The sequence below is a fragment of the Streptomyces sp. RK62 genome (genome assembly GCF_018070255.1).
Lineage (GTDB): Bacteria > Actinomycetota > Actinomycetes > Streptomycetales > Streptomycetaceae > Streptomyces > Streptomyces nigra.
In genome coordinates, this window is record NZ_JAGPYD010000009.1 from 1 (window position 1) to 112,977 (window position 112,977).

The 112,977-nt window shown below is 73.3% G+C and carries 105 protein-coding genes and 1 pseudogene (1 of these 106 only partly in view); 50 read left to right on the forward strand and 56 right to left on the reverse strand.

All coding sequences use genetic code 11. The features are described 5' to 3' along the window. Positions 1–143: 143 nt before the first annotated feature. Together KBY32_RS18175 and KBY32_RS18180 are read right to left on the reverse strand one after the other, a co-directional pair. Positions 144–806 carry a response regulator transcription factor gene (locus tag KBY32_RS18175; protein ID WP_055621971.1) on the reverse strand — a complete coding sequence of 221 codons (663 nt, stop codon included), beginning with the start codon at positions 804–806 and terminating at the stop codon, positions 144–146. Between the two features lie 228 nt (positions 807–1,034). Beyond that, entirely contained in the window at positions 1,035–1,712 is a 678-nt protein-coding gene (locus KBY32_RS18180; RefSeq protein WP_108709169.1) for a DUF3000 domain-containing protein, read from the reverse strand. Positions 1,713–1,816: 104 nt separating this feature from the next. Here KBY32_RS18180 and hemE point away from each other — a divergent pair, with 104 nt between their 5' ends. Next, positions 1,817–2,872: a uroporphyrinogen decarboxylase gene (gene hemE, locus KBY32_RS18185; RefSeq protein WP_210980786.1), complete on the forward strand. Its 1,056-nt coding sequence runs from the start codon at positions 1,817–1,819 to the stop codon at positions 2,870–2,872. Positions 2,873–2,878: 6 nt separating this feature from the next. Here the strand turns inward: hemE and KBY32_RS18190 are convergent, their stop codons facing one another. After that, positions 2,879–3,697, reverse strand: coding sequence for a rhomboid family intramembrane serine protease (locus tag KBY32_RS18190; RefSeq protein ID WP_055621969.1), 819 nt, complete (start codon positions 3,695–3,697; stop codon positions 2,879–2,881). Positions 3,698–3,822: 125 nt separating this feature from the next. Here KBY32_RS18190 and KBY32_RS18195 point away from each other — a divergent pair, with 125 nt between their 5' ends. Then, positions 3,823–4,146 (forward strand): hypothetical protein, encoded by a 324-nt coding sequence (locus KBY32_RS18195; protein WP_181890206.1) that lies wholly within the window; start codon positions 3,823–3,825, stop codon positions 4,144–4,146. 23 nt (positions 4,147–4,169) lie between these two features. Here KBY32_RS18195 and KBY32_RS18200 read toward each other — a convergent pair whose 3' ends face one another. Both KBY32_RS18200 and KBY32_RS18205 read right to left on the reverse strand, forming a co-directional pair. Further along, positions 4,170–5,567, reverse strand: coding sequence for an FAD-dependent oxidoreductase (locus KBY32_RS18200; protein ID WP_210980787.1), 1,398 nt, complete (start codon positions 5,565–5,567; stop codon positions 4,170–4,172). A 27-nt stretch (positions 5,568–5,594) separates the two neighbouring features. After that, positions 5,595–6,602, reverse strand: coding sequence for a DUF4349 domain-containing protein (locus tag KBY32_RS18205; RefSeq protein WP_210980788.1), 1,008 nt, complete (start codon positions 6,600–6,602; stop codon positions 5,595–5,597). Positions 6,603–6,789: 187 nt separating this feature from the next. On the opposite strand from KBY32_RS18205, the gene hemG reads away from it, so the two are divergent. Together hemG and hemQ are read left to right on the forward strand one after the other, a co-directional pair. Further along, positions 6,790–8,271, forward strand: a complete 1,482-nt coding sequence (gene hemG, locus KBY32_RS18210; protein WP_210980789.1) for a protoporphyrinogen oxidase — start codon at positions 6,790–6,792, stop codon at positions 8,269–8,271. A gap of 5 nt (positions 8,272–8,276) precedes the next feature. Next, positions 8,277–9,008, forward strand: coding sequence for a hydrogen peroxide-dependent heme synthase (gene hemQ / locus KBY32_RS18215; RefSeq protein WP_210980790.1), 732 nt, complete (start codon positions 8,277–8,279; stop codon positions 9,006–9,008). Between the two features lie 76 nt (positions 9,009–9,084). Here the strand turns inward: hemQ and KBY32_RS18220 are convergent, their stop codons facing one another. The 12 genes from KBY32_RS18220 to zapE form a co-directional block, all read right to left on the reverse strand. Next, positions 9,085–10,728 carry an alpha/beta hydrolase gene (locus tag KBY32_RS18220; RefSeq protein ID WP_210980791.1) on the reverse strand — a complete coding sequence of 548 codons (1,644 nt, stop codon included), beginning with the start codon at positions 10,726–10,728 and terminating at the stop codon, positions 9,085–9,087. Between the two features lie 104 nt (positions 10,729–10,832). Further along, positions 10,833–11,648, reverse strand: a complete 816-nt coding sequence (locus KBY32_RS18225) for a TIGR04222 domain-containing membrane protein (protein ID WP_210980792.1) — start codon at positions 11,646–11,648, stop codon at positions 10,833–10,835. A gap of 101 nt (positions 11,649–11,749) precedes the next feature. Continuing rightward, entirely contained in the window at positions 11,750–12,538 is a 789-nt protein-coding gene (locus KBY32_RS18230) for a DUF4142 domain-containing protein (protein ID WP_055621962.1), read from the reverse strand. Positions 12,539–12,673: 135 nt separating this feature from the next. Next, positions 12,674–13,981: a DUF692 domain-containing protein gene (locus KBY32_RS18235; protein ID WP_210980793.1), complete on the reverse strand. Its 1,308-nt coding sequence runs from the start codon at positions 13,979–13,981 to the stop codon at positions 12,674–12,676. Positions 13,982–14,152: 171 nt separating this feature from the next. After that, a complete protein-coding gene (locus KBY32_RS18240; RefSeq protein WP_210980794.1) occupies positions 14,153–14,878 on the reverse strand; it encodes a peptidyl-tRNA hydrolase in 726 nt (241 codons plus the stop codon). A 43-nt stretch (positions 14,879–14,921) separates the two neighbouring features. Then, entirely contained in the window at positions 14,922–15,101 is a 180-nt protein-coding gene (locus KBY32_RS18245; RefSeq protein WP_055621959.1) for a hypothetical protein, read from the reverse strand. 18 nt (positions 15,102–15,119) lie between these two features. Then, positions 15,120–15,986: a polysaccharide deacetylase family protein gene (locus KBY32_RS18250; protein WP_210980795.1), complete on the reverse strand. Its 867-nt coding sequence runs from the start codon at positions 15,984–15,986 to the stop codon at positions 15,120–15,122. A 118-nt stretch (positions 15,987–16,104) separates the two neighbouring features. Beyond that, positions 16,105–17,502: a PhoX family protein gene (locus KBY32_RS18255; protein WP_210980796.1), complete on the reverse strand. Its 1,398-nt coding sequence runs from the start codon at positions 17,500–17,502 to the stop codon at positions 16,105–16,107. A 93-nt stretch (positions 17,503–17,595) separates the two neighbouring features. Beyond that, a complete protein-coding gene (locus KBY32_RS18260) occupies positions 17,596–18,519 on the reverse strand; it encodes a slipin family protein (protein WP_210981008.1) in 924 nt (307 codons plus the stop codon). A 72-nt stretch (positions 18,520–18,591) separates the two neighbouring features. Then, positions 18,592–20,058, reverse strand: coding sequence for a SulP family inorganic anion transporter (locus tag KBY32_RS18265; protein ID WP_210980797.1), 1,467 nt, complete (start codon positions 20,056–20,058; stop codon positions 18,592–18,594). After that, positions 20,055–20,633 (reverse strand): carbonic anhydrase, encoded by a 579-nt coding sequence (locus KBY32_RS18270; RefSeq protein WP_210980798.1) that lies wholly within the window; start codon positions 20,631–20,633, stop codon positions 20,055–20,057. Before KBY32_RS18270 ends, KBY32_RS18265 begins: the two co-directional genes overlap by 4 nt. Positions 20,634–21,097: 464 nt before the next feature. Continuing rightward, positions 21,098–22,207 (reverse strand): cell division protein ZapE, encoded by a 1,110-nt coding sequence (gene zapE, locus KBY32_RS18275; protein WP_210980799.1) that lies wholly within the window; start codon positions 22,205–22,207, stop codon positions 21,098–21,100. Between the two features lie 161 nt (positions 22,208–22,368). On the opposite strand from zapE, the gene KBY32_RS18280 reads away from it, so the two are divergent. From KBY32_RS18280 to KBY32_RS18305, 6 genes are all read left to right on the forward strand, one after another. Continuing rightward, entirely contained in the window at positions 22,369–23,166 is a 798-nt protein-coding gene (locus KBY32_RS18280; protein WP_210980800.1) for a pyrimidine reductase family protein, read from the forward strand. Positions 23,167–23,325: 159 nt separating this feature from the next. Beyond that, positions 23,326–23,781, forward strand: coding sequence for a hypothetical protein (locus KBY32_RS18285; protein ID WP_055621951.1), 456 nt, complete (start codon positions 23,326–23,328; stop codon positions 23,779–23,781). A gap of 102 nt (positions 23,782–23,883) precedes the next feature. Then, complete coding sequence (gene murC, locus KBY32_RS18290; protein WP_210980801.1) at positions 23,884–25,275, forward strand: UDP-N-acetylmuramate--L-alanine ligase; 1,392 nt, start codon at positions 23,884–23,886, stop codon at positions 25,273–25,275. Positions 25,276–25,288: 13 nt separating this feature from the next. Beyond that, positions 25,289–25,696 (forward strand): peptide-methionine (R)-S-oxide reductase MsrB, encoded by a 408-nt coding sequence (gene msrB, locus KBY32_RS18295; RefSeq protein ID WP_055621949.1) that lies wholly within the window; start codon positions 25,289–25,291, stop codon positions 25,694–25,696. A gap of 122 nt (positions 25,697–25,818) precedes the next feature. Continuing rightward, positions 25,819–26,565 carry a PP2C family serine/threonine-protein phosphatase gene (locus KBY32_RS18300; RefSeq protein WP_210980802.1) on the forward strand — a complete coding sequence of 249 codons (747 nt, stop codon included), beginning with the start codon at positions 25,819–25,821 and terminating at the stop codon, positions 26,563–26,565. Positions 26,566–26,617: 52 nt separating this feature from the next. Next, a complete protein-coding gene (locus KBY32_RS18305; protein ID WP_247689667.1) occupies positions 26,618–27,622 on the forward strand; it encodes an N-acetylglucosamine kinase in 1,005 nt (334 codons plus the stop codon). Positions 27,623–27,652: 30 nt separating this feature from the next. On the opposite strand, the gene KBY32_RS18310 is transcribed toward KBY32_RS18305, so the two are convergent. Then, the gene (locus tag KBY32_RS18310) at positions 27,653–28,540 is read right to left on the reverse strand and encodes a MurR/RpiR family transcriptional regulator (protein WP_210980803.1); all 888 of its coding nucleotides are present in this window, start codon (positions 28,538–28,540) and stop codon (positions 27,653–27,655) included. 90 nt (positions 28,541–28,630) lie between these two features. Between KBY32_RS18310 and KBY32_RS18315 the strand changes: the two genes are divergently transcribed. Both KBY32_RS18315 and KBY32_RS18320 read left to right on the forward strand, forming a co-directional pair. Next, entirely contained in the window at positions 28,631–29,401 is a 771-nt protein-coding gene (locus tag KBY32_RS18315) for a sugar isomerase domain-containing protein (protein WP_210980804.1), read from the forward strand. A 113-nt stretch (positions 29,402–29,514) separates the two neighbouring features. Further along, positions 29,515–30,096 carry a hypothetical protein gene (locus tag KBY32_RS18320; RefSeq protein WP_115504745.1) on the forward strand — a complete coding sequence of 194 codons (582 nt, stop codon included), beginning with the start codon at positions 29,515–29,517 and terminating at the stop codon, positions 30,094–30,096. Positions 30,097–30,135: 39 nt separating this feature from the next. On the opposite strand, the gene KBY32_RS18325 is transcribed toward KBY32_RS18320, so the two are convergent. Further along, complete coding sequence (locus KBY32_RS18325; protein WP_115504744.1) at positions 30,136–30,885, reverse strand: DUF4142 domain-containing protein; 750 nt, start codon at positions 30,883–30,885, stop codon at positions 30,136–30,138. A gap of 149 nt (positions 30,886–31,034) precedes the next feature. Beyond that, positions 31,035–32,399, reverse strand: a complete 1,365-nt coding sequence (locus tag KBY32_RS18330; protein WP_374224957.1) for a hypothetical protein — start codon at positions 32,397–32,399, stop codon at positions 31,035–31,037. A gap of 113 nt (positions 32,400–32,512) precedes the next feature. On the opposite strand from KBY32_RS18330, the gene KBY32_RS18335 reads away from it, so the two are divergent. From KBY32_RS18335 to KBY32_RS18355, 5 genes are all read left to right on the forward strand, one after another. Continuing rightward, positions 32,513–33,739 carry a molybdopterin-dependent oxidoreductase gene (locus KBY32_RS18335; protein ID WP_210980805.1) on the forward strand — a complete coding sequence of 409 codons (1,227 nt, stop codon included), beginning with the start codon at positions 32,513–32,515 and terminating at the stop codon, positions 33,737–33,739. Beyond that, positions 33,739–34,176 carry a hypothetical protein gene (locus KBY32_RS18340; protein ID WP_210980806.1) on the forward strand — a complete coding sequence of 146 codons (438 nt, stop codon included), beginning with the start codon at positions 33,739–33,741 and terminating at the stop codon, positions 34,174–34,176. The genes KBY32_RS18335 and KBY32_RS18340 overlap by 1 nt, the downstream gene beginning before the upstream one ends. Before the next feature lie 80 nt (positions 34,177–34,256). After that, positions 34,257–34,946 (forward strand): response regulator transcription factor, encoded by a 690-nt coding sequence (locus KBY32_RS18345; RefSeq protein ID WP_210980807.1) that lies wholly within the window; start codon positions 34,257–34,259, stop codon positions 34,944–34,946. Continuing rightward, on the forward strand, positions 34,943–36,397 hold the full coding sequence (locus KBY32_RS18350) for a cell wall metabolism sensor histidine kinase WalK (protein ID WP_210980808.1): 1,455 nt from the start codon (positions 34,943–34,945) through the stop codon (positions 36,395–36,397). Before KBY32_RS18345 ends, KBY32_RS18350 begins: the two co-directional genes overlap by 4 nt. Positions 36,398–36,450: 53 nt before the next feature. Then, on the forward strand, positions 36,451–37,446 hold the full coding sequence (locus tag KBY32_RS18355) for an NAD(P)-dependent oxidoreductase (protein ID WP_210980809.1): 996 nt from the start codon (positions 36,451–36,453) through the stop codon (positions 37,444–37,446). Between the two features lie 33 nt (positions 37,447–37,479). On the opposite strand, the gene KBY32_RS18360 is transcribed toward KBY32_RS18355, so the two are convergent. Continuing rightward, positions 37,480–38,592 (reverse strand): sensor histidine kinase KdpD, encoded by a 1,113-nt coding sequence (locus tag KBY32_RS18360; RefSeq protein WP_055621939.1) that lies wholly within the window; start codon positions 38,590–38,592, stop codon positions 37,480–37,482. A gap of 2 nt (positions 38,593–38,594) precedes the next feature. Beyond that, the gene (locus KBY32_RS18365; RefSeq protein WP_210980810.1) at positions 38,595–39,323 is read right to left on the reverse strand and encodes a response regulator; all 729 of its coding nucleotides are present in this window, start codon (positions 39,321–39,323) and stop codon (positions 38,595–38,597) included. Positions 39,324–39,427: 104 nt separating this feature from the next. Between KBY32_RS18365 and KBY32_RS18370 the strand changes: the two genes are divergently transcribed. The 6 genes from KBY32_RS18370 (at position 39,428) to KBY32_RS18395 (ending at position 44,460) form a co-directional block, all read left to right on the forward strand. Further along, positions 39,428–40,165: a glycosyltransferase family 2 protein gene (locus KBY32_RS18370; protein WP_374224958.1), complete on the forward strand. Its 738-nt coding sequence runs from the start codon at positions 39,428–39,430 to the stop codon at positions 40,163–40,165. Continuing rightward, complete coding sequence (locus KBY32_RS18375) at positions 40,162–40,773, forward strand: DUF2064 domain-containing protein (protein WP_210980811.1); 612 nt, start codon at positions 40,162–40,164, stop codon at positions 40,771–40,773. Before KBY32_RS18370 ends, KBY32_RS18375 begins: the two co-directional genes overlap by 4 nt. Before the next feature lie 233 nt (positions 40,774–41,006). Continuing rightward, positions 41,007–41,900 (forward strand): class I SAM-dependent methyltransferase, encoded by an 894-nt coding sequence (locus tag KBY32_RS35445; protein ID WP_374224968.1) that lies wholly within the window; start codon positions 41,007–41,009, stop codon positions 41,898–41,900. Between the two features lie 72 nt (positions 41,901–41,972). Further along, positions 41,973–43,112 (forward strand): ABC transporter ATP-binding protein, encoded by a 1,140-nt coding sequence (locus KBY32_RS18385; protein WP_079033804.1) that lies wholly within the window; start codon positions 41,973–41,975, stop codon positions 43,110–43,112. Then, on the forward strand, positions 43,109–43,795 hold the full coding sequence (locus KBY32_RS18390; protein ID WP_055624055.1) for an ABC transporter permease: 687 nt from the start codon (positions 43,109–43,111) through the stop codon (positions 43,793–43,795). The genes KBY32_RS18385 and KBY32_RS18390 overlap by 4 nt, the downstream gene beginning before the upstream one ends. Continuing rightward, positions 43,792–44,460 carry an ABC transporter permease gene (locus KBY32_RS18395; protein ID WP_210980813.1) on the forward strand — a complete coding sequence of 223 codons (669 nt, stop codon included), beginning with the start codon at positions 43,792–43,794 and terminating at the stop codon, positions 44,458–44,460. Before KBY32_RS18390 ends, KBY32_RS18395 begins: the two co-directional genes overlap by 4 nt. Positions 44,461–44,495: 35 nt before the next feature. On the opposite strand, the gene KBY32_RS18400 is transcribed toward KBY32_RS18395, so the two are convergent. From KBY32_RS18400 to KBY32_RS18415, 4 genes are read right to left on the reverse strand one after another with little or no spacing between them, the layout of a single operon-like run. Further along, the gene (locus tag KBY32_RS18400; protein ID WP_055624053.1) at positions 44,496–45,095 is read right to left on the reverse strand and encodes an ATP/GTP-binding protein; all 600 of its coding nucleotides are present in this window, start codon (positions 45,093–45,095) and stop codon (positions 44,496–44,498) included. Continuing rightward, complete coding sequence (locus KBY32_RS18405) at positions 45,082–45,507, reverse strand: DUF742 domain-containing protein (RefSeq protein ID WP_055624052.1); 426 nt, start codon at positions 45,505–45,507, stop codon at positions 45,082–45,084. Before KBY32_RS18405 ends, KBY32_RS18400 begins: the two co-directional genes overlap by 14 nt. Positions 45,508–45,532: 25 nt before the next feature. Continuing rightward, positions 45,533–46,015 (reverse strand): roadblock/LC7 domain-containing protein, encoded by a 483-nt coding sequence (locus tag KBY32_RS18410; RefSeq protein WP_055624051.1) that lies wholly within the window; start codon positions 46,013–46,015, stop codon positions 45,533–45,535. Then, positions 46,012–48,465 (reverse strand): ATP-binding protein, encoded by a 2,454-nt coding sequence (locus KBY32_RS18415; protein WP_374224959.1) that lies wholly within the window; start codon positions 48,463–48,465, stop codon positions 46,012–46,014. The genes KBY32_RS18410 and KBY32_RS18415 overlap by 4 nt, the downstream gene beginning before the upstream one ends. Positions 48,466–48,770: 305 nt before the next feature. On the opposite strand from KBY32_RS18415, the gene KBY32_RS18420 reads away from it, so the two are divergent. Then, complete coding sequence (locus tag KBY32_RS18420; RefSeq protein WP_055624049.1) at positions 48,771–49,724, forward strand: ABC transporter substrate-binding protein; 954 nt, start codon at positions 48,771–48,773, stop codon at positions 49,722–49,724. A 92-nt stretch (positions 49,725–49,816) separates the two neighbouring features. On the opposite strand, the gene KBY32_RS18425 is transcribed toward KBY32_RS18420, so the two are convergent. The 6 genes from KBY32_RS18425 to KBY32_RS18450 all read right to left on the reverse strand — a co-directional run bounded on the left by KBY32_RS18425 (position 49,817) and on the right by KBY32_RS18450 (position 55,418). Further along, positions 49,817–50,176 carry a DUF742 domain-containing protein gene (locus tag KBY32_RS18425; protein WP_108709209.1) on the reverse strand — a complete coding sequence of 120 codons (360 nt, stop codon included), beginning with the start codon at positions 50,174–50,176 and terminating at the stop codon, positions 49,817–49,819. Position 50,177: 1 nt separating this feature from the next. Then, complete coding sequence (locus KBY32_RS18430; protein WP_055624047.1) at positions 50,178–50,597, reverse strand: roadblock/LC7 domain-containing protein; 420 nt, start codon at positions 50,595–50,597, stop codon at positions 50,178–50,180. Between the two features lie 11 nt (positions 50,598–50,608). Beyond that, a complete protein-coding gene (locus KBY32_RS18435) occupies positions 50,609–52,933 on the reverse strand; it encodes a nitrate- and nitrite sensing domain-containing protein (protein WP_210980814.1) in 2,325 nt (774 codons plus the stop codon). 183 nt (positions 52,934–53,116) lie between these two features. Continuing rightward, positions 53,117–54,112 (reverse strand): substrate-binding domain-containing protein, encoded by a 996-nt coding sequence (locus tag KBY32_RS18440; protein WP_210980815.1) that lies wholly within the window; start codon positions 54,110–54,112, stop codon positions 53,117–53,119. A 236-nt stretch (positions 54,113–54,348) separates the two neighbouring features. Next, on the reverse strand, positions 54,349–54,759 hold the full coding sequence (locus tag KBY32_RS18445; RefSeq protein ID WP_055624069.1) for a DUF6114 domain-containing protein: 411 nt from the start codon (positions 54,757–54,759) through the stop codon (positions 54,349–54,351). Next, on the reverse strand, positions 54,759–55,418 hold the full coding sequence (locus KBY32_RS18450; RefSeq protein ID WP_210980816.1) for a DUF6230 family protein: 660 nt from the start codon (positions 55,416–55,418) through the stop codon (positions 54,759–54,761). Before KBY32_RS18450 ends, KBY32_RS18445 begins: the two co-directional genes overlap by 1 nt. A gap of 601 nt (positions 55,419–56,019) precedes the next feature. Here KBY32_RS18450 and KBY32_RS18455 point away from each other — a divergent pair. Then, entirely contained in the window at positions 56,020–56,673 is a 654-nt protein-coding gene (locus KBY32_RS18455; protein ID WP_210980817.1) for a Tat pathway signal sequence domain protein, read from the forward strand. Between the two features lie 18 nt (positions 56,674–56,691). Here the strand turns inward: KBY32_RS18455 and KBY32_RS18460 are convergent, their stop codons facing one another. Continuing rightward, positions 56,692–57,636 (reverse strand): lytic polysaccharide monooxygenase, encoded by a 945-nt coding sequence (locus tag KBY32_RS18460; RefSeq protein WP_210980818.1) that lies wholly within the window; start codon positions 57,634–57,636, stop codon positions 56,692–56,694. Positions 57,637–58,076: 440 nt separating this feature from the next. Here KBY32_RS18460 and KBY32_RS18465 point away from each other — a divergent pair, with 440 nt between their 5' ends. After that, on the forward strand, positions 58,077–59,876 hold the full coding sequence (locus tag KBY32_RS18465) for a S8 family serine peptidase (protein ID WP_210980819.1): 1,800 nt from the start codon (positions 58,077–58,079) through the stop codon (positions 59,874–59,876). A 139-nt stretch (positions 59,877–60,015) separates the two neighbouring features. On the opposite strand, the gene KBY32_RS18470 is transcribed toward KBY32_RS18465, so the two are convergent. Then, positions 60,016–60,696, reverse strand: coding sequence for a ScbR family autoregulator-binding transcription factor (locus KBY32_RS18470; RefSeq protein WP_210980820.1), 681 nt, complete (start codon positions 60,694–60,696; stop codon positions 60,016–60,018). 191 nt (positions 60,697–60,887) lie between these two features. On the opposite strand from KBY32_RS18470, the gene KBY32_RS18475 reads away from it, so the two are divergent. From KBY32_RS18475 to cyc2, 4 genes are all read left to right on the forward strand, one after another. After that, positions 60,888–61,829, forward strand: coding sequence for a ScbA/BarX family gamma-butyrolactone biosynthesis protein (locus KBY32_RS18475; RefSeq protein WP_210980821.1), 942 nt, complete (start codon positions 60,888–60,890; stop codon positions 61,827–61,829). A gap of 74 nt (positions 61,830–61,903) precedes the next feature. Beyond that, entirely contained in the window at positions 61,904–62,551 is a 648-nt protein-coding gene (locus tag KBY32_RS18480; protein WP_210980822.1) for a ScbR family autoregulator-binding transcription factor, read from the forward strand. A gap of 22 nt (positions 62,552–62,573) precedes the next feature. Beyond that, the gene (locus KBY32_RS18485; RefSeq protein WP_210980823.1) at positions 62,574–63,761 is read left to right on the forward strand and encodes a damage-control phosphatase ARMT1 family protein; all 1,188 of its coding nucleotides are present in this window, start codon (positions 62,574–62,576) and stop codon (positions 63,759–63,761) included. Positions 63,762–63,877: 116 nt separating this feature from the next. After that, positions 63,878–66,040 (forward strand): germacradienol/geosmin synthase Cyc2, encoded by a 2,163-nt coding sequence (gene cyc2 / locus KBY32_RS18490; RefSeq protein WP_210980824.1) that lies wholly within the window; start codon positions 63,878–63,880, stop codon positions 66,038–66,040. 47 nt (positions 66,041–66,087) lie between these two features. On the opposite strand, the gene KBY32_RS18495 is transcribed toward cyc2, so the two are convergent. Further along, positions 66,088–66,540, reverse strand: coding sequence for a nucleoside deaminase (locus KBY32_RS18495; protein ID WP_210981013.1), 453 nt, complete (start codon positions 66,538–66,540; stop codon positions 66,088–66,090). Positions 66,541–66,662: 122 nt separating this feature from the next. Here KBY32_RS18495 and KBY32_RS18500 point away from each other — a divergent pair, with 122 nt between their 5' ends. The 3 genes from KBY32_RS18500 to KBY32_RS18510 all read left to right on the forward strand — a co-directional run bounded on the left by KBY32_RS18500 (position 66,663) and on the right by KBY32_RS18510 (position 69,460). Continuing rightward, on the forward strand, positions 66,663–67,238 hold the full coding sequence (locus KBY32_RS18500; protein ID WP_210980825.1) for a PDZ domain-containing protein: 576 nt from the start codon (positions 66,663–66,665) through the stop codon (positions 67,236–67,238). Positions 67,239–67,342: 104 nt separating this feature from the next. After that, entirely contained in the window at positions 67,343–68,470 is a 1,128-nt protein-coding gene (locus KBY32_RS18505) for an aminopeptidase P family protein (protein ID WP_210980826.1), read from the forward strand. A 60-nt stretch (positions 68,471–68,530) separates the two neighbouring features. Next, on the forward strand, positions 68,531–69,460 hold the full coding sequence (locus KBY32_RS18510; RefSeq protein ID WP_210980827.1) for a phosphotransferase family protein: 930 nt from the start codon (positions 68,531–68,533) through the stop codon (positions 69,458–69,460). An 11-nt stretch (positions 69,461–69,471) separates the two neighbouring features. Here KBY32_RS18510 and treZ read toward each other — a convergent pair whose 3' ends face one another. Continuing rightward, a complete protein-coding gene (gene treZ, locus KBY32_RS18515) occupies positions 69,472–71,217 on the reverse strand; it encodes a malto-oligosyltrehalose trehalohydrolase (RefSeq protein ID WP_210980828.1) in 1,746 nt (581 codons plus the stop codon). A 151-nt stretch (positions 71,218–71,368) separates the two neighbouring features. On the opposite strand from treZ, the gene KBY32_RS18520 reads away from it, so the two are divergent. From KBY32_RS18520 to KBY32_RS18530, 3 genes are all read left to right on the forward strand, one after another. After that, entirely contained in the window at positions 71,369–71,920 is a 552-nt protein-coding gene (locus tag KBY32_RS18520) for a DUF1707 and FHA domain-containing protein (RefSeq protein ID WP_055624031.1), read from the forward strand. 153 nt (positions 71,921–72,073) lie between these two features. Further along, complete coding sequence (locus tag KBY32_RS18525) at positions 72,074–73,429, forward strand: M14 family zinc carboxypeptidase (protein ID WP_210981014.1); 1,356 nt, start codon at positions 72,074–72,076, stop codon at positions 73,427–73,429. Next, positions 73,426–73,839 (forward strand): SSI family serine proteinase inhibitor, encoded by a 414-nt coding sequence (locus KBY32_RS18530; RefSeq protein ID WP_210980829.1) that lies wholly within the window; start codon positions 73,426–73,428, stop codon positions 73,837–73,839. The genes KBY32_RS18525 and KBY32_RS18530 overlap by 4 nt, the downstream gene beginning before the upstream one ends. 72 nt (positions 73,840–73,911) lie before the next feature. Here KBY32_RS18530 and KBY32_RS18535 read toward each other — a convergent pair whose 3' ends face one another. The 3 genes from KBY32_RS18535 to glgX form a co-directional block, all read right to left on the reverse strand. Beyond that, the gene (locus KBY32_RS18535; RefSeq protein WP_210980830.1) at positions 73,912–75,174 is read right to left on the reverse strand and encodes a M14 family zinc carboxypeptidase; all 1,263 of its coding nucleotides are present in this window, start codon (positions 75,172–75,174) and stop codon (positions 73,912–73,914) included. A 109-nt stretch (positions 75,175–75,283) separates the two neighbouring features. Continuing rightward, on the reverse strand, positions 75,284–77,635 hold the full coding sequence (gene treY, locus KBY32_RS18540; protein ID WP_210980831.1) for a malto-oligosyltrehalose synthase: 2,352 nt from the start codon (positions 77,633–77,635) through the stop codon (positions 75,284–75,286). A 105-nt stretch (positions 77,636–77,740) separates the two neighbouring features. Continuing rightward, positions 77,741–79,885 carry a glycogen debranching protein GlgX gene (gene glgX, locus KBY32_RS18545; RefSeq protein ID WP_055624066.1) on the reverse strand — a complete coding sequence of 715 codons (2,145 nt, stop codon included), beginning with the start codon at positions 79,883–79,885 and terminating at the stop codon, positions 77,741–77,743. Positions 79,886–80,065: 180 nt separating this feature from the next. Here glgX and KBY32_RS18550 point away from each other — a divergent pair, with 180 nt between their 5' ends. The 4 genes from KBY32_RS18550 to KBY32_RS18565 all read left to right on the forward strand — a co-directional run bounded on the left by KBY32_RS18550 (position 80,066) and on the right by KBY32_RS18565 (position 84,553). Continuing rightward, positions 80,066–80,887 (forward strand): Tat pathway signal sequence domain protein, encoded by an 822-nt coding sequence (locus KBY32_RS18550; RefSeq protein WP_210980832.1) that lies wholly within the window; start codon positions 80,066–80,068, stop codon positions 80,885–80,887. An 80-nt stretch (positions 80,888–80,967) separates the two neighbouring features. Continuing rightward, entirely contained in the window at positions 80,968–82,311 is a 1,344-nt protein-coding gene (locus KBY32_RS18555; protein WP_210980833.1) for a copper amine oxidase, read from the forward strand. 102 nt (positions 82,312–82,413) lie between these two features. After that, positions 82,414–83,652, forward strand: a complete 1,239-nt coding sequence (locus tag KBY32_RS18560) for an SAV2148 family HEPN domain-containing protein (RefSeq protein WP_055624025.1) — start codon at positions 82,414–82,416, stop codon at positions 83,650–83,652. A gap of 118 nt (positions 83,653–83,770) precedes the next feature. Then, positions 83,771–84,553, forward strand: coding sequence for a 3'-5' exonuclease (locus KBY32_RS18565; protein ID WP_210980834.1), 783 nt, complete (start codon positions 83,771–83,773; stop codon positions 84,551–84,553). Positions 84,554–84,589: 36 nt separating this feature from the next. On the opposite strand, the gene KBY32_RS18570 is transcribed toward KBY32_RS18565, so the two are convergent. After that, positions 84,590–85,453 (reverse strand): phosphotransferase enzyme family protein, encoded by an 864-nt coding sequence (locus tag KBY32_RS18570; RefSeq protein WP_055624024.1) that lies wholly within the window; start codon positions 85,451–85,453, stop codon positions 84,590–84,592. Positions 85,454–85,621: 168 nt separating this feature from the next. Here KBY32_RS18570 and KBY32_RS18575 point away from each other — a divergent pair, with 168 nt between their 5' ends. The 6 genes and pseudogenes from KBY32_RS18575 to KBY32_RS18600 all read left to right on the forward strand — a co-directional run bounded on the left by KBY32_RS18575 (position 85,622) and on the right by KBY32_RS18600 (position 92,570). After that, positions 85,622–86,557: a carbohydrate ABC transporter permease gene (locus KBY32_RS18575; RefSeq protein ID WP_115504711.1), complete on the forward strand. Its 936-nt coding sequence runs from the start codon at positions 85,622–85,624 to the stop codon at positions 86,555–86,557. Next, on the forward strand, positions 86,554–87,387 hold the full coding sequence (locus KBY32_RS18580) for a carbohydrate ABC transporter permease (protein WP_055624022.1): 834 nt from the start codon (positions 86,554–86,556) through the stop codon (positions 87,385–87,387). Before KBY32_RS18575 ends, KBY32_RS18580 begins: the two co-directional genes overlap by 4 nt. Next, positions 87,387–88,661: an ABC transporter substrate-binding protein gene (locus tag KBY32_RS18585; protein ID WP_210980835.1), complete on the forward strand. Its 1,275-nt coding sequence runs from the start codon at positions 87,387–87,389 to the stop codon at positions 88,659–88,661. Before KBY32_RS18580 ends, KBY32_RS18585 begins: the two co-directional genes overlap by 1 nt. A 268-nt stretch (positions 88,662–88,929) precedes the next feature. Then, positions 88,930–89,709: a 23S rRNA (adenine(2058)-N(6))-methyltransferase Erm(V) gene (erm(V), locus tag KBY32_RS18590; protein ID WP_210980836.1), complete on the forward strand. Its 780-nt coding sequence runs from the start codon at positions 88,930–88,932 to the stop codon at positions 89,707–89,709. A gap of 37 nt (positions 89,710–89,746) precedes the next feature. Beyond that, positions 89,747–91,001, forward strand: a pseudogene (mgt, locus tag KBY32_RS18595) (macrolide-inactivating glycosyltransferase). Positions 91,002–91,052: 51 nt separating this feature from the next. After that, a complete protein-coding gene (locus KBY32_RS18600) occupies positions 91,053–92,570 on the forward strand; it encodes a hypothetical protein (RefSeq protein WP_308293751.1) in 1,518 nt (505 codons plus the stop codon). A gap of 52 nt (positions 92,571–92,622) precedes the next feature. Here KBY32_RS18600 and KBY32_RS18605 read toward each other — a convergent pair whose 3' ends face one another. Beyond that, positions 92,623–94,890: an MMPL family transporter gene (locus KBY32_RS18605; protein WP_210980838.1), complete on the reverse strand. Its 2,268-nt coding sequence runs from the start codon at positions 94,888–94,890 to the stop codon at positions 92,623–92,625. Positions 94,891–95,237: 347 nt separating this feature from the next. Here KBY32_RS18605 and KBY32_RS18610 point away from each other — a divergent pair, with 347 nt between their 5' ends. Genes KBY32_RS18610 through KBY32_RS18620 form a run of 3 tightly spaced genes read left to right on the forward strand, consistent with a single transcriptional unit; the run spans position 95,238 to position 97,169 of the window. Next, positions 95,238–95,786 carry a DUF1697 domain-containing protein gene (locus tag KBY32_RS18610; RefSeq protein WP_055624018.1) on the forward strand — a complete coding sequence of 183 codons (549 nt, stop codon included), beginning with the start codon at positions 95,238–95,240 and terminating at the stop codon, positions 95,784–95,786. Further along, the gene (locus tag KBY32_RS18615) at positions 95,779–96,150 is read left to right on the forward strand and encodes a DUF4440 domain-containing protein (RefSeq protein WP_210980839.1); all 372 of its coding nucleotides are present in this window, start codon (positions 95,779–95,781) and stop codon (positions 96,148–96,150) included. The genes KBY32_RS18610 and KBY32_RS18615 overlap by 8 nt, the downstream gene beginning before the upstream one ends. 2 nt (positions 96,151–96,152) lie before the next feature. After that, entirely contained in the window at positions 96,153–97,169 is a 1,017-nt protein-coding gene (locus KBY32_RS18620; protein WP_210981016.1) for a ketopantoate reductase family protein, read from the forward strand. A gap of 6 nt (positions 97,170–97,175) precedes the next feature. Here the strand turns inward: KBY32_RS18620 and KBY32_RS18625 are convergent, their stop codons facing one another. From KBY32_RS18625 to KBY32_RS18690, 15 genes are all read right to left on the reverse strand, one after another. Then, positions 97,176–97,916, reverse strand: coding sequence for a sirohydrochlorin chelatase (locus KBY32_RS18625; protein ID WP_210980840.1), 741 nt, complete (start codon positions 97,914–97,916; stop codon positions 97,176–97,178). Between the two features lie 6 nt (positions 97,917–97,922). Next, a complete protein-coding gene (locus tag KBY32_RS18630) occupies positions 97,923–98,816 on the reverse strand; it encodes an ABC transporter permease (protein ID WP_210980841.1) in 894 nt (297 codons plus the stop codon). Then, complete coding sequence (locus tag KBY32_RS18635) at positions 98,803–99,591, reverse strand: ABC transporter ATP-binding protein (RefSeq protein WP_210980842.1); 789 nt, start codon at positions 99,589–99,591, stop codon at positions 98,803–98,805. Before KBY32_RS18635 ends, KBY32_RS18630 begins: the two co-directional genes overlap by 14 nt. Before the next feature lie 84 nt (positions 99,592–99,675). Further along, positions 99,676–100,788 (reverse strand): aliphatic sulfonate ABC transporter substrate-binding protein, encoded by a 1,113-nt coding sequence (locus tag KBY32_RS18640; RefSeq protein ID WP_374224960.1) that lies wholly within the window; start codon positions 100,786–100,788, stop codon positions 99,676–99,678. A gap of 1 nt (position 100,789) precedes the next feature. Next, on the reverse strand, positions 100,790–102,124 hold the full coding sequence (locus KBY32_RS18645) for a sulfate adenylyltransferase subunit 1 (RefSeq protein ID WP_055624013.1): 1,335 nt from the start codon (positions 102,122–102,124) through the stop codon (positions 100,790–100,792). Positions 102,125–102,126: 2 nt separating this feature from the next. Continuing rightward, complete coding sequence (cysD, locus tag KBY32_RS18650; RefSeq protein WP_055624012.1) at positions 102,127–103,065, reverse strand: sulfate adenylyltransferase subunit CysD; 939 nt, start codon at positions 103,063–103,065, stop codon at positions 102,127–102,129. Then, positions 103,062–103,598: an adenylyl-sulfate kinase gene (gene cysC / locus KBY32_RS18655; protein ID WP_308293752.1), complete on the reverse strand. Its 537-nt coding sequence runs from the start codon at positions 103,596–103,598 to the stop codon at positions 103,062–103,064. The genes cysD and cysC overlap by 4 nt, the downstream gene beginning before the upstream one ends. A gap of 26 nt (positions 103,599–103,624) precedes the next feature. Further along, complete coding sequence (locus KBY32_RS18660) at positions 103,625–104,332, reverse strand: phosphoadenylyl-sulfate reductase (RefSeq protein ID WP_055624010.1); 708 nt, start codon at positions 104,330–104,332, stop codon at positions 103,625–103,627. Continuing rightward, the gene (locus KBY32_RS18665; protein WP_055624009.1) at positions 104,329–104,508 is read right to left on the reverse strand and encodes a hypothetical protein; all 180 of its coding nucleotides are present in this window, start codon (positions 104,506–104,508) and stop codon (positions 104,329–104,331) included. Before KBY32_RS18665 ends, KBY32_RS18660 begins: the two co-directional genes overlap by 4 nt. After that, complete coding sequence (locus KBY32_RS18670) at positions 104,505–106,205, reverse strand: nitrite/sulfite reductase (RefSeq protein WP_055624008.1); 1,701 nt, start codon at positions 106,203–106,205, stop codon at positions 104,505–104,507. Before KBY32_RS18670 ends, KBY32_RS18665 begins: the two co-directional genes overlap by 4 nt. 130 nt (positions 106,206–106,335) lie before the next feature. Beyond that, positions 106,336–106,419, reverse strand: a complete 84-nt coding sequence (locus KBY32_RS35970) for a putative leader peptide (protein ID WP_351391960.1) — start codon at positions 106,417–106,419, stop codon at positions 106,336–106,338. Positions 106,420–106,545: 126 nt separating this feature from the next. Then, complete coding sequence (locus KBY32_RS18675; protein WP_210980844.1) at positions 106,546–107,118, reverse strand: GNAT family N-acetyltransferase; 573 nt, start codon at positions 107,116–107,118, stop codon at positions 106,546–106,548. A gap of 109 nt (positions 107,119–107,227) precedes the next feature. After that, entirely contained in the window at positions 107,228–108,508 is a 1,281-nt protein-coding gene (locus tag KBY32_RS18680; protein ID WP_210980845.1) for a hypothetical protein, read from the reverse strand. Between the two features lie 149 nt (positions 108,509–108,657). Further along, positions 108,658–109,950: a GAF domain-containing protein gene (locus tag KBY32_RS18685; RefSeq protein ID WP_210980846.1), complete on the reverse strand. Its 1,293-nt coding sequence runs from the start codon at positions 109,948–109,950 to the stop codon at positions 108,658–108,660. Positions 109,951–110,212: 262 nt separating this feature from the next. Next, entirely contained in the window at positions 110,213–111,847 is a 1,635-nt protein-coding gene (locus KBY32_RS18690) for an acyl-CoA dehydrogenase family protein (RefSeq protein WP_210980847.1), read from the reverse strand. 113 nt (positions 111,848–111,960) lie between these two features. On the opposite strand from KBY32_RS18690, the gene KBY32_RS18695 reads away from it, so the two are divergent. Beyond that, on the forward strand, positions 111,961–112,977 hold the 5' portion of the coding sequence (locus KBY32_RS18695; protein WP_210980848.1) for a YihY/virulence factor BrkB family protein. It continues 129 nt past the right edge of the window; the window shows 1,017 of its 1,146 coding nt (coding positions 1–1,017); its start codon is at positions 111,961–111,963; its stop codon lies beyond the right edge, outside the window.

Sequence of the window (112,977 nt, forward strand, 5' to 3'; positions counted from 1 at the left end):
GGGGCCCGGCGCCGGGGGGTCGTAAACCAGTCAGTGCGGTGACGGAGCGGGTTACGACGAAGGTGGGGACGGGGGACGGGGAAGGGGGCCGTCCACCTCGGCGGACGGTCGGGCGGGTCGGTGGGACGGCGGGTCGGGCGGGCTCAGTGGATGATGCCGGTCCGCAGGGCCACGGCGACCATCCCGGCGCGGTCGCCGGTGCCGAGCTTGCGGGCGATGCGGGCGAGGTGGCTCTTGACGGTCAGGGCGGACAGGCCCATCGAGACGCCGATGGCCTTGTTCGACTGGCCCTCCGCCACCAGCCGCAGGACCTCGACCTCACGGCCGGACAGTTCGCGGTAGCCGCCCGGGTGGCTCGGGGCACCCGGGTGGCGGCGGTGCATACGGGCGGCGGCGGAGCCGATGGGGGCGGCACCGGGGCGGGTGGGGAGCCCGACGTTGGTGCGGGTGCCGGTGACGACGTAGCCCTTCACACCGCCCGCGAGGGCGTTGCGGACGGCGCCGATGTCGTCGGCGGCGGAGAGGGCGAGGCCGTTGGGCCAGCCGGCGGCGCGGGTCTCGGACAGCAGGGTGAGGCCGGAGCCGTCGGGGAGGTGGACGTCGGCGACGCAGATGTCGCGGGGGTTGCCGATGCGGGGACGAGCCTCCGCGACGGACGAGGCTTCGATGACGTCGCGCACACCGAGCGCCCAGAGGTGGCGGGTGACGGTGGAGCGGACGCGGGGATCGGCCACGACCACCATGGCGGTCGGCTTGTTCGGGCGGTAGGCGACCAGGCTTGCGGGCTGCTCGAGGAGAACGGACACCGGGCCTCCTGGGGTGCGGGGACGGCTTTCAAGGTCACAGTCGTCTTCGGCACCAAACCTCTGGCCCTTTAGGGAAAGATCACGATTTAGTGAGTAACAATTGGGGCAATTCGGACAGGTGGTCGATCGTTCGAGATCGATTCCGGTTCGATCGCGGTCAAGTTCCTGACCGAAAGTGGCCGTGTCGACAAAGTGACGCGCGGGGCGGACCGCCGGGTCCGCCCCGGATCAGCGTGCCTGCGGGTCGCGGCGCTGCGGCAGCGTCACCACCGAGGCGTCCCCCGGGCCCGCCGGCGGCAGCCCCGCGACCTGCGCCAGCAGATCGCACCACGAGGTGAGATGGGCCGCGGTGTCCGGGACGCCGCCCAGGCCCTCCCGCGGGGTCCACGAGGCCCGGATCTCGATCTGCGAGGCCGCGGGCCGCTCCGACAGACCCCCGAAGTAGTGGGAGCTCGCCCGGGTCACGGTGCCGCTCGGCTCCCCGTACGACAGCCCGCGGGCCTGGAGCGCGCCGGTCAGCCAGGACCAGCACACCTCCGGCAGCAGCGGATCGGCGGCCATCTCCGGCTCCAGCTCCGCCCGCACCAGCGTCACCAGCCGGAAGGCGCCCCGCCAGGCGTCGTGCCCGTCAGGGTCGTGCAGCAGCACCAGCCGGCCGTCGGCCAGGTCCTGGTCGCCGTCGACGACGGTCGCCTCCAGGGCGTACGCGTACGGGGCGAGTCGCTGCGGCGCCTTGGTCTGCTCCACCTCGATCTGCGGGCGCAGCCGGCTGCCGCGCAGCGCCTCCACCGCGGCGCGGAAGGCCGGCGGGGCCGTACTGCGCGCATTCCGGTCCGCCTCTTCGCCGCCCTTCGCGTCATCCGCTCCGCCAGTGCCGTCCGACAGTCTTCCCTGAGCCGCAGCCATGCCGGGAAGATTAAGGGGAACAGGGGCTTCGTGCAGGGAGGGACACCAGGACAACACGGCGACCCCGGCGCCCGGCCCTCCCCGGCCGTGCGAGACTTGGGCCCGTGAGTGCCAACCAGACGCCGCCTTCCGCCCCGTACGACTCCGCCTTCCTGAAGGCGTGCCGGCGCGAGCCCGTGCCGCACACGCCGGTGTGGTTCATGCGGCAGGCCGGGCGCTCACTGCCGGAGTACCGCAAGGTCCGCGAGGGCATCGGGATGCTCGACTCGTGCATGCGCCCCGACCTGGTCGCCGAGATCACCCTGCAGCCCGTGCGGCGGCACGGCGTCGACGCGGCGATCTACTTCAGCGACATCGTCGTTCCGCTCAAGGCCATCGGCATCGACCTCGACATCAAGCCCGGCGTCGGCCCCGTCGTGGAGCAGCCCGTGCGCACCCGCGCCGACCTGGCCCGGCTGCGCGACCTCACCCCCGAGGACGTCTCCTACGTCACCGAGGCCATCGGCCTGCTGACGGCCGAGCTCGGCGCCACCCCGCTCATCGGGTTCGCCGGCGCCCCGTTCACCCTCGCGAGCTACCTCGTCGAGGGCGGCCCGTCGCGCACGTACGAGAACGCCAAGGCGATGATGTACGGCGACCCGGAGCTCTGGGCCGACCTGCTGGACCGGCTCGCGGAGATCACGGCCGCGTTCCTCAAGGTGCAGATCGAGGCCGGCGCCTCCGCCGTGCAGCTCTTCGACTCCTGGGCGGGCGCGCTCGCCCCGGCCGACTACCGGCGCTCGGTGCTGCCCGCCTCCGCGAAGGTCTTCGACGTGGTCGCCGGATACGGCGTCCCGCGCATCCACTTCGGCGTCGGCACCGGTGAACTGCTCGGCCTCATGGGCGAGGCCGGCGCGGACGTCGTCGGCGTCGACTGGCGCGTCCCGCTCGACGAGGCCGCCCGCCGGGTCGGCCCCGGCAAGGCCCTCCAGGGCAACCTCGACCCGACCGTGCTCTTCGCCGGCCGCGAGGCCGTGGAGACGAAGACCCGTGAGGTCCTCGACGCCGCCGCCGGCCTGGACGGGCACGTCTTCAACCTCGGGCACGGCGTGATGCCGTCCACCGACCCGGACGCGCTGACCCGCCTCGTGGAGTACGTCCACACCAGCACCGCCGGCTGACCTCCCTCACCAGCCGGGCCGCGCTCTCCTGCCGAACAGCAGGCCGCGCGGCTCCGGCGGCTGGGGCGTCCCCGCGCGCAGCGGCCAGGCGATCGCCATGCCGGCCAGGAAGCCCACGATGTGCGCCGCGTACGCCACGGTGCCCGCGTCGGAGACGCCGTCGCCGTTCGAGTACACGGCCTGGAGCACGAACCAGAAGCCGAGCACCAGCCACGCCGGCAGCCGCAGCGGCAGGAAGATCAGGAACGGCACGAGGACCCAGACCCGGGCCCTCGGATACAGCACCAGATAGGCGCCCAGCACCCCCGCGATCGCCCCGGACGCGCCGATCAGGGGTTCCGTCGACTCGTCGTTCAGCAGGGCGAAGCCGTACGAGGCGACGTAGCCGCAGACGACATAGAAGAGCAGGAACCGCACATGGCCCATGCGGTCCTCGATGTTGTTGCCGAAGATCAGCAGGAACAGCATGTTGCCCAGCAGATGCAGCCAGCCGCCGTGCAGGAACAGCGCGGTGAACACCGACAGCACCGGGGACTTGTCGTAGTCGGGCGGGCCGAACACACAGCCCGGGCCGTCAGGACCGACGCCGACAGCGCCCGTGGGGACCACGCCGGGCAGCTGACCGTGGATCAGCTCCCGCGGTACGGCCGCGTACTGGTCGAGGAACGCGTGCAGATGGCACAGCTGCGCCAGGCTGCTCTCCCCGGCCACGGAACCGCCGCCTCCGGGCATGAACAGGAACACCAGGACGTTCGCGATGATCAGCGCGTAGGTCACATGGGGGGTGCGGCTCACGGGGTTCACGTCATGGACGGGGATGACCACGACACATATGTGCCCCCGATCGGTCCGTCGAATCGGTGAACACCGGCGTGTCCGGCCGCGTATGTCTCGGCAACCGCCCGCGGCACGGGGAAGGCGGGCCGTGGGGACGACGTGAGGAACAGGCGATGAGCGACCGAGTGACCCCTCCGATCCACGCACTGCCCGACGGCGAGGCCGAGATCGCCGTGGTGCTGCGGCTGCCGTGGGAGGACGTGGCCCGGCTGGGCCAGGACGCCGGGCGGCTCGCGACGCAGATGCAGCGGCCGGTGACGCTGGACGAGGCGGTCAGCCACCGGCTGCGGTCCACGCGGCCCGCCGCCGCGCACGCCAAGCCCGCCGGCGAGCAGCCCGCCGCCATGCCGAGCAGCGCGTCCGTGTCCTCGCTGCCCTCGCGGCCGCCGGCCGAGCAGGCGCGGCAGGCCATCGAGAGGATCAACGGCAGCGCCTGAGCCGCCACCGGCCCGCCGGTGCCTCAGGAGACGCCGTGCACCGCCTTCGACGCCTTGCGGGCCGCCACCAGGACCGGGTCCCACACCGGGGAGAACGGCGGCGCGTACCCCAGGTCCAGTGACGTCATCTGCTCCACCGTCATCCCGGCCGTCAGCGCGACCGCCGCGATGTCGACCCGCTTGCCCGCGCCCTCGCGGCCGACGATCTGCACACCGAGCAGCCGTCCCGTGCGGAGTTCGGCGAGCATCTTGACCGTCATGGGGGAGGCGCCCGGGTAGTACCCGGCACGGCTCGTGGACTCGATGGTGGCGGTGACGTACCGCAGGCCCGCCCTGCGCGCGTCCTTCTCGCGCAGGCCGGTGCGGGCGATCTCCAGGTCGCACACCTTGCTGACGGCCGTGCCGACCACCCCGGGGAACGTGGCGTAGCCGCCGCCCACGTTGGTGCCGATGACCTGCCCGTGCTTGTTGGCGTGGGTGCCCAGCGGGACGTGCCGCTCCTGGCCGGAGACCAGGTCGAGGACCTCGACGCAGTCGCCGCCGGCGTAGACGTCGGTGTGGCCGCGCACGCGCATGGCGCGGTCGGTGAGCAGTCCGCCGTGCTCGCCCAGCGGCAGGCCCGCCGCGCGCGCCAGCGTGGTCTCGGGGCGGACGCCGATGCCCAGGACGACCACGTCCGCCGGGTACTCGGCGTCCTCGGTCGCCACGGCACGGACGTGCCCGTCGTCCCCGGTCAGGATCTTGGTGACCTCGGCGTCGTCCACCATGGTGATGCCGAGACCCTCCATCGCCTCGTGGACCAGGCGGCCCATGTCCGGGTCCAGCGTCGACATGGGCTCACTGCCCCGGTTGACGACCGTCACCTCGTAGCCGCGGTTGATCAGCGCCTCTGCCATCTCCACGCCGATGTACCCGGCGCCGACCACCACCGCGCGCCGGCCCCCGGTGCGCGCGAGCGTGTCGAGCAGGGCCTGCCCGTCGTCCAGGGTCTGCACACCGTGCACGCCGGGCGCGTCGACACCCGGCATCTCGGGCCGGATCGGCCGCGCCCCGGTCGCGATCACGAGCTTGTCGTACGACGTCCAGGACTCGTCGCCCGAGTCGAGGTCACGCGCGCGTACCCGCCGTCCGGCCACGTCGATCTCCGTGACCTCGGTCCGCAGCCGCAGATCGATGTCCCGCGCGCGGTGCTCCTCGGCGGTCCGCGCGATCAGTCGCTCGGGCCCGGCGACGTCACCGCCCACCCAGTACGGGATGCCGCAGGCCGAGTAGGAGGTGAAGTGGCCGCGTTCGAAGGCCACGATCTCCAACTCCCCGGCGTCCCTCAACCGGCGTGCCTGCGACGCCGCGGACATCCCCGCGGCGTCGCCGCCGATCACGACCAACCGTTCCCGCACACCCCGCGCAGCGCTCATGTCCATGCGAACACGCTACGGGGGCCGGGCATTTCAGTGCTGCTCGCCACCCTGGCCGTCGCCCGCGCGCGTGGCGTCCGGCGCCGGACGGGCCGCCGGCACCGGGCCGACCGCGCCCATCGGGTCCGCCGCCGCGGGCCGCACGGTCCGGCGGGAGCGCCGCGGGAGCTTCACCCACAGCAGCACGAGCAGCGCCGCCACCACCAGGAACGGCAGCATGGCCCCGAACACCACGGCCAGCCAGCGCAGCATCGTCACGAACGCGTCCCAGCCGCCCGCGAGCGCGTCCAGGAAGCCCGGGTCGTCGTCCTTCGGGGCCGCCTTCTTCACCGGATTCTCCGTCAGGGAGAGGGTGATGGTGGCGAGGCTGGTGCGGTCCTTCAGGGACGCCTGCTGGGCGAGCAGCGCCTCCAGGTCGGCCTGGCGGCTGCTCAGCTCGCCCTCCAGCGTCACCACGTCGCTGAGCCTGGTCGCCCGGTCCATCAGCTCCCGGATCCGGGCCACGCTGGCCCGCTGCGAGGTGATGCGGCTCTGCACGTCGACGACCTGGTCGGTGACGTCCTGCGCCTTGGCGCTGCGCTCGACGAGCTTGCCCGCGCCCTCCAGGTCGTCGAGGACCTCGGCGTACCGGTCGACCGGCACCCGCAGCACCACGCGCGTGCGTTCATGGCCGTCGCCGCCGCGCGTGGTGGTCTCGTTCCCGACGTAGCCGCCCGCGTTCTCCACCGTGGTGCGGGCCTTGTCGAGCGCGTCGGGCACGTCCTTGACCCGCACGGTCAGCGAGGCGGTGCGGATGATGTGCGTCGGGGCGGTCGTGGGCGCCGTCGACGGCTGCTTGCGGGCCCCGCCGCCCGACCCGGAGTCGGTGACGCCGTCCGGGGCGACGCCCTTGGCGTCCGACTGGGCGGCCTCGCCGCCCGCCGCGGAGTCGGAGGAGGCACCGCCGTCGGCGGCGCCGCTGCACCCGGTGAGCGTGAGCGCGCCGGCCAGCAGGAGGCCGGCGAGGGCCTGGACGGATCGTGTGGAACGCCGTGTGCGCATGGTGGGTACCCCCGAGGGCTCGTCGTGGACGACTGACGCCTCTTCGACGCCCGGGCCCGCCGGAACGTTGGCGGCGTACGGTCCCGAAGAGGTCACGGTCGGGACTCGGCCCGGGCACACCGGTCCCGGCGCGAAGGGGCCGTACGGCCCTGGCGGCGCTGTCGGTGCCGTTTGAGAGAGTGGGATCATGCGCGAGCACACCCCAGAGCACGAGGAACACCGCACCGGGCCCGGCGGCCGGGTCGTCGTCATCGGCGGCGGCATCGCCGGACTCGCGGCCGCCCACCGGCTGCTGGCCGGCGGCCGCGAGGTCACCGTGCTGGAGGCGTCCGACCGCGTCGGCGGCAAGCTGCTGCCCGGCCGGATCGCCGGTGTGCGCGTGGACCTCGGCGCCGAGTCGATGCTCGCCCGCCGCCCCGAGGCCGTCGCCCTCGCCCGCGAGGTGGGTCTCGCCGGCCGGCTCCAGCCGCCCGCCACCGCGAGCGCCTCGATCTGGACGCGCGGCGCCCTGCGCCCCATGCCCAAGGGCCATGTCATGGGCGTCCCCGGCACCGCCGCCGCCCTGTCGGGACTGCTCACGCCGGAGGGACTGGCCCGGATCGAGCGCGACGCCGACCTGCCCCGCACCGAGGTCGGCGACGACGTCGCCGTCGGCGAATTCGTAGCCGCCCGCGTGGGCCGCGAGGTCGTCGACCGCCTGGTCGAGCCCCTGCTGGGCGGCGTGTACGCGGGCGACGCCTACCGCCTCTCGCTGCGCTCCGCCGTCCCCCAGCTCTACCAGGCCGCCCGCACCCACGACTCGCTCACCGAGGCCGTACGCGAGATCCAGGCCGGCACCGCCGCCCGGCCGCAGAGCGGACCGGTCTTCATGGGCATCGAGGGCGGCATCGGGCAACTGCCGCTCGCCGTCGCCGCGTCCGTCCGCGCGCGCGGCGGCGAGATCGTCACCGGCGCGCCCGTCACCGAGCTGCGCCGCGAGGGCCCCACCGGCTGGCGTGTCGTCGCCGGCGACCGGGTGCTGCGCGCCGACGCCGTCGTCGTCGCCGTGCCCGCCCCGGCCGCCGCCGCCCTGCTGCGCGCCGAGGCGCCCGCGGCCGCCGCCGAGCTCGACACCGTCGAGTACGCCTCCATGGCCCTGATCACCCTGGCCTACCGGCGCGCCGACACCGCCGCCCTGCCCGACGGCAGCGGCTTCCTGGTCCCGCCGGTCGACGGCCGCACCATCAAGGCGTCCACGTTCGCCTCCCGCAAATGGGGCTGGATCGCCGACGAGGACCCGGACGTGACGGTGCTGCGCACCTCCGTCGGACGGCACGGGGAGACGGAGATCCTCACGCGCGACGACGCCGAGCTCGTGGAGGTCTCCCGGCGCGACCTCGCCGAGGCCACGGGCCTGGCCGCCACACCCCTGGAGACCCGCGTCACCCGCTGGACCGGCGGACTGCCCCAGTACCCCGTCGGCCACCACGCGCGCGTGGCCCGCGTCCGCGCGCGCGTCGCCGAACTTCCCGGCCTGGCCGTGTGCGGCGCCCCGTACGACGGCGTGGGCATCCCGGCCTGCATCGCGAGCGCCTACGCCGCCGTCGACCAGCTGGCCGGAGACCTCGGCGGTGTGCAGCAGCTCACCGCCGACCCGGTGCAGAGTCTGCACGGAGGAGCAGGAGAATGAGGGACATGAGTGACGAAGCCTCCACCACCGAGACCGGCAGGATCCCGAACAAGGGCAAGCTGGCCAAGGACCTCAACGAGGTCATCCGCTACACCCTCTGGTCGGTCTTCAAGCTGAAGGACGTGCTCCCGGAGGACCGCACGGGCTACGCCGACGAGGTCCAGGAGCTGTTCGACCAGCTCGCCGCCAAGGACGTGACGATCCGCGGCACCTACGACGTCTCCGGTCTGCGCGCCGACGCCGACGTCATGATCTGGTGGCACGCGGAGACCAGCGACCAGCTGCAGGAGGCCTACAACCTCTTCCGCCGCACGAAGCTGGGCCGCGCCCTGGAGCCCGTCTGGTCGAACATGGCGCTGCACCGCCCCGCCGAGTTCAACCGCTCGCACATCCCGGCGTTCCTCGCCGACGAGACGCCCCGCGACTACGTCAGCGTGTACCCGTTCGTGCGCTCCTACGACTGGTATCTGCTGCCCGACGAGGACCGCCGCCGGATGCTCGCCGACCACGGCAAGATGGCCCGCGGCTACCCGGACGTCCGCGCCAACACGGTCGCCTCGTTCTCCCTCGGCGACTACGAGTGGATCCTCGCCTTCGAGGCCGACGAGCTGTACCGCATCGTCGACCTCATGCGCCATCTGCGCGGCTCGGAGGCGCGGCGGCACGTCCGCGAGGAGGTCCCGTTCTACACCGGCCGCCGCAAGTCGGTGGCGGACCTCATCGCCGGACTGGCCTGACGCCTCACGCCTGACGTACGAAGGCCCGGGGGATCGCCTCGGGCCTTCGTGCGTGCTCGCGTCCTGCGGTGTCCGCTCAGCCCGCGGCGCGCGGCCGCTCGCCCGGCTTCGTCGCCGCGGACCGCTCGGCCTTACGGTCCTCCGCGCGCTGCGGCTCGGGCTGCGGACGCCCCTCGCACGACGCCCGGCGCCCCGGCAGCCGTCCCTCGAGGAGATAGGCGTCGACATGCGCGTTGACACACTTGTTGGGGCCGTACGCGATGCCGTGCGTCCCCGCGTTCCGCTCGGTCACCAGCACCGAGCCGGCCAGCCGCCGGTGCATCTCCAGCGCCCCGTCGTACGGGGTGGCCGCGTCCCGCTCCGCCGCCAGGATCAGGACCGGCGGCAGCTCGCCCGGCCCGGTCCGCACGTCCACGGGCTGCTGCCGGGGCGCCTTCCAGAACGCGCACGGCAGGTTCATCCAGGCGTTGTCCCAGGTCTCGAAGGGCGCCACCCGCGCGAGCCGCGTGTTGTCCCGGTCCCACACCCTCCAGTCCGTCGGCCAGGGCGCGTCGTTGCACTCCACGGCCGTGTAGACGGCGTTCGTGTTCTCCTCCTCGGCCGCCGCCTCGGTCACCGGTGACGCCAGCTCCACCAGCGGCTTGGAGTCGCCCTTCAGGTACGCCGACAGCGCCTGCGCGCGCGAGGGCCAGTAGTCGTCGTAGTACCCGGCCTGCAGGAACGCCTCCTGCAGCTGCCCCGGACCGATCCGCCCGCCGGCCGGCTTCGCGGCCAGCCGCGCCCGCGCCTTGTCGTAGCCGCGCTGCACGGCCTCGGCGGTACGGCCGAGACCGTAGACGGCGTGGTGCTCGGCCACCCACTCCCGGAAGTCCGCCCAGCGGCTCTCGAACGCCACCGACTGGGCGAGGTTGTTCTGGTACCAGATCTGCGCCGGGTCCGGGTTCACCGCCGAGTCGAACACCATGCGCCGTACGTGGGTGGGGAAGAGGTGCGCGTACAGCGCCCCGAAGTAGGTGCCGTACGACGCCCCCATGAACGTCAGCTTCGGCTCGCCCAGCGCGGCGCGCAGGACGTCCAGGTCGCGGGCGTTGTTCAGGGAGTTGTAGTGGCGAAGGGCGCTGCCCGCGCGCTGGGCGCAGCCGCGCGCGTACGCCTCGGCGCGGGCGATCCGCTCCTTCTTGTCCGCCTCGGAGGGGTGGACCGGCGCGAGGGTCGGCGCCTTCAGGGACTGCTCGGGGTCCTGGCAGGACAGCGGCGCCGACGGCCCGACCCCGCGCGGGGCGTAGCCCACGAGGTCGTACGCGGCCGCCAGCCGCTTCCACGCGGGCAGCACCCCGATCAGCGGGAAGTGCAGCCCCGAGGCGCCCGGGCCGCCCGGGTTGTAGACGATGGCGCCCTTGCGCGGCACCCGGTGCTTGCTGTTGCCGGGGTCCCGGTGGGTGGCGGGCACCCGGCTGACGGTGAGCTTGATCTGCCTGCCGTACGGGCGCGCGTAGTCGAGGGGGACGGAGACCGTCCCGCACTTCACGTTCTCCGGGAGGCCCTGGCTCTTGGGGCAGCGGCCGAAGTCGATGCCGGCGGTCTCGGCGCGCAGGGCGGCGACCGCGGTGCCGTGTCTCTCGCTCCAGCCGGGGGCGGCCCCGGTGGCTCCTGCCGGTGCGGCGGACAGGGTCGTCAGGAGCAGTGCCCCCGCGGCCGAGTAGAGGGCGGCAGCTCGCATCGCGTATCCCTTCGGTGCACGGCAGCAACAGAAGGGATATTTCGTTCGCCGGTTGAGGAAGTAAAGCACCGCCCGCCGGTGTCGGCGTCAATGCCCCCTATGCGTCACGCGAACCCGGACGTGCCGTCACGGTGCCGGTCCGTCCCGCGCTCCGGATCGCGATGCGCGAAGGCCGCCCGCAGCTCCGGCTCGCCGACGGCCCGCACCCCGCGTACGGCGACGGCGGTGAGGAACGTGCGGTCGTCCGAGCCCCGGGAGCGCCGGGCCAGCGAGTTGAGCAGGCTCTGCCCGGCCGGGGAGGCCCACCGGGCGTACGGGGAGATCTCGACGCGGGCGATGGCCAGGCAGCTCAGGGAGAGGATCAGGGGGAGCGCGAACCAGAGCGCGACCAGATGTCCCGGCATGTCCGAGCGGCCGGGCGTCAGCAGCGCGACGACACCGAGCACCGGCACGAGGGCGGCGGCGAAACGGACCTGACGGATCGCCGCCGTGATGTCGCGGCGCGGACCGTCGGGCACGGCGAGGCCCGCGCCGACAAGACGGTCGGCGAGGCTGCCGACGGCGTCGGCGGCGGCCGCCGCGTCCCGCACCGGCGCTATCCGCGACTGGCCCTCGGGCCCGATGGCCCCGAGCACCGAACGCTCCATCTCGTCCCGGCCGCGCGGATCGACGACCGTCGCCCACCCGGTGTGCGCGAGCAGCAGTCGCCGCTGCCGGGCCATGGAGACAAGGGTCAGATCGGCGACCCGGCGCGGGCCGCCGGACAGGAACGCCGCCTCGTACAGGGTCAGATCGTGCCGCCCCTCGGCCGGGGCGCCGTTCACGTCCGTGGCGGCGGCGTGCACGGCGGCGAGGCACAGCCGGGTGCAGGCCGTGCCGGCGACGGCCCAGGCCAGCAGCAGGAGGAGGACCCAGAACATGCCGTTTTTCTATGCCAGATGACGGGCCCGGCGCCATGGTTTGTTCACCATCCGGACACGGATTTGCAGGGATGTGACGTTCCGGATCGGGACGAGTGTCTCTAGGGAGTGCTGTCCGTACGCGGTCGCGGGCTGCTGGCCGCCGGCGGCAGGGAGTACGTCGGTGACGCGTCCGGGTTCACCGGCTCCGCCGGGGCGGGGTCGGCGACCGGGCCGGGCGGCGCCGGGGAGGGGGTCGGCGGAGGCGTGCTGTCGGCGACCAGATCCCGGGCCAGTGCCTCGTAGTCGACGTGACCGGTGGCCTCCAGGACCCTGATGTGGTCCAGGACCGTGGTGTTGGCGTCGTCGGCCAGCTTGCGGACCAGGGAGTTGCGGGTGCCGGCCCGCACCTCGGCCACGACCGTGAACACCTTGCCGTGCGCCAGCCGCAGGATGTTGGCGAACCGTGCGTCGAACTCGGTCCCCTCGGCCGCGCCCAGAGTCTCCAGCCACGCGCGCTGCTGCCCGGTCGGCTCGTCGGGCAGCTGCAGGCTCAGCTTGGCGGCGACGTCGCGCACTTCGTCGTCCAGGAACGTGTGCCCTTCGACGAGATGCCGCCCCGCGGTCCGTACGGCGTCGGTGGTGCCCTTCTGCTCGGCCAGCCGGCCGGCGGGAAGTTCCCACAGGCCCGCGAGGCGGACCTTCGTGACGAAGTCGCGGTCGAGGGCGGAGAGCGGGCCGTAGCCGGTCGTGACGGACTGGGCGTTGAGCACGGCGAGTCCGGTGCCCGACCGGTCGGCGTACGACCAGATCGGGAAGACCATCGCCGCGAGGGTGGCCACCAGGCCCGTGACGATGAGTCCGGTGCCGCTGAGGACGCCTCTGCCCTTGAGGGGAGGTCGCGGTCGCATGAGGTGCCTCCTGTTGCGGCACCGCACGTCAGTGCGCTTCGGGGATGGGATGGGCATATTACTTCGAGCCCACGCCAACCGCCGTCGCGCATCCCACAGTTACATCACGGGCATAGCGGGGTCAATCGGGCAGGATCAGCGGCGGAGCAGCACCCGGCGGGTGGCCCGCGCCAGCCGTACCCCCGGCCGCCGTGAGCGCGGCTTCGGGCCCGAGCGCTCCTGCCACCACTCCCGCAGCTCCGTCCGGGCACCGGCGTCCGCGGGCCGCCCCTCGGCGAGCAGACGCCCGGCGAACTCCAGCGCGTCCCGCCGGTAGCCGCCGGTCATGGGGTGCCGCTGGGCGTACGCGAGGAACGCGGGGCGGTACCCGTCCCCGAGGATCACCGGCAGTTCCGGCGCCACCTTGGCCACCACGTCCGCCCGCTTCGCGGCCAGCGCCCGCGCCTGCACCCCGAGCCGCACCCGGTCGAAGCCCTCCGGCGCCGGGGTCCCCGCGACGAGCGCCGACAGCAGGGCCGTCTGCTCCAGTGCCAGCCGCTCCCGGACCGGCGCGGGCGCCTCGGGGACCGCGCGGGCCGCCGTCCGTACGGGCTCGGGGAGCGCCGCCGTCCGGGAAGCCCCGCCCGTCGCGAGCGCCTCCCGGATGGAGTCCAGCTCGCGCTCCAGCTCCTCGGGCGCGGGGAAGTTCTCGTCGCGCTCCAGCAGTACCCCCGGCGGGGACACCCGGGACGCGAGGTCCGTCAGGATGTCGAGGACCGGCCGCGGCACCGGGTGCGCGTGGCTGTCGTGCCAGACCCCGTCCCGCTCGAAGCCGCCCGCCACGTGCACGTACGCCAGGGCCTCCAGCGGCAGTTCGGCGAGCGCCTTGGCGGGGTCCTCGCCCCGGTTGACGTGGTTGGTGTGGAGGTTGGCCACGTCGATCAGCAGCCGTACGCCGGTGCGGTCGGCCAGCTCGTACAGGAACTGGCCCTCCGTCATCTCCTCGCCCGGCCAGGAGAACAGCGCCGCGATGTTCTCCACGGCGAGCGGCACGGGCAGCGCGTCCTGCGCGATCCGTACGTTCTCGCACAGCACGTCCAGGGCGTCCCGGGTGCGCGGCACCGGCAGCAGGTGCCCGGCCTCCAGCCGCGGCGACGCGGTCAGCGCGCCGCCCGCCCGGACGAACGCGATGTGCTCGGTGACCAGGGGCGAGCCCAGTGCCTCCGCCCGCTCGGCGAGCGCGGTCAGCCGAGTCTCGTCGGGCCGCTCCGCGCCGCCCAGGCCCAGCGAGACGCCGTGCGGGACCACGGTCACCCCGCGCTCCCGCAGCCGCAGCAGGGACTCCGGGAGGTGTCCGGGGCAGACGTTCTCGGCGACCGCCTCGACCCAGTCGACACCCGGCATGCGCTCCACGGCGTCCGCGATCTCCGGACGCCACCCGATCCCGGTCCCCAGCCGCACCATCGTCCCCACCTCCACCTCGTGCCTGCCCCGCCGCCCGCCTCCCCGACGGGCCCCGCGTGACGGGGGTATGGCCCCGCGCGGACCCGCCCGAACCCTCGGGACGCCGGCTTCAGAGCAACATTTGAGGTTGGCCGCGCCCCCCGCTTCGTACGTGCGGGACGGCCGGTGCGTTCAGGCGCCGGGCGTGCGGCGCAGGGCCGGGTGGTCGGCGACGACGGTGCAGGAGCCCGGCGCGATCTCCGTGAACCCGGCGTCCCGCACCAGCGGCAGACCGGACTCCGTGAGGGCCCGCCAGCGCGCAGGGTCGGCGGTCCGCACGGCCAGCGGGAAGCCCGCCGCGCGCCAGGCGTCCCGCTCCGCGTCCGGCAGCTCCCACCAGGCGAGCTGTGCCGCGTGCCCGGTCTGCGCCATCGCCTTGCCGGCCGACATGTCGAGGTCCGGGTTCAGCCACAGCACCGGCTCACCGGGCCCGGGGGCCACGGGCGGCTCCGGGTCGTCGAGATCGGTGCCGGACACCTGGAGCTTCGCCAGCTCCTTGGGCCAGCCGTCCAGCGGGACCGGCGGGAAGACCCGCACCTCGGCGGACTTGCCGGTGACGGTGATGCCGGGCAGCTCCTGGGCGCGCCGCCACTCGGCGCCCCGGGCCCGCCGTACGACCTTGCGGATCCGCGCGTCCTGCCAGTCCCGGACGGCCTGCGCCCACTCGCCCTCGCCGACGGAGCGCTCGTCGCTGAGGATCACCAGGACTGCGCGCGCCGAGGTCTCCAGCGCGTCGGTGCGGGCCGGGGGAGCGGACCGCTCGATCCGTACGACCAGGGGCAGGACGAACTGCGGGGCGCTGTCACGCGCCTCGGAGCGGAAGGGGCTGTCACCGGCGGGCGTGGGCTCACTGTTCACACGCCCCAGTCTGCCAAGCCCGGCGCGCGGGCCGGCGACGCGGTCAGCCGGAGCAGGCCGTGCGCTGCGCCTCCTGCCACTCGCAGACCGGGCAGAGCGTGATGCCCTTGTACGACTCCGGGTACTCCGTCGGCTCCCGGCACAGCACGCACTCCGCGTACGGCGGCCCGTCGGCCTTCGGCGGCTTCACCGCGTCGGCGATGGTGCAGTAGTCCTCGCTCATGCCTCCAGCGTAGAACGGTCAGCGCCGTCCGCCCGAGGCGCCGATCAGCTCGGACACCTTCACCAGCCGGTAGCCCTCGCGGCGCAGCTCCGGCACCACCTGGCGCACCACGCGCTCGGTCGTGGGGGCCGCGCTCAGCGTGCAGTGCAGGACGACCACGGAACCGGGCCGCACCCCGTCCAGGACGTCCCGGGCGACCGCGCGGGCGTCCGTCGCGAACGCGTCCCCGCTCACCACGTCCCACTGCACGGCCGTGACACCGGCCGGGACGAGCGCCTTCAGCGCCCGGGTGTCGTGGCAGCCGCCGGGGAAGCGGAAGTACGGCATCGCGTCGTGGACGCCGGCCGCGCGGAAGGCCGCGTAGGCCCGCTCCACGTCGGCCCGCATCCGCTCCTCGTTCACGGTCGGCAGGCCGTAGCAGTCCTCGGTGTAGGCGTAGTGGCTGTAGGAGTGGTTGGCGATCTCGAAGAGCGGGTCCCGGCCCAGGGAGCGGGCCTGCCGCGGATACTCCTCGGCCCACCGGCCCGTCATGAACACGGTGGCCGGCACTCTCAGCTCCCGCAGGGCCGCGATCAGCCCGGGGTTGTCGAACCGCTCGCCACGTGCCGCGCGCGGCCCCTGGTCGGCGGTCATGTCGGCGTCGAAGGTGAGGGCGACGGCCCGGTCGCCGCTGCGCGGGCCGTGCTCGAAGACCGGAGTCAGGCCCGCAGGGCCGGGGGCGAGGGTCGGCGGTCCGGCCGCCGGGGAGGCGGACGCGGAGGCGACGGCGGAGCGGGGGACCGCGCGCGGGGCGCGGACCGGGTCCGGTGCCGAGCACGCGGCGAGTGCGGTGAGCGCCGTGCCGAGGGCGCAGACGGCGGCGAGATGCCGTACGCGAGTGATCACCGCACGACGATATGAGGATCAGATGGACATTCCGGTGTGCCGGTGGCGGTGCCGGGCCGGAGTCACCCGGCCGGTCGGTGGAGGTGCCTCATCGACCGGCCGGGTCAGGGCTGCCGGGTCAGCGGCGCCAGGGCCCCGTGACCGCGAACGTGGTGCCGGGGTCGTAGCAGTTGACGTACATCGTGTCGCCGTCGGGGGAGAAGGTGACGCCGGCGAACTCGCCCCACTCCGGGTCCTCCGGGGTGTTGATGTTCTGGGCGTTGCGCGCCATCGCGTACACCTCCCCGCGCCGGGTCACACCGAAGACGTGCTGGGCGCCGTTGCCGTCCTCGCACACCATCAGGCCGCCGCTGGGGGCGAGGCAGATGTTGTCCGGGGACTCGCCGGGCAGCTGGACGTCCGTGTCGGGGCCGAAGACGATCACCAGGGTGAGCCGGCGCTCCGCGGGGTCGTAGCGCCAGATCTGGCCGTAGTGGTCGGCGGCCGAGCCGTCCGAGCGGCGGGCGAAGGAGGAGACGAAGTACACCGACCGCCCGCCCCAGTAGCAGCCCTCCAGCTTCTGGGCGTGGGTGATGCCCTTCGGGCCGAAGTCCTGGAAGCGGATCGGGGTCTCGGCGGCGAGCGGATCGGGCACGTCCACCCACTCGACCCGGTCGAAGCTGGTGCCCGTCGCCTGGATCGTGGACAGGTCCGGCACGCCCGGCACCCGCATGGCCTGCAGCCGTCCGCCGGCCCGCAGCGAACCGAGACCGCCCTTCGGCCGCTCGGGCAGGAAGCGGTAGAACAGGCCGAACGGCCGCTCGAAGGCGTCCTCGGTCTCGTAGACGACCCCGCGCTGGGGGTCGATCGCGACGGCCTCGTGCTGGAAGCGGCCCATGGCGGTCAGCGGGACCGCGCCCGTGCGGTGCGGGTCGTCGGGGTCGACCTCGAAGATGAAGCCGTGGTCCTTGGTGTAGCCGTTGGTGCCGGCCTTGTCCTCGGTCTCCTCGCAGGTCAGCCAGGTTCCCCAAGGCGTGGGGCCGCCCGCGCAGTTGACCGCGGTGCCGGCGATGCCGACCCGCTCGGACAGCACGTGGTTGCGCCGGTCCAGGGTCAGCGCCGTACAGCCGCCCTTGCCCTCCGGGTCGTAGGTCAGGCCCTTGACGGTGGGGACGCCGAGGGCGGCGCTCTGGCGGTTCTCGTGGTTGCGGACCAGGTGGACCCGGCCGGAGCGGCCGGCGAAGGCGGCCATGCCGTCGTGGTGGGAGGGGACCTTGCCCTCGCCGGAGCGGAGTTCGTCGCCCTCACGGGAGAGCACGCGGTAAGAGAAACCTTTTGGCAGGTCGAGCAGGCCGTTCGGGTCCGGGATCAGCGGGCCGTAGCCGGAGTGGCCCATGTTCCGCGCGGCGGCGGTGCCGGTGAAGAGTTCGGTGACATCGCCGGCGAAGGCGATGGAGACGCCCAACGCGCCGGTGCGGGCCAGGAGCTGACGCCGGGTCGAGCCGGAGCCGCCGGGTGCGGACGCGGTTGTGGACATGGGGGGACAACCTTCCTGCTGGCGGACAGGATCTGTGACCCCGCTGTGTCTATCACCTGGCGGGACTCGCGGGAACCACGCGCGTAGCACGTGTCACTTGCCTTGCGCGTCCTCGATGATGTCGTCGATCGTCCGTTCCACCTCCCGCTCGGGTGGCGGCTCCACGGCCTTCGGCGGCTCCTGCACCGGGCGTTCGGCCGGGCTCTCGGCCGGGCTCTCGACGGGCCGGGGCGCCGCGGACGTCTGCCGCTCCGTGTGGTCGTCGCCCCGCTCCAGGAAGCGCAGCAGCTCCACCGGGATCGGCAGGACGAGCGTGGAGTTCTTCTCGGCGGCCACCGCCATCACCGTCTGCAGCAGCCGCAGCTGGAGCGCGGAGGGGGTCTCGGCCATCTGCCGGGCGGCGTCGGCCAGTTTGCGGGAGGCCTGGAGCTCGGCGTCCGCGTTGATGATCCGGGCCCGCCGCTCGCGGTCCGCCTCGGCCTGGCGGGCCATGGAGCGCTTCATCGACTCCGGCAGCGACACGTCCTTGATCTCGACGCGGTCCACCTGCACGCCCCAGCCGATCGCCGGGCTGTCGATCATCAGCTCCAGGCCCTGGTTGAGCTTCTCGCGGTTGGAGAGCAGATCGTCCAGGTCGCTCTTGCCGATGATCGAGCGCAGCGAGGTCTGCGCCATCTGCGAGACCGCGTACTTGTAGTCCTCGACGGTGATCAGGGCGCTCGCGGCGTCGACCACCTTGAAGTACACGACCGCGTCCACCCGCACCGTCACGTTGTCGCGGGTGATGCCCTCCTGGCCCGGCACGGGCAGCGTCACGATCTGCATGTTGACCTTGTGCAGCCGGTCCACGACCGGGACGATCATCGTGAACCCGGGCGGCCGCACCTCCCCGGCGAGCCGCCCGAGCCGCAGCACCACCCCGCGCTCGTACTGCTTGATCACCCGTGCCGCGGCGGCCACGTACACCGCTCCGGCGGCGGCCACGCCGGCGGCGGCGCCCAGCAGCTCCTCGACCATGTCGCCCTCCTCGCGGAGAGGTCCGTTGCGCATGTGTCTGCAACGATATGCCCGCCCACCGGTCCGGGGCCATCAGCGGGAGGTGAGACGTACGGGCGCGGTGCCGGCCGCGCTGTGCCGCTCGGCCCAGTTCTCCAGGGCCGTACGGCAGGCGTGGTCGAGGTGGTGCAGGCCCGACAGGTCCAGCTCCACCGGGCGGTCCTGCGGCAGGGCCTCCAGGCTGTCGAGGATCTTCGGCAGCCGCAGGAAGGTCGCGTGGCCCGACAGCCGCGCCCGGATCGGCCCGGCGCCCAGGTCCATAACCTCCAGCCGGACGTGCGAGGCCCCCCAGGCGGCCTTGGCCACCGACAGGCCGAGTCCGATCAGCACCCCCTCGAACATGTTCAGCACGACGATCGACACCGCCGTGGCCACGAGGATCAGCGCCTCGCCCCGCTCACCCCGCCACAGAGTGAGAAGCCCCCGGAACGGGATCAGCTTCCAGCCCGCGTGCAGCAGGACGCCGGCCAGCGCGGGCAGCGGCAGCAGGCCCAGCGCGGCGGGCAGCAGGGCCGCGAACACCAGCAGCCAGACGCCGTGCAGGACCCGGGCGGCCCGGGTCTTCGCGCCCGCCCGCACATTGGCGACGCTGCGCACGATGACCGCCGTCATCGGCAGGGCGCCCAGCAGACCGCAGACGGCGTTGCCCGTGCCCTGCGCCATCAGCTCCTGGTCGTACCGGGTGCGCGGGCCGTCGTGCAGCCGGTCCACGGCGGCCGCGCTGAACAGCGACTCGGCGGAGGCGATCAGGGTGAAGGCGACGATCGTGGCGTAGAGCGCCGGGTCGGCCAGCAGGCCCAGAGCGTCCGCTCCGGGCGGCCGGACGGCGTCCAGCAGGCCCTCGACCTCGACGGTGGCGACCGGCAGCGAGAAGGCGGCCGCGGCCGCCGTCGCCAGCGCGACCGCCGCGAGCGGACCGGGGAGCGCGCGCACCCGGCGCGGCAGCCTCGGCCACAGCACCAGGACCGCGACCGTGCCGGCGCCCAGCCCGAGCGCGGCCAGCGTCTCCGTGTCCCCGGCGGCCCGGACGAGGGTGCCGGGCAGCCCGGCCATCCGCTCGGTGCCCGAGGCGGGCGCCTCGGCGTCCGCGACCGAGTAGAGCTGGCCCGCGATCAGCACCAGCCCGATGCCGGCCAGCATGCCCTCGACGACCGACACCGAGATCGCCCGGAACCAGCGGCCCAGCCGCAGGGCGCCCATCAGGATCTGGAGGAGGCCGGTGGCGAGCACCAGGACGCCGAGGGCGGGCAGCCCGAACTCCCGGACCGCCTCCATGACCAGCACGGTCAGTCCGGCGGCCGGACCGGAGACCTGCAGGGTGCTGCCGCGCAGCAGACCGGTGACGACGCCGCCCACGATGCCGGTGACGAGCCCCAGTTCGGCGGGGACCCCGGAGGCGACGGCCACGCCGACGCAGAGCGGCAGCGCGACCAGGAACACCACCAGGGAGGCGGCGAGGTCCTGCCGTATGTGGGGGAACGCGGCACGCGGGGCGATCACAGCGCCTCGAAGGCGTCGGTCGCCGGGTCGTGGACCCGCACGGTCCCGCGGTGCACCTCGTAGTACCAGGCGTGCACGGTGAGCCGGCCCGCCGCCAGCCGGCGCGCGACGCACGGGTACGAGCGCAGCCGCAGCACCTGCGCCAGCACCTGGGCCTGGACACCCTCGGCGACCTCCGGGTCCTCGGGGACGCCCGCCGGGGGCGGCGCCGCGTGCGCCAGCCAGTCACGCACGGCAGGTACGGCGTCCAGGTCGTCGCCGCGCACCAGCGCGCCCACCGCTCCGCAGTGGGAGTGGCCGCAGATCACGACGTCACGGACGCCGAGGACCTCCACGGCGTACTCGATGGTGGCGGCCTCGCCGGTGGGCTGCCCGGAGCCGTACGGGGGGACGATGTTGCCCGCGGTGCGCAGCTCGAAGAGCTCGCCGGGGCGGGCACCCGTGATCAGGGCCGGTACGACCCGGGAGTCGGAGCAGGTGATGAAGAGGACCTGGGGGGACTGTCCTGCGGCCAGCGGGGCGAACTCCTCAGGGCGCTGTCCGAACATACGGGCGTTGTCGATGAGGGGCTGCATGTGTGGTGACTCCTCCTGGCGCGCCGGTGCCGGCGCGCCGGGGTGTGCGTGACAGGGGTGGGGGGTCCGGTGGGGAGCCCTGTGGGGAGTCCGGTGGGGAGTCCGCCGTCCGCGCCGTCCCGGGAAGATCGCCCCCGGGGCTAGCCTTGGCCTTTGCTTCACGGACCGTATGTGCGGATGCGAAGAAGGCGGTGGAGGCGGGGAGAGGGCGAGCGGGCCGGCCGGAGGCGGGAAGGGGGAGCCTGATCCGGGTCGTCTCACCTCGGAACATGCGCCCCCTTCCGGCCCGTCCGCACCTCATGCACCGACCAACGGCTGGTCAACCGTTGGTCAAGAAAAAAGGTAACCCGGCGAGGCTGTTTGCAGGCTCAACCTGACGCCGTATGCCGCGGAGCGCCTGAAAGGGGACGGTGCAATGGCTTGAACTCCGGCTGTGCGCCGGGGGATTGCGCCGACGGCGGCCGTCAGCCGGTCACGAGCCCCCGCGCGTCGCGGGCCAGGGCCGTCAGCCGGGAGATGGCCCGGAAGTACTTCTTGCGGTACCCGCCGTTCAGCATCTCCTCGCTGAACAGCCGGTCGAAGGGCAGCCCCGAGGCCAGCACCGGGACCTCCCGGTCGTAGAGCCGGTCGGCGAGGACCACGAGCCGCAGGGCGGTCGACTGGTCCGGGACCGGCTCCACCCCGGTGAGGCACACCGCCTTCAGATCGTCCGTCAGGGCGCCGTAGCGGCTCGGGTGGACCTTGGCCAGATGGTCCAGCAGCCGCGGGAAGTCGTCGAGGGAGGCGCCCTCGGTGGCGTACGCCGCCCGGGTCACCTGGTCGTCCGAGAACGGGGCCGGCGCCTCGGGCAGACCGCGGTGGCGGTAGTCCTCGCCGTCGATGCGCAGCGCGCGGAAGTGCGCCGACAGGCCCTGGATCTCCCGCAGGAAGTCGGCCGCCGCGAAGCGGCCCTCGCCGAGCTTGCCGGGCAGGGTGTTGGAGGTGGCGGCGAGCGCGACGCCCGCGTCGACCAGCTTGCCGAGCAGGGTGGAGACGAGGACGGTGTCGCCCGGGTCGTCCAGCTCGAACTCGTCGATGCACAGCAGGCGGTGGCCGGAGAGCGTCTGCACGGTCTGCTGGAAGCCGAGGGCGCCGACCAGGTTCGTCAGCTCCACGAAGGTGCCGAACGCCTTCAGGGACGGCTCGGCCGGGGTGGCGTGCCACAGGGAGGCCAGCAGATGGGTCTTGCCGACGCCGTAGCCGCCGTCGAGGTAGACGCCGCGCGGTCCCGCCGGGGTCTTGGGTGCCTTCGCCCGGCCGAAGCCGAGCAGCCCGCGCCGGGGCTTCCCGCTGCCGCTCGCGTGGGCCCCGCCGAGGCCGGCCGCGAAGGACTCCAGGACCTGGACCGCCTCGCTCTGGCTGGGCTGCCCCGGGTCCGGGATGTACGTGCCGAAGCGGACCGAGTCGAAGCGCGGCGGCGGCACCATCTCGGCGACCAGCCGGTCCGCCGGTACATGCGGCTCGCGGGCGCACAGGGAGAGCGGGCTCGCTTCGGCTATCGGGCTCGGCTGGGGCGCGGCGGAGGAGGACGACACGGTTCACCATGGTAGGCCCTGCCCGGCGGGCCCCGGCGCCCGCCCGGACGGCGCCCGGGCGCCGGTGACGCGCGCGAGCCCCCGGCGGACGGGGCGGTGACCTGGGGACTCGTGCGTCCGGCCGCCGGAGCGGGCCTTCGTGCCGTGCCACACTCCTTGCCATGCGACGCCTGTTCCCTGTGACCGAAGAGACGACGCCGACGGCCTCCGGGGAGGGGGCCGCGGCCGGGCCGGAGTGGAGCCTGGACGAGCTCGCCGCCGCCTACGCCTACCCGGACGACGGCTCGGGCGCTCCATGGCTGCGCGGGAACATGGTGTCCACGCTGGACGGGGCCGCCCAGCACGACGGACGCTCCCAACCCATCTCGTGCGCGGCCGACATGCGGATCTTCGGCACCCTGCGGGCCCTCGCGGACGTCGTGGTCGTCGGTGCGGAAACGGTCCGCCAGGAGGGGTACCGCCCCGCCCGCGCGCGGGCTGAGTTCGCGGAGGTGCGGACCGCCGCAGGACAGGGGCCCGCCCCCGCCATCGCCGTGATCAGCGCCAGTCTCGACCTGGACTTCTCGCTGCCGCTGTTCACCTCGCCGCTCGTGCCGACCCTGGTGCTGACCGGCGCCGCCGCGCCCGCCGGCCGGGTCGCGGAGGCGGAGCGGGCGGGTGCCCGGGTGGTGGTCGCCGGGGACGGCGCCGGCGTCGAACCGGCCCGCGCCGTGCCGGCCCTCGCCGGGCTCGGGCACACCCGGCTGCTGACCGAGGGCGGCCCTCGGCTGCTGGGGCAGCTGGTGGCGGCCGGGGTGCTGGACGAGCTGTGCCTGACGATCTCGCCGATGCTGACCGCCGGGGACGCCCAGCGCATCGCCGGGGGGCCCGCGATGGCCGTACCGCAGCGGTTCGAGCTGGTGTCCCTGCTGGAGGAGGACGGCTTCCTGTTCAGCCGGTACCGGCGCCCGCGGGGTTAGTCCCGGCCTGAGCAGGGTTCTCTTCTCCCTGGGCCGGGAAACGGCGGTATAGACCGTTCCGCTCGGCTTCGGCCGGGCAGACTACATCTCGCACCCCCCGTGCCCGCACGGGGCAGGATGGTTTCCGCAGAAGGGGCGCCCGTGTTCACAAGCGTTTTGATGATCGAGAAGGCCCTGACGTCCGCCGACGTGGAGTTCGTCACCACGTTGCACGGCGACGAGGAGGTCTCCTTCCACGTGCTGCTCCAGCCGCGCGGCGAGCAGGCCGACCGGCTGCTGCGCGCCATCGACGACATCGCGCTCGGGGAGCTGGACGAGGCGGTGCGCGAGGGCGAGACCCCCGAGGGCGAGGAGGCGCTCAGCGTGGGCGAGCGGGCCCTGGAGGTCTCGCTCACCGCGCTGCGCACGGCGGGGGCGCGGGCCGAGGGGCGCCTGCTGGAGGACCATCCGCTGGACGCGCTCAAGGACATGGTGGCCGAGGTCGGGGCCGACGAGGTCATCGTGCTGACCGACCCGCACTACGTGGAGGAGTTCTTCCACCGGGACTGGGCCTCACGGGCCCGGCACAAGGTGGGCGTGCCGGTGCTGAAGCTGTTCTCGCACAGCAAGGCGTAGCGGCACCCCTTCGCGGACGCCGGGAGCGCCCCTGGGCGGCGGGCCCGGCGCCTGCTAATAGGCTGGGGCCTCACCGTCGTATCGCACTCCTGGGAGACACGCATGGCACCCGGCCTTCCCCCCGCCATGGACCGACCGCACTTCATCGGCATCGGCGGGGCCGGCATGTCGGGCATCGCGAAGATCCTCGCGCAGCGCGGGGCCGCGGTGGCCGGCAGCGACGCCAAGGAGTCCGCGACCGCCGAGGCGCTGCGGGCGCTCGGCGTCACCGTGCACATCGGGCATGCCGCGGGCCACCTCGCCGACGACGCCAGCTGCGTCGTGGTGTCGTCGGCGATCCGCAAGGACAACCCCGAGCTGGCCCGCGCCGCCGAACTGGGCGTCCCGGTCGTGCACCGCTCCGACGCGCTCGCCGCGCTGATGGACGGGCTGCGCCCGATCGCCGTCGCCGGTACGCACGGCAAGACGACCACCACGTCCATGCTGGCCGTCTCCCTCGGCGAGCTGGGCCTGCGCCCGTCGTACGCCATCGGCGGCGACCTGGACGCGCCCGGCTCCAACGCGCTCCACGGCGACGGCGACATCTTCGTCGCCGAGGCGGATGAATCGGACCGCAGCTTCCACAAGTACGCCCCCGACATCGCCATCGTCCTCAACGTCGAGCTCGACCACCACGCCAACTACGCGTCGATGGAGGAGATCTACGACTCCTTCGTGACGTTCGCCGACCGCATCACCGAGGGCGGCACCCTGGTGATCTCCGCCGACCAGGACGGCGCGCGGGAGCTGACGCGCCGGGTCGCCGGGCGCGGGCCGCGCGTGGTGACGTACGGCGAGGCGCAGGACGCCGACGTGCGGGTCCTGTCCGTGGTGCCGCAGGGGCTCAAGAGCGAGGTCACCGTCCTGCTGGACGGGCAGGAGCTCACCTTCACGGTCTCCGTGCCCGGCCGCCACTACGCCCTGAACGCCGTCGCCGCCCTCGCGGCGGGCGCGGCGCTGGGTGTCCCGGCCGCCGAGCTGGCCCCCGCGATCGCCGCGTACACCGGTGTGAAGCGGCGGCTCCAGCTCAAGGGCGAGGCGGCGGGCGCGCAGGTCATCGACTCGTACGCGCACCACCCGACCGAGATGACGGCCGACCTCCAGGCCATGCGGTCCGCCGCCGGGGACGGGCGGATCGTCGTCGTCTACCAGCCCCACCTCTTCTCCCGCACCCAGGAGCTCGGCAAGGAGATGGGCGAGGCGCTCGCCCTCGCCGACGCCTCGCTGGTCCTGGACATCTACCCGGCCCGCGAGGACCCGATCCCGGGCATCACCAGCGAGCTGGTCGTCGACGCCGCCCGGGCGGCGGGCGCCGACGTGACCCCGGTCCACGACAAGAGCGAGGTGCCCTCGCTGGTCGCGGGAATGACGAAGCCCGGTGATCTCGTTCTCACCATGGGCGCGGGCGATGTCACCGACCTCGGCCCGCTCATCCTGGACCGCCTGTCGAAGTGAGGGGCACACACCCATGTCGTACGACGTAGAGAAGCCGGACGAGGAGTGGCGCGCGGAACTGAGCCCGGCCGAGTACGCCGTGCTGCGCCAGGCCGGGACGGAACCCGCCTTCACCGGTGAGTACACCGACACCAAGACCGAGGGCGTCTACTCCTGTCGCGCCTGCGGGGCCGAACTGTTCACGTCCACCACCAAGTTCGAGTCGCATTGCGGCTGGCCGTCCTTCTACGACCCGAAGGACACCGACGCGGTGGAACTGATCGAGGACCGCTCGCACGGGATGGTGCGCACCGAGGTGCGGTGCGCCCGGTGCGGATCCCACCTCGGGCACGTGTTCGAGGGGGAGGGGTATCCGACCCCGACCGACCAGCGGTACTGCATCAACAGCATCTCCCTGCGGCTGACGCCCGCCGAGGGCTGACGCACGCGCCACGCGGCCGGGGCCGGACCCCGGCCGCGCTGGCAGGGTGGACGCCGACCTTCCTAGACTCGTAGCAGGCCCCTGGTCGGCGGTACGCCCGGTACGGAAGGCGGTGACACCGCATGCCGTACGTCGCGGTGAGCGCGATCACCCATCCCGGGCTGCTGCGCGAACGCAACGAGGACAGTCTGGCCGTCGGGCCGTGGACGCTGTGCGCCACGGTGACCGAGAGCCCGCAGACCCTGGTCTTCCCGCTCGGCACCCCGGTCGCCGTCGCCGTCGCGGACGGGCTCGGCGGACACCCCGGCGGCGACCTCGCCAGCTCCCTGGTGGCACGCCGGATCGCGATGCTCGGACCCGCCCTCGACAGCGAGGTCGCCGTCCGCGACGCCCTGAACGCCTGCAACCTCGCCGTGTACCAGGCCGCCGGGGGCGACGAGCCGACCGAGCTGACGGCGATGGGCACGACGGTCGCCGGTGTGGTCGTGCGCGAGGACGCCGTGCTCGTGTTCAACGTGGGCGACAGCCAGGTCCTCGCCGTCGACGGCGACGGCCTGCGCCAGGTCAGCGTCGACGACAACCCGCCCCACCCTCCCGGCCGTACGACGTCCCTGGTCACCCAGTGCCTGGGCGGCTCACGCACCTTCCGCCAGGTCGACCCCCACATCAGCACCGAGCCCCTCGAGCCCGGCACCCGGTACGTCGTGTGCTCGGACGGCCTGACGGACCCGGTGCCGGTGGACACGGTCGAGGAGATCCTGCGCGAACACGAGGACGGCCGGGCCGCCTTCGAGCTGTGGCGGGCCGCGATCGAGGCGGGCGGCCCGGACAACATCACGGTCGCGGTGCTGCGGTTCGGAGACCAGTAGCACTCCGCAGACGCCTTGTCCCGCGTGAATGGGTCAACCACCATGGTCGCCCATGACCGACGACATGAACCGGCGAGAGACTCTCTACGTCGTCGGTGTGGACGCCGGGGGCACCCGCACCCGTGCCGTCCTGGCGGCCCTGGCCGGCGGCGCGCCCCTCGGGGAGGGCAGTGGCGGCCCCGGGAACGCGCTGACCGTGCCCGAGCCGGAGCTCGCCGGGCACCTCGCGGACGCCCTGGCCGGAGCCGTGCCGCCCGAGCTGCGCGACCGGGTGGTGGCCGTCGCGGGCGGCTTCGCCGGCGCCTCCCGGCTGGCGCCGGACGAACCCGGCCGGCTACGGGCGCGGGCCGCCCTCACCGCCGCGCTGCATCGGCTCGGCATCACGGGAGCGGCGGTCGAGATCCACAGCGACGGCGAGGCCGCCTTCGCCTCCGCGCCGGGCGGCCCTGCCGACGGGATCGCCCTCATCGCCGGCACGGGAGCCGTCGCCGTACGCGTCACGGGCCGCGTCTGCGCGGCCACCGCGGGCGGCGACGGCTGGCTGCTGGGCGACGACGGCGCCGGCTTCTGGCTCGGCCGCGAGGCGGTACGGGCGGCCCTGCGGATGGCGGACGGCCGGGGCGGGTCGACGGCCCTGGCCGGGGCGGTCGGTCACGCCTTCGGACTCCCTCAGGACGTCCTGCCGCCGTCCCCGCACGACCCCGCCGACTGGCCTCGGGAACGCCGTGAGTCGTACCGGATGCGCCTGCTGCCGGCGGTGATGGGCCGGCATCCCGTGCGACTCGCCGAACTCGCACCGCTGGTGGCGGGGGCCGCCGGGGAGGGGGACGCGGTGGCGTCGGAGATCCTGGCGGCGGCGGCCGGTCATCTGGTGGACCTCGTACGCGCCCTGGCCCCGCGGGCCGGGGAACGGATCGTGGCCACGGGCGGCCTCCTCGGCCCCGAGGGCCCCCTGACGGCCCCGCTGGTCGCACACCTGCGTCCGCTGGGCCTCACCCCGGATCTGGTGACGGACGGCTGCCGGGGGGCGGTGACTCTGGCGCGGCTGGCGGTGTGAGGGGCCCGGACACCCCTGGGTCCCGCCGGATCAGCGGGTGCGGCGGTTGGGGGCCCGGTGGGTCGGGGCGATGTGGTTGGTCAGGGTCAGGGAGGCGCTGGCTCGGTCGTAGGAGAGTTGGGCGACGCGGACGTACAGGCAGTCGATCAGGACCAGGACCGAGTGGCGGGCGCCGATGCCGCCACTGCGGAAGCTCGTCTCCGAGGTGGCCGAGACGAGGCGGACGTCGGCCGCCTTCGCGAGCGGTGAGCGGGGGTCGGAGGTGAGGGCGATCGTCGTGGCGCCGCGTTCGCGGGCCAGCTCGAAGGGTTCCAGCACCTCCCGGGTCGCCCCGGAGTGCGAGATGCCGATGGCCACGTCCGCCGGGGTGAGCAGGGCGGCGGAGGTGGCCGCCGCGTGCACCTCCGTCCAGCCGCGCACCGCGCAGCCGATCCGGAACAGCCGCATCTCCGTCTCCCGGGCCACGGCACCGCTGCCGCCCACGCCGTAGACGTCGATCCTGCGGGCCCGCGCCGTCGCCCGGGCGGCGCGCTCCAGGGCGTCGAGGTCCATGCCCTCGACGGTCTGCCGGACCGCCCGCAGATCCGCGGCCCCCACGACCCGTACGACCTTCTCCAGGCTGTCGTCGGGGGAGATGTCCGGGCCGATCTCGGCCGTCCCCCAGTCCGTGCCCGCCGCGCCCCGTCCGCGCTCGGCGGCCAGCTCCATCAGCAGGTGCTGGTACGAGTCGAGCCCGAGCGCCCGGCAGAACCGGGTCACCGTGGCCTGCGAGGTGCCGGTGCGGCGGCCCAGCTCGGCCGCCGAGCAGCGGGTGACCGCCTCGGGGTCGGCGAGGACCAGCTCGCCGACCTTCCTCAGCGACCCGGTCAGGCGGGGCAGTTCGGCACGGATCAGCGCGGTCACATCCGTCGGGGGCATGGCCCGAAGGTAGCAGTCGGCGGTAGCGTTCGGTTCAGTCATTCAGTCGTGGGCCGACACATGGTGGATTCATTCATCGCGGGAGGGGTCATGTCCGACGCGTCCGTGAGCGCCGAGCGTTTCGTGCACGAGAGCAGGGCCGTCCTCGACCGGGTCACCGGGTCCGCGTCCGTACGGGAGGACGTGGCCCGCGCCGCCGCGCTCATCGCGGAGTGCGTCCGGGGAGACGGGGTCGTGCAGGCCTTCGGGACCGGGCACTCCCAGGCCGTCGTCCTGGAGATCGCCGGGCGCGCCGGGGGACTGGTGCCCACGAACCGGCTGAGCATCGCCGACCTCGTCCTGTACGGCGGTGAACCCCCGAGCGTCCTCGACGACCCGCTGCTGGAGCGCCGGGCGGGGGTCGCCGCCCGCCTGTACGAGCTGGCCGCGCCGCGCCCCCGGGACCTGTTCGTGGTGATCTCCAACTCCGGGGTCAACAACGTCGTCGTGGAGATGGCCCTGCACGCCAAGGAGCGTGGGCACGCCGTCCTCGCCCTCACCTCCCTCGCGCACACCCGTGCCGTCCCCGCGGGGCACGCGAGCGGCCGCAAGCTCGCCGACATCGCCGACGTCGTCCTCGACAACGCGGCTCCCCGTGGCGACGCCCTGCTGGAGCTGCCCGGCGGGGGTGCCGTCTGCGCCCTGTCGACGCTCACCGGCGTCCTGCTCGTGCAGATGGCCGTCGCCCAGGCGTCCGCCCTGCTCCTCGCCGCAGGGGAGCGCCCGCCGGTGTACGTCTCGGCCAATGTGCCGGGCGGCTACGAGGGCAACCTGGAGCTGGAGAAGCGGTACGCCGGACGCATCCGCCGCACCGCCAGCTGACCTCGTGCGCCGGCCGTGATCCGGGCGCCCGCGCGGTGTCTCCGGGTGCGTGCGGCGGTCGGTGAATGGGCGCACACTGGAGGGGTGCTGTCGGTGCTCAAGGGGGTGTCGGCATGGCGGTGTCCGAGTGCACGAAGATCCGGTGGTGGAGGTGGCGGCGCAACCCGCTGAAGCGGCGCAGCGACGTCATCGAGGCGTGGGTGGTGCTGTGCGCCTGGCTGTTCGCACTGGTCGGGGGTCTCTTCGCCGGCCTCGCGGCGGCGGACGCGGTCGTCGGCTCCGCCGAACGCATCCGCTCCGAGAGCCGCCGGGTGACCGCCGTCCTGGTGCGGGACGCCGAGGAACCGGGGCCCGCGCGCGTCACCACCGACCATCTGGTGTGGGCCACCGTCCGCTGGACCGACCCGGACGGCACCCCGCACAGCGACGAGGCGCGGGTCCCGCCGAAGACGAAGGCCGGCAGCAAGGTCCAGGTGTGGACCGACCGGCACGGCGCCGTCGCCAACGAGCCGCTGTCCGGGGCCGAGACGACGCTGCACGCGGTCTCCGGCGGCCTGCTCGCCGGCTCGGGCGCGGCCGGCCTGGTGCTGGGCGCAGGCTGGGTGGTGCGGCTGGCGATGGAGCGGCGGCGGCTGGCGCAGTGGGACGCCGAGTGGGCGCGGCTGGACACCCCGCCGCGCTGGAAGACCGGCTGAGCCGAGCGGTGGTGCCCCCGGCAGACCGGGGGCACCGGCTCACTTGACGTCCGCGCTGGGCAGCGCCTTGGGGGACGTGGTGTCCAGGTTCTCCAGGCCCTTGGGGATGGCGAGCGTGAGGACCGGGGCGCCCGGCTGCGGCGCGGGCGGGGTCAGCTGGTCCTTGGGGAGCTTCGGCGGAGTGGTCTGCTGGAAGTTGTTCTGGTCGAAGTTGACCAGCCCCGTCTTCTCCAGCACCGTGATGTGGTCGAGCACGGTGTCGTTCGCGAGGTCGGCCAGCTGACGCACCATGGTGTTCTGCGTGTTCGCCCGGATCTTCGCGATGACCGGGAAGATCTGACCGTGCGTCACCCGCATGATCGCCACGCCGGTCGAGTCGAACTCCTTGCCCGTCTTGGAGTCCACCGTCGCGACGAACTGCTGCTGCTGCGGGCTCGCCTGGTTCGGCAGCGTGATGTTGAGCTGCGCGGCGGCCTTGCGGCAGGCCAGGTCGAGGCGGGCGTGACCGACCACCAGGTGCTGGCCGGCCTCCTTCATCGCCGCCGTGGTGCCCCGCTGCATCGCCATCATGCCGAGCGGGTGCTCCCAGAGCCCCGCCGCCCGCACCTTGACCACGAAGTCGCGGTCCGCCTCGGTCAGCGGCCCCCACTGCGTGTTGGCGATGACCCGGTCCTGGCTGACGGACGTGGTCTCCACTCCCAGCATCGCGGGGTAGGCGAGGGCGGAGAGGGTCAGGACCAGGGCGCCTCCCACAAAGACGGTGCCAACCATGCGGCGCGAGACGGGCATCGTGCCTCCAGACGTGAACGGCTCGTACCCCCATTGGTACGGACGGGACGGCGAGAACAATCACCGCTGCGGGAAAAACTTTCGATCCGCTGTGCGGCGTACGTCACACCGCCCCTGGAACGGCACACCCGCAAGGGGACGCACACGGCTCACCAGCCCGTCAGCAGCAGATGGTTCACGAGCAGGGCCACCCCCGCCTGGGCCGCCAGCCAGCCGCGGACCCCGGTCAGGAACGCCGTCGCGGGCAGCAGCCACAGGGTGAACGGCAGCCAGATCCGCTCCGTCTCCGCCTTGCTCATCCCGGACAGATCGGCGACCAGGATCGCGGCCAGCGCGGCCAGTACGAGCACCCCGAGCCGCCCGTCGGCCGTACGCCCCCGCAGCAGCGGCACGGACGCGGTCCGCCGCAGGCCCGCCACCGTCGCCACCCCCACCACCAGCACCTGGCAGGCCAGGTTGGCCCACACCCAGTACACCTGCGGCCGTTCGCCGCCCACACCCTGGTGGTAGCGGGTGACGAGGACGTCGTACGCCTCCCACCAGAAGAAGCCGAGGGTCGTGAACACCAGCGGCACCACGGCGAACCCCGCCAGGACGAAGGGCAGCGGCCGCAGCCGCGCGGACCCGAGCAGCAGCACACCCGCGCCGATCACCACGAGCAGCGTCAGGCCGTACGACAGATACACGGCGAGCCCGGACAGCAGACCGCAGGCCAGACCTGTCGCCCGGGGCCGGTGCCCCGTCACCGCCAGCGCCAGGAACGCCAGCGCCCACGCGGCGACCGCCGCGAACCAGGCGTCGGCCGACGTGCCCAGCCACACCGCGCCCGGCGCCAGCACCAGGAACGGCGCGGCACGGCGGGCGTGCCGCTCGGAGGCGAGCGCGCGGACGGCGACGAGGACCGCGACCGCCGCCGTCGTCCCGAGCGTGATGCACCAGACGGCCGCCCAGGCGCCGCCGCCCAGCCCGGCCCGGTCCAGGAGAACGAAGGTGAGGGTGGCCGCCGGCGGGTGCCCGGCGACGTGCGCGGGCCAGTGGTCGGGCGTGCCGAGCAGGATGTGCCCGGTGAAGTCCCGCAGGGTCGCCGGGATGTCCTGGAACCGGTCGACGGCCCGGAGGTACTCGTGGCGGGTCGCCAGGCGCCCGGCGACGCCCCGCTGCCAGCCGTCGACCAGCGCCAGCGACCAGGTCCAGGCCATACCCGCCCCCCATACGGCCATCAGCAGCCGCCGCCACGGCAGGCGGGCGGCCACGACCGGCCCGTACACCACCACGGCCACCGCGACGAGCAGCGCGGCCGGGGTGCCGGGACCGGCGTGCGGATGCCAGGTCGCGAGCACCGGCGGCCAGTTGACGTGGAGGGTGCCGTCGCGGTGCTCGACGACGGTGCCCACCACGGCGGCCACGGCGAACAGCAGCACGGCGGCGGCGACCGCGTACAGGTCGCGGCGCGGCGCGCGACGGCCGTCGGGGCGAGCGGCCGGGCGGGTCTCGGGCAGCAGATCACGGGTCACGTCAGCACGCTAGGCCGCCCGGCGTCCGCCCCCCGTGTGACAAGCGGAGACGTCAGCGATCCGTCATGGTTCGCCTCGGACGGCTCGGCGCCCCGGCGGCCTACGGTCGGCTCATGGCACGGTCCCCCTTCGACCCCTCCTTCTGGCGCAGCCCGCTGCGCGGGCCCTGGCTGACCTCGGTGCTCGGCGTCGTCCTGCTCGGCGGGATCACGGTGCTGTTCGTGACCGGGCTGCTGTCCTACGCCGCCTACGACCCGAACCTGTCGCCCGTGAACGACAAGACCCCCGGCAAGGGCGTCCTCGGCTTCTACCTCTTCCCCTGGCCGACCGGCCCGCGCTGGCTGTACCGGCTCACCCAGGGCGTCCACGTCACCCTCGGCATCGCCCTGATCCCGGTCCTGCTGGCCAAGCTGTGGTCGGTGGTCCCCCTGCTGTTCCGGCTGCCGCCCGCCCGGTCCGTCGCGCACGCCCTGGAGCGGCTCTCGCTGCTGTTCCTGGTCGGCGGGGCGCTGTTCGAGTTCGTGACGGGTGTGCTCAACATCCAGCTGGACTACGTCTTCCCGGGCTCCTTCTACCCGCTGCACTTCTACGGGGCGTGGGTCTTCTTCGCCGCCTTCGTCACCCACGTCGCGCTCAAGGCGCCCGCGGCCCGGCGCGGACTGCGGCGGCTGCGGGAGGAGTCCAACGGCCTGGTGGCGGCCGAGCCCGCCGAGCCGACCGTCTCGCGGCGCGGCGCCCTCGCGTTCGTCGGCGGCGGCTCCCTGCTCCTGTTCGCCACCACCGTGGGCCAGAACTTCGACGGGGCGCTGCGCCGGACCGCGCTGCTCGCCCCGCACGGCGGTGCCGAGCCCGGCGGCGGCCCGGCCGGCTTCCAGATCAACAAGACCGCCCGCTACGCCGGGATCCGCGCCGTCGACACCTCCGAGAAGGCGTGGCGGCTCGTCGTGGTGGGCCGCGCCGGACGCACCGTCCGTCTCTCCCGCGCCGATCTGCTCGCCCTGCCGCAGCACCACGCGGCCCTGCCCATCGCCTGTGTGGAGGGCTGGTCGACCTCCGACCAGTGGTGGCGCGGGGTGCGGCTGCGGGACCTCGCGGCGCTCGTCGGCGACGAGGCGGCCCCGCCCGACGTCCTCGTGGAGTCCCTCCAGCGGCGCGGCGCCTTCCGGCGGGCCGCGCTGCGCTCCCACCAGGTCGCCGACCCGTTCAGCCTGCTCGCCCTCGCCGTCAACGGCGCCGACCTCACCCCCGACCACGGGTATCCCGCCCGGGTCGTCGTGCCCGCCGCACCCGGTGTGCTGAACACCAAGTGGGTGGCGCGGCTGATCTTCCAGGACCTGTGATGCGCCGCCCACCCCTCGGCAGCCCCCTCCAACTGCTCCTCCTGGCCTGCTCCTTCGCGCTCACGGCGTACGCGGGGATGCGGCTGCTGGAGGAGGACCCGTTCGCGGTCGCGCTGTGGTTCGTGGGCGCCGCCGTCCTGCACGACCTCGTCCTGGTGCCGCTGTACGGGGCGGCGGACCGGGCGCTGGTACGGGGCATGGACCGGTCGGGGCACCGCGGCCTGACCATGTACGTCCGGGTGCCGGCCGCGCTGTCGCTGCTGCTTCTGCTGGTGTGGTTCCCGCTGATCACCGGCCGGGTCGCGGACCGCTACGCCCGCGCCACCGGTCTCTCCCCGGACGGCTTCCTGGCCCGCTGGCTCCTGATCACGGCCGCGCTGTGCGCGGGTTCCGCCGCGGTGTACGCACTGCGCCACCGCAGGGCGCGCGGCGCCTGAAAGCTGTCGGGCTCCTGTCGATATGGCCCGTACCGCACCCGCCCCTCGGCACACCGCACCCGGTGCCGCAGTATGAACGGGTGGAGAACGTACGCCTGCTCGTCGTGGACGACGATCCGCCCATCGCCGACCTCGTCGCGACGGTCGCCCGCTACGAGGGCTGGGAGGCGGTCACCGCGAACTCCGGTGAGGAGGCGCTGCGGCGGGCCGCCGCGTTCCACCCGGACATCGTGGTGCTCGACCTGATGCTGCCCGACGTCGACGGCTTCGGGGTGCTGGACCGGCTGCGCGCCACCGGACGCATGGTGCCCGTGGTGTTCCTGACCGCCCGTGACGGCGTCGCCGACCGGGTCGCCGGTCTCACCCGCGGCGGCGACGACTACCTGGTCAAGCCGTTCGCCGTCGAGGAGTTGATGGCCCGGCTGCGCACCGTGCTGCGGCGCAGCGCCGGCCCCGGCCTCCCGCGCTCCGTGCTGCGGGTCGCCGACCTGACGATGGACGAGGACACCCGCGAGGTCCGGCGCGGCGAGCGGCTGCTCACGCTCACCCCGACCGAGTACGAGGTGCTGCGCTATCTGATGCGCAGGTCGCCGACCGTGCTCACCAAGGCCCAGATCCTCGACCACGTCTGGGAGTACGGCTTCGGCGGCCGCTCCAACGTCGTCGAGCTCGTCGTCAGCAGGCTGCGCCGCAAGCTCGACGACACCGGCGCCCCGCTGATCCACACCGTGCGCGGCTTCGGCTACGTCGTCCGGGAGGCGTCGGGGTGATCGGACGGCTGCGCCGGGCGTACCGCGCGATGCGCCTCGGCACCCGGCTGGCGCTCGGCCTGGCCGTGCTGTCGCTGACGGTGTTCGCGGTGGTCGGCACCGCGCTGACCACATACATGCGCGACTATCTGGCCGCGCAGCTCGACACCCAGCTCGCGCAGGGGCAGATCGCCCAGTCCAAGTCCGTCGCCGACCACGGCACGCTCAGCGGCAAGAAGTACTACAGCTGGTTCTACGCCGTGTACGACGTGACGGACGGCAAGGCCGTGCTGCGCACCCCGGAGGACCCCGCCGATCTCCCCGACGACGTCGACGACTTCACCGCGCTGGCCCGCACCCAGGCCGGCGCGCACCGGGAGGTGCTGCGCACCGCGCATCTGCGGGGCGCCGGCGAGTACCGGCTGCGGGCCTGCGAGGTGGAGCCCGGCGTCGTCCTGGTCAGCGCCGCGCCCCTGGACGGCATCGAGGACACCGTCGGCCGGCTCGTCACCCTCCAGGCGGTCACCTTCGGGCTGGCGCTCGTCGCCCTCGTGGCCCTCGGCCGGGGCATGCTGCGGCGCGGACTGAAGCCCCTGAGCGACATGGCGCACACCGCGCGGGACATCACCTCGCACGACCTGACCGACTCCGCGCGGCTCCCGGTGCGGCACGACCGGCGCGGCGGCGGAGCCGAGGTGGAGGAACTGCGCACCGCCTTCAACACCATGCTGGAGCACATCGACGACTCGCTGGCCGTCCGGGCGGAGGCCGAGCAGCGGCTGCGCCGCTTCGTCGCGGACGCCTCGCACGAACTGCGCACCCCGCTGATGTCGGTGCGCGGCTACGCCGACCTCTTCCAGTACGCCGCCGCCAACGCCCCCGAGGAACGCGAACGGCACCTCGCCCGGCTGCGCGCCGAGGCGGCCCGGATGGGCGTCCTCCTCGACGACCTGCTGCTGCTCGCCCGGCTCGACGCCGCCGACGTGGAGACACCGCTGCGCCCGGTCGAGGCGGACCTGGTGGAGCTGGCCGGTCAGGCGGCGGACGCCTTCCGGGCCACCCGCCCCGGCCATCCGCTGACCGTCGCCCCCGGCCCCGCCTCCGTACCGCTGCGCCTCGACCCGCAGCGCATCCGTCAGGTCCTGGACAACCTCCTCACCAACGCGGCCGTGCACACCCCGCCCGGCACCCCGGTGGCGCTCGCCGTGTCCGTCGCCGACGGCACCGCCCGGGTGGAGGTCACCGACGCCGGACCCGGCATACCGCCCGCCGACCGCGAACGCGTCTTCGACCGCTTCTACCGCGTCGACAAGGCCCGCAGCCGCGACCGCGGCGGCAGCGGACTCGGCCTCGCCGTCGCCCGGTCCCTCGTCGCCGCCCACGGCGGCCGGATCACCGTCACCGGCGGACCGGGGCGGACCCGCTTCACGGTGACGCTCCCGCTGACCGCGCCCGCCCTTACGAACCCGTGACATGAGGGCCGCGCGACGGCGCCGGGCGGCCTCGGCCCCCTAGCGTGAACGCCATGCGTGTACTGGTCACCGGCGGCGCCGGATTCATCGGGTCCCACATCGTCCGGGCGCTCGCCGCACACGGGCACGAACCCGTCGTGCACGACGTCCGCACCGATCCCGCGGCGGACGTCCGCGACCCCGACGGCGTACGGCGCGCCCTCGCCGGCGTCGACGCGGTCTGCCACCAGGCGGCCATGGTCGGCCTCGGCACCGGCTTCGCGGACGCCCCCGAGTACGTCTCCCGCAACGACCTCGGCACGGCCGTACTGCTGACGGCGATGGCGGAGTCGCGGGTACGACGGCTGGTGCTGGCCGGATCGATGGTCGTGTACGGCGAGGGCCGCTACACCTGCGCCCGGCACGGAGTCGTCCGGCCGGGCCCGCGCACCGTCGCCGCCCTGGACGCGGGCCGGTTCGAGCCGCCCTGCCCGGTCTGCGGCGCCGACCTGGCCCCCGGACTGGTCGGGGAGGACGCGCCGGCCGACCCGCGCAACGTGTACGCCACGACCAAGCTCGCCCAGGAGCATCTGGCCGCCGCCTGGGCGCGCGCGACCGACGGCACCGCGGTGTCGCTGCGCTACCACAACGTCTACGGCCCGGGCATGCCCCGCGACACCCCGTACGCCGGGGTCGCGTCGTTCTTCCGCTCCGCCCTCGCGCGCGGGGAGGCGCCCCGGGTCTTCGAGGACGGGCGCCAGCGGCGGGACTTCGTCCATGTGCGCGATGTGGCCGCCGCGAACGTGGCCGCGCTGGAGGCGAGCGCCGGGGACCTTCCGCCGGGCGCGCTGACCGCGTACAACACCGGGAGCGGTGAGCCGCACACCGTCGGCGAGATGGCCGAGGCGCTCGCGGCCGCCCACGAAGGTCCCCCGCCCGTGGTGACGGGGGAGTACCGTCTGGGCGACGTCCGGCACATCACGGCCGACTCCTCCCGGCTCCGTGCCGAACTGGGCTGGAAGCCGCAGGTGTCCTTCGCCGAGGGGATGACGGAGTTCGCCGACGGGTGACCACCCTTCCATGACCGGTGGTGCTGCCCGCGTTCAGGAAGCGGCGGCGGGCAGCACCACCTCGAAACGGCAGCCACCGGGCACGTTGCGGACCGTCGCCCGGCCCTCGTGCGCCTCCACGATGCCCCGCACGATGGCGAGTCCGAGCCCGGCGCCGGCCGGGGGCGTCCGGGCGTGCGTCCCGCGCCAGCCCGTGTCGAAGACCCGCGGCAGGTCCTCGTCGGGGATGCCGCCGCAGCCGTCGGTGACGGACAGCACCACGCCGTCGGGGGAGCGTTCGGCGGCGATCGCGACCGTGCCGTCCGCAGGCGTCCGGCGGATGGCGTTGACCAGCAGATTGCCCAGCACCCGGCTCATCTCCCGGCCGTCCACGTGCACCGGCAGCGCCTCCACCCGGTCGCCGACCAGCCGGACACCGTGCTCGCGGGCCAGCGCGTCCGCGCCCGCGAGGGCGTCGCCCACCAGGTCGTACAGGGACAGCCGGGCGAACGACAGCTTCAGCGTGCCGGCGTGGATCCGGGACAGCTCGAACAGGTCGCCGACCATGCCGTCGAGGCGTTCGACCTCCATCCGGATCTGCTTCAGATAGCGGTCCGGGTCGGCGGCCACCCCGTCCTCCAGGGCCTCCGCCATCGCGCGCAGCCCGGCCAGCGGGGTGCGCAGATCGTGCGAGATCCAGGCGACCAGTTCACGGCGCGAGGACTCCAGCGCGCGCTCCCGCTCCCTCGACTCCGCGAGCCGGGCGCTGGTCGCCTCCAGTTCCCGGCTCAGCGCGGCGAGTTCGGCCGTGGCGGGCCCGTCGGGGGAGGTGAACGCACCGCCGTCGCCGAACGAGCGGGCGGCGAGCGCCAGCGCGTGACTGCGGGCGGCGACCCAGCGGCCCAGCAGCAGCGCGGTCGCGAGGGAGACCACGGCGGCCATCGCGACGACGGTCGTGACGACGCTCAGATCGTGCCCCGACAGGAACATCGCCTGCGCCACGGCGAGCGTGCCCGCCAGCATCGCGGTGACGCCGACGCCCGCGACCACGGTGAGGTGGGCGATCAGGGAGCGGCGCCGGATCAGCAGCAGCACGCAGGCGCCCAGCACGCCGGCCGCGGCGGCGCCCAGGAACGCGAACAGGGCGATGAGCAGCGTGTCGCGCACGGTCAGCCCTCCTCGGCGGGGGCGGTGCCGCCGGCGTCGAAGCGGTAGCCGACGCCCCACACGGTCTGGATCAGCCGGGGCCGGGCCGGGTCGTCCTCGACCTTGCCGCGCAGCCGCCGCACATGGACGGTGACGGTCGACAGGTCGCCGAAGTCCCAGCCCCACACCTCGCGCATCAGGTCCTCCCGCCCGAACACCCGGCCCTGGTGCCGCAGGAAGAACGTCAGCAGGTCGAACTCCCGGATGGTGAGCGCGAGTTCGGCGCCGTCCTTGGCCGCGCGGCGCGCCGTCGGGTCCACCGTCAGACCCCCGGCGCGCAGGATCGCCGAGGGCTGCGCGGGACGGCTGCGGCGCAGCACCGACTCGACGCGCAGCACGAGTTCACGCGGGCTGAACGGCTTGGTGACGTAGTCGTCGGCGCCGACCTCCAGGCCGAGGATGCGGTCGTCCTCGTCGCCGCGCGCGGTGAGCATGATCACCGGCACGGGACCCTGCCCGCGCATCCGCCGGCACACCTCCAGGCCGTCCATGCCGGGCAGCATCAGGTCGAGGACGACGAGGTCCGGGCGGCGTGCGGCGGCCGCGGCGAGGGCGGCGGGTCCGTCGCCCGCCCGGTCCACCACGTACCCCGCACGGTCCAGATACCCGGAGACGATCTCGGCCACGGTGGGGTCGTCGTCCACGACGAGGACCCGCGCCCCGGCCCCACCGCCCGCTTCTTGCTGCGTCATACGGCCAGCCTCGCACCCTCCGCGCGCGCGAGGCGCCGCCCGGGCCCCGACGTCAGCTTTCCGTAAGGAGCCGCGGCCCGATATGTCCGGATCGCGCTCGTAGGGTGAAAGCCGTGACGATCTCCTCACCCCGAGCCACCCCCGGGGACCCGGCACCCGTCGACGTCGTACTGCCCTGCCTCGACGAGGCCGAGGCGCTGCCCTGGGTCCTGGAACGCGTCCCGCCCGGCTGGCGGGCGCTCGTCGTGGACAACGGCTCCACCGACGGCTCCGCGGACCTCGCGGCGAGTCTCGGCGCCACCGTCGTCCACGAGTCGCGGCGCGGCTTCGGTGCCGCCTGCCACGCGGGCCTCACCGCCGCCACCGCCGACATCGTCTGCTTCTGCGACTGCGACGCCTCCCTGGACCCCGGCGACCTGGTGCCGTTCGTCCGCCGGGTCGCGGCCGGCGAGGCCGACCTGGTCCTCGGCCGGCGCCGGCCCGAGCGGCGCGGCGCCTGGCCGCCGCACGCCCGCGCCGCCAATCTCGCCCTCACCCGGCTCCTGCGCCGCCGGACCGGGCTGCGCCTGCACGACCTCGGGCCGCTGCGCGCCGCCCGCCGCGAGGAGTTGCTCGCCCTGGACCTGACGGACCGGCGCAGCGGCTACCCCCTGCAGATGGTGGTCAGGGCCGCCGACGCCGGCTGGCGCGTCACCGAGGACGACGTGCCCTATCGGCCGCGCGCCGGCGCCTCCAAGGTGACCGGGACCTGGCGCGGCACCTGGCACGCCGTGCGGGACATGAGCCGGGTGCTGGCCGAGGAACCCGCCGGGCCCGGCGTCCGGGAGGGGGCCCGCCCATGACCACCCTCCTCGTCATCGCCAAGGAGCCGCGCCCCGGCCGGGTCAAGACCCGGCTCACCCCGCCGTTCACCCCCGAAGAGGCGGCCACACTCGCCGAGGCGGCCCTCGCGGACACCCTCGACACCGTCGCCCGAACCCCGGCCCGGCGCCGAGTCCTGGTCCTCGACGGCAGCCCGGGCCCCTGGCTGCCGCCCGGCTTCGACGTCGTCCCGCAGAGCGGCGGAGGCCTCGACGAACGGCTCGCCGCCGCGTTCGCCGCCTGCGACGGCCCCGCCCTGCTCATCGGCATGGACACCCCGCAGGTGACCCCCGAACTGCTCACCGTCGACTGGGCGGACTGCGACGCGTACTTCGGGCGGGCGCGGGACGGCGGGTTCTGGGCGCTCGGCCTGGCCGAACCCGACCCGGACCGGCTGCGGGGCGTCCCCATGTCCCAGCCGTACACCGGCGCCGCCCAGCGCGCCCGGCTCGCGGGACTGCGGGTGCGGGACCTGCCGGCCCTGCGGGACGTCGACACCGCGCACGACGCCGGCCTGGTCGCCGCCGACGCCCCCGGCGGACGGTTCGCGACGGCCCTGACCCGGCTCACCCCGGCGGTCCGCCGATGAGCGAGGTCAGGTCCGCCGCCGCCCCGGCCCGCCCCGCCGCGCCGCCCGCCGGTCCCGTCGCCCCGGTCCGCCCGGTCGTGCCGCCCGCCGGTCCCATCGCGCCGGTCGGCCCCGCCGTGCCGCCCGCTGGTCCTGTCGCCCCGGTCCGCCGCGCCGCGCCGCCCGCCGGTCCCGCCGCCCTGGTCGGCCCGGTCGTGCCGCCCGCCGGTCCCGTCGCGCCGGTCGGCCCCGCCGTGCCGCCCGCCGGCCCAGTCGCGCCGGTCCGCCGCGCCGCGCCGCCCGCCGGTCCCGTCGCCCCGGCCTGCCCCGCCGTGCCACCCGTGGACGCCGCCGCGCCGGTTCGCGCTGCCGCGCCGCCCCCCGGTCCCGTCGCCCCGGTCCGCCCGGTCGTGCCGCCCCCCGATTCCGTCGCCCCGGCCCGCCTCGCCGCTCCGCCCGCCGACCCCGTCGCCCCCTGGTCCGCCGACCCGTACGCGCGGGCCCTCGGACGGGGCCGCGGGCCGCTGTTCCTGCGGCGGGTCGACGGCTGGCTGTTGCCGTTGGACGTGGAGCGCTGGTGCGCCGACGCGGACACGGTCGACCGCGAGGTGCTGCGGCGCTGCGAGGGCGCCGTGCTCGACGTCGGCTGCGGCCCCGGACGGCTCGTCGCCGCCCTGGCCCGGCAGGGCCGTACGGTCCTCGGCATCGACGTCAGCGAGGCCGCCGTCGCCCGCACCGCGCGGCTCGGCGGGCCGGCGCTGCGCCGCTCCGTCTTCGATCCGCTGCCCGGCGAGGGGCGTTGGGGCACCGCCCTGCTCATCGACGGCAACATCGGCATCGGCGGCGACCCGGCGGCCCTCTTCGCGCGACTCGCCCGACTCGTGCGCCCCGGAGGCCTGTTGCTCGCCGAGACCGTGCCCGGCCTCGACCTCGACGAGCGCGTCCAGGTCCATGTCACCGACGCCCGGGGCGCCGAGGGCCCCCTCTTCCCCTGGGCCCGTCTCGGCACCCCCGCCCTGCTGCGGCACGCGGCACACACCGGCTGGCGGCCCGCCGGACAGTGGACCGTGGACGGCCGGTCCTTCGCCGCGCTGCGCGCCCACGCGATACCGGACCAGCGCAAAGGTCCCGCAACACAAGGCGTCTAGACTCGGCCATCGGCCCGGGCCCGTGGGTCGTACGCGGGCGAAACCTGCCAGACCCGAAGGGTATTCGGCGTTTTGATACGGATAGATGCAGTCACCAAGCGATACCCGGACGGCACGGTGGCGGTCGACCGGCTGTCGCTGGAGATACCCGACCGCGCGATCACCGTCCTCGTGGGGCCGTCCGGCTGCGGCAAGACGACCACCCTGCGCATGATCAACCGGATGGTCGAGCCCAGCGAGGGCACCATCCTCCTCGACGGCGTGGACATCCAGCAGCAGCCCGTCAACACCCTGCGCCGGTCGATGGGGTACGTCATCCAGAACGCGGGCCTCTTCCAGCACCGCACCATCCTCGACAACATCGCGACCGTGCCCCGGCTGCTCGGCTGGGGCAAGGAGAAGTCCCGTGCCCGCGCCCGGGAGCTGATGGAGCGGGTCGGCCTCGACGGCGCCCTCGCCAAGCGCTACCCGTACCAGCTCTCCGGGGGCCAGCAGCAGCGCGTCGGCGTGGCCCGCGCGCTCGCCGCCGACCCGCCGGTCCTGCTGATGGACGAGCCGTTCTCGGCCGTCGACCCCGTGGTCCGCAAGGGACTGCAGGACGAACTCCTGCGCATCCAGGAGGAGCTGGGCAAGACCATCGTCTTCGTCACCCACGACATCGACGAGGCCGTCAAGCTCGGCACCATGGTCGCCGTGATGCGCACCGGCGGTCATCTCGCCCAGTTCGCCCCGCCCGCCGAACTGCTCACCGACCCCGCCGACGCCTTCGTCGAGGACTTCCTCGGCGCCGACCGAGGCATCCGCCGGCTCTCCTTCTTCTCCTCGGCCGGCCTCGATCTGCTCACCGGGCCCATCGTCGCCGTCGACGCCTCCGCCGAGCAGATCGCCGCCGCGGGCCGCGCGGGCGCCCCCTGCCTCCTCGTCGTCGACACCGACGGCCGCCCGCTTGGCTGGGGCGAGCCCGACGAGCTCACGGCCGGGTCCATCGCCACCGACGGACTCCTGTCGCACGGGCGGCCGTTCACCGCCGGCACCGACTCGCTGCGCGCCGCCCTGGACTGCGCGGTGCTCTCGCCGACCGGCTGGGCGGTCGCCGTGGACGGCGACGGACGGGCCACCGGAGTCGTCTCCCAGGCCTCCATCGGCGAGGCCATCCGCGGCGCCCACGCCGGCCGCGCCGCCGCCGGCACGGCCGAGAAGGTCGCCCCGTGAACGACCTCTTCGACATGCCGAGCTATCTGGAGCACAGCTTCCTCGGCCTGGTCGGGCTGCATCTGCGCGAGGCGCTGCTGCCGGTGCTCGCCGGGCTGGTCCTGGCGCTGCCGCTCGCCCAGCTGTGCGTCCGCTACCGCTGGCTCTACCCGCCGGTGCTGTGGGTGACGACCGTCCTGTACGCCATCCCGTCGCTGGCGTTCTTCGTCGTCCTCATCGACTACACCGGCCTGAGCGAGCTGACGGTGATGATCCCGCTGGCCGTCTACAGCCTGGTCGTCCTGGTCCCGGCCATCGTGGACGGGGTGCGCTCGGTCCCGCAGGAGACGCTGGCCGCCGCCACCGCCATGGGCCTCGGCCCCGTACGCCGCTATCTCCAGGTGCAGTTGCCCATCGCGGCGCCCGCCATCCTCGCCGGGCTGCGGGTGGCGGCCGTCTCCAGCATCTCCCTCGTCAGCGTCGGCATGCTCATCGGCAACGAGGGCGCCCTCGGCAACATGCTCGACGCCGGACTGAAGTACAACCAGCCCCGGCTGGTCTGGCTGTCCGTCATCTCGACCGCCGTCCTCGCCATCCTCGTGGACGCCCTGCTGATCGTGCTGCGGGTGTGGGTGACGCCCTGGATGCCGCGCGGCGGCGGCCGGGGCGCCCGCACCCTCGTCGCGAAGGGAGCCGCCCGGTGAACATCCTCCACTTCGCCGACGCGTTCTTCAGCGACGGCGCCCACTGGCAGGGCTACGACGGCATCCCCGTCCGGCTCGCCGAGCACGTCCAGTACACGCTGATGGCGCTGGGCATCGCCGCCGCCATCGGGCTCCCCGTCGGCCTGCTCACCGGGCACACCGGGCGCGGCGGCAACGTGCTCGCCCTCATCGCCACGTCCGGCCGGGCGCTGCCCAGCTTCGGCCTGATGGTGCTGATGTTCATCCTGCTGGGCCTCGGCATGGCCCCCGTGATGATCCCGCTGGTGGTGCTCGCCGTCCCGCCCATCCTGGTCACCACCAACGAGGCGATGCGCTCCCTCGACCCGGCGCCCGTGGACGCGGCACGCGGCATGGGCATGGGCGAGGCCCAGGTGCTGTTCCGGGTCGAACTGCCCACCGCGCTCCCGCTGATCCTCAGCGGGCTGCGCTCCGCGGCCATCCAGATCGTCTCGACGGCCACGATCGCCGCGTACGTCAGCTTCGGCGGCCTCGGCCGCTACATCGTCGACGGCCTCTACCAGCGGGACTACGAGAAGGTCGTGGGCGGCGCCACGCTGGTGGCCGGGCTCGCGGTGGTCACGCTGCTGGTGTTCTGGGCGGTGGGCCGGCTCGCGGTCTCCCGGGGTGTGCGCAGGCCCACCTGACGCTACGGCGGTGCCGGGCCGTCCCGGCGCCGCCGTCAGCCCTCCGTACGCGCCAGGGCCACTTCCATGACGACGAGCAGGGCGTCGCGCACCGAGCCGGTCTCGCGGGCGTCGAAGACGACCACGGGCACGCCCTCGCTGACGTCGAGCGCCCAGCGGACCTCGTCCAGGGTGTGCTCGACCCGGCCGTCGAAGGCGTTGACGGCCACCGCGAACGGGATGCCCTTGTGCTCGAAGTAGTCGACGGCGGCGAAGCAGTCGTCGAGCCGCCGGGTGTCGACGATGACGAGGGCGCCGACCGCGCCCTCGACCAGGTCGTCCCACATGAACCCGAACCGCTCCTGCCCGGGCGTGCCGAACAGATAGAGCTTCAGCGTCGGGTCGATGGTGATGCAGCCGAAGTCCATCGCGACCGTCGTCGTGGACTTCTGCGGGGTGTGCGTGAGGTCGTCGACGCCCGCCGCGACCTCCGTGATGGCCGCCTCCGTGGTCAGCGGCTCGATCTCGGATATCGCCCCCACGGCGGTGGTCTTGCCCACGCCGAAGCCGCCCGCGATCACCATCTTGACCGGCAGCGGCGGCCGTGCCGTCGCCGGTCCGGCCGGGGCGCCGGCGGCCGTTTCAGTCGCTGTCACTGAGGACCCCTCGTGCGTCGGGGATGGCGCGCAGGCCCTCGATGACCCTGCGCAGGACGGAGGCGTCGTGGACGACGCCGGAGTCGGGCACGTGCACCGTCAGCCGGCCCTCGTCGCGCAGGTCCTCGGCGAGGACCCGCACCACGTTCAGATGCAGCCGCAGCCGGGCCGCGATCTCCGCGAGGGACTGCGGCAGCCGGCACACGGCGACGATGTCGCGCCGCTCGAAGGCGAGCCGGTCGAGCGTGTCCAGCCCCTCGGCGGTGGCGACCACCTGGGTCTCGACGGGCATCGCCCGGCCGCCGGTGGTGTCCGCGACCCGGCCGGCGGTGAGCAGGAACGGCCGCACGGCGGACGCCTGCCCGACCGGTTCCGGGCCGCTCGGCTCCGGCGGTGGGATGTCGTCCGCCATGGGGTGTCCGCTCCTTCCGGCCCGGTCAGCGGGCCGAGGCCGCACCGACGCTGTTCTTGAGCTCCAGGACGAGCTGGGGGCTCAGCGCGGCTCCGGCCCGGTTGGCGAACACCGTCATCTCGTAGGCGATGTTGCCCAGCTTGGCCTCCTTGTCGGTGACCACGCCGAGGACGGCGCCGCTGCCGATCGCGGAGACCAGCACATGGCCGCCGTCCAGGTCGATGATGACCTTGTTGAGCGCCCCGAGGCCGTAGTTGCCGGACGCGCCCGCGGCCAGGCTGGTGATCCCGGAGACGATCGCCGCGAGCCGCTCGGAGTCGGCCTGCTGGCGCAGCTCCGACACGGCGATCAGCAGCCCGTCCGAGGAGACGGCGATGGCGTCCACGACACCGGCCGTCTCGGTGGCGAAGCGATTCAGCAGCCAGGTGAAGTCGGCTGCGGCGGCCGCCAGTTCGGCTGGCGAGGCGTCCGCGCCTCCTGCCGGGGTGCCACCTGTCGACGTGCTCACTGCTCCGCTCCTTCCGGGGGGTCGTTCTCGTTCTGGGTCGGGGAGTTCGGGGCCGGGACCGGGACGGCCCCGCTCTCACGGTGCGCGCGCTCCACGGCCGCCTCGAACGCGTCGAGTTCGTCGCGTACGGCGTCGGCGTCGACGATCCGGGGCCGCTCCGGCACCACGGCCGCCCGCTCGTCGCCCTGCCCCGCCGTGCGCAGGGTCGCGCCCCGGACCCGCCGCCGCAGCGGACGGCCGGAGGACGGGGCGGGGGACGGGGTGGAGGCAGGGGTGGGATCGTCGCCGGAGCGGGGCGCGGGCACGGTGGGTGCCGGGGTGGAGGCGTCCGCCGTGGTCGCGGGGCGCTTGGCGCGGCGGGGGAGGGGGCCGGAGCCGTCCGGGTCCGCCGGTACGGCGTCCGCGGGCACCGGGCCGGTGGCGCCGGAGCCCGTCGGCTCCGGGTCCGGCCGCTTGCCGTCGGCCAGGGCCGTGAGCGCCGGGGTGGACGTCGTCGCCGTCGTGCTGCCGGTGACCAGGCGTGCCGAGGGGATCGTCACCTCGGCCGTGACACCGCCGCCCGGCGTACGGGACAGGGTGACGGCGATCCCCCAGCGGCGCGCGAGCGTGCCGACCACGAACAGGCCGAGCACCTTCGTCGGCACCAGGTCGAGCCGTTCACGGCGGACCAGCCGGGCGTTCTCCTCGGCCAGCCGCTCGGCGGTCATGCCGAGGCCGTGATCGCTGACCACGATGACCGCGTCGTCGCCGTCCGTCGCCACCGTCACCTCGACGGGGCTGTCCGCGGGCGAGAACGACACGGCGTTCTCCAGCAGTTCGGCCACCATCAGGGTGAGGTCGCCGATGACCTCCGGCTCCAGGACGGCCTCGGAGCGGGCCCGCAGCTCCACCCGCTGGAAGCCCTCGATCTGGCCGAGCGCGGCCCGGACGACGTTGGTGAGCGAGGTGGGACCGGTGTCCAGCGCGGCCTCGTGGATGCCGGCGAGCAGCATCAGGCTGTCGGCGTTGCGCCGCAGGCGGACCGCGATGTGGTCGATGGAGTACAGGCGTTCCAGCAGCGCCGGGTCGGTCTCGCCGCGCTCCACCGCGTCGATCAGCAAGAGCTGGCGGGAGGTCAGGTTGCTGACGCGGCGGCCGACGTTGCCGAACATCTCGGCGACGTTGCGCCGGCTGAGCACCTGCCGCTCCAGCAGCGCCGCCGCCGTGGTCTGCACGTCGTTGAAGGTCTCGGCGAGTTCGCCGATCTCGTCGCGCGCGGTGACCGGCATCTCGCGCAGCCGGGGCGGCCCCTCGTCCTCGGCGTCGTCGTCGGCGACCCGGGCCAGCTCGCGCCGGGCCACCTCGGCGACCTGCCGCGCGGCCCCCGTGAGCGCCACCACGGGCCGGACCACCGAACGCCGTACCAGCACGGCCAGGACCAGCCACAGGGCGAAGCCGAGCAGCGCCGCCCCGAGGAGCAGCAGCGCACGCCACGCGGCCGTCTCGGACGCGTTCTCCGCCCGGTCGGCGATCTGGTCGATCAGCGAGGTCGTGATCGACAGCCGGGTCTTCGCCTGGTCGCGGTAGGCGCCGTAGGATTCGAGGGCCTTGTCCAGGGACTCGCGGACCTCGGCGGGGGAGCCGGCCTGTGCCGCGCCGGGGTCGATCTGGAGCTCGGCGTACTGCCGGCTGATGGTGGACTGCGCGGTGGTGTACCGGATCCCGGCGAACGTGTCGGCCTGCGCCTCGGTGGCGAAGCGGGTGAACCGCTCGGCCTGGTGCGTGTACTCGTCGTAGGCGCCGATCGCGCTGATGACCTCGATGAGCGCGTTGGAGTCACCGGTCGACGCGGAGAAGACGGCCGTCTCGAACTCGCTGTGCGCGACGGCCGACCGCAGCAGCGAGTCCAGCAGGTTGCCGGTGAAGGTGGTGGCGAGTTCGGGGTTGCGGTCCAGGGCGAGGCCGTCGATCAGCTGCCCCGAGGCGTGGGTGTAGGCGGGGTCGATGTTGTTGGCCGGGAGGTACCCGTCCTCGATGGTGTCCCGCAGCCCGGCGAGGCCCTCGACGTTCTTCAGGGCCTGCGCCTCGGTCTCCGGCAGCTGGTCGCCGAACGCGTCGCGCACCTGCTTGACCTGCGTGTCCACCCGGTCCTGGGCGGCGCGGTAGGCGTCCGCCGAGGGGTCGCCGCCCCCGGCGGCCTCGTGCCGTACGGAGAGCAGCACGGCCTGCTGGTGCTCGGCGGCCAGCCGGTCGACGAGCTTCGCGACCTCGACGCTCTGGCGGACCAGCCGGGCGGCGTTGGCCGCCTCGCGGGACTGGGCGGTCTGCTCGGCGATGAGATAGGCGAGAAGCGCGGCGACGACCGTGAGCGGCACGCCGACCAGGAGGTTCAGCTTGTGCCGGAAGGGCCAGCGGTCGGGGTGACCGCGCATCCGGCGGGGGCGGGGTCCGCCTGCCTCGCTCGTGGACACCGGGATTCCTCCTTCGTGGGCGCCGCATGGGTGCGTATGCCTCACGTGACCGCTGCTGCTGACTTCCGATCGGTTCTGTGCGGGACAGTACCGTCCCTTCGGTGCTGTGACCGGAACTGTACGTCAAGATTCCGTTACACCACCCGAGCACCCCAGTCGTCCGGCCTTCACACTCTGGACAACTCCCCGACACATCGCACACTTTGAGGCCAATCGGTGACCTGGGGCCCCTTGACTGACCGAGAACCCGGTGGATTGGATCAGTGGAAAGGCTCTCCCAACCCCACCGAACCGGAACGGGAATCGTGACTTTCACCGCCCTGCGCAGCAGCTCCCTCAGGAACCATCCCGGCGCGGCCGCCGTCGCGCTCGCGGCCGCCGCGGCGCTGCTGACGGGATGTTCCTCCTCCGACAAGTCCGACCCGCTGGACGAGGACAAGGCGAGCGGCGGCACCGTCGTCGTCGGCTCCAACAACTTCGCCGAGAGCGTCCTGATCGCCGACATCTACGGCGAGGCCCTCAAGGCCAAGGGCATCAAGGTCAGTTACAAGCCCAACATCGGCAGCCGCGAGACCACGTACGGCCTGCTGAAGAACGGCTCCGTCACGGTCCTCCCCGAGTACAACGGCTCGCTGCTGGCCTACCTCGACGCGAAGGCGCCGCAGGAGTCCGCCGAGGCCGTCAACGCCGCGGTGAAGAAGAAGCTGGACCCCAAGCTCACCCTGCTGGAGTCCTCCCCGGCCGAGGACAAGGACTCCGTCAGCGTCAACGCCGAGACGGCGAAGAAGTACGACCTGACGGCCGACTCCACGCTCGCGGACCTCAAGGACGCGGCGCCCGACCTGCTGATCGGCGGCTCGCCCGAGTTCCAGACCCGTCACCAGGGCCTGAAGGGCCTGGAGTCCGAGTACGGCCTGAAGTTCAAGTCCTTCAAGGCGCTGGACGCGGGCGGCCCGCTCACCCAGGCCGCCCTGACGAAGAACACCGTGCAGGCCGCGGACATCTTCACCACGGACCCCACCATCACCAAGGAGGGCTTCGTCGTCCTGAAGGACCCGAAGAACCTCTTCGGCTTCGCCAACGTCACCCCGCTCGTCCACAAGAGCGGCCTGTCCGCCGAGGGGGTCGAGGCGCTCAACGCCGTCTCCGCCAAGCTGGACACCAAAACGCTCCTCGACCTGGACTCCCAGGTCCAGCTGGAGAACAAGGACCCGCTCGACGTCGCCAAGGAGTGGCTGAAGTCGGCCGGCCTGATCTGACGAGGCAACCGGCGGGCCGGTGACGGACCACCACCGTCACCGGCGCGTCCGCGTTTGCGCCCTTCCGTCTTCGCGTGGGCCGTCCCACCGGATCAGAGCCGGTCGAGGCCGTCCCGCACCTTCCGCAGCAGCCCCGGTTCGGCCGTGCCCGGCGTCACCGGGCGCGGGCGGTGCACGGTGATCAGACCGGCCTCCAGCAGATCGCACAGCATGATCGCGACGACGCTCACCGGCAGGTCGAGCCGGGCCGCCAGCTCCGCGACGGCGACCGGCCGGGCACAGCGACGCAGGATCCGCGACTGCTCCGGCTGCGGACGCGGCGCCCGCTCCGGCGGCGGATCCACCGCCGTCACCCTGGTGATCAGGGTGAAGTCGGTCCGGCTGGGCCGGGTCCGGCCGCCCGTCAGGGTGAAGGGACGTACCAGCCGGCCCGCCGTATCGTCTGGGCCCACCTCACGCACCCGGGCCGACGTGCGCCCGCGGCGCCGCCGACAGGTGCTCCCCGATCTTCTTCACCAGCATGTTCATCTGGTACGCCACCACACCGACGTCGGCGCCCTGGTTCGTCAGCACGACCAGATGGGCGCCCGGACCGGCGGTGGTCAGGATGAGATAGCTGTGCGCCATCTCGATCAGCGCCTGACGCACCGGACCGCCCCGGAAGTCCATGCTGACGCCCTTGCTGAGACTCATCAGACCGGACGCGGTCGCCGCCAGCCGCTCGGCGTCGTCACGCAGGAACCCCGTCGACTTGCTCACCACCAGACCGTCCTCGGAGAGCACGACGGCGTGGTTGACGCCGGCGACCCGCTCCACCAGTCCGGTGAGCAACTGGTCGAGCTGGGTGTCGGTGGCGGGGGTGGAGCGTGTCATGGCGGAGTCCTTCATGAGCGGTCGGACGGAGTGGCGGGCGTGGGGGACGGGCAGGCGCCGGACGGTGCGCGGTCGCGGTCCGGCGGATCGGTGGGGCGTTCGTCGGCGGGCTCGGCGCCGTCCTCGGTGCGGGCCCGGAGCGTGCCGCGCTGGAAGCCGCCGAGGGAGGAGGCGGCCCGCTCGGCCGTGAAGTCGTCGGCGGGGGAGTCCTCTTCGGCGGACGGGGCCTCGGGGCGTGGCTCACCGGCCGGGGCCGCCCGCCGCACCCGGCGGGGCAGAGGCGTCAACTCCTCCTCAGGTGCCGGGACTCGGGCCGCGGGGACCTCGGGGGCGGGCGCGTCCTCGTGCGGGGCTGGTGCCTCCTCGCCGGGGTCCTCGTCGAGTTCCTTGTCGAGATCCGCGTCCCGCACATCCCGTACGACGACCTCGTGCGGGACGAGCACGATCGCCGTGGTGCCGCCGTACGGCGACGGGCGCAGGGTGACCGTGATTCCGTGCCGCCGGGCCAGCCGGGCGATCACGAACATGCCGAGCCGCAGATCGTCGGCGAGCGCCACCACGTCGAACTTCGGCGCCTCGGCCAACTGGGCGTTGAACGCGGCGTAGTCCTCCTCGGACAGGCCAAGACCGCGGTCCTCGACCTCCACGGCCAGCCCCTTCACCACCATGGTGGCGCGCACCGCGACCGGGGCGGGCGCCGGCGAGTACAGCGTGGCGTTCTCGATCAGCTCGGCCAGCAGATGGATGAGGTCCGCGACCGCGGGCGGCGCGATGTGCACCTCTTCCTCGTCGGTGTGCACCTCCACCCGCCGGTACTCGGCGACCTCGCCGACGGCACTGCGCAGGATGTCGATCAGGGCGACCGGCTCGCTCCAGCTGCGGCCGGGCCGCGCTCCGCTGATGACCACCAGGTTCTCCTGGTACCGGCGCAGCTGGCTGGCCGTGGAGTCCAGGGCGTACAGCCCCTTGAGCACCTCGGGGTCCTCGTGCGTGCGCTCCAGCGCGTCGAGTTCGGTCAGCTGGAGGTTGACCAGGTTCTGGCTCTGCCGGGCGATGCCCAGGATGACCTTCTGGAACCCGCGCCGGGTGTCGGCGAGTTCGACGGCGGTGTGCACGGCGGTGCGCTGCGCGGTGTTGAACGCCTGGGCCACCTGACCGAGTTCGTCGCGGCCGTAGTCGAGCGGCGGCGTCGCCCGCTCCACGTCGACCTTCTCGCCGCGCTCCAGCCGGGCCACGACGTCGGGCAGCCGGTCCTCGGCGAGGGCGAGGGTGGCCTCCCGCAGTCCGCGCAGCCGCCGCGACAGCGAGCGGGTGATCCGCCAGGACACCCCGAGGCAGAGCAGCACCGCCACCAGGCCGCCCGCGCTCAGCAGCGCGGCGGTGACCAGCAGGCCGCGCGCCTCGTCGGCGCTGCGGTCGAGGAGGGCCGACGTCTGCCCGCGGATCAGCCCCGTGTACGCGTCGGACACCTGGAGCAGCGCGGTCCGCCACTCCTCCCGCACGTCCGGGATCGGGACCTTGCCGTCCCCGGTGGGGCGGGCCGCGAGCACCCGGTCCTCGATGGACTCCAGGGCGCGCCACTGCGGGCTGCGCAGGATCCGCTCGGTGCGCTCCTTCGCGGCGCCGGTCAGCGACGGGAGGATCTGGTCGGTGACGAGCCAGCGGCGGGTGCCGACCAGCTTCCCGAACTCGGTCCACGTCTTCGCGTCCATCCGCCCCGAGGGACCGGCCAGGGTCAGCAGCGTGTCCTCCTGGGACATCAGCTCCGCCGCGTGCTCCAGCGAGACCAGCGGACCGGCCTGCGAGGTCAGATCGCCGTCGTCGACCTGGGACAGCTCCCGGAAGACATGGATCTGGTCGTCGATGACCGACGTGTACTGGCCCAGCGCCTGCGCGGGCGTGATGTCGCTGGGGCGGTCCACCTGGGCCCGGTAGTACTCCAGGCTGCCCGCCGACGCGACGACCGAGTACAGCCGTTCCTTGATCCGGTCGGGTGCCCGCTTGATGTCGTCGGACCGGTCGAGGAGTTCGGCGACGGCCTCGTCCGTACGGACGCGCTGGCCCTCCAGCGCCTCCCGGTCGCCCTGTGCGCGCGAGGCCAGCCACACCGCCGAGTAGCTGCGCTCCCGCTGCAGGGCGAGGGTGGCCTCGGTGCCCATGGCGCCGGTCGACTCGCTCAGCTCGGTCTGCGCCCGCAGCCGCATCCCCTCGGAGAACATCCGGACCGTCGTCACGCTCCACACGGCGGCGAGCGTCACACCGGGCACCAGGGCCAGCAGGATCAGGGAGAGGCGGATGGAGCCGAGGCGGCGCCGGGGACCTGTCCGTGGAGACATCGTCGTCCTTGGGCGTTCAGCGGAGGGCGGAGGTGGGCAGCGCGGGGGAGGGGGTCGTACGGGGGACCGGCGCCGGGGGTGACGGCGCGGCCGGTACGGCGCGGGGGGTGCGCAGGATGCTATCCGCACAAGTGACCGTCCGGGTCACGCGTGCCGAAACTTCGGCACCACCGCGCCAACTGTTCAGCGGGTACCGGCGCCGGCGAACCGGGCGACGGCGGCCACGTTCTTCCTGGTGACGAAGGTCGGACCGGTGAGCACCGGTTTCTCCCCGCCGCCGAGGGTGTTGCCGTTGGTCCGGTACAGCCACAGCGCGTCGACGGCCAGATAGCCCTGCAGATAGGGCTGTTGGTCCACGGCGAACCGCACGTCCCCGGACCGCACCGCCTCGACCAGGTCCTCGTTGAGGTCGAAGGTCGCGACATGCGCCGTGCGGCCCGAGTCCCGCACCGAGCGGACCGCGGCCAGCGCGAACTGGGCGCCGTTGGTGACGACCTCGTCGATGGTCGGGTCCTGGCCGAGCCGGGCCGCGACGGCCGCGGTGACGGCGTCCGGATCGGTGCCGTCCACGTAGAGGTTCTCGCTGTCGCCGCCGAACGCCTTCTTCAGGCCGGCGCAGCGGGCCTCCAGGGAGACGTTGCCGCGCTCGTGGATGACGCACAGCGCGTGCCGTGCCTTCAGTTCGTCCAGCCGGTCGCCGACGGCGCGGCCCGCGACGCTCTCGTCCTGGCCGAAGAACCCGAGCAGCCCGGCCGAACGCCACGAGTCGATACCGGAGTTGAGGCCGACGACCGGGATGCCGGCCGACCGCGCCTCGGCGACGGCCCGCGCCATCGCGCCCGGTTTCGCCAGGGTCACCGCGATACCGTCGACCCCCTGGCGGACCATGTCCCGCATCAGGGCGGCCTGCCCGGCGGGATCGGCGTCACTGGCGTACGTCAGGGCCACGCCGTCCTTCGCGGCGGCCGCCTCGGCGCCCTTGCGCACCAGGTCCCAGAAGGCGTCGCCCTCACCGCCGTGGGTGATCAGGGCGATCCTCGGCCCGGAGGAGCCATCGGCCGCGTCCGTGCCCTTTCCGTCGTCCGTCCCGGTGCCGGAGCACCCGGCCAGTACCAGACAGACGGCGGCCGTCCATATCGCGACCCGAGCGGAGGCGGACGACGGGCGTGGGGTGTACATGAGGGTGCGGCACCTCGCTGTGCGGCCGAGCAGGAGGAACGGACGGGAGCACGGCCGACGTCGCACGGCTGGGGTCCGCCGGCCTGCTGAACTCCCGCTGGGGCGGAGCCAATCGCGTGCGGCCACCGGTAGTCAAGTGCGTCACCACTGGGGGTGAGCCGTCGCGGCCACATCGTGATGAATCGCCCGCCGCGGACCTGCCCGGGTCCGCGACCGCCCGGGCGGGTCCGCGCCGCTCAGCGCGCCTGTACGGCGGTGCGCCGGCGCTCCCGCCGGCTCCGCCGCGGCTCCTGGTCCGGCAGCCATCCGAACACCAGACAGCTTCCGACCACCCCGAGGAGCAGACCGACCAGGAAGCCGCCGAGGTTGGAGGTGAGCCAGGTCCCCAGCGACACCAGGACACCGGTGATCGAGTAGAAGAGCCGCTGGGTGGGGTTGAACAGGGTGAGCAGGCCCAGCAGCACCATCAGCCCGGGCAGCAGATACCCGGCCAGCCCCTGCATGCCGATGTGCAGGACGACCTTCAGCGAGGCCTTCATCGTCAGCAGGATCCAGGCCCCGCCGAGGGCCAGCAGCAGCCCGCCCCAGAAGGGCCGGCCGTACCGCCACCGGCGGAAGGCGGCCCGCGCGCCCGCTCGCCCGTCCATCAGCACCCCGAGCCGCTGAACCGCAGCTTCAGCCCGGGCAGCTTGAACACCCCGGCGGTGGTGGCGTAGTTGGTCTGCCGCAGGTTCGCGATCCGCACGGTGTCGGCCTGCTGGCTGAAGACGCCGATGGGCCCCTTGGCCCCGCCCTTGGTCAGGGTGCTCGCGTCGTTGCCGATCTCGATGTTGTCGAACGCCGCGTCGCCGGACAGCTCGGTGGAGTCGGTCGTCAGATCGCTGGCGGTGACCTTGTCGGCGCCGCTGCCCGCGGTGATCAGCAGGTTGGTGCCGCCGAGGTCGACGCTCTGGCACAGCTTGGTCAGGGTGGCGTTCTTGATGGCGGAGGTGACGACGAGGACCTGGCCGCCGGTGTCGCCCTCGTTGGGGCTGCCCGGCGCCATCTCGTCGAGGCCGCCGAACTGCGCGAAGCCGGTGCCGTTCAGCTCCGTCGCGGTGACCGTGAACGGCATGCCGGAGATGGCGAACTGCACACCCAGCGCGCCCTCGGCGGTGAGCACCGCGAGGCCCGCGGCGACCAGGGTGGCCGGCACCGCCATCACGGCGGCCCGGCGGGCCCGGACGCGCCCGCGGCGGGCGGAACCGCTTTCCGGCGGCTCGGGGGTGTCACCGGCGGACGCGGTGACGTCGGAGGACGAGGCCATGACTGCTCCCAGGTGCGAAGGACACGGTTAGGGCATCAGCGGCACGTTGTCCTGGCGCGGACAGCGCCCGCGGCGCACGTCTCCTCGTCATCTCCCGGCGGATGCAAGGGCTTTCACGTACTCCGCGGTAGCCAAAGCCGGAAGTTACCGGTGGTTACACCTGAGGGTCAAGGTAGTTGTGGAAAAACGGTGTCGATGGTGTGCCGCCAGTGCCCGGAGGTCCCGCCAAGGGTGGGTCGGCGCAACAACTCCCGTACGTGAGCTTGACGTTGACGACCCCTCAGGTCTACAACTCTCGCAGGTTCCCCCTGGATCCGTGGCGCCGGATCCCCGCCGCGTGGCCCCTGCCCGCGCTCCCGGACCGCATCTCCTTCACATGCCGCACACGCGCGCGGTCTTCCCCGCGCACCGGCACGGCCGCACCCCCCTCGGCCGTGCCGGGCCGCCGCCGGTCCCTGACGTACGGAGAAGGCGCCAGGCACCGGTGGCGGCGCACACCGCACGGTCCGCGTCACCCCCCACAGCCCCCCACAGGGCTCCCCGACTCCCTGGGCGACCTGAACCGCCCAGGGCTCCCCTACGAAAGTCGAGGTACACCCGCATGCGCACCCGTACCCTCACGACCCTGGCCGGCGCCGTCGCCGCACTCACCCTCCCGCTGGCCGTCCCCGCCTCCGCGGCCGACGGCGTGGTGCTCACCGTCGGTTCCCCCGGCGGTGCCGCGGTCGCCGCCGGTGACGTCCTCACCGCCCCGCTGGCCGCCGGCAGCACCGCGACCTTCTACTCCAGCGCCACCGGCACCAGCGGTCTGACCTGTACGTCGTCCCAGTTCACCGCCGCCGTGACCGACAACCCGGCCGCGCCCGGCACCGCCAAGGAGTCCGTCACCGCGCACACCTTCGACGCCGCCAGCTGCACCACCAACGTGGTCGGCGTCCTCGGCGTCACCAGCATCACGGTCAACAACCTGCCGTACGACTCCACCGTCTCCTCGGACGGCACGGTCACGGTCACCCCGCCCGCCGGCTCCACCGTGCGTACCACCGTCGTGCTGCGCACGCTGCTGGGCAGCGTCAACTGCGTCTACCAGGCGCCGGGGCTCACGGGCACGGCGAGCAACGACGACCACACCATCGCCTTCGAGCGGCAGCAGTTCAGCAAGGTGTCCGGCTCGTCCCTGTGCTTCGCCAACGGCTACTTCAGCGCCAAGTACGCCCCGGTGACCGGTGACGGCGAGGTGGTCTACGTCAACTGACGCAGACCGCGCCGGAGTTCACCTCCGGCGCAGCCGCAGGGCCAGCGCGGCGCCCCCGGTGAGCACCAGCACCGCGGCGGCGCCGCCCGCGAGCAGGGGCGCCGAGGCCCCCGTACCGGATGTGCCGGTGGACGCCACCGGAGCGGCGGCGGGGGTGTCGGCGCCCTGGGCGCGCGGGGCCGCGGAGGGGGTCTTCCCGGCGGCCTCGGAGGCGGAGGGCGTGGGCGACCTGGTGGCCGGCGCCTTCTTCGTGGGCTTCGCACTCGGCTTCGCGCCGCTGCTCGGCGTAACCGCCGCGCCGCCCTGCTCCTCGGCGGGGAACACCACGTCGGAGCACGAGTAATAGGTGTCCGGCGTACTGGTGTTGCGCCACACCGTGTACAGCACATGCCGGCCCGACCGGTCCGAGGGCAGTCGCACCGTCATCCGGTACGCGCCGTTCGTGAGCGCCGGGTCCTTGACCTCCGCGAAGGGCCGGTCCGGCAGATCGGACCACTTCAGGGGCTTCGCCGGGTCGTAGCCGGGCTTCGTGAGATAAAGCTGGAACGTGCCGGTGTGCGGGATCGTCGAGGCGTACCGCATGGTCATGGTGGCGCCGGGGGAGAGCCGGGTCGACGGCCAGTCGGAGCGCGCGAGGTCGAGGCCACGGTAGGCGGGCAGCCCCCCGCTGCACAGCCCGCCGTCCGGCACGACCTGCCGGTCCCGCCCGTTCACATTCGCGATCCGCAGGTTGTCCCAGGCCGTGAAGGGCGCGCCGTTCGCCGCGACCGCCGCCCGGCACGCCGCCGACCGGGACGCGGCACCGCCCTCGGGGGAGCAGGCGTACACCCGGCTGACCGGATCCGTCGGCGCCCCGTGCGCCGCGGCGGGCCCGGCCGCCCACAGCGTGAGCAGCGACGGCACGGCGACGGCGGCCGCCAGGGCGGCGACACGATGCGAACTCTTCCAGGGCATCCGGGACATCCGGAACGACTCCTCGGCCGACGGGAACGGTCCTCCTGCAGTACGGGATCGGGGACCGGCGCGTTCAGCGCGCGACGACCCGGGGCAAAGCCCGCCATTACCGGTCCGGTACCGGACATCGAGGGTGGGTTTCCGGCCGGGTCGAGGGTTTCCCCTGTATTCCGATGACCTTCTCTTTGCCTATCGTTCCACCACAGCTGACCCACAGGTAACCCCGAACGGGTCCCAGCTCGCGCCAGGCCGGCCGCCACGCTCAGCACGTCGCACCGCCCCCACCGCACGTCGCACCGCCCCCACCGCACGTCGCACCACCCCCACCCGCGCCTTGGTCGCGTCCCCCATCCACGCCTTCCTGCGTACCCCCCGCCGCTTCGACGACGAAGCGATTCGACCGCCGCTCCGCGCTGCCCGGAGTACGGCCGGCCACGAAAGGCACTCCCTTGCGCACCTCCGCATCCCTCAGACGCAAGCTGATATCCGTCGCCGCGGTCTCCGCGACCCTCCTCGCGGGCGCCACCACGGTCGCCTTCGCCCAGGAACCCGCTCCCCCCGCCTCCACCGCCGTCCCCACGGCCCGGACCGAGGCCGCCCCCGGCACCCCGGCCGAGCGCCTGATCGTCGGCTACGAGTCCGGTGCCGCCGAGGCGAAGAGCGACAAGGCCGCCAAGGCCGACGCCGCCGCCAAGGGGAAGAAGGCCGGCGAGGACCTCGGCTTCGCGCGCCGCCTCGGTTCCGGCGCCGCCCTCGTCGACCTCGGCGACGACGTCACCACCAAGGACGTCGGCGATGTCGTCGCCGCCTACCAGGCCGACCCGCAGGTCGCCTACGTCGTACCGGACCGGCTGAACAAGCCGCAGGCCACGCCGAACGACACCGAGTACGCCAAGCAGTGGGACCTCTTCGAGACCACCGCCGGCATGCGGGTGCCGGGCGCCTGGGACGTCGCCACCGGCACCGGTGTGACCGTCGCCGTCATCGACACCGGCTACGTCAGCCACTCCGACCTCGCCGCGAACATCGTCGCCGGCTACGACTTCATCTCCGACGCCACCGTCGCCAACGACGGCAACGGCCGCGACAGCAACCCGGCCGACCCGGGCGACTGGACCGCCGCGAACGAGTGCCAGTCGGGCGACCCGGCGTACGGCTCCTCCTGGCACGGCACGCACGTCGCCGGCACGATCGCCGCCGTCACCAACAACAGCAAGGGCGTCGCGGGCATCGCCTACGGCGCGAAGGTCTCCCCGCTGCGCGTCCTCGGCAAGTGCGGCGGTTACGACTCCGACATCATCGACGCGATCACCTGGGCGTCCGGCGGCACCGTCTCCGGTGTCCCGGCCAACGCCAACGTCGCCAAGGTCATCAACATGAGCCTGGGCGGCGGCGGTTCCTGCACCACCGCGACCCAGAGCGCGATCAACGCCGCCGTGAGCCGGGGCACCACGGTCGTCGTCGCCGCGGGCAACAGCAACGCCAACGCCGCGAACTACTCGCCGGCCTCGTGCGCCAACGTCATCAGCGTCGCCGCCGCCGACCGGCAGGGCAACCGCTCCTACTACTCCAACTACGGCACCGTCGTCGACATCGCGGCGCCCGGCGGAGAGACCAACTCGGTGACCGCGGACGGCATCCTGTCCACGCTGAACTCCGGTGCCCAGGGCCCGTCCGGCGAGAACTACGCCTACTACCAGGGCACCAGCATGGCCGCCCCGCACATCGCGGGCCTCGCCGCCCTGATGAAGTCGGCGAACGCGTCCCTGACCCCGGCGCAGATCGAGTCCGCGATCAAGACCAACGCCCGGACGCTGCCCGGCACCTGCTCCGGCGGCTGCGGCGCGGGCCTCGCGGACGCGACGAAGACGGTGCAGGCGGTGAGCGGCGGCTCCACGGGGGGCACCACCTTCACCAGCACCTCCGCGCTGTCCATCCCGGACGCCGGTTCCGCGGTCGAGTCCCCGATCACCGTGTCCGGCCGTGGCGGCAACGCCCCCGCGGCCCTGAAGGTCGACGTGGACATCACCCACACCTACCGCGGTGACCTGGTCGTCGACCTGGTCGCCCCGGACGGTTCGGCGTACCGGCTGAAGTCCTCGAGCGGCTCCGACTCCGCGGACGACGTCCGGGCCACCTACACGGTGAACGCCTCCACCGAGGCCGCCGACGGCACCTGGAAGCTGCGGGTCCGTGACACGGCCGCGCAGGACACGGGCCGGATCAACAGCTGGAGCCTGACCTTCTGAGCCGACGTCCCCCCAGGGACGCCATGAGCGGGCGGGCCGGTCGATGCGGATGGGGCATCGGCCGGCCCGCCGTCCTTCTTCACCGCCGGCCCTCTTGCTCGGAAACCGTCACTCCGGTCCGAAGCGATCACGGTCCGTGTCAGGTGTGGCCCACGCCCGCGGCTGTCGCGTCCACCGTGGCCTCTGAGTCGAGGGCGGCGAGCACCCGCAGCCCCCGGTCGGGCTCCCGGTCGATCCCGGTCAGCAGGCCCGGCACCGCGATGCCCGGCAGCAGATGCCCCCACAACTGCGAGATGCGCTCGGCCAGATCCTCCCGGTCGGTCAGCGCCCGGGACATCAGCTGAATGCCGGCGAACGAACCGACCAGCAGCTCCACCGTCTGCCGCGGCCGTACGGTCGGCAGCAACTCGCCCTGCGCCGACGCCTGCTCCATCACCCGGACCAGAAGGTCCGCCCACTGCCGGAACGCCCCGGAGTGATCCACGCCGGACGGCGCACTCTGGTCCACCGCCAGCCGCACACTCCCCTTCAGCAGGGAGTTGCGCAGCAGCCGCTGCCCGAACACGAAGGTCATGTCGACGACTTCCTGCAGCTTGCAGGGGTGCGGCGGCACCGCGCCGAACGAGATCTGCTCGTCCAGCACGGCCTGGGCGAGCGACTCCTTGGAGGGGAAGTGGAAGTACAGGGCGCCCTTGGTCACCGCGGCGCGCTCCAGGACCATCGAGATGGTCGTGGCCGCGTACCCGTGCTCGTCGAAGACGGCCCCGGCCGCCTCCAGGATCACCTGCCGCGTTCTGATGGCGCGCTCCTGCCTCGCCATAACAGCCCCTTCGTCAGCCCGAGTCGGCCGGTGCGCCCCGTGTGCGCCGGAGCGGTGGGGCACGGGCGAGCGACCCGCGGCCGCATTGAAAACAAACCGGTCGCCTCGTACTCTAACGCTCGCGGCACGGGCACCTCGCCGCCTGTTCAGCGCACGTACGGGCACACGTCGGGGGGACCCAAGGAGGGGACATGCCACCTTCGCGGCCACTCGCCACGACCCCGCTCGCCGGACTGCCCACGGCACCCAACGGATTGACGGCCACGGTACCCCGCCAGCTCGTCCATCGCGCCTCGGTAGCCGAAACGTTTCTGACCGGTGCGGTCGCCACCGGGACCGACCGATTCGACGTCTTCGCCGAGTGGCCGCGCACCCATCAGCTGCTGGTCTCGCCCGACCGGTCCGCCTACCAGCCGCTGCTCGTCGCCGAGACCGTCCGCCAGGCCGGCACCCTGCTCGCCCACACCGCCTACGACGTCCCCCTCGGACACCGTTTCGTCCTGCACGAGTTGGCGATGACCGTCCGGCCCGGCCTCCTCGCCGTGGGCACCTCGCCCGCCGAGCCCCTGCTGCGGCTCGCCGTCACCGACGTCACCCGCCGCGGCGGCCGCCCCGCCGGATTCCGCTACGAGGCCGACGTGCTGCTCGGCGCGACGAGCGTCGCCACCGCGCGGGTCGCGGCCAGCTGGACCAGCGAGGCCGTCTACCGGCGGCTGCGCGGCGGCCGTTCGGCGACCGACGTCCTCGCGCTGCCCGCACCTCCCGGTCTGCCGCCCGCCGTGGTGGGCCGGGCCTCGGCAGCCGACGTCGTCCTGGCGCCGGCCGCCGCACCCGGCCGCTGGCGGCTGCGCGTCGATACCGGTCATGCTGTTTTCTTCGATCATCCCCTCGACCACGTCCCCGGGATGCTCCTGCTCGAAGCCGCCTGCCAGGTCCTGGCCGCCGACCCCGCGAGCCATGGCCGTACCCCCGTCTCCTTCGACTGCGCCTTCCACCGGTACGCCGAACTCGACCTGCCCACCTGGATGGAGAGCACCCGGCACGCCGGCCCGGACGGCGCAGGGTTCCGCATCACGGCCCGTCAGAAAGATTCCACGGTATTCGAGTGTGGGGTGGGGACCGAGGAGCGCTGAGATATCGTGTGCAGGGAGTAAGAAACAAACGGCATGTCCCGTTCTTTTCCGCCCCCTTCAGGAGTGTCCCCCCGATGGCGAGGCAGCTACGCGCCGAACAGACCCGCACCACGATCCTCACAGCCGCCGCCGAACTGTTCGACCGTCATGGCTATGAATCCACCAGTCTGAGCGACATCGTCGAACAGGCCCAAGTCACCAAGGGGGCCCTGTACTTCCACTTCGCGGCCAAGGAGGATCTCGCGCATGCCATCATGGAGCTCCAGTCGCGGGCGTCGCGCCAGGTCGCCGCCGAGATGGAGGGACGCGGCTACTCCTCCCTGGAAGCCCTGATACGCACGACGTTCGGCATCACCCGGCTGTCCGTCGAGGGCCCCATCCCACGCGCCGGACTGCGCCTGGCCACCGGGGGAGTGGTGATCCGCCCGCCCCTGCGGCACCCGTTCACCGAGCTGCTGGACATCACCACCCGCCGGCTCATGTCCGCCGCCCAGGAGTCCGACCTGCACCCGGACGTCGACGCCGAGGCCGCCGCCCACGCCCTGGTCTGCTTCTTCGTCGGCACCCGTGTCGTCGGCCGCTCCACGGAGAGCGTCGCCCGCCAGCCGCGCCGCGTGGCCGAGATGTGGCACCTGATGATCCGCGGCCTGGTCCCGGTGCCCCGCCGCGCCCGCTACCTCACCCTGGCGACACAGCTGGAACGGGAGCTCAGAGCCGTATGACCCGGGCGGTACGGTGAGGCGCATGCCCGAACGGTCCGACGCCCCGCTCCCGCCCGTCCTCCTCGCCGACGAGCCGGGCTCCTTCCCGCACGGCGTCCTCGCCGAACGGCATCCCGCGATCATCCGCCAGGTACGGGACGCGTCCCCCTACGGCCCCGAGCAGCGCCGCGCCCTGGACACCCTGCTCGCGAACTGCCTCGACGGCGTCATCGAGCCGCTGCCCGCCGACGCCCACGACCGGGACCGCTGGGCCGCGTGGGGCGCCGCCGACCACACCGGACGCTCCTGGTTCGACGTGCCGTGGCTGTGGTCCGAGAGCTTCTTCTACCGCCGGCTCCTCGACGCCGTCGGCTACTTCGCCCCCGGCCCCTGGCAGGGCATCGACCCCTTCCGCCCCTCCAAGACGGCCGAACTCGACTCCCCGGAGACCGACGAGGAACTGGCCGCCCTCGACGCCCTCACCGGCCGTCCCCCCGCCGAACAGGACCAGGCGCTCCTGCACGGCTCCCTGTGGGGCAACCGCGCCGACCTCAGCTTCCGGCTCGGAGCCACGGGCGGCACGGCCGGCGACGGCACCCCGCCCCTGGTCGCCGACGACAGCGACGTCCTCTGGTCGCTGCTCCCGCCGACCGGTACGGCCATCGTGTGCCTGATCGCCGACAACGCGGGCCGTGAACTCGTCCCCGACCTGCTGCTCCTCGCCCGGCTCCTCACCGAGGGACGCGCGGCCCGGGTCCTGCTGCACGTCAAGCCGCACCCGTACTACGTCTCCGACGCCACGCACGCCGACGTCCTGGACGCCCTGCGCCGGCTGGTCGCCGCACCGGGCGCCGCCGGTGAGCACGGACGCGTCCTGTGGGCGGCGCTCACCGACGGCCGTCTGACCGTGCGGGCCCACCCCTTCTCCTGCGCCCCGCTGCCGTACGCCGACATGCCCGCCGATCTCCGCGAGGAGCTGGCCTCGGCGACCCTGACGATCCTCAAGGGCGACCTCAACTACCGGCGGCTCGTGGGGGACCGGCGCTGGCCGCCGGCCACCCCGTTCACCGAGGTGACCGCCCACTTCCCCGGACCGGTCGCGGCCCTGCGGACCCTGAAGTCCGATGTCGTCACCGGCCTGGACGCGGACACGGAGGCGGCGCTGGTGGCCGCCGAGGGCCAGAAGTGGCGGACCGCCGGGACCCACGCCCTGATCCAGGTGCGGCCCTGACACCGGAGGGCCACAACGCCCGCCCGGAAAGCCCGTCTTCGCCCCTGTTTCACGCGATGGTGTGATCATGTGCGGCCCGGAGGATGCCCGCCGAAGGGCCTGGGTAGGGCCGGGCCATGACGCAGCAGCCCTTCGAACTCCCGCACTTCTACATGCCGTATCCCGCGCGGCTCAACCCGCACGTCGACGAGGCCCGCGCCCACTCCACGGCCTGGGCGCGCGAGATGGGCATGCTGGAGGGCTCCGGGATCTGGGAGCAGTCCGACCTCGACGCGCACGACTACGGCCTGCTCTGCGCCTACACCCACCCCGAGTGCGACGGACCCGCCCTGTCCCTGATCACCGACTGGTACGTGTGGGTCTTCTTCTTCGACGACCACTTCCTGGACATGTACAAGCGCACCCAGGACCGCGCCGCCGGCAAGGCCCACCTCGACCGGCTCGCCCTGTTCATGCCGATGGACCCCGCCACCCCGATGCCCGAGCCGGAGAACCCGGTGGAGGCCGGGCTCGCCGACCTGTGGAAGCGCACCGTCCCGGCCATGTCCGCCGACTGGCGCCGCCGCTTCGCCGTCGCCACCGAGCATCTGCTCAACGAGTCGATGTGGGAGCTGTCCAACATCAACGAGGGACGGATCGCCAACCCCGTCGAGTACATCGAGATGCGCCGCAAGGTGGGCGGCGCCCCCTGGTCCGCCGGTCTGGTGGAGTACGCGCAGGCCGAGGTGCCCGCCGCCGTCTCCGGCTCCCGGCCGATGCGGGTGCTGATGGAGACCTTCTCCGACGCCGTGCACCTGCGCAACGACCTGTTCTCCTACCAGCGCGAGGTCGAGGACGAGGGCGAGCTCTCCAACGGCGTCCTGGTCCTGGAGACCTTCTTCGGCTGCACCACCCAGGAGGCGGCCGACATGGTGAACGACGTCCTCACCTCCCGGCTCCACCAGTTCGAGCACACCGCCCTCACCGAAGTCCCGGCCCTCGCGCTGGAGAAGGGCCTGACCCCGGACGAGATCGCCGCCGTCGCCGCCTACACGCATGGTCTGCAGGACTGGCAGTCCGGCGGCCACGAATGGCATCTGCGCTCCAGCCGGTACATGAACGAGCGCGCCCGTACCGACCGGCCCTGGCACGGGCTCACCGGCCCCGGCACGTCCGCCGCCGACATCGGCGCCCTGCTCGCCTCGGCCGGCAGCGAACGGCTGCGCGCCCACACCCATGTGCCGTACCAGCAGGTCGGACCGTCCCTGATCCCCGACTTCCACATGCCCTTCCAGGTGGAGCTGAGCCCGCATCTGCCGGGCGCCCGGCAGCGGCTCGTGGACTGGTCGCACCGGATGGGCATCCTCCAGGAGGGCGTCTGGGACGAGGACCGGCTCAGGGCCGCCGACCTCGCCCTGTGCTCGGCGGGCCTGGACCCCGACGCCACCGAGGAGGCCCTCGACCTCAGCGCCCACTGGCTGGCCTGGGGCACCTACGGCGACGACTACTACCCCCTCGTCTTCGGCCACCGCCGCGACCTGGCCGCCGCCAAGCTCACCACCGAGCGCCTGTCCGCCTGCATGCCCGTCGACGGCGGCGAGGTCCCCCTCGTCCCGTCCAACGCCATGGAACGCGCGCTGATCGACCTGTGGACCCGCACGACGGCGCCGATGACGCCCGAGCAGCGGCGCACCTTCAAGGACGCGGTCAACTCCATGACCGGGAGCTGGCTGTGGGAGCTGCACAACCAGTTCCTCAACCGCGTCCCGGACCCGGTCGACTACCTGGAGATGCGCCGGTCCACCTTCGGCTCCGACCTCACCATGGCGATGTGCCGTATGGGCCACGGCCCCTCGGTGCCCCCGGAGGTGTACCGCAGCGGCCCGGTCCGCTCCCTGGAGAACGCCGCCATGGACTACGGCTGCCTCATCAACGACGTCTTCTCATACCAGAAGGAGATCCAGTACGAGGGCGAGGTCCACAACCTCATCCTCGTCGTGCAGAACTTCTTCGGCTGCGACTACCCCGCCGCGCTCGGCGTCGTCCACGATCTGATGACCCAGCGGATGCAGCAGTTCGAGCACGTCGTCGCACACGAACTGCCCGTGGTGTACGACGACTTCCAGCTGTCGGAGGAGGCGCGGGACGCGATGGCCACGTACGTGAGCGACCTGCAGAACTGGATGGCGGGCATCCTCAACTGGCACCGCGAGGTCGACCGTTACAAGGCCGACTACCTGGCCCGCCGGGCCCACGGCTTCCTGCCGGACCGGCCGCCCGCGGTGCCCGCCCTCGGCTGACCCGGACGCCCCTGCCCCGTGTCGCCCGGGGCAGGGGCGTCATCGCCTCAGTACTCCTCGCGGTCGGGCGCGGCCCGCCACGCGTCGAACGGCTCGGTGCTGTTCGGCAGGTCCAGCAGCTCGACCGACAGCGGCCACTCCACGTCGTCCCGCCGGGCGAACAGCTCGTGCAGGGCCGCGTCGTCGAACCCGGCCGCGGCGGCGTCATGCCGGTCGGCGCCGTACACGACCCGCTCGACGCGCGCCCACAGGGCCGCCGTCAGGCACATCGGGCAGGGCTCGCACGACACGATCAGCGCACAGCGCTCCAGCGAGACGGTCTCCAACTCCGCGCACGCGGCCCGCAGCGCGCGCACCTCGGCGTGCGCGGTCGGGTCGAGGGCGGCGGTGACACGGTTGGTGCCGGTGGCGACCACCTCGCCGTCCCGGACGACCAGCGCCCCGAACGGACCGCCGCCCTCCGCCACGCTCTCCGTGGCCAGCGCGACGGCCCGCCGCATCCAGACGCGCTCGGTCGTCACTGTCCCTCCTCGGTCTTGGCCCCGGCGGGGGCGGTCAGTCTCACTCGATCGTGGCTCGTCGTGCGCCGGTGCGCAGGGTAGTCACCTGCCGGAGGCGATTGATGGAACAGACAGCGTTGCGACCCAAGCCCATGCCAGGTCAGGGGCCCGCCGACAAGGACCGGGCGGACGGGGGCGCGCGGCGCCCGCACGCCGCACCCCGCCGACGCGGACGGCGCCTGGCGAACCTCGCCGCCGGGGTCCTCGCGGCCCTGGTCCTCGTCCTCGCGGGCGTCGGGCTCGGCACACTGGGCACCACCGTGATCGGCATGCGGGAACTCGCCGCGCTCCAGCGCCAGGCCGCTCCGAGCCCCACCGCGCCGAGCCCCGCCGCCACACGGCCCCCCTCCCCGGCGCCCGTGCCCGCCGACACCGGCGCGACGCTCGGGGTGGAGGCCGTCGACACACGCGGGCCGGGTGCCCTGGTCGTCGCCGTCCATGTCCCCGGCCCCGGCTACACGGCCGGACTGGTCCGCGGGGACGTCGTCCTCGCCCTCGGGAGGACCCGCGTCGACGCCGCCGCCGACCTCGCCCGGGCCGTCTCCCGCACCCGCCCCGGCCGCCCCGTCACCCTGACGGTCCGCCACGCCGACGGCACCCGCCAGTACCTGAGGGCGACCCCGGGCGTCACCACCTGACCACCCGCACGGCGGAGCCCGGGTTCGCGTGACCGGCTCGCGCCCGTGTCGTCCGGCGGGCAGGATGCTGCCCGTAGTCCTTTCACGCGCCCAGGGAGGCCCGGATGAGCGGTACCGCACCCGCGCCCTTCAGCGCCGACGACTACCAGGCCCGGATGGAGCGCGCCGTGCGGGCCGCGGGGGACGCGGGCCTCGCCGGGCTGCTGGTGGCGCCCGGACCCGACATGGTGTGGCTCACCGGGTACTCCCCGCCCGCCGACACCGAGCGGCTCACCCTGCTGGTCCTGACCGAGGACCACGGGCCCGTCCTCGTCGTCCCCGCCCTGGAGGCCGCGGACGCCGCGAAGGCCACCGGCGCGCCCGTCATGACCCTGCGCGACTGGACCGACGGCCAGGACCCGTACGCCGCCACCGCCGCCCTGCTCGATGACGGCGGCCGGTTCGGCATCAGCGACAACGCCTGGGCGATGCATCTGCTCGCCCTCCAGCGGACCCTGCCCGGCACCTCGTACGCCTCCCTCACCGACGCCCTGCCGATGCTGCGGGCCGTCAAGGACAAGGCCGAGCTGGAGCTGCTGGCCGCCGCGGGCGCCGCCGCCGACGCGGCGTTCGAGGAGATCCGGACGGTCCCCTTCGGCGGGCGCCGGGAGTCGGAGGTGGCCGCCGACCTCGCGGAGCTGCTGCGGCGCTTCGGGCACTTCCAGGTCGACTTCACCATCGTCGCCTCCGGCCCGAACGGCGCCGACCCGCACCACGAGGCAGGCGACCGGGTCATCGAGCGGGGCGACATGGTCGTCCTCGACTTCGGCGGCCTCAAGGACGGCTACGGCTCCGACACCTCCCGTACGGTCCACGTCGGACCGCCCACCGACGAGGAGCGCCGCGTCCACGACCTGGTGCGCGCCGCCCAGGAGGCCGGGTACCGGGCCGTCCGGCCGGGCGTGGCCTGCCAGGACGTCGACCGGGCCGCCCGCGCGGTCATCGCCGACGCCGGCTACGGCGAGCACTTCATCCACCGCACCGGCCACGGCATCGGCGTCACCACGCACGAGCCGCCGTACATGATCGAGGGCGAGGAGCAGCCCCTGGTGCCCGGCATGTGCTTCTCCGTCGAGCCCGGCGTGTATCTGCCCGGCCGGTTCGGCGTGCGCATCGAGGACATCGTCACCGTCACCGAGGACGGCGCCCGGCGCCTGAACGACACCACCCGGGAGATGGTCCTGGTCGACTGACCGGCGGCCCGCCCCGGAGCAAGGAGCCCCCGTCCACCCCCGAGCGACAACGGCGCGACCATGACCCAGGCACCGACACCCACCGCGGACACCGTCCGCCGGCTGGTCCGTTCCCTGCTCAAGGAGGGCACCGGCGACGCGGCCGGACCCGAGATCCGGCCCGCCTCCCCGGGCGCCGACCCCACCACCTGGCTGGTCGGGAGCCGCCATGTGCTGCGGCTCGCCCCCGACCGGGAGGCCGCCGTCCGCCAGCGCCGCGAGCTGCGGCTGCGTGAGCTGGTCCGCCCGCACGTCCCCGTCGCCGTGCCGACGAGCGTCGCCCACGGCGAGTGGGCGCCCGGTCTGACGTACACCCTCGACACCCGGATGCCCGGCGCGCCCGGCACCGAGAACAAGGTGTCCGCGATCGGCGAGGCCGACCTGTCCGGGCTGCTCACCGGGCTGCACGAGATCCCGGTACGGCAGGCCGAGACGCTCGGTGTGCCGCGCGCGGCCCCGCGCTCGCTGGAGACCCTGCGCCGCACCGCGGAGGAGGCCGCCGGCCGGCTGGCCGCCGCCGACGAGTTCGACGCGGAGCGCCTGCGGCAGCTGACCCGGCCCGCGGCCGTGCAGCTCGGGGCGCAGCCGAGCGCCGCCGTCCTCGTCCACCACGCCCTCACCGGCGACCATCTCGTCGTCAGCGCCGACGGCCGGGTCCGCGGTGTCCTCGGCTGGGACGGCAGCGTCGTCGGCGACCCCGCCGAGGACATCGCCGGGCTCGCGCTCGCCGTCGGCTCACCGGCCGCCGTCCGTGCCGCGACCCTCGCCGGCTACGGCGCCCGGATCTGTCTGCGGGGCCTGTGGCTGGCCCGGTGCGACGCGATCGTGCGGCTGGCGGCCCGGCTGGACGGGCGGGGCACCACCCCGCTGCCCGTGCTGCGCAGCTGGCTGCGCAACGCCTGGGAGGCGATCCTGCTGGAGCGCGTGACGGACGTCGACCCCGAGCTCTGACGGGCCCGCGCTCAGGACTGCAGCAGGACCACCGCCGACTCGCCCGGCACCTGCAGCACCCCGTCCGCGCCCGGTGACTCCACCGGCTCCCACGCGGCCAGGACCTCCGCCTTGCGCGGCCCCAGCGGGATCGCCGCCGGGCTCTCGGAGAGGTTCACGGCCACCCGGACGTCCCCGCGCCGGAAGGCGATCCAGCGGGCCCGCTCGTCGTAGGCGACCTTGGTGTCGGCGAGGTCCGGGTCGGTGAGGTCGGGCTGCTCGTGACGCAGGGCGATGAGCCGCCGGTACCAGGCGAGCACGCGCGCGTGCGGCTCGCGGCCGGGCTCGGACCAGTCCAGGCAGGAGCGCTCCCGGGTCGCCGGGTCCTGCGGGTCCGGTACGTCCTCCTCGGCCCAGCCGTGCGCCGCGAACTCCCGCCGCCGGCCCCGCCGTACGGCCTCGGCGAGCTCCGGGTCGGTGTGGTCGGTGAAGAACTGCCAGGGGGTTCCCGCGGCCCACTCCTCGCCCTGGAACAGCATCGGTGTGAACGGCGCCGTCAGGGTCAGCGTGGCCGCGCAGGCCAGCAGGCCGGGGGAGAGGGAGGCGGCGAGCCGGTCGCCCTGGGCGCGGTTGCCGACCTGGTCGTGGGTCTGGCTGTAGCCGAGCAGCCGGTGCCCGCCCACCTTCGTACGGTCCAGGGGGCGTCCGTGGCTGCGGCCCCGGAAGCTGGAGTAGGTGCCGTCGTGGAAGTAGCCGCCGGTCAGGGTCTTGGCCAGGGCGGCGAGGGGGGCGCGCGCGAAGTCGGCGTAGTAGCCCTGGGACTCGCCGGTCAGCGCGGTGTGCAGGGCGTGGTGGAAGTCGTCGTTCCACTGCGCGTGCAGCCCGAGGCCGCCGTCCGTGCGCGGGGTGATCAGCCGCGGGTCGTTCAGGTCGGTCTCCGCGATCAGCGACAGCGGGCGGCCCAGGTCGGCGGCGAGGGCGTCGACGGCCGTCGACAGCTCCTCCAGGAAGTGGATCGCGCGCGTGTCGACGAGCGCGTGCACCGCGTCCAGGCGCAGCCCGTCCAGCCGGTAGTCCCGCAGCCAGGCCAGCGCGCTGCCGACCAGGTAGTCGCGCACCTCGTCCGAGCCGGGCGCGTCGAGGTTGACGGCGGCGCCCCAGGGCGTCTGGTGCCGGTCCGTCAGATAGGGCCCGAAGGCGGGCAGATGGTTGCCGGACGGGCCGAAGTGGTTGTGCACGACGTCGAGGACCACGCCGAGTCCCAGGGAGTGCGCCCGGTCGACGAAGCGTTTCAGCGCCTCGGGACCGCCGTACGGCTCGTGCACGGCCCACAGCGAGACCCCCTCGTACCCCCAGCCGTGTGTGCCGGGGAAGGGGGTGAGCGGCATCAACTCCACATGGGTGACGCCCAGTTCCGCGAGGTGCCCGAGCCGGTCGGCGGCGGCGTCCAGGGTGCCCTCGCGCGTGTACGTGCCCACGTGCAGCTCGTACAGGACCGCGCCCGGCAGCGGCCGGCCCGCCCACTCGGTGCGCCACTCGTACCGCGCGTGGTCGACGACGGCGCTCAGCCCGTCAGGACCGTCCGGCTGGCGCCGCGAGCGCGGATCGGGCAGCACCGGCCCGTCGTCCAGCGCGAAGCCGTACCGGGTGCCGGCCCGCGCCTCCGCCTCCCCCCGCCACCATCCCGCACGCTCCGGATCCCGCTCCAACGCGCTTGTGGCGCCGTCGCAATGGAGCGTGACCCGGTCGGCCTCTGGTGCCCACACCTCGAACTGCACGGACGGTTCCCCTTCGTCTGCTCACGGTGACGTAGCCCGTCCATGGTGCTCCACCGGAGATCGATCCGCTGCGGGATCCACCCTTTCGCGCGCGCCGGGCCGTTTCCCCGTTTTCTGGACAGCCGGGGTCCGCTGACCGACAATCGGCACCGTGACGTCGTCCTTCGAGTTCCACACGTACCCCGCGCGGCTGTCCGACGCGGAGCGCGACAAGGCGCTGAAGGTCCTCCGTGACGGCGTCGCCATGGGCCGGCTGTCGCACGACACGTTCGTCCGGCGCATGGAGCTGGCCCTCGCCGCCCGCCGCTCCGACGAACTCCTCGCGCTCACCGCGGACCTGCCCACGCAGGGCCGGGTGTCCCGGATCGTGTTCGGCACCGTCGAGGCGGTCTCCGGCTTCACCGTACGGCTGCGCCGCGCCTGGCAGGCCGAGCGGCTGCCCAAGCTGCTGCTGCCGCACCCCGCGACCGGGCATCCGCTGCGGATAGGCCGCGACCCGGCCAACGGGCTGCGGCTCACCCACGAGACGGTGTCCCGGGTGCACGCCGAACTGAGCCACCAGGCCGGCCTGTGGGTCCTGCGCGACCTCGGCTCCACCAACGGCACCACGGTCAACGGCCGCCGGGTCATCGGCGCCGTCGTCGTCCGGGAGGGCGACCAGATCTCCTTCGGGCGGATGGAATTCCGCCTCGCCGCGCACTGACCCGGACCGCCCCGGCGGCGCTCCCCGGCCGGTGTGCGTGACTCAAGTCGCTTTGCCCCGCGCGGTGTTGACGTACCTTCCAAGTCGTGACTGACTGTGCGTACACCATGCACACCAGGTGAACCGACGGCACCACATTCGTGGAGGTGTGCCCTGCCGCCCCTCCTGCGTTATCCGACCGTCGACGAGCTCGGGGCGCGAGCGGCCTCACTCGTCGCCCGCCATCCCCGGCAGGCGCGGTTGCGCCGGGTCGGGACCTCACGGGCCGGTACGCCCCTGTGGCTGCTGTCCGTCGGCCACGGCGGCCGCCAGGCCCTCGTCGTGGCCGGACCGCACGCCAACGAGCCGGTGGGCGGCGCCACCGTCCTGCGGCTCGCCGAACGGGTGCTGGCCGACCCCCGGCTGCACGAGGGCGCCGACGCCACCTGGAACCTGCTGCTCTGCCTCGACCCCGACGGCCTGCGCCGCAACGAGGGCTGGCTGCTGGGGCCGTACGCGCTCGGCGACTACTTCCGGCGGTTCTTCCGGCCGGGCTTCCTGGAGCAGCCCGAGTGGCTGCCCGACGGCGCCGACGCCGCGACGCTCCCCGAGACCCGCGCCCTGCTCGCGCTCCAGGACGAGCTGCGGCCCTTCCTGCAGTGCTCCCTGCACGGCGTCGACGTCGGCGGCGGCTTCGTCGAGCTGACCCACGACCTGCCCGGACTCGCCCAGCGCGTCGCGCACAGCGCCGCCCGCCTCGGCATCCCGCGCGAGCTCGGCCCGTACGACACCCTGTACTGGCCGGAGCTGGGCCCCGCCGTCTACCGGATCCCGCGGCCCCGGCGCGGCGATCTGGCCGCCGCCATCACCGAGGCGGCCGTGGAGTCGACCTGGTTCCACCCGCACCGGTACGGCACCGTCACGGCCGTCGTCGAGGCCCCCATGTGGGGGGTGGCGGCGGTGGAGGACGCCACCCAGCCCACCGACGAGGAAACGGTTTTGCGCAGGGTGAGCCACACCCTGCGCGACGACACCCTGGTCCTGGAACGGCTCCTGGAACGCCTGCGCCCGCATCTGCCGGCCGGCCCCGAGACCGCCCGGCTGCTCGCCCCGGTCGACGACTATTTACTGGTCTGCCCGGGCCTCGCCGACACGTGGGACCCGGACGTCCCCGACCCCGTCGGCACGCATCCGCTGCCGCCGCTCAGCACCGCCCATCTGGCGGCCCTGCGCATCGCCGGCCGGCGCCTCGCCCTGCGCACCGCCGGACTGCTGCACCAGCTCGTCACGGGGGCCGGCCACGACCCGGCGGGCGTCCTGCCCGAGCTGGAACGATGGCTGGACACCTGGTGCGACGACTACCGCGACGGCTGCGGGGCGCGCTGGATCCCGGTCGCCCGGCAGGTCGAGTACCAGTCCCGGGTGGTGCTCGCCGCGTTCGAACTCGCCCACCGGCACGCGTCCGCGCGATCCCGTTCGGGTGAGTCGGGCTGGAACGCCGGGGCCACCGTGCCGATGCATCGGGAATGACCCGACGCACCACACTCGTACGAGGCGGCCTGCTCGCGGCCGCCGCCGCCCTGGCCCTCGGCACCGCCACGCCCCAGGCGACGGCCCGGCAGGCGGACTCCGGCAACTGGCTCTACGTCACCGTCACCCACGGCGACGCCCGCAGCGGCGAACAGCCCGGCAGGCTCCTGACCTGCGACCCGCCCCAGGGCCACACCAAGGCGGCCGAGGCCTGCGCCCAACTGGACGCGGTGGACGGCGACATCCACCGCCTCGAACAGCACGGCACCTACTGCCCCATGGTCTACGCCCCGGTCACGGCCCGAGCCCGAGGCGAATGGAACGGCCACCCGATCGACTACCGGGAAACATTCGCGAACAGCTGCGGAATGACGTCCCGCACGGGGGCGGTGTTCACGGTGGACGCCTGACCGGAGGTTCCGCACGGCACGCGCGCGTAGCCGGTGGTTCACGCCGTCCCGCCGCGCGCGCGTGGCCGCGGTTCAGCCGCCCCCCGCTCCGTCGCGGGCATGGAGCGCTGCCGCCAGGATCGTGCGGGATTGGTGTTCGATCTGGTGTTCAAGGGGGACCCAGCGGGCGCGGAAGCGGGTGGCGAAGGAGTCGCTCCAGGTGGACACCAGGTGGTCCAGGCGCCGGGCGCCCGGGCCCCGGGCGTCGGTCTCGCGCAGGACCCGGAGCAGCATGGCCGCCGCCCGCAGCGGCAACCGGCGGCCGAAGGCGTCCACGCTGCCGATGTACGCCATCGTGCCGTCCGCGGGCGGGGTGCGGGTCCAGTCGGCGGCCAGCCCCGGCACCAGCTCCAGCGCCCACTGCGCCGCCCGCAACAGCGGCCCGTCGGCGCCGGCCAGCCGGGGCCGTGCCTGCGCCAGTACCCGCTCGACCTCCAGGGCGTCCCGCAGCAGCCGGTCCGCCAGCCGGCGCATCGCCCGGTCCGGGGCGGGGTGCGGGGCCGGGTCGTCCACCAGGTCGCTGGCCCACATCGGCACCTCGACCACCGCGGTCAGCCCGCCGTAGCGGTGCACATGGAACCAGGTGCTGCTGCGCGCGTCGTCCGGCATGCTCGGATACGCCGCCCGCGCGCCCGGCTCCGGCATGACGTGCACGCCCGGACCGGACGCCGGCCAGCCCACCGCGTCCGACGCGCCGGTCTCCACCGGGATGTGCAGCTGCGCCGCCGACTTGGCGAACGGCTCGGCGAGCCCGGGGACGTCCCGGGTCAGCTGCACCCAGCTGCCGCCGAGGTCGGTGCCGTGCAGGGTCACCTGGAGGTAGGGGCGCAGCTCGTCGATGACCCCGGTCAGCGCCCGGGTCTCGGGCGGCAGCCGGCCGGGCGGCAGCGTCGCCGGCGCCCACTCCGGCTGTTCCGGGGCCGCGGGCCGGAAGAACCCGCGGTGGTAGTCGTACAGGCTGCGCGGGGCCGGTGTGACATGCAGGCTCGCCCCGTCGGGGTCCGCGCACAGCAGGAAGTGCCAGGAGACGTCCGAGCGCAAGTCACGTTCCAGCAGCACCCGTTCGGCGACCGCGAGCAGCGCCGGGCCGCCGGAGGGCTCGTTGGCGTGGGCGCCCGCGACCACCAGGACGGCCCGCGCCGCATGGCCGACCGACAGCAGGTGCAGGGGTCTGCCCCCGCGCGAGACGCCCACCTGCCGGACCACGCACAGCCCGGGGCGGTGGGCGGCGAGCGCGCGGGCCGACCGCAGCAGCTCGGCAGGAGTGGGGTAGCGCAGCTCCGTCAGGGAACTCACCCCCGTCACCGTCCGCCCGGCGTCGCCCTCCGCAGTACCCCACGGACTCGTTGAGCTGTCAAGGAGCACATGGGGAGCCCGCCGGGGGCGCCCGGATGCACCCCGCCCGTCAGTCCCCGGCGCGCTCCAGCAACGCCACCGGCAGCCGCTCGAACAGCTGCTCCACCCGCACCTGCCCGGTGAACTCCCGCTCCCCGTCCAGTACGTCGACCCAGCGGCCCGGCGGCAGCGCCAGCTTGGTGTCCCGCCAGCCGCCGTCCCGCGCCAGCCGCAGCGACAGCCGGGTGACGGCCGTGAGCACCTCGCCGGAGCGCACGAAGGCCACGCAGTGGTCGGACGCCGGTCCCTCGGCGGCCAGCGGCTCGTACGAGGCCGCGTCACCGAAGACCCCGGGGCGCCGCCGGCGCAGCCGCAGCGCCGCCGCCGTCACCGCCCCCTTGTCGCCCGCGTCCTCGGGCGGGAAGGCCACGGCCCGGCGGTTGTCCGGGTCCACCAGCGCCCGGTACTCGCCCTCGGTGCCCTGATAGACGTCCGGCACGCCCGGCATGGTGAGCTGCGTCAGCGCGACACCGAGCACATTGGCCCGGATGTACGGCTCCAGGGCGTGCCGGAACGCCGTCACCCGCTCGCCCGGCACCCCGCAGGGCCCCGCGGCCACGAACGCGGCCACCGCCTCCTCGTACGGCGGCTCCTGCTCCGTCCAGCTGGTGAACAGGCCCGCCTCCCGCACATGCTTGAGCAGCGCTCCCCGCACCCGCTCGACGTCCGCCTCGCCCAGCCCGAACACCGTCTGCCAGGCCGCCCACGCCAGCTGTGCGTCCGGGACGCCCGTGCCGTCCCGGGTCACCTCCGCCACGAGGTCCGCCCAGTCCCGCGGGCACTCGGTGAGCACGGCCAGCGCGGCCCGTACGTCGGCGCTGCGCTTGGTGTCGTGCGTGGACACCACCGTCCCGGTCAGCGGCCAGTCGCGCTGTACGCGCGCGCAGTACGCGTGGAACCGGTCCGGCGAGACGGACGGGCTGCCCGGGTCGCCGCCCACCTCGGTCGCCGACAGCAGCGCCACGTGCCGGTAGAACGCGGTGTCCTCCACCGACTTGGCCCGCAGCGCCGACGACGTCTGCGCGAACCGCGTCCGGAACTCCACCGCGCCCGGCCCGTCCCCGGCCCGCCCGAGCACGAGATCGCGTACGACGTCCACGGCGCCCGCCTCCTCGGGCACCGCGAAAGCCAGCCGCGCCTCGGCGGCGGCCTCCTCGGTGACCACGAGGGAGGCGTCGGTCGAGGCGTAGGGCCGGTAGACGTCCATCCGCACCAGCAGCTCCTGCAGCGCGGTGCGCAGCGCCCAGGGCGCCCGGTCGCGCAGCGCGGGGTCCGGCGAGGTGTCGCAGACCCGGTGCGCCACCCGCGTCAGCCGGGCGACCTCCGCGGCCAGCTCATGGGTGAGCACCTTGTACCCGGCCCGCCGCACCGTGGCGTCCCAGTCGCCGCCCCGGTCGGTCTGCGGCGCCGCGAACCGCCGGTAGGAGCCGAGGAGTTCCCCGTACCCGGCGGGGTCGGTGAAGAGGCCGTCGATGTGCCGCAGGGCGTCGTAGCCGGTGGTGCCGGCGACCGGCCAGGCGGCCGGCAGATGCTCCCCGTCCGAGAGGATCTTCTCGACGACGGTCCAGCGCCCGCCGGTCGCCTCGTGCAGCCGCCGCAGATAGCCGTCGGGGTCGGCGAGACCGTCGGGGTGGTCGACGCGCAGCCCGTCCACCACGCCCTCGTGCAGCAGCTGGAGGATCTTGCCGTGGGTGGCCTCGAACACCTCGGGGTCCTCGACCCGCACCCCGATCAGCTCCGAGATGGAGAAGAACCGCCGGTAGTTCAGCTCGGTCCGGGCCAGCCGCCACCAGGCCAGCCGGTACCACTGGGCGTCCAGCAGCCGGGGCAGCGGCAGGTCCCCGGTGCCCTCGCGCAGCGGGAACGCATGGTCGTGGTAGCGCAGGACGTCGCCGTCCACCACCAGGTCGTCCAGCACCTGACCGAGCGGGCCGCCGAGCACCGGGAGCAGGATCCGGCCGTCCTGCGCCTCCCAGTCGACGTCGAACCAGCGCGCGTACCGGGACACGGAGCCCTCGCGCAGCACCTCCCAGAGGGCGCGGTTGTGGCGCGGGGCCATCGCCATGTGGTTCGGCACGATGTCCAGCACCAGGCCCAGGCCGTGCTCCCGGGCGGTGCGCGACAGGGCGCGCAGCCCGTCCTCCCCGCCCAGCTCCTCGCGTACGCGCGCGTGGTCGACGACGTCGTAGCCGTGCCCCGACCCCGGAACCGCCTCCAGGACGGGGGACAGGTGCAGATGCGAGACGCCGAGCGAGGCCAGATACGGCACGGCCTCGGCGGCGGCCGCGAACGGGAACGAGGGCTGCAGCTGCAGCCGGTAGGTGGCGGTCGGCACCATCGGTTCGGGGGCTTCAGGTGTCATGCAGAGCTACGTACCCCTCCGGCCGCCCTTCGTGTCATCGCCCGCCGCCACGTGGACCCACGGGCGGGTGCGTCCCGGCCGCGCCGGACCGCACCCGCGCCGCGTCTACACCGGCCGCTGCAGCACCGTCAGGCTGCGGTCCACCAGCGTCAGCCGCTCCCCGGCCTGCACCTTCGGCCCCGTACCCGGTGGCACCCCGTCCGGGCGGGCCGTGTCCACGACCACCTGCCACTGCCGGCCGTGGTCGACCGGCACGACGAAGTCCAGCGTCTTCGGAGAGGCGTTGAACATCAGCAGGAACGAGTCGTCGGCGATCCGCTCCCCGCGCGGTCCCGGCTCGGAGATCGCGTTGCCGTTGAGGAACACCGTCAGCGCCGACGCCTGCGCCCGGTCCCAGTCCCGCTGGGTCATCTCCTTGCCCTCGGGGGTGAACCAGGCGATGTCCGAGAGGTCGTCGTGGGTGCCCTCGACGGGCCGCCCGTGGAAGAAGCGCCGCCTGCGGAAGACGGGGTGCTCGCGGCGCATCGCCACCATCGCGCGCGTGAAGGCGTGCAGGTCGCGCGCGAGGCTGCCGCCCGCCCCCTCCTCCGCCTCCTCGCCGGGCTGCGGCCAGTTAACCCACGACAGCTCGCTGTCCTGGCAGTACGCGTTGTTGTTGCCGTGCTGGGTGCGGGCGAACTCGTCGCCGTGGCTGATCATCGGCACACCCTGGGACAGCATCAGCGTGGCGATGAAGTTGCGCATCTGCCGAGCCCGCAGCGCCAGCACGTCCGGGTCGTCGGTCTCGCCCTCGGCACCGCAGTTCCAGGAGCGGTTGTGGCTCTCGCCGTCCCGGTTGTCCTCGCCGTTGGCGTCGTTGTGCTTCTCGTTGTACGACACGAGGTCGTGCAGGGTGAAGCCGTCGTGGCAGGTCACGAAGTTGATCGAGGCCAGCGGACGGCGCCCGTCGTCCTGGTACAGATCCGAGGAGCCGGTCAGCCGGGAGGCGAACTCGGCGAGCGTGCGCGGCTCGCCCCGCCACAGGTCCCGTACCGTGTCGCGGTACTTGCCGTTCCACTCGGTCCACAGCGGCGGGAAGTTGCCCACCTGGTAGCCGCCCTCGCCGACGTCCCACGGCTCCGCGATCAGCTTCACCTGGGAGACCACCGGGTCCTGCTGCACCAGGTCGAAGAACGACGACAGCCGGTCCACCTCATGGAACTGGCGTGCGAGCGTCGCCGCGAGGTCGAAGCGGAACCCGTCGACATGCATCTCGGTGACCCAGTACCGCAGCGAGTCCATGATCAGCTGCAGCACGTGCGGGGACCGCATCAGCAGCGAGTTCCCGGTGCCGGTGGTGTCCATGTAGTACCGCGGGTCGTCCGTCAGCCGGTAGTACTGCGGGTTGTCCAGGCCCCGGAACGACAGCGTCGGCCCCAGGTGGTTCCCCTCGGCCGTGTGGTTGTAGACGACGTCGAGGATCACCTCGATACCGGCCTCGTGCAGCGCCCGCACCGCCGACTTGAACTCCAGGACCTGCTGGCCGCGGTCGCCCCAGGAGGCGTACGCGTTGTGCGGGGCGAAGAAGCCGATCGTGTTGTAGCCCCAGTAGTTGTTCAGGCCCATGTCGACCAGCCGGTGGTCGTTCACGAACTGGTGGACCGGCATCAGCTCCAGCGCCGTCACACCCAGCTCGGTCAGGTGCTCGATCAGCGCCGGGTGCGCGAGGCCCGCGTACGTGCCGCGCAGCTCCTCCGGCAGCCCCGGATGGCGCATCGTCAGGCCCTTCACATGGGCCTCGTAGATCACCGTGTGGTGGTACTCGGTGCGCGGGCGCCGGTCGTCGCCCCAGTCGAAGTACGGGTTCACCACGACGGACGACATCGTGTGCGGCGCCGAGTCGAGGTCGTTGCGCCGGTCGGGTTCGCCGAAGTGGTAGCCGTACACCTCCTCGCCCCAGCGGACCGAGCCGCTGACCGCCTTCGCGTACGGGTCGAGGAGCAGCTTGGCGGAGTTGCAGCGCAGCCCCCGCTCCGGGGCGTACGGGCCGTGCACCCGGAATCCGTACCGCTGCCCCGGCATGACGCCCGGCACGTACGCGTGGCGTACGAAGGCGTCGCTCTCCCGCAGTTCCACCGCCGTCTCCGAGCCGTCGTCGTGCAGCAGACACAGCTCTACTCGGTCCGCGGCCTCCGTGAAGACCGCGAAATTGGTCCCGGCGCCGTCGTACGTGGCACCGAGCGGATATGCCTCTCCAGGCCAGACCTGCATGCACACGACTCTTTCAGCTCGACCCCGCCGTCGGGGGCGCCTTGACGTCGAGTCTCCCCGAAAGTGATGGAACCACCCCCGACTTACGTCCCTCTTACCGGTCGACCAGTGCATACACCGTATGCCGAACGTGTGGGGCAATCACATACTCCCGATGACCTGGGGGAGTAGGGGGAAGACGTGCGCGAGATAGTGCGCCGCCACCTGGGGAAGGTGGTGGCCGGCACGGCCATCGCGGTGGCGGGGACCGCCGTGATGGTCGGGATCACCCTGCCGGGCACGGCGGGGGCCGGCGAACGGGCGGGGGACACCGCCGGGCAGGCCGCGGCCGCTCAGCAGGGGGCCGCGGGCCAGGGGGCCGGCGCGGTGCCGCCGGGTGTCGTCGAGGAGGCGCCCGACGAGGGTGACGAGGGCGTCGGCGACGACCCGCTGACCGACGACGAGACCGAGCGCGCCGCCCAGCTCGCGGCGAGCGCGCAGCTGCGCACCGCCGGGGAGAACGTGGCCGGGGACCGCGGCGCCCAGCGCCTCGGCGTCGAGCTCGCCGAACCGGAGGGCGGCGAGACGGACCGCGCGGGCGGGCCGCGCCGGGCCGAGGTGACGTTCTACGACTACAAGACCGACGCGCTCGTCACCCGGACCGTCGACCTGGACACCGGCAAGGTCGAGCGGACCGTCACCGAGCACGGCGTCCAGCCGCCGCTGAGCCGGGCCGAGTACGCCGAGGCCGCGAAGCTGCTCATCGCCCACCCGCTGGGCGCGGGCATGAAGGCGGACTACAAGGACGCCACCGGCAAGACGCTCACCTCGCCGGACCAGCTGCTGCTCAACGGCGCCGTGTACCGGGCCACGTCCGGCGGCCAGCCCGCCGCGCTCGACAAGTGCGGCGAGCACCGCTGCGTACGGCTGTTCCCGAAGGTGAAGAACGGGCCCTGGATCGACGCCCGGTCCTTCGTGATCGACCTCAGCGCCCGCCAGGTCGCCCGGCTCGACACGCGCTGAGCCGGCGCCGTCCACCGCACCGGGCCCGACCCGCCCGGACACCACGTACTCGCATCTCCTGCAAGAGGAGTCATCTCGTCATGCGTGCAAACAGCTCGACCAGCGGTTCCCGCCCGAGGAGAAAAGTCCGGGCCCGCACCACCGCCGCCGTCGGCGTGTCCCTGGCCGCCCTGGCCGCCGGCGCCACGACCGGCACGGGCACCGCCACCGCCCAGCCACGCGACGCGGCCCCGGCCGCCGCCGACTGCAGCGCCGCCTACCGCATCGAGAAGAAGCTCAGCGGCGGCACCACCTGGCGCATGTGCTGGCGCTACGACGGCAAGGCCGGTCTGGTCCTGGAGAAGGTCTCCTACCAGCCCAAGGGCGAGACCAAGCCCATCCGGGTCCTCAACAGCGCCCGCCTCGGCCAGATCCACGTCCCGTACGACGACGGCAGCGTCGAGTACGACGACCTGACCGGCTTCGGCTTCGCCCAGGGCCTGATGCCCCTGAAGGCCACCGAGTGCCCGGGCGGCACCATCAAGTCCGTCAAGGTCCCCGAGGCCTGGGACCCGCAGAACCCGAACGTCAAGGGCCTGTGCACGACGACCCGCGCGCGGGGCCACGCCTACCGGATGCAGGGCGACACCGCGAACAAGGTCTACGCCGCGCAGGGCCAGGACCTGCTCGTGTACACCGTCAACCAGGTCGGCTGGTACGAGTACATGACCGAGTGGCGCTTCCAGGACGACGGCACGGTCACCATGAACGTCGGCGCGACCGGCAGCCTGTCGTACGACGACTACGACGCCGGTGACGGCCGCGGCTGGCCCATCGGCAAGGGTGACCGCGCCAAGGCCACCAGCCACAGCCACAACGTCTTCTGGCGCCTGGACTTCGCCCTGGACGGCTCCACCAAGAACCGTGTCGAGCAGTACGACTCGACGGTGAGCGCACCCGCCTCCGGCGACCGCGCGCCGCGGACCAAGACCAGTGTCACCAAGGTCACCAAGGAGCTCACCGGCGACGCCAAGGCCTACCGCTGGTGGCGGATGGTCAGCGCGACCGGCAAGAACAAGGACGGCCACGCCCGGTCGTACGAGATCGTCCCCGGTGTCACCACCAAGTACCCGGGCCGCAGCTACACCAAGCACGACCTGTACGTCACCGAGTACGACAAGTGCGAGAAGTTCGCGACCCACAACCCCGGTTGCGGCAACGGGCACCCCAAGTCCGTGGACAAGTGGGTGGGCGGGCAGGCCCTCAAGCACCCGATCACCTGGATGAACGTCGGCTTCCACCACATCGCCCGCGACGAGGACCAGCAGCCGATGCCGGTCCACTGGCAGGGATTCTCCATCGTCCCGCGCGATGTGACGGCCATGAACCCGCTCACGCCGAGTGAGCTGGCATGGCAGAACGGCCACTGGCAGCCGCGCAGTTGAGAAACGACCTGTCCATCCGGCTGCACCGCCCGCCGCTCCCGGAGTACCCTTCCTTGATCGTTGGGACGGGGAGTGCTCGGGGGAGCGGAAGGCGGTGCGCGGGTGGGCTCGGGAGGGCTGGAGTTGCCCCCTGGTGACGAGGGTCACGAGGGGAACTCCCCAGACGTCCCGCCCGGCACGGTGTCCCTGGCCCGGCCGATGGAGACCACGTCCATCGGTCCGGAGCTGGACTGGGACCCCGAGGCCTGGCGGGAGGTCCGTACCCGCGCCCAGCGGGCCGGGCGGGCCTACATCTGGCTGAACCTCGTCGAGCAGCGGCTGCGGGCCGTCGTGGCCGCCGTGCTGCGGCCCGTCTACGAACCCGTCCACGGGGACGACTGGGTGGTGGCCGCCGCCGGACCGGCCGGTCAGGAATGGGTCCAGCGCGCGGTCGCCGTCCGCGAGGTCAGCCGCCGCAAGGGCTATCTGCTCGACCCGGCCGACGACAACGTCCTCAGCTTCCTCACGCTGCCCCAGTTGCGCGAGCTGATGGTGCAGCACTGGCCGTGCTTCGAGCCCTATCTCGACGACCGCCGGGACGTCGAACTCGCCTTGGACGAGCTCGAGGTGACCCGGAACGTCGTCTCGCGCAACCGCGCCCTGTCCGAGGCGGTCCTCAACCAGGCCGAGCGGGCCTCCGCCCGTCTCCTGGAGGCCCTCGGCACCGGCGGTGACGTGCCGTCGGCCCGCCGGCTGCCCATCGACGCCGTCGAGGACCTGGTCGGCGACCGCTACTCCGACGTCGTCGCCGTGCACTCCGACCGGGTGCGGCTGCTGCGCCGGTTCCCCGCCGAGGACATCTTCGGCGGCGCGCGCCGGCTCGACGCCATCGGTATCGGCCTCAATCTGCTGGTGCAGAACTTCTCCGGGCGGCGGCTGGTCCGGCTCGCGGAGGCGGGCTGCCGGGTACGGCTGCTGTTCCTCAACCCGGCCTCCAGCGCGGTCAAGCGGCGCGAGCGGGAACTGGGCATCAAGCGGGGCGAGCTGAGCCGCGCGGTGGAGATGAACATCCTGCACATGCGGCGGGTGCGGTCCCGGCTGCGGGACCCGGGCGCCTTCGAGATCCAGGTCTTCGACGAGACGCCCCGCTTCACGGCCTACCTCGTGGACGGCGACGGCGCCGACGGCATCGCGGTCGTCCAGAACTATCTGCGGCGCACCCGGGGCATGGAGGCGCCGGTGCTGGTCCTGCGCAACGGCAGCAGGGTCGTGAAGTCGGACGAGGTCGAGGAGGGCGGGCTCTTCCCCACCTATCGCGAGGAGTTCGAGGTCATGTGGGCGGATTCGCGCCCGGTGTCCTGAACTGTCCCGCAGGGCGGGAAGTGTCCCGTGGGCCAAGCGGAATGCGGTCCTCGGATTGTCAGTGGCCCATGGGAAGGTGGAGACCACTGGGGGACGCACCACAAGAAGGGGGACCGCCATGGGGTGGCACCGTGAGCTGCTGATCGGCTTCGACCTGGAGACGACCGGGACCGATCCGCGCGAGGCGCGCATCGTGACCGGCGCCGTCGTCGAGGTCAGGGACGGGCTGGTCCTCGGCCACCGGCAGTGGCTGGCCGACCCGGGCGTCCCGATCCCCGCCGAGGCCGTCGCCGTCCACGGTGTCAGCAACGAACGCGCGGCCGCCGAGGGCCGCCCCGCCGACCAGGTCGCCGACGCCATCGCCGACGTCCTGGTGTCGTACTGGAAGTCGGGCGTCCCGGTCGTCGCGTACAACGCGGCCTTCGATCTGAGCCTGCTCTCCGCCGAGCTGCGCCGGTACGGTCTGCCGTCCCTGCGCGAGCGCCTCGGCGGCCTCGACCCGGCCCCGGTCGTCGACCCGTACACGATCGACCGCCGGGTCGACCGCTACCGCCGGGGCAAGCGCAACCTCGAAGCGGTCTGCCGGGAGTACGGCGTGGAGCTCGACTCCGCCCACGACGCCTTCGCCGACGCCCTCGCCGCGGCCCGTCTGGCCGGCGCGATAGCCGCGCGCCATCCCAAGATCGCCTCCGTCGGCCCGGCCGAGCTGCACCGCCGCCAGATCGAGTGGTACGCCGAGTGGGCGGCGGACTTCCAGACCTTCCTGCGCTCCAAGGGCGACCCGACGGCGGTCATCGACGGCACCTGGCCGGTCCGCGACCCCGAGCCGTCCGCGGCGGGACCGGCCGTGGTCGGCCGGTCGGTACCGGGCGAGGTGCAGATCCCGGCGGACCGGGCCTGAGGCCCCGGCGCGCCGCCGCCCCCGGACCTCAGCGGCTCAGAACGGATACCACCGCACCGTCTCGTCGCCGTCCCGCAGGGACGCCACCCGGCGCCGGAACTCCTCCAGCGCCTTCGGGTTGCTCGGGGCGTGCTGCGCCACCCAGGCGCAGCTCGCCGTCTCGCGGGCGCCGCGGAGCACCGCGCACCCGTCCCACTCGCGCACGTCCCAGCCGTACGTGTCCGTGAACTCCTCGTAGGCCGCCGCGGGCAGCCCGTACCGGTCCCGGGACAGGGCCATGACCACCAGGTCGTGCTCGCGCAGATCGGCGGAGAAGGTCTCCAGGTCGACCAGGACCGGTCCGTCCGGGCCGATGTGCACATTGCGGGGGAGGGCGTCCCCGTGGATCGGGCCCGGCGTCAGACGGGGCGTCAGACGCGCCGCGGCCTCGGCGAAGCCGTCCCTGCGCTCCCGCAGATACGCGGCGTCCGCCGGGTCGATCGCGTCGCCCGCCAGCCGCAGCCAGCGCTCCACCCCGCCCAGCAGTTCACGGGGCGGCAGCGCGAACGGCGGCGCGGGCAGGGCGTGCACGATCCGCAGCAGCGCGGCCAGGTCCCGGGGTTCGGCGGGGCGTACCTCGTCCGGCAGGCGGTGCCATACGGTCACCGGGTGGCCCTCCACCAGCAGGGCCTCCGGTTCGGCGGCACGGACGGCCGGGACCCCGGCGTCCGCCAGCCACCGCGCGATCCGCAGCTCGCGCCGGGCCCGCTCCAGCAGTTCGGCGTCCCGGCCGACCTTGACGACCAGGTCGCCGGCGGCGAACACCGCGTTCTCCCCGAGGGACAGCAGCCGCGCGTCCCCGGCCGGGGACGGCAGGACCTCCGCCGCCGCCAGTACCTCGCGCGCCCGTGCCTCGTCCATCGCCAGCCTCCGTGGGGTCGTACACCTTCGTGAACGGCGTCGGATTCCCGCCATCCGCGCTCAGTCTCGCATTTCCACAGGTCGGACGCGTGCGGGTGGTCTTGACGGGGTACGGCGCCTTCACGACCATGACGGGGCCCGCCCGAGCCGTGCGAAGGGGCTGATGCCGTGACCTCGGTGACCGAGGCCGAGAGGCCGGCCGCCCGTGTGCCCCGCCCCGGCCGGGTCCGGCGCGTCACGGACCGCGGCGCCTGGTTCCTGGTGCTGCCCGCGCTGCTGCCGATCCTGATCCTCAGCGTCGGCCCGCTGCTCTACGGCATCCTGCTGTCCTTCACCGACGCCCAGTCCGGCCGCACCGCGGCCACCCGGTGGATCGGCGGGCTCAACTTCCAGGACCTGCTGCACGACACGCTGTTCTGGGAGTCGTTCCGCATCGGCCTGGTCTGGGCGGTCGGCGTCACCGTGCCGCAGTTCCTGCTGGCCCTCGGCCTCGCCCTGCTGCTCAACCAGGATCTGCGGCTGCGCTGGCTGGCCCGCGCCCTCGCGATCGTCCCGTGGGCCATGCCCGAGGTCGTCGTCGGCGTCATGTGGCGGCTGGTCTACGCCCCCGACGCCGGCGTCCTCAACGAGACCCTGCGCGACCTCGGCCTCGGCGACGGCCGGGACTGGCTGAGCGGCCTCGGCACGGCCCTGCCCGCGGTGATCGTGGTCGGCGTCTGGGCCGGGATGCCCACCACCACGGTCGCCCTGCTCGCCGGACTGCAGAACACCCCGCGCGAACTGCACGAGGCCGCCGCCGTGGACGGCGCCGGCGCCTGGCGCCGCTTCCGCACGGTCACCTGGCCCGCGCTCAGACCCGTGGCCCTGTCCATCACCGCGCTCAACCTCATCTGGAACTTCAACTCCTTCGCCCTGGTCTACGTGCTGACCAGCGGCGGCCCGGGCGGCCGCACCCGGCTGCCGATGCTCTTCGCCTACGAAGAGGCGTTCCGCTACGGGCAGTTCGGCTACGCGGCGGCGATGGGATGTGTGATGGTCGCGGCGATCTCGGTCCTGCTCGCGGTGTTCCTGGCCGGCCGGCTGCGGGGCGGTGACACCGCATGAGGACCAGCCGCACCGGCCGCGCCGGTCAGTACGCCGCCCTGCTCGCCTACCTCGTCTTCCTGGCCTTCCCGTTCCTGTGGCTGGTCTCCACCGCCTTCAAGCCCCCGCGCGAACTGGCCAGTCTGCACCCCACCTGGATCCCGAAGGACCCCACGCTCGCCAACTTCCGTCAGGCCTTCGACGAACAGCCCCTCCTGGACGCCGCCCTCAACTCCCTTGCCGCCGCGCTCGGCACCGCCGTGGTCGCCGTGCTCCTCGCCACCCCGATGGCGTACGTCATGGCCCGCCGGCGGACCCGGCTGGCGCGGGCCGCGACCGGCTGGGTGGTCGTCAGCCAGGCGTTCCCCCTGGTCCTGGTGATCATCCCGCTGTTCCTGGTGCTGAAGAACCTGCGGCTGATCGACTCGATGACAGGGCTGGTCATGGTCTATGTGGTGTGGGCGCTGCCGTTCGCGCTGTGGATGCTCGTCGGGTACGTCCGCGCGGTGCCGCGCGAGCTGGAGGAGGCCGCGGCCGTCGACGGGGCCGGGCGGCTGCGCACCCTCGTCTCGGTGACCGCGCCCCTGCTCGCGCCCGGACTGGTGGCGACGGCCCTGTTCGCGTTCGTCACCGCGTGGAACGAGTTCTTCTTCGCGCTGGTGCTGCTGAAGACCCCGGAGAAGCAGACCCTCCCGGTCGTCCTCACCCACTTCATCGGCGCCGAAGGCGTCGCGGACCTCGGCCCGCTGGCCGCCGCCGCGTTCCTCGCGACCCTGCCGTCCCTGGTGGTGTTCGCGCTCATCCAGCGCCGGATCACGGGCGGCATGCTCACCGGGGCGGTGAAGAGCTGATGCGCGGACGTCTGCTGTGGATGCTCGTCCTGGTCCTGCTGGCCGCCGGCTGCGGCGGCGACACCGACCCGGGCGGCCCCGTCACCCTGCGCTTCCAGTCACTGGCCTGGCAGGAGGAGTCGGTCCGGGTCAACAAGGAGCTGGTGGCCGAGTGGAACGCCACCCACCCCGACGTCAAGGTCGAGTACGTCCAGGGCAGTTGGGACAGCGTCCACGACCAGCTCCTCACCTCCTTCGAGGGCGGTGAGGCACCGGACGTCATCCACGACGCCTCCGACGACCTGGCCGACTTCGCCTACGGCGGCTATCTCGCCGACCTGACCGGCCTGCTGCCCGAGCGGCTCACCCGGGACATCCCGCGGCACAGCTGGGAGACGACGACCTTCGGGGACGGCGTCTACGGCGTGCCCTTCCTCCAGGAACCACGCGTGCTCATCGCCAACGCCACCTGGCTCGAGAAGTCGGGCGTGCGCATCCCCACCCCCGAACACCCCTGGACCTGGCGGGAGTTCCGCGAGATCACCGACCGGCTGAGCGGCGACGGCCGGTACGGGGTCGCCTGGCCGCTCAAGGAACCCGTCTCCGTCAGCCTCAACCTGTCGCTGTCGGCCGGCGGGCAGCTCTTCCACCGGGGCGCCGACGGCAAGGTGACCGTACGGTTCGAGGAGGCCGACGCGGTCATGCCGCGCACGGTCCACGACCAGATCGCCACCGACCGCAGCGCCGCCCCGTCCACCCTGGGAAGCGGCGGCTCCGACACCCTGCCCGGCTTCTTCGGCGGCCGCTACGCGATGGTCCCGCTCGGCTTCTCCTACCGGCAGCAGATCGTGCAGCAGGCGCCCGAGGGCTTCGACTGGCGGGTGCTGCCCGCCCCGGCCGGCACCGACGGCCTCGCCCAGGGCGTCAGCCCGCAGACGCTGTCCATCGCCCAGGACAGCCCCCATCAGCGGGAGGCCGCCCAGTTCATCGACTTCCTGCTGCGGCCGAAGAACATGGTGCGCCTCGCGCTCGGCGACTGGATGCTGCCGACCGGCACCGAGGCCCTGAAGGACCCGACCCTGCACACCGATGAACACGACTGGGCCACCGGCACCGCCCTCGCCGACCGGCTCCGCCCGGCACCCGCGCAATCCGTGCGGGGCTACCCCGAGTTCAAGGACAAGGTCGCCACCCCGGCCTTCCAGGAGTACTACAGCGGAGCCATCGGCCTCGCCGAGCTGCGGACCCGCCTGGAACGGGACGGCAACCTGGTGCTCGCCCGCTACCAGCGCTGACGTAAATCCCTTTGCGCGCGACGCGGGCACCTGCCTAGCGTGCCGTCCATGGCAGCGAACAACGCGATCACGAACACCGGTCTCGGCCGGGGCTGTGCGCACTCCGTACGGATGCGCCGTGGCCCCGGAGCCCTGACCGGCCCGGGGAGCCACACCGCCCGCTGATCGCGCGCGGACCCGCTGTCTCCTCTCTTCTCTCTCTCCTGTCTTCCGGTCAGGGCCTTCGGCTGCCCTTCTCCCTCTCCACGGAAGACAAGGACCGCAGGCCATGGCCCGCCCCAGTCGCGTATCCCGCGCGCTCTCGCAGAACTTCCTCGCCGACCGCGCCGCCGCCGGACAGCTCGCCCGGCTCGCCGCGCCCCACGGCCTCCCCGTCCCGCTGCTGCTCGAAGTCGGCGCGGGCAAAGGCGCGTTGACCGAGCTGCTCGCCCCGCGCTGCCGCAGTCTCCTCGCCTACGAGATCGACCCGCGGCTCGTCCCCGTCCTGCGCTCGCGCTTCGCGGACGCCCCGCACGTCCGCGTCCTCGGCGAGGACTTCCTGCGCGCCAGGGCGCCGCGCACCCCGTTCTCCGTCGCCGGGAACGTCCCCTTCTCCCGTACCGCCGCCGTCGTCGGGTGGTGTCTGCGGGCCCCGCACCTCACCGACGCCACCCTGCTCACCCAGCTGGAGTACGCCCGCAAACGCACCGGCGACTACGGCAGCTGGACCCGGCTGACCGTGCTGACCTGGCCCCGCCACGAGTGGCGGCTCGCCGGACGGGTCGGGCGCCGCAGCTTCCGCCCCGTGCCCCGGGTGGACGCGGGGATCGTCCGTATCGAGCGGCGCCGCACCCCGCTGCTCGCGCCCGGCGCCGACGCCGGCTGGCGGGAGCTGGTCGAACTCGGCTTCTCCGGGGCCGGCGGCTCCCTGCACGCCTCGCTGCGGCGGGCCCGCCCGAGACGGCGGGTGGACGCGGCGTTCCGCGCGGCGGGGCTCGACCGGGACGTCCTGGTGGGGGAGGTGCCGCCGTGGACATGGCTGAGGCTGCACGAGGTGCTGGGCTCGTGAATGCGGATCACAGGGCCGCCGGTGTCATGAATTCAGGTTGCACGAGACGTATCGTCTCGCCTATGGTCGAGCCCATGACCACTCCCGCGCACATCGCCATGTTCTCCGTCGCCGCCCACGGGCATGTGAACCCCAGCCTCGAGGTGATCCGCGAGCTCGTGGCGCGCGGGCACCGCGTCACCTACGCCATCCCGCCGGTCTTCGCCGAGAAGGTCGCCGCGACCGGCGCCGAGCCGAAGCTCTGGAACTCCACGCTGCCCGGCCCCGACGCCGACCCGGAGGCGTGGGGGAGCACCCTGCTGGACAACGTCGAGCCGTTCCTGGCCGACGCGATCCAGGCCCTCCCGCAGCTGATCGAGGCGTACGAGGGCGACGAACCCGACCTCGTCCTGCACGACATCACCTCCTACCCGGCCCGCGTCCTCGCCCACCGCTGGGGCGTGCCCGCCGTCTCGCTGTCGCCGAACCTCGTCGCCTGGGAGGGTTACGAGGAGGAGATCGCCGAGCCCATGTGGGCGGAACCGAAGAAGACCGAGCGCGGGCAGGCGTACTACAAGCGCTTCCGCGACTGGCTGGCGGAGAACGGAGTCGAGCTGCACCCCGACCCGTTCGTCGGCCGCCCCGACCGCTCGATCGTCCTCATCCCGCGTGCCCTCCAGCCCAACGCCGACCGGGTCGACGAGCGGGTGTACTCCTTCGTCGGCGCCTGCCAGGGCGACCGCGGCGCCGAGGGCGACTGGCGGCGGCCGGCCGGCGCCGAGAAGGTCGCGCTCGTCTCCCTCGGCTCGGCGTTCACCAAGCAGCCGGCGTTCTACCGGGAGTGCGTGCGGGCCTTCGCCGGACTGCCGGACTGGCACCTGGTGCTGCAGATCGGCCGGCATGTCGACCCCGCCGAGCTCGGGGAGATCCCCGGGAACGTCGAAGTGCACGACTGGGTCCCGCAGGTGACGATCCTGAGGCAGGCCGACCTGTTCGTCACGCACGCCGGCGCGGGCGGCAGCCAGGAGGGCCTGGCCACGGCCACCCCGATGATCGCCGTACCGCAGGCCGTGGACCAGTTCGGCAACGCCGACATGCTCCAGGCCCTCGGTGTCGCCCGGCACCTCCCGACCGAGGAGGCCACCGCGGAGGCCCTGCGCGAGGCCGCCCTCGCCCTCACCGGCGACCCCGAGGTCGCCCGCCGCCTGAAGGAGATCCAGGCCGAGATGTCCCAGGAGGGCGGCACCCGCCGCGCCGCCGACCTGATCGAAGCCGAACTGCCCGCCGCCCGCCACGCGCGGGCGAACCGGTAGCGGTGATCGTGCCGGTGGAACCTCTCGGGTCCGCCAGGCGTCGATGAGATCGTGACGGACATCGGTGACATGGACCTCGAGGACCTGGTCTCGTCCTGGGAGGAAATCCGGGACGAGTACGACTACTGGGCTCCGGACGGCGAACACGACGGGACGGTCCTCGACTGCGCCGCCCGGCTCGCCGCCGCTCCCGGGGCGGCGGACGCGTACGTGTGGGTGCTCGGCCTGACCTTGCTGGCCCCCTACACGAACCGGTCGGGCGTCGGTTCCCGGGCCGAGGCCGAGGCGGCGCTGCGGGCGGCCGACGCCGCGCAACGCGCCGCGTCCTGCGACCACGACACCCACCCGTACGAGACCCACGCGGGCTACGGCGACGACGAGGAACTCCCCGACCTGCTGCTGCGGATCCCCGACGAGACCGCCGAGTGGTACGAGGACCGCTCCCGCGCGGCCTGGCGCTGCCCGCGCAACGTGGCGGGGTTCGCGCGGATCGCCCTCGACATCCTGCGTCCGGGCGAAGTCGAGGACGTACCGCCCCGGTTGTCCCTGGAGGACCGCGAAGACATCAGGACGCTGCAGGCGTTGCTGGAGCTGTACCCCGAGCCGGGGACGGACGTGGCCGAGGAGATCGCCTCGCAGGGCAGCCGTCTCCACGACGCCGAGCCGGCCGAGCGCCCCGGACGTCTCCACGTCGTGCGGGCCGTGAGCTGGCACGCCGTGTCCGGCATGATCCAGGACAGGTCCGTCCTCCGTGGGCTCATCGGAGCAGTGGAGAAGGTCCTGCCGGACTTCGCCGACGCGACCTGCGACCACGACGGGCACCCGAAGCTCAGCGGTCACAGCACGGACGCCGCCGAACTCGGGATCGTCCTCAGCAGCCCCTCCGGACGCCGCGTGTACGAGCACAAGCGCGACCACTACGGCGGTGGCGCCCCGCTGGATCAGATGGTGTGCCCCGCCTTCATGGCCGAGGTCGCCCGGGAGACGCTGACCGGACTCCGCGCGGGATACGACAAGATCTTCGGGCCCCGCGACACCTCCCACCTCGACGCCGAGTACCTCCGGCCGGACGGTCGGCTCGACATCGAGAAGGTCACCGAGCGGCTCCACAACGTCTCCTGGAACGAGCGGCACGCCGACGAACTGGGTCTGTGGGCGGCGCGCCGCTACGACCGGCTGGAGCGACTCGAAGAGGACGGAGGCCAGATCGACCGGCTCCGGGAGAGGACCGTTCTGCTGCTCACCGCCCGCCAGGCCATGACGATCTCGTACCCCGCCCCGCCCTACGCCGTGGCCCGGGACGTCCTCGCCGCCCTGCGCAGGACCGCCGCCGCACCGCGCCCCGAGCGGTGCGCCCACACCGGCGCCCACCCGTCCCTGGACGCGGGGGAGTTCCGCACGGGCCTGCCGCACTTCTACGCGCCCGAGGAGTTCCCGCCCACGGATGACGGCCACAGCGTGGAGTCGTGGACGTGCGCGCGGTTCGCGGGGCAGGTCGCCGACGCGTGCGTCGCGGCGCTCGAGGGCCTGTACGAGGAGGACGGCGCGCAGGACGAGGCCGAGCAGTAAGGCCCGCCGACTCCCCTGGAGTCGACGGGCCTCACTCGGCGGGCCGGGCGGGTCAGACGGGTACCCGCTCGCCCTCGTCGTCTCGGGCCGCCGTCCGTGTCACGGCCTCCGGTGACTCGTCGTGGGTCAGGTCCGGCAGGCGGTGCAGCCACTTGGGCAGGTACCAGTTGCGCTCGCCCAGCAGTGCCATCACGGCCGGGAGCAGGACGCCCCGGATGATCGTCGCGTCGATCAGCACCGCCGCCGCGAGGCCCACGCCCATCTGCTTCATGGACTGCATCGACAGGGTGCCGAAGATCGCGAAGACGGCGACCATGATGACCGCGGCGCTGGTGACGACGCCGGCCGTGGTGACCACCCCGTGCTGGATCGCGTCCTTCGTGGTCAGGCCGCGCAGCCGAGCTTCACGGATCCGTGAGACCACGAACACGTGGTAGTCCATCGACAGGCCGAACAGGATCACGAAGAGGAACAGCGGCAGCCAGGTGATGATGGCGCCCACACCCTCCGCGCCCACCAGGGACGCGCCCCAGCCGTGCTGGAAGACGGCGACGAGGATGCCGTACGCGGCGCCCACCGACAGCAGGTTGAGCACGATCGAGGTGGCGGCGATCGTCAGGGACCGGAAGGACAGCAGCATCAGCCCGAAGGCGAAGAACACGACGAACGCGAAGACCGGGACGACCGCTCCGGCCAGCTGGTCGTTGAAGTCCTTCGACCCCGCGACCTGACCCGTGATCGGCGCCTCCAGGCCGTCGACCTTGCCGAGCGTGGCCGGGCGGACCTCGTCGCGCAGCTTGTCCAGGCTCTCGCCCGCCTTGTCCAGGTCGGAGCCGCCGACCAGCGGCACGTAGACGAAGGCGACGTTCTGCGCGTCGTGCAGCTTGATGTCGACCGGGCCGCGCGAGGCGCCCGAAGCGACGGCCTGCTCACGGAAGGCGGCGAGCGCGGACTTCACCTCGGGGGCGTTGATGTCGTCCGCCTTGACGACGACCTCGGCCGGCTCGGAGCCGCCCGGGAAGGCGTCGTTGACCCGGTTGTAGGTCTGCACGATCGGCAGCGAGTCCCCGAACTCCTGGTCCAGCGTGAGGTTCTGGGTCTTCATGCCCACCGCCGGGGCCGCGACGGCGAGCAGCGCACCGGCTGCCACCACCACCGAGATGACCGGGCGGGCGAGCACCGCCTTGAGCACGGCCGACCAGAAGCGGCTCTCCCGCTTCACCCCGCCCCGATTGCGGCGCAGCCGGCTCTCCGGGTGCAGGAACGGGATCTTGCCCTTCTCGACCCGCTCGCCCAGCAGCGACAGCAGCGCCGGCAGCACGGTCACCGAGCCGACCATGGCGACCGCCACGACCATCAGCGAGGCCAGGCCCATCGCCTCGAACTCGGCGAGACCGGTGAACAGCATGCCCGCCATCGCCACGCACACCGTGACACCGGAGACGATGATCGCGCGGCCACTGGTGGCGGCGGCGACCCGCAGGGCCGTCTGCGCGTCCCGGCCGGCCTCCCGCTCCTCGCGCTCACGGCGCAGATAGAACAGGCAGTAGTCCACGCCGACGGCCAGACCGACCAGCAGCATCACGGAGTTCGCGGTGTCGGACATCGGCATGACATGGCTGACGAGGCCCATCAGGCCCATCGTCGCCATGATCGCGGTGATGGCGAGCAGCACCGGCAGCAGCGCCGCCACCAGAGCGCCGAAGGCGATGAGCAGAATGCCGAGGGCCACCGGCACCGCGGAGTACTCGGCCTTCTGGAAGTCGTCCCCGAAAGCGTCGTCGAACGTCTTCATCATGCTGGCGCCGCCGATCTCCTCGATCCGCAGCGAGCCGTGGTCCTTCTGGACCTCCTCGACGGCCTTCAGCACGGGCTCGACCCGCTCCCCGGCGGTGTCGGAGTCCCCGCGCATGTCGAACTGCACCAGGGCGCTGCGGCCGTCCTCGGAGATGGTCTTCGTGTCGTACGGCGACGTCACGTCCCGGACCTCGCCGGTGCCCTCCACGGCCTTCACGACCGCGTCGACCGCGTCGCGGAACGCCGGGTCGGTGGCCTTCAGCGAGCCGCCCTTCGCCTGGATCAGGACGGTCTCACCGGCCGGCTCCTCGATGCCGGCGTCCTCGATGATCCGTGCGGCGGTGTGCGTCTCCCCCTTCAGCTGGTCGCTGTCCGTGACGTCGACCCGGCCCGCCGCCGAACCGAGGCCCATCGCCAGGACGACGAACAGCACCCAGATCCCGACGGCGGTCCATCGATGGCGGGCGCTCCAGCCGCCGGCGCGAGCGGCGAGCCCCCGCACTCGCGTCTCCCTGTTCCCCATGAGGGCCTGCCCCCTGTGGTCGCGGCGACGGCCCCACGCCGTCACCTTTCGTCTCTCGACGGTATGAGCCGGGCGGAACGGTCTCGTCGTGCTGCCCGGTGAAGTGCGGCGGGCGGAACTCATCCCCTCGTACGCCGAAGCCTCCGCACCGAGGAGGACAGCGGCCCCTTACATCTATCCCGGGCGGTCGGGGACACCGATCAGGGATCAGCTTCCGGGACGAGTGGGGCGACCGGGACACCGGAGCTTGTGCTTCGTGCTGACCGGTAAGTAACTTACGGTTGCGGTCATCGTGCCCACCCCCACGGGGCACGACGGCCGCGCTCTCGTCGTCCTAGGCTGGCCGGATGACGACGATGTACGCGGCGCTGCTGCGCGGGATCAACGTGGGCGGCAGCCGGAAGGTGCCCATGGCCGAGCTGCGCACCCTTCTGACCGGCCTCGGACTCGACGGCGTGCGCACCCATCTCCAGAGCGGCCAGGCCGTGTTCGCCGCCGGGCGCGGCGACGAGGACTCCCTCGCCGCGGAGATCACGGCGGCGATCGAGGCGCACTTCGGCTTCCCGGTGGACGTCATCGTCCGCGACCACGCCTACCTCGAGGCCGTCGTCGACGACTGCCCGTTCCCCGCGGACACGCTCGAGGGCAGGCAACTCCACGTCACCTACCTCTCCGCGCCCGCGGACCCCGCGCGCTACGCCGGGATCGACCCGGCCGCGTACCTGCCGGAGGAGTTCCGGCTCGGCGACCGGGCGGTGTACCTGTACGCCCCGGACGGACTCGGCCGCTCCAAGCTCGCCGAGGCCCTGTCGCGGCCCCGGCTCACCAAGGGCCTGATCGCCACCAGCCGGAACTGGAACACCGTCGTGAAACTCGTGGAGCTGACCGGTGCCTGACCGCGACCCCGCCGTCCAGGCGGCCATCGAGGGAGAAATGCGTCTGCTGGACCCCGAGGTCCGCCGCTCCCCGGAACTCCTCGGCGCCCTGCTGCACCCGGAGTTCCACGAGTTCGGCTCCTCCGGCAGCCACTGGGACCGGGCCTCGACCCTGGCCCGCCTCCCCCTGGACACCGACCCGCACCGGTACGTCGTCACCTCCCCGATCCACGGCGTCCGGCTCGCGCCCGACGTCGTCCACCTCGTCTTCGACACCGAACGCGAGGGCGTGCGCGCCCACCGCAGCTCCCTGTGGCGGCGGACGGACGCGGGCTGGCAGATGTACTTCCACCAAGGGACGCCGTACGGCGGAGAAGAGGCATGAGCGTGCGCTACGTCATCATCGGGGCCGGAGCCGTCGGAGGAGTCGTCGGCGGACGGCTCGCCGAGGCCGGACACGACGTCGTCCTCGTGGCGCGCGGCGCCCACCACGACGCCCTACGGGACCACGGACTGCGGCTCAGGGTCCCCGAGGGCGAACTGGCCCTGCGGATACCGGTCGTCGACGGCCCGGACGCGCTCGGCGCGCTGCGCCTCGACGACGTCCTCGTCCTCGCCGTCAAAACCCAGGACACCGAGGCGGCGGTGCGCGCCTGGGGCCCCGCGCCGGTCACCGGCGGGGGGACGGCCGCCGAGCGGCTGCCGCTGGTCTGCGCGCAGAACGGCGTCGAGAGCCAGCGCCTCGCCCTGCGGGTGTTCCGGCGCGTGTACGGCGTCTGCGTCTGGCTGCCCTGCACCTACGTCGAACCGGGCGTGGTCTCCGCGGCCGGCACCCCGCTCACCGGCATCCTGCACCTCGGCCGCCATCCGCACGGCACCGACGAGACCGCCCGGCTCATCGCCGCCGACCTGGAGAAGTCCCGTTTCGAGGCGCCGGTCGTGCCCGACGTGGCGCGCTGGCAGTACGCCAAGCTGCTGGCCAACCTCGGCAACGCGGTGGAGGCGCTCACCGGGCCGGTCGCCGGCGAGGAGGCCATGGCCCTGCTGGGGCGGGTCCAGGCGGAGGGCGCGGCCGTCCTGCGCGCCGCCGGGATCGCGTACGCCACCCCCGGGGAACAGCGGGCGGTCCGCGGCGACAAGGTCACCCTCGTCCCGCTGGACGGCGTCCCGAGCGGCGGCGGCTCCTCCTGGCAGTCCCTCGCCCGGGGCACCGGCACCATCGAGTCCGACTACCTCAACGGCGAGATCGCCCTCCTGGGCCGGCTGCACGGCGTGGCGACCCCGCTGAACGAACTCCTCCAGCACCTCGCCGGCACGTTCGCGCGCGAGCGCCGGGAGCCGGGGTCGATGCCCCTGGCGGAGCTGGTGCGACGCGCGGACGAGGCCGTCGCCCGCACCGGCTGAAGGGGCTCAGGCGCCGAGCGCCGTCAGCACCGGCCGGCGGGCCGCCTCGTAGCGGGCCAGCAGGAGCCGCGCCACCTCGGGCGCGGCCCCGAGCACGTCCGCGAGGACGTCCGCCCCGGCCGCGCCCCGCGCGATCCGGTCCGGCAGCCGGCCCGGCGCCAGTACGTACGGCGCCACGGCCACCCGGGCGCAGCCGAGGTCCCGCAGCTCGCGGACGGCGTCCTCGGTGCGGGGAAGGGCAGCGGAGGCGAACGCAGGCCGCACGGCGCACCAACCGGTGTGCCGCCACTCCCGCGCGATTTCTGCGATCACTGCGATCGCCTCCGGGTCGGTGGACCCCGCCGAAGCCAGCACGACCCCGGTCGAGGACTTGTCGGCGGGCGTCAGGCCCGCCTCGTACAGGCGCCGCTCCAGGGCCGCGATCAGCAGCGGCGACGGGCCGAGCACGTCCGCCTGCCGGATCCGCAGCCTGGCCGGCGCCTCCCGCAGCACCGCCGGGATGTCGGCCTTCGCGTGGAAGGCACGGGTCAGCAGCAGCGGCAGCGCCACGACGTCCCGGACGCCCTCGGCGGCCAGCGACTCCAGGACGCCCTGCACGGACGGGACGTTGAAGTCCAGGAAGCCGGTCTCCACCCGCAGCCCCGGGCGCATCGCGCGCACCTGCCGGACGAGGGCGTGCACGGTCGCGGCATGCCGTGGGTCACGGCTGCCGTGGGCGATGACGAGGAGGACCGGCTGGTTGTTCACGGGAGTTCAGCTCCTTGCCAGCAGACCGCGGCCGCGCAGCACCCGGCGCTCCAGCGGGCTGAAGATCAGCAGGTCGATGGCGATGCCGACGACCAGGATGAGCAGGATGGCGAAGAAGACCATGGACATGGAGCTGGTGTTGCGGCCGTTCTCGAGGAGCTGGCCGAGGCCCACGCCCAGGTCGGGGGAGGAGGCGATGATCTCGGCGGCCATCAGCGACCGCCAGGAGAACGCCCAGCCCTGCTTCAGACCGGCGAGATAGCCGGGCAGCGCGGCGGGCATCACGACGTGCCAGGTGCCCTTCAGACCCGTCGCGCCCAGGGTGCGGCCGGCCCGCAGGAACAGCGGCGGCACCTGGTCGACGCCCGACACCAGCCCGTTGGCGATCGACGGCACCGCGCCCAGCAGGATCACCGCGAACATCATCCGGTCGTTCAGGCCCAGCCAGATCACGGCCGGCGGCACCCAGGCCACCGACGGCAGGGACTGCAGCCCGGACAGGATCGGCCCGATCGCGGCCCGTACGAACCGCACCCGCGCGACGATCAGCCCGAGCGGGGTGCCGATCGCGAGCGCCAGCAGGAAGCCGAGCAGACCGCGCGAGACCGACGTCCAGATGTACTGGTGGAGGGTGCCCTCCAGCCACGCCTCGCGCAGCTCGTCCCAGACCGCGGACGGCGGCGGCAGCTTGGTCGGATCGTCGGCGATCCCGGACGACACCAGGAACTGCCAGAGCGCCAGCACCAGCAGGACGGCGACGACCGGCGGCAGGACCTTCTGGGTGAGGGTCTTCCGGAACGGCGTACGGCCGCTGTCCACCGTCTCCAGGGCGTCCAGGCCCGCCTCGAGTCCGGCGAGATCGGCGCCGTCCTTGGCGGCGGTCGTCTCAGTGCTGGCCATGACGGCGGATCTCCCCACGCAGTTCTTCGGTGATCTCCCGGGACAGTTCGGCGACCTCGGCGTCCTCGATCCGGCGGGGCTGCGGGATGCCCACGGTCCACTCCCGGGCGACGCGGCCGGGCCGCGACGACAGCAGGACCACCCGCTGGGCGAGCCGGACGGCCTCGCGGACGTTGTGCGTCACGAACAGGACGGACACGCCGGTCTCCCGCCAGATGCGGGTGAGTTCGTCGTGCAGGACGTCCCGGGTGATGGCGTCCAGCGCGGCGAACGGCTCGTCCATGAGGAGCAGCCGGCTGTCCTGGGCGAGCGCGCGGGCCATGGCGACGCGCTGGCGCATGCCGCCGGACAGCTCGTGCACCCGCTTGCCGTACGCGCCCTTCAGGCGGACCAGTTCGAGCAGTTCCTCGGCGCGCTGGCGCCGCTCGGCCTTCGCCACGCCCCGCAGCTTGAGGGCGAGTTCGATGTTCTTGCCGGCCGTGAGCCAGGGGAACAGGGCGTGTTCCTGGAACATCAGGGCGGGGCGGCCGTCGGTGCTGATGGTGCCCGCGCTGGGCCGGTCGAGGCCGGCGACCAGGTTGAGCAGGGTGGACTTGCCGCAGCCGGAGGCTCCGAGAAGGGTGACGAACTCGCCGGGGGCGACGTCGAGGGTGATGTCGTCGAGGACGAGCTGCTGCCCGGCCGGGCCGGCGAAGGACTTCGAGACATGCTCGATCCGGGCGGCGTGCTCGACGGACGCGTCCGTGCCGGCGGCCGTGGCGAGGGCGGTGGCCATGGTCGTCACCTCCTGGGAACTCGATGGATGGGCTTGCTCGACGGATGGGGCTGTTCGGCGGGTGGGGTGGCTCGGCGGACGGGGTTACCCGGCGCCGAGACCGGCGTCGTGGACCGCGGCCGCGCCCTCGGCCTTGAGGACCCTGTTCAGCGGGCCCAGGTCGTAGATGCCGGTCAGATCGGGGCGCTGGAGCAGGCCCGCCCGGACCGCGTGACCGGCCTGGGTGCGCAGCGTGGACGCCAGCGGGTCGTCGGTGACCGCGAGGGACTTCCACGCCGGGTCGAGGACGTTCGCGGGCAGCGGCTTGCCGGTGTCGGCCTCCAGCTGCGCGTTCGCCGCGGCCTTCGCGCGGTCCTGGTGGGCGGTGATCCACCGGTTCGTCTTCACGGAGGCGCGCAGGACGGCCTCCACGGCCTTCGGGTGCTCCTTGAGGAAGCGCTGCGACACGACGACGTTCGTGATCACGAACTTCTCGCCGGGCCACAGGTCCGACTCGTCCAGCAGCACCTTGCCGCCCTCGGCGACCAGCTTGGAGGCGGTCGGCTCGGGCACCCACGCGCCGTCGATCGACCCGGACCTGTAGGCGTCCGGCGTGATCTTGTTGTCGGTGCGGACGACGGACACATCGCCCTTGCCGCTCTCCGCGTCGACCTTCCAGCCCTGCTCGGAGGCCCAGTTGAGGAACGCCACGTCCTGGGTGTTGCCGAGCTGCGGAGTCGCGATCCGCTTGCCCTTGACGTCCTTCAGCGACTTGACCTTCTCCGGGTCCACGACGAGCTTCACACCGCCCGAGGCCGACCCGGAGACGATCCGCAGATTCTTCCCCTGCGCCTTGATGTAGCCGTTGACGGCGGGGGAGGGGCCGATCCAGCCGATGTCGACGGAACCGGAGTTCAGCGCCTCGATCTCCGACGGACCGGCGTTGAACGTCGCGTACTCCGCCCGTGTGCCGCCCAGCTCCTGCTGGAACAGGCCCTCGTGCCGGCCGACCAGGGCCGTCGCGTGGGTCAGGTTCCCGAAGTAGCCGATGCGCACCGAGTCCAGGCCGTCCACCTTGGGCGCGCCCGCGACGGCCTGCTCGGTGGACTCCTTGGCCTGCGAGCCGTAGCCGCACGCCCCGAGGGCGAGCAGCGGCAGCGCGGCCAGGACGGCGAGCGTCCGGCGCGGGGCGCGGCGGGCGGACACGGAACGTGTCACGTCAGAAATCCCACCCGTCGTCCTCGGGCTCCTCCTTGACCGGCTCCGGGGCCGCGAAGGACTCGCCGACCATGCCCGCGGTCAGCGTGGTGCCGTCGCTCGGGTCGATCAGGATGAACGAGCCCGTACGGCGGGAGTCGGCGTAGGAGTCGACCGGCAGCGGCTCGGCGGTGCGCACCTTGACGCGGCCGATGTCGTTGGCGACGAGCTGCCCGGGGTGCGGGTGCAGGGACAGGTCGGAGAGCGTGAGCCGGGACGGGATGTCCTTCACGATCGCCTTGACGGTGCGGGTGCCGTGCTTGAGCAGCACCCGGTGGCCGACGGTCAGCGGGGCGTCGGCGACATGGCAGACGGTGGCCTCGATGTCCTGCGTGGTCGGGGGCGCGTCCTTGGTCGGCACGATCAGGTCGCCGCGCGAGACGTCGATGTCGTCTTCCAGGAGGACCGTCACCGACTGGGTGGTCCAGGCGACGTCGACGGGCTCGCCCAGCAGGTCGATCCCGGAGATCGTGGACGTACGGCCCGACGGCAGCACGGTCACGGACTCGCCGACCCGGAACGAACCGGCGGCGATCTGGCCCGCGTAGCCCCGGTAGTCGGGGTGCTCCGCGCTCTGCGGCCGGATCACGTACTGCACGGGCAGCCGCGCGTGGCAGTGGCTGAGGTCGTGGCTGACCGGGACCGTCTCCAGGTGCTCCAGGAAGGTCGGGCCGCCGTACCAGTCCATGTGCGCGGACGGGTCCACCACGTTGTCGCCGGCCAGCGCCGAGATCGGGATGGCGGTGATCTCCGGGACGCCCAGCTCCAGCGCGTACGCCGTGAACTCCTCGGCGATCGCGGCGAACACGGACTCCTGGTAGTCCACCAGGTCCATCTTGTTCACGGCGAGCACCACGTGCGGGACGCGCAGCAGGGCGGCGATGGCCGCGTGCCGGCGGGTCTGCTCGACCACGCCGTTGCGGGCGTCGACGAGGATCACCGTCAGCTCGGCGGTCGACGCGCCGGTCACCATGTTGCGGGTGTACTGCACATGGCCCGGGGTGTCGGCCAGGATGAACCGGCGCCGGGGCGTGGCGAAGTAACGGTACGCCACGTCGATCGTGATGCCCTGCTCCCGCTCGGCCCGCAGACCGTCGGTGAGCAGCGCGAGGTCGGGCGCGTCCTGGCCACGGCTCAAGGAGGCGCGCTCCACGGCCTCCAGCTGGTCGGCGAGCACCGACTTGGAGTCGTGCAGCAGCCGCCCGACCAGGGTGGACTTGCCGTCGTCGACGGAGCCCGCGGTGGCGAACCGCAGCAGGGTGGTGGCCGAGAGTTCCTCGGTCGTCGTGGTGCTCATGCTTAGAAGTACCCCTCGCGCTTACGGTCTTCCATCGCGGCCTCGGAGAGCTTGTCGTCGGCGCGGGTGGCGCCCCGCTCGGTGAGCCGGGACGCGGCGATCTCGGTGATGACCTGCTCCAGGCTCACCGCGTCGGAGTCCACGGCACCGGTGCAGGACATGTCGCCGACGGTGCGGTAGCGCACGAGCCGCTTCTCGACGGTCTCGCCGTCCTTCGGGCCGCCCCACTCGCCGGCCGTCAGCCACATCCCGGAGCGCTTGAACACCTCGCGCTCGTGGGCGAAGTAGATCTGCGGCAGCTCGATGCCCTCGCGGGCGATGTACTGCCAGACGTCCAGCTCGGTCCAGTTGGACAGCGGGAAGACACGGACGTGCTCGCCGGGCGCGTGGCGGCCGTTGTACAGGTTCCACAGCTCGGGCCGCTGGCGGCGCGGGTCCCACTGCGAGAACTCGTCGCGGAGGCTGAACACCCGCTCCTTGGCGCGGGCCTTCTCCTCGTCGCGGCGCCCGCCGCCGAACACCGCGTCGAACCGCTCCGCCTGGATCTTCTCCGTCAGCGGCAGCGTCTGCAGCGGGTTGCGGGTGCCGTCCGGGCGCTCCTTGAGCACCCCCCGGTCGATGTAGTCCTGCACCGAGGCGACGTGCAGCCGCAGCTGGTGCTTCTCGACGGTGCGGTCCCGGTACTCGATGACCTCGGGGAAGTTGTGGCCCGTGTCGACGTGCAGCAGGGAGAACGGCACCGGCGCCGGCGCGAACGCCTTCAGCGCCAGATGCAGCATGACGATGGAGTCCTTGCCGCCGGAGAAAAGGATCACCGGCCGCTCGAACTCACCCGCCACCTCACGGAAGATGTGGACGGCCTCCGACTCCAGGGCGTCCAGATGCGACAGGGCGTACGGGCTGCCCGTACCCTCCTGCGGCGTGGCGACGGTCGTCGTCATGCCAGTCCCCTCTCGGTGAGCAGGGCGTACACGGACGCCGCGGACTCCTGCACGGTCTGGTGCTGCGACTCGATCCGCAGATCCGGCGACTCGGGCTCCTCGTACGGGTCGTCGACCCCGGTGAGCCCGGTCAGTTCGCCGGCGGCCTGCTTGGCGTACAGCCCCTTCACATCGCGGACGGAGCACACGTCGACCGGCGTGGCCACGTGCACCTCCAGATACGGAGCCCCGCTCTCCTGGTGGCGCTTGCGGACCGCCTCACGGCTGTCGGCGTAGGGCGCGATCACCGGGACGAGCGTCTTGACGCCGTTGCGGGCGAGCAGTTCGGCGACGAAGCCGATGCGCTGCACGTTGGTGTGCCGGTCCTCGCGGCCGAAGCCGAGGCCCGCCGAGATGAACTCGCGGATCTCGTCGCCGTCGAGGACCTCGACCCGGTGGCCCTCGGCCCGCAGCCGGCCGGCCAGTTCATGGGCGATGGTGGTCTTGCCGGCGCTCGGCAGACCCGTGAGCCAGACGGTGGCTCCGGTCGTCACGTGGTTCTCCTGAGTCGTGGGGGTCGTCATCCGTGCAGTCCGCACTCGGTCTTGGCGCGGCCCGCCCAGCGGCCGGCGCGCGCGTCCTCGCCCGCGAGGACCCGGCGGGTGCACGGGGCGCAGCCGACGGAGGCGTAGCCGTCCGTCAGCAGCGGGTTGGTCAGCACGCCGTGCTCGGCGACGTAGGCGTCCACGTCGTCCTGGGTCCAGCGGGCGATGGGGGAGACCTTGACCTTCCGCCGCTTCTCGTCCCAGCCGACGACCGGGGTGTTCGCCCGGGTCGGGGACTCGTCCCGGCGCAGGCCGGTCGCCCAGGCCGCGTAGCCGGCGAGGCCGCGCTCCAGCGGCTCCACCTTGCGCAGCCTGCAGCACAGGTCGGGGTCGCGGTCGTGCAGCTTCGGGCCGTACTCGGCGTCCTGCTCGGCGACCGTCTGCCGGGGGGTGAGGGTGATGACGTTGACGTCCATCACGGCCTCGACGGCGTCGCGGGTGCCGATGGTCTCCTCGAAGTGGTAGCCGGTGTCCAGGAACACCACGTCGACGCCGGGCATCGCACGGGAGGCGAGATGGGCGACCACCGCGTCCTCCATCGAGGAGGTCACGCAGAACCGCTCACCGAACGTGTCCGCCGCCCACTGGAGGATCTCCAGCGCGGAGGCGTCCTCCAGGTCGCGGCCCGCCTGCTCGGCGAGCGCCCGCAGTTCGTCCGTCGTGCGCTCGTGAGTCGCCGTCATATCTCGTCTCCCCCGGTGTCGTCGTGCCGAAGGCCCCGGGCGAGCAGCCCGAGGAACTTCAGCCGGAAGGCGCGGTTGCACGCGGCGCACTCCCAGGCGCCGTGGCCCTCCTCGCTCGGGCGCAGGTCCTCGTCGCCGCAGTAGGGGCAGTAGAAGGGTGCGGCCCGCTCGCTCATGACAGGGCCTCCTCCGAGGCGCGCGCGGCCCAGGCGGCGAACCGCTCGCCCTCCTCGCGCTCCGCCTGGAACCGTTTGAGGACCCGCTCGATGTAGTCGGGCAGTTCCTCCGAGGTGACCTTGAGACCGCGGACCTTGCGGCCGAACCCGGCCTCCAGGCCGAGCGCACCGCCGAGGTGCACCTGGTAGCCCTCGACCTGCTCGCCCCGGTCGTTCAGGACCAGCTGCCCCTTGAGACCGATGTCCGCCACCTGGATACGGGCGCAGGCGTTCGGGCAGCCGTTGAGGTTGATGGTGAGCGGCTCCTCGAACTCCGGCAGGCGGCGCTCCAGTTCGTCGATCAGCTGCGAGCCGCGCTGCTTGGTCTCGACGATGGCCAGCTTGCAGAACTCGATGCCGGTGCAGGCCATCGTGCCGCGCCGGAAGGTGGACGGCCGCGCGGTCAGATCGAGCGCCTCCAGGCCCTCGACCAGCGAGTCGACCTGGTCCTGCTCGACGTCGAGCACGATCATCTTCTGCTCGACGGTGGTGCGCACCCGGCCCGAGCCATGGGCCTCGGCCAGGTCGGCGATCTTGGTGAGCGTGGCGCCGTCGACGCGTCCGACGCGCGGGGCGAACCCGACGTAGTAGCGGCCGTCCTTCTGGCGGTGGACGCCGATGTGGTCGCGCCACTGCTGCACGGGCTGCTCGGGGGCGGGCCCGTCGACCAGCTTGCGCCCGCCGAGGTACTCGTCCTCCAGCACCTGGCGGAACTTCTCCGCGCCCCAGTCGGCGACGAGGAACTTCAGGCGGGCGCGGTTGCGCAGCCGCCGGTAGCCGTAGTCGCGGAAGATCGAGATGACGCCCTCGTAGACGTCCGGCACCTCGTCGATCGGCACCCAGGCGCCCAGCCGCACACCCAGCTTGGGGTTGGTGGACAGACCGCCGCCGACCCAGATGTCGAAGCCGGGGCCGTGCTCGGGGTGCACTACGCCGACGAACGCGACGTCGTTGATCTCATGCACCACGTCGAGGAGCGGCGATCCCGAGATGGCCGTCTTGAACTTGCGGGGGAGGTTGGAGTAGGCCGGGTTGTTCAGGACCCGGCGCTTCATCTCCTCCAGCGCGGGGGTGGCGTCGATGATCTCGTCCTCGGCGATGCCGGCGACCGGCGAGCCGATCATCACACGCGGGGTGTCGCCGCAGGCCGTGACCGTGGACAGGCCCACGCCCTCCAGCCGCTCCCAGATCGCGGGGACGTCCTCGATGCGGATCCAGTGGTACTGGACGTTCTGCCGGTCGGTGATGTCCGCGGTCCCGCGCGCGTACTCCTGCGAGACCTCGCCGATGACCCGCAGCTGCCGCGTGGTCAGCGCGCCGCCGTCGATGCGGACGCGCAGCATGAAGTAGGAGTCGTCCAGCTCCTCCGGCTCCAGGACGGCCGTCTTGCCGCCGTCGATCCCGGGCTTGCGCTGGGTGTACAGCCCCCACCAGCGCATACGGCCGCGCAGATCGTTCGGGTCGATGGAGTCGAAGCCGCGCTTGGAGTAGATCGTCTCAATGCGTGTCCGCACATTGAGACCGTCGTCGTCCTTCTTGAACTGCTCGTTGCCGTTCAGCGGGGTGAGGTGGCCCACGGCCCACTGACCCTCACCGCGGTGACGGCTCACCTTGCGGCGCGGAGTCGCGGCGGCAGGCTTCTGCGGGGTGGCGGCCATGGTTGATACGTCCTTCGGGACAGGCGGGAATGCGGCTTTGACCTGCGCATACGGGCGCACGGGCAGAGGTGCGCGGCATCGCGCGGGACGGAAGCGTGAAAAAAGAGAGGTGTCGGGCGCTCAGGGGCGGTCAGCGCACCGGACAGATGGCGCTGGACATGCGGCCCAGGTCGACGTGCCGCCGACTCACCAAGGCAATTCCAGTTCCAGGCATGACGGAAGCGTGTCACGGCGATCTGAGACCAGTCCAGCTTCGTCCGAGATGCGGACACCCTTGTCCCGTAGAGTGAGACAAGGGTGTCGTCGGTCACATGGCCCGATCAGGCCGTTTCCGGCCAGGTCAGCCAGGGTACGCGCCGGGCCACGGCCCGGGCGTCGCCACCTCGGCCTCCTCCTCGACCTTCGTGTCGAACAGCGTGAAGCCCCGGCGCTGGTAGTTGGCCATCGCGTGCTCCCCGTCCTTGCTGCACGTGTGCAGCCACACCCGCTTCGTCGGCGGGAGATCCGGCCACCGCTCGGCCAGGTCCCAGGCGCGGGCGGTGGCGTACGACAGCAGATGGCCGCCGATCCGCCGCCCGCGGAAGGCCGGGATCAGGCCGAAGTAGACGATCTCCACGACCCCGCCGTCCTGCGCCTCCAGCTCGACATAGCCCGCCGGAGTCCCGCGGTCGTACGCCACCCAGGTCTCGACACCCGGACGCTCCAGCTGCTCCTGCCACCGCGCGTAGCTCCAGCCGAGCCGGTCCACCCAGCGGATGTCGCCGCCGACGGACGCGTACAGGAAACGGCTGAACTCGGGCGAGGGGACCTCGGCGCGGACGACCCGTACGTCCCCCTCCGGCGCGGGGGCCGGGAGGAGGTCGGTGGGGGCGGTCTGTTCCAGGGACCAGGTGGTCACGGCGATGGTGGGCATGCGGTCAGGCAATCATCCCGACGGCGGATCTGTCGATCGGCCCCCTCGTCTGTGCCGGGGCCGGACGGCTGCCCCTCACTCCAAGACCGCCCCTCAGTCCAGCCGCGTCTCAGTCCAGCGCCGCGTCGATCGACCGCAGCGGCACCGCGAACAGGATCCGGCCCGACTGGGACCAGACCTCGCCGGTCGCCTCCCAGTACGACAGGGAACCCGCGCCCACGCCCCAGCACCTCGGGGCGCCCTCCGTGCCGCACCGCGTCGCCTCGGCGCCGTCGGCGTCCTGGCGCCACAGGCTGCCGTGCCGGTCCGTCCGGGCCGGAGCGCGGCCCACGTACCAGCCGGCGCCCTCCGCGCCGGACGCCCTGCGGGACAGCACGCCCTGGACGCCGGACGCCTCCGTCTCGTACGCCTCGACCGCCCGGGCCGTCCCGGAGGCGTCCGTGGCCAGCAGACCGGTGCGGGCCGGGTCCTTGCTGAACGCGTACCGCCACAGCCGCGCGTGCCCGTCGCTGTCCGCCGCCGTCCGCTCGCTCGCGACCAGACTGTCCGGGGCCGTGCTGCGGTCCAGCGACACCGATCCGAGGCGGGGCGCGTCCCGCCCGGTCAGCCGGTACGAGCCGACCGCCGGCAGCACGAAGTGGTGGCCGTGCGCCGACCAGCCCGAGCCGACCCGGCCCACGGCGGCGCCGTCGACCGTGGTGCGCTGGACGCGGTCCAGGTCGTACACGTACAGCCCGTCGCCCGCGGTGACCAGCAGCTTGTCCTGGTACCAGACCATGCCCGTGAGGCCGGACGTCAGCGCGCGGTAGTCCCGTCCGCCGTCCACCGGGACGACGAGCAGCGCCGAGGCGTACAGCATCTGGTCCATGTCGGTGGCGTCCACGAACGACACCCGCGCCAGCCGGCCGGCGTCCTGGCTCCAGCCGGACAGGATCACCCGGTGGTCGTTCCACCAGCCGTCGTCGTCGGCGTCGCCCGAGGTGGTCACGGCACCGGCCCGCCAGGACCGGGTGTCCTCGGCGTCCCAGCAGTACGCGCGGGTGGCGGCCGGCGCGACCGGCAGTGCCGTGCGCTCCCCGGCCGTACAGCCGTCCGCGGTGCGCAGCGCGTGCTCGGCGCCCTCCAGGACGGCGCTCACGCCGACCGGCTTGCCCATCGAGGAGGAGAGCGTGTCCAGGGTGGCCTCGGGGACCAACTGCTCGCGCAGCCGCAGCGCGTCCGTCCCGGCGGCCCCCGCGAGCGGCTTCAGCGCCCCGGGATCATCCCCCACCGTGGCCTGCGAGGCGCTGATCATCGTGGCGGCGGCGGTGAGCGCCAGGGCCGTTCCGGCGAGGAACGCCCGCAGCGCACGGCCCTGCTTGCGTCGACGGTGTCTGCCGCGGTGCTTCATCAAACCTCCCGAGGCGAGCCAACTGCGGCCATTGGTCAGAGCGTTGACCAAAGGAGCAGGTGGGGCGGCCCGTACCAGGGATGCTACGGCAGGAAGGCACGCGCGCGGACGAAGACCCTGCAAATATGCGCAAGAAGGTTATGGACGGGTCATCCCGGCCGGTGCCCCGCTCCCCGCGCGCGGGCGATCCCGGGCGCCGTGGAGTGCGGCAGCAGCGCACCCGGATCGCCCGGCAGCAGCACCTCCACCTCGGCGTCCTCCCGGAAGCGGTACGGCCGGTGCTCCAGATGCGCCCCGAGATAGCGCCGCACCCGCGACATCTCGGCCCGCACGGTCACCGTGCGCCGGGCGTCCCCGAACATGTCCTCGGCCAGCCCCGCCGCGCTGCGCCCGCCCCGGTCCATCGCCAGCAGGCAGAGCAACTCGGCGTGCCGGGGGCTCAGTTCGTGGGTCCAGGTCCCGGCGCCGCCGGACACCGTCACCGTCCAGCGGCGCGGCTCGCTCAGGTCCAGCGTGATGCGGGTGGCGCCGGGCACCCCGGGGTCGTCACAGGCCCGCAGCAGCCAGCCCCCGGCCAGCGGCTCCATCGTGCACGGCCCGAGCGGCGGCAGCCATCCTCGGCCCGGCGCCGGGGACTTGGGCAGCGCGATCCGGTGGGTGTACGGCATCCCGGTCACCGCCGCGGTCCAGCCGTCCCGGTCCACCACCAGGGCCCGCCCGGTCAGCCGGGCCAGCGCCGGCGCCGCCACCGCCCGCAGCCGCTCCAGCGACGCGGTGTGCAGCTCCCGCAGCCGGGCCTCGGCGAGCTTGGCCACCGAGTCGACCCAGGCGAGCGTCGCCGGATGCATCGTCTCCAGCGGCCCGCTGACGTCGACCACGCCGATCAGCCGGCCGTCCCGCGGATCGGTGATGGGCGCGCCCGTGCACGTCCACGAGGTCTGCGAACGCTGGAAGTGCTCGGCGGCGAAGACCTGCACGGGCCGGCGCACCACCGCCGGGGTGCCGACGCCGTTGGTGCCGACGACGCTCTCCCGCCAGTCCGCGCCGAGTTCGAAGCCGAGCCCGTCGGCCTTGCGCAGCACCGAGGGGCTGCCCTCCCGCCACAGCACCCGGCCCTCGTGGTCGGCGACGACCATGATGTGGTGGGCGACGTCCGCCACCGACAGCAGGCCCTCGCGCAGCACCGGCAGCACATGCCGCAGCGCGGTCTCCTCCCGGCGCCGCTGCACCTCCTCGCGGGACAGCAGGCCCGCGCGGACGTCGTGGTCCGGGTCGACGCCGCTGCGCAGCATCCGCTCCCAGGACTGCTCGATCACCGGGCGCGGCGCGACGGGCGCGGGCCGCCCGGCGAGCGTGGCGGCGCGGACGTCGCTGAGCACGCGCGCGGCGCGTGCCGAGTCCACGGCGGCCAGCTGCGTCACGTCCGTCGGCGAGAGCGCCAAGGGTCCTCCCGGCAGAAGAGGTCTCAACCTGACTGTGCGTCTCATTGTGTGTGTCTCATACTGCCGCCCATCGCACATGGAAGGACACGGTCCGCACACAGACGCCAACAAGTTGCAACCCCTTGCAACCCTGGTGGACGGCTCTGGCCTGATCGAGACTTGAGCGACGCCGTCCCGAGCGGCGTCCGCCGCCTCGAACGGGTCGGCAGCGGGGGTGGTGCCGTGTCGGCGCAGCACCACCCCCGCCTCGCGTCCGCACAGGTCAGAGCGTCGGCCGTGCCCGCTCCACCAAAGACTCCCGGGCCAGGCTGTGCGGCAGCGTCCCGAACGCCGCGCCCGCGTCGCCGCCGAGCCGCGTCGCGCAGAACGCGTCGGCGACGTCCGATGGCGCGAAACGCACCAGCAGCGCCCCCTGGAGCACCAGCGCGAGCCGCTCGGTCACGCGCCGGGCACGCGCCTCGATGCCCTCCAGATCGGCCAGTTCCGTCAACAGCGACCTGATCGCGGCGTCCAGGCGGTGATCGGCGCCCCGGGCCAGGCCGACCTCCCGCAGATACGCGTCCAGCGCCGCCGGCTCGCGCCGCAGCACCCGCAGCACGTCCAGCGCCTGCACATTGCCCGCACCCTCCCAGATCGAGTTCAGCGGCGACTCCCGCACCAGCCGCGGCAGCTGGGACTCCTCGACGTATCCGTTGCCGCCCAGGCACTCCGCCGCCTCCACGGCGACCGGCGCGCACCGCTTGGTCACCCAGTACTTGGCGGCCGGCACCGCGATCCGCAGCAGCGCCCGCTCCTGCTCGCCGTCGTCGTCGCAGGCCGCCGCGAGCCGCAGGGCGAGGGTGGTCGCCGCCTCCGACTCGACGGCCAGGTCGGCCAGGACGTTGCGCATGAGCGGCTGGTCGGTGAGCCTCGCGCCGAACGCCTCCCGGTAGGCGCAGTGGTGGACGGCCTGCGCCACCGCCTGCCGCATCAGCCCGGCCGAGCCCAGCACACAGTCCAGCCGGGTCGCCGCGACCATCCCGATGATGGTCCGCACCCCGCGCCCCTCCTCGCCGACCCGGCGCGCCCACGTCCCGTCGAACTCGACCTCCGCGGACGCGTTGGACCGGTTGCCCAGCTTGTCCTTGAGCCGCTGGAGCAGGAACACGTTGCGGCCGCCGTCCTCCAGCACCCGTGGCACCAGGAAGCACGTCAGCCCTCCGGGGGCCTGCGCCAGCACCAGGAACGCGTCCGACATCGGCGCCGAGCAGAACCACTTGTGCCCGGTCAGCGCGTAGGTGCCGGACTCGGCGAGCGGGACGGCCCGGGTCGTGTTGGCGCGGACGTCGCTGCCGCCCTGCTTCTCCGTCATCCCCATCCCGAACAGCGCGCCGGCCTTGCCGGCCGCGGGCCGCAGCCCACGGTCGTAGACCATGGACGTCAGCAGCGGCTCCCACTCGGCGGCCAGCTCGGGATCGGTGCGCAGCGCGGGGACCGCCGCGTGGGTCATGGACAGCGGACAGCAGTTCCCGGCGTCCACCTGCGTCCACAGGACGAACGCCGCCGCCCGCCGCACCTGCCCGCCGGGCCGGGTCCACGCGGCGGTCAGGCCCGCCGAGACACCCTTGCCGAGCAGCCGGTGCCAGGACGGATGGAAGTCGACCTCGTCGATCCGGTGGCCGTAGCGGTCGTGGGTGCGCAGCCGGGGCGGGTTCTCGTTCGCCTGCACCCCCCACTCCTGCACCTGCGCCGATCCGCACGCCCGTCCCAGCGCCGACAGCTCCCCGTCGGCCTCGTCGCGCAGCTCGGGCGGCAGATGCCGTTCGACGGCCTCCACCAGGGCCCGGTCCGCGGTGTAGGCGTCGTACCCGGTCAGGGGCGGGGGCTGGTTGGTCACGCTGTGAGTGCTGCCTGCCATGCCGGTGAACCTATCCCTCCGCGGCGCCGTGCTCCCCACCCTGACACGGCCCGCCGCCGCCCGCGCCGGGCTCCCCGATGAGAGCGCCCGCGCGCGGCGGATACCTTTGGTTCGTGCAGCCAGCAAGTGAATCCCCCGAGCAGCCCTCCGGCCGTCTCCACCGGGCGCGTGCCCTCTACCGGAACGTCTCGAAGCGCAGGACTGCCTGGCTGCTGCTGAAGGACACGGTCAACTCGTGCATCGAGTACCGCATCCTGGGGCTCGCGGCGGAGGCCGCGTTCTTCACGCTGCTGTCCGTCCCGCCGCTGCTGCTCAGCCTCATCGGCCTCCTCGGCTACGTCGACGACTGGACCGGCACCGACACCATCACCAGTCTGGAGTCCAACCTCCTGGAGGCCTCCCGCACCGTCCTGTCCGACAAGGGCGTGCGCGAGATCGCCCAGCCGATCCTGGACGACGTGATGAAGGGCGGCCGCCCCGACGTCATCTCGGTCGGCTTCCTGTTCGCCCTGTGGTCCGGGTCGCGCGCGGTGAACGTCTTCATAGACACGATCACCGTGATGTACGGCCTCGACGGGGTGCGCGGCATCGTCAAGACCCGGCTGGTGGCGTTCCTGCTGTTCCTCGCCGCGCTGCTGATCGGCTCGGTGGCGCTGCCGCTGATGGTGGCGGGGCCGGACGCCGTGGTGCGGATCCTGCCCTGGTCGGAGACCGTGGTGCAGGTCCTGTACTGGCCCGTCGTGATCGTCCTGTCGGTCGCGTTCCTGACGACGCTGTACCACGTGTCCGTGCCGGTGCGCTCGCCGTGGATCGAGGACGTGCCCGGCGCCCTCGTCGCCCTCGCCATGTGGGTGCTCGGCAGCTTCCTGCTGCGCATCTACCTCACCAGCACCATCGAGGGCGCCACCATCTACGGCTCGCTCGCGGCGGCCGTCGCCGTCCTGCTGTGGATCGGTGTGTCCGCGTTCGCCGTGCTCGTCGGGGCCGCGGTCAACGCCGCGATCGACCGGGTCTGGCCGGCCGCCGCCACCGCCGCGGCCCGCGAGGCCAACGAGCGGGTGCGCGAGGCCCAGGTCGCCGAGTACGTGGCACGCGCGGCCGCCGGTCTGGAACCGGACCCCGACGACCCG

Coding starts and splice junctions, on each gene's coding strand:
- KBY32_RS18180 (WP_108709169.1), bottom strand. CDS start 1,712: ATGGCTGCGGCTCAGGGAAGACTGTCGGACGGCACTGGCGGAGCGGAT.
- KBY32_RS18195 (WP_181890206.1), top strand. CDS start 3,823: ATGAGCGACCGAGTGACCCCTCCGATCCACGCACTGCCCGACGGCGAG.
- KBY32_RS18200 (WP_210980787.1), bottom strand. CDS start 5,567: ATGGACATGAGCGCTGCGCGGGGTGTGCGGGAACGGTTGGTCGTGATC.
- KBY32_RS18205 (WP_210980788.1), bottom strand. CDS start 6,602: ATGCGCACACGGCGTTCCACACGATCCGTCCAGGCCCTCGCCGGCCTC.
- hemG (WP_210980789.1), top strand. CDS start 6,790: ATGCGCGAGCACACCCCAGAGCACGAGGAACACCGCACCGGGCCCGGC.
- hemQ (WP_210980790.1), top strand. CDS start 8,277: ATGAGTGACGAAGCCTCCACCACCGAGACCGGCAGGATCCCGAACAAG.
- KBY32_RS18220 (WP_210980791.1), bottom strand. CDS start 10,728: ATGCGAGCTGCCGCCCTCTACTCGGCCGCGGGGGCACTGCTCCTGACG.
- KBY32_RS18225 (WP_210980792.1), bottom strand. CDS start 11,648: ATGTTCTGGGTCCTCCTCCTGCTGCTGGCCTGGGCCGTCGCCGGCACG.
- KBY32_RS18230 (WP_055621962.1), bottom strand. CDS start 12,538: ATGCGACCGCGACCTCCCCTCAAGGGCAGAGGCGTCCTCAGCGGCACC.
- KBY32_RS18235 (WP_210980793.1), bottom strand. CDS start 13,981: ATGGTGCGGCTGGGGACCGGGATCGGGTGGCGTCCGGAGATCGCGGAC.
- KBY32_RS18245 (WP_055621959.1), bottom strand. CDS start 15,101: ATGAGCGAGGACTACTGCACCATCGCCGACGCGGTGAAGCCGCCGAAG.
- KBY32_RS18255 (WP_210980796.1), bottom strand. CDS start 17,502: ATGTCCACAACCGCGTCCGCACCCGGCGGCTCCGGCTCGACCCGGCGT.
- KBY32_RS18260 (WP_210981008.1), bottom strand. CDS start 18,519: ATGGTCGAGGAGCTGCTGGGCGCCGCCGCCGGCGTGGCCGCCGCCGGA.
- KBY32_RS18270 (WP_210980798.1), bottom strand. CDS start 20,633: ATGCAGCCCCTCATCGACAACGCCCGTATGTTCGGACAGCGCCCTGAG.
- KBY32_RS18280 (WP_210980800.1), top strand. CDS start 22,369: ATGCGACGCCTGTTCCCTGTGACCGAAGAGACGACGCCGACGGCCTCC.
- KBY32_RS18285 (WP_055621951.1), top strand. CDS start 23,326: ATGATCGAGAAGGCCCTGACGTCCGCCGACGTGGAGTTCGTCACCACG.
- murC (WP_210980801.1), top strand. CDS start 23,884: ATGGCACCCGGCCTTCCCCCCGCCATGGACCGACCGCACTTCATCGGC.
- msrB (WP_055621949.1), top strand. CDS start 25,289: ATGTCGTACGACGTAGAGAAGCCGGACGAGGAGTGGCGCGCGGAACTG.
- KBY32_RS18300 (WP_210980802.1), top strand. CDS start 25,819: ATGCCGTACGTCGCGGTGAGCGCGATCACCCATCCCGGGCTGCTGCGC.
- KBY32_RS18305 (WP_247689667.1), top strand. CDS start 26,618: ATGACCGACGACATGAACCGGCGAGAGACTCTCTACGTCGTCGGTGTG.
- KBY32_RS18310 (WP_210980803.1), bottom strand. CDS start 28,540: ATGCCCCCGACGGATGTGACCGCGCTGATCCGTGCCGAACTGCCCCGC.
- KBY32_RS18315 (WP_210980804.1), top strand. CDS start 28,631: ATGTCCGACGCGTCCGTGAGCGCCGAGCGTTTCGTGCACGAGAGCAGG.
- KBY32_RS18320 (WP_115504745.1), top strand. CDS start 29,515: ATGGCGGTGTCCGAGTGCACGAAGATCCGGTGGTGGAGGTGGCGGCGC.
- KBY32_RS18325 (WP_115504744.1), bottom strand. CDS start 30,885: ATGCCCGTCTCGCGCCGCATGGTTGGCACCGTCTTTGTGGGAGGCGCC.
- KBY32_RS18335 (WP_210980805.1), top strand. CDS start 32,513: ATGGCACGGTCCCCCTTCGACCCCTCCTTCTGGCGCAGCCCGCTGCGC.
- KBY32_RS18340 (WP_210980806.1), top strand. CDS start 33,739: ATGCGCCGCCCACCCCTCGGCAGCCCCCTCCAACTGCTCCTCCTGGCC.
- KBY32_RS18355 (WP_210980809.1), top strand. CDS start 36,451: ATGCGTGTACTGGTCACCGGCGGCGCCGGATTCATCGGGTCCCACATC.
- KBY32_RS18365 (WP_210980810.1), bottom strand. CDS start 39,323: ATGACGCAGCAAGAAGCGGGCGGTGGGGCCGGGGCGCGGGTCCTCGTC.
- KBY32_RS18375 (WP_210980811.1), top strand. CDS start 40,162: ATGACCACCCTCCTCGTCATCGCCAAGGAGCCGCGCCCCGGCCGGGTC.
- KBY32_RS18405 (WP_055624052.1), bottom strand. CDS start 45,507: ATGGCGGACGACATCCCACCGCCGGAGCCGAGCGGCCCGGAACCGGTC.
- KBY32_RS18430 (WP_055624047.1), bottom strand. CDS start 50,597: ATGACACGCTCCACCCCCGCCACCGACACCCAGCTCGACCAGTTGCTC.
- KBY32_RS18435 (WP_210980814.1), bottom strand. CDS start 52,933: ATGTCTCCACGGACAGGTCCCCGGCGCCGCCTCGGCTCCATCCGCCTC.
- KBY32_RS18440 (WP_210980815.1), bottom strand. CDS start 54,112: ATGTACACCCCACGCCCGTCGTCCGCCTCCGCTCGGGTCGCGATATGG.
- KBY32_RS18445 (WP_055624069.1), bottom strand. CDS start 54,759: ATGGACGGGCGAGCGGGCGCGCGGGCCGCCTTCCGCCGGTGGCGGTAC.
- KBY32_RS18450 (WP_210980816.1), bottom strand. CDS start 55,418: ATGGCCTCGTCCTCCGACGTCACCGCGTCCGCCGGTGACACCCCCGAG.
- KBY32_RS18455 (WP_210980817.1), top strand. CDS start 56,020: ATGCGCACCCGTACCCTCACGACCCTGGCCGGCGCCGTCGCCGCACTC.
- KBY32_RS18460 (WP_210980818.1), bottom strand. CDS start 57,636: ATGTCCCGGATGCCCTGGAAGAGTTCGCATCGTGTCGCCGCCCTGGCG.
- KBY32_RS18470 (WP_210980820.1), bottom strand. CDS start 60,696: ATGGCGAGGCAGGAGCGCGCCATCAGAACGCGGCAGGTGATCCTGGAG.
- KBY32_RS18475 (WP_210980821.1), top strand. CDS start 60,888: ATGCCACCTTCGCGGCCACTCGCCACGACCCCGCTCGCCGGACTGCCC.
- KBY32_RS18480 (WP_210980822.1), top strand. CDS start 61,904: ATGGCGAGGCAGCTACGCGCCGAACAGACCCGCACCACGATCCTCACA.
- KBY32_RS18485 (WP_210980823.1), top strand. CDS start 62,574: ATGCCCGAACGGTCCGACGCCCCGCTCCCGCCCGTCCTCCTCGCCGAC.
- cyc2 (WP_210980824.1), top strand. CDS start 63,878: ATGACGCAGCAGCCCTTCGAACTCCCGCACTTCTACATGCCGTATCCC.
- KBY32_RS18495 (WP_210981013.1), bottom strand. CDS start 66,540: ATGCGGCGGGCCGTCGCGCTGGCCACGGAGAGCGTGGCGGAGGGCGGC.
- KBY32_RS18500 (WP_210980825.1), top strand. CDS start 66,663: ATGGAACAGACAGCGTTGCGACCCAAGCCCATGCCAGGTCAGGGGCCC.
- KBY32_RS18505 (WP_210980826.1), top strand. CDS start 67,343: ATGAGCGGTACCGCACCCGCGCCCTTCAGCGCCGACGACTACCAGGCC.
- KBY32_RS18510 (WP_210980827.1), top strand. CDS start 68,531: ATGACCCAGGCACCGACACCCACCGCGGACACCGTCCGCCGGCTGGTC.
- KBY32_RS18530 (WP_210980829.1), top strand. CDS start 73,426: ATGACCCGACGCACCACACTCGTACGAGGCGGCCTGCTCGCGGCCGCC.
- treY (WP_210980831.1), bottom strand. CDS start 77,635: ATGACACCTGAAGCCCCCGAACCGATGGTGCCGACCGCCACCTACCGG.
- glgX (WP_055624066.1), bottom strand. CDS start 79,885: ATGCAGGTCTGGCCTGGAGAGGCATATCCGCTCGGTGCCACGTACGAC.
- KBY32_RS18555 (WP_210980833.1), top strand. CDS start 80,968: ATGCGTGCAAACAGCTCGACCAGCGGTTCCCGCCCGAGGAGAAAAGTC.
- KBY32_RS18565 (WP_210980834.1), top strand. CDS start 83,771: ATGGGGTGGCACCGTGAGCTGCTGATCGGCTTCGACCTGGAGACGACC.
- KBY32_RS18570 (WP_055624024.1), bottom strand. CDS start 85,453: ATGGACGAGGCACGGGCGCGCGAGGTACTGGCGGCGGCGGAGGTCCTG.
- KBY32_RS18580 (WP_055624022.1), top strand. CDS start 86,554: ATGAGGACCAGCCGCACCGGCCGCGCCGGTCAGTACGCCGCCCTGCTC.
- KBY32_RS18585 (WP_210980835.1), top strand. CDS start 87,387: ATGCGCGGACGTCTGCTGTGGATGCTCGTCCTGGTCCTGCTGGCCGCC.
- KBY32_RS18605 (WP_210980838.1), bottom strand. CDS start 94,890: ATGGGGAACAGGGAGACGCGAGTGCGGGGGCTCGCCGCTCGCGCCGGC.
- KBY32_RS18610 (WP_055624018.1), top strand. CDS start 95,238: ATGACGACGATGTACGCGGCGCTGCTGCGCGGGATCAACGTGGGCGGC.
- KBY32_RS18630 (WP_210980841.1), bottom strand. CDS start 98,816: ATGGCCAGCACTGAGACGACCGCCGCCAAGGACGGCGCCGATCTCGCC.
- KBY32_RS18635 (WP_210980842.1), bottom strand. CDS start 99,591: ATGGCCACCGCCCTCGCCACGGCCGCCGGCACGGACGCGTCCGTCGAG.
- KBY32_RS18645 (WP_055624013.1), bottom strand. CDS start 102,124: ATGAGCACCACGACGACCGAGGAACTCTCGGCCACCACCCTGCTGCGG.
- cysD (WP_055624012.1), bottom strand. CDS start 103,065: ATGACGACGACCGTCGCCACGCCGCAGGAGGGTACGGGCAGCCCGTAC.
- KBY32_RS18660 (WP_055624010.1), bottom strand. CDS start 104,332: ATGACGGCGACTCACGAGCGCACGACGGACGAACTGCGGGCGCTCGCC.
- KBY32_RS18665 (WP_055624009.1), bottom strand. CDS start 104,508: ATGAGCGAGCGGGCCGCACCCTTCTACTGCCCCTACTGCGGCGACGAG.
- KBY32_RS18670 (WP_055624008.1), bottom strand. CDS start 106,205: ATGGCCGCCACCCCGCAGAAGCCTGCCGCCGCGACTCCGCGCCGCAAG.
- KBY32_RS35970 (WP_351391960.1), bottom strand. CDS start 106,419: ATGCCTGGAACTGGAATTGCCTTGGTGAGTCGGCGGCACGTCGACCTG.
- KBY32_RS18675 (WP_210980844.1), bottom strand. CDS start 107,118: ATGCCCACCATCGCCGTGACCACCTGGTCCCTGGAACAGACCGCCCCC.
- KBY32_RS18680 (WP_210980845.1), bottom strand. CDS start 108,508: ATGAAGCACCGCGGCAGACACCGTCGACGCAAGCAGGGCCGTGCGCTG.
- KBY32_RS18690 (WP_210980847.1), bottom strand. CDS start 111,847: ATGGCAGGCAGCACTCACAGCGTGACCAACCAGCCCCCGCCCCTGACC.